This is a genomic window from Planosporangium thailandense (assembly GCF_011947195.1).
GTDB classification, from domain to species: domain Bacteria; phylum Actinomycetota; class Actinomycetes; order Mycobacteriales; family Micromonosporaceae; genus Planosporangium; species Planosporangium thailandense.
Genome location: NZ_JAATVY010000013.1, coordinates 57,382 through 161,195 on the forward strand (window position 1 = coordinate 57,382; position 103,814 = coordinate 161,195).

At 70.9% G+C, this 103,814-nt stretch carries 102 protein-coding genes (1 of these 102 running past the window's edge); 38 read left to right on the top strand and 64 right to left on the bottom strand.

What is annotated here, in order from left to right:
- Window positions 1-826 carry the 5' portion of an efflux RND transporter periplasmic adaptor subunit gene (locus HC031_RS18550; protein WP_167926610.1) on the bottom strand. 581 nt of this gene lie to the left of the window's left edge, so only the first 826 of its 1,407 coding nucleotides appear in the window; the start codon lies at window positions 824-826; its stop codon lies beyond the left edge, outside the window.
- A 197-nt stretch (window positions 827-1,023) separates the two neighbouring features.
- On the opposite strand from HC031_RS18550, the gene HC031_RS18555 reads away from it, so the two are divergent.
- The gene (locus tag HC031_RS18555; RefSeq protein ID WP_338090726.1) at window positions 1,024-1,566 is read left to right on the top strand and encodes a hypothetical protein; all 543 of its coding nucleotides are present in this window, start codon (window positions 1,024-1,026) and stop codon (window positions 1,564-1,566) included.
- A 20-nt stretch (window positions 1,567-1,586) separates the two neighbouring features.
- Here the strand turns inward: HC031_RS18555 and HC031_RS18560 are convergent, their stop codons facing one another.
- The 3 genes from HC031_RS18560 to HC031_RS18570 form a co-directional block, all read right to left on the bottom strand.
- The gene (locus HC031_RS18560) at window positions 1,587-2,486 is read right to left on the bottom strand and encodes a septum formation family protein (protein WP_167926611.1); all 900 of its coding nucleotides are present in this window, start codon (window positions 2,484-2,486) and stop codon (window positions 1,587-1,589) included.
- 126 nt (window positions 2,487-2,612) lie between these two features.
- Complete coding sequence (locus HC031_RS18565; RefSeq protein WP_167926612.1) at window positions 2,613-3,065, bottom strand: hypothetical protein; 453 nt, start codon at window positions 3,063-3,065, stop codon at window positions 2,613-2,615.
- Window positions 3,062-5,152: a CARDB domain-containing protein gene (locus HC031_RS18570; protein WP_167926613.1), complete on the bottom strand. Its 2,091-nt coding sequence runs from the start codon at window positions 5,150-5,152 to the stop codon at window positions 3,062-3,064. The genes HC031_RS18565 and HC031_RS18570 overlap by 4 nt, the downstream gene beginning before the upstream one ends.
- A 178-nt stretch (window positions 5,153-5,330) precedes the next feature.
- Here HC031_RS18570 and HC031_RS18575 point away from each other — a divergent pair, with 178 nt between their 5' ends.
- Window positions 5,331-5,981, top strand: coding sequence for an MOSC domain-containing protein (locus HC031_RS18575; protein WP_338090727.1), 651 nt, complete (start codon window positions 5,331-5,333; stop codon window positions 5,979-5,981).
- A 59-nt stretch (window positions 5,982-6,040) separates the two neighbouring features.
- Here HC031_RS18575 and treZ read toward each other — a convergent pair whose 3' ends face one another.
- The 6 genes from treZ to lon all read right to left on the bottom strand — a co-directional run bounded on the left by treZ (window position 6,041) and on the right by lon (window position 16,516).
- Window positions 6,041-7,777, bottom strand: coding sequence for a malto-oligosyltrehalose trehalohydrolase (gene treZ, locus HC031_RS18580; protein ID WP_167926614.1), 1,737 nt, complete (start codon window positions 7,775-7,777; stop codon window positions 6,041-6,043).
- Window positions 7,774-10,059 carry a malto-oligosyltrehalose synthase gene (gene treY / locus HC031_RS18585; protein WP_167926615.1) on the bottom strand — a complete coding sequence of 762 codons (2,286 nt, stop codon included), beginning with the start codon at window positions 10,057-10,059 and terminating at the stop codon, window positions 7,774-7,776. The genes treZ and treY overlap by 4 nt, the downstream gene beginning before the upstream one ends.
- 1 nt (window position 10,060) lies before the next feature.
- A complete protein-coding gene (gene glgX / locus HC031_RS18590; protein WP_167926616.1) occupies window positions 10,061-12,178 on the bottom strand; it encodes a glycogen debranching protein GlgX in 2,118 nt (705 codons plus the stop codon).
- Between the two features lie 238 nt (window positions 12,179-12,416).
- Entirely contained in the window at window positions 12,417-13,601 is a 1,185-nt protein-coding gene (locus HC031_RS18595; RefSeq protein WP_167926711.1) for a sigma-70 family RNA polymerase sigma factor, read from the bottom strand.
- Between the two features lie 76 nt (window positions 13,602-13,677).
- Window positions 13,678-14,022 carry a YciI family protein gene (locus tag HC031_RS18600; protein ID WP_167926617.1) on the bottom strand — a complete coding sequence of 115 codons (345 nt, stop codon included), beginning with the start codon at window positions 14,020-14,022 and terminating at the stop codon, window positions 13,678-13,680.
- Between the two features lie 181 nt (window positions 14,023-14,203).
- Window positions 14,204-16,516, bottom strand: coding sequence for an endopeptidase La (gene lon, locus HC031_RS18605; RefSeq protein WP_167926618.1), 2,313 nt, complete (start codon window positions 16,514-16,516; stop codon window positions 14,204-14,206).
- 300 nt (window positions 16,517-16,816) lie between these two features.
- Between lon and HC031_RS18610 the strand changes: the two genes are divergently transcribed.
- The 5 genes from HC031_RS18610 (at window position 16,817) to ggt (ending at window position 24,895) form a co-directional block, all read left to right on the top strand.
- Window positions 16,817-18,148, top strand: a complete 1,332-nt coding sequence (locus HC031_RS18610; RefSeq protein ID WP_205862915.1) for an APC family permease — start codon at window positions 16,817-16,819, stop codon at window positions 18,146-18,148.
- Between the two features lie 704 nt (window positions 18,149-18,852).
- Window positions 18,853-21,519, top strand: coding sequence for a sensor histidine kinase (locus HC031_RS18615; RefSeq protein WP_205862916.1), 2,667 nt, complete (start codon window positions 18,853-18,855; stop codon window positions 21,517-21,519).
- Window positions 21,520-21,524: 5 nt separating this feature from the next.
- Window positions 21,525-21,935 carry a roadblock/LC7 domain-containing protein gene (locus HC031_RS18620; protein ID WP_205862917.1) on the top strand — a complete coding sequence of 137 codons (411 nt, stop codon included), beginning with the start codon at window positions 21,525-21,527 and terminating at the stop codon, window positions 21,933-21,935.
- Window positions 21,932-22,897 carry a TAXI family TRAP transporter solute-binding subunit gene (locus tag HC031_RS18625; protein WP_167926620.1) on the top strand — a complete coding sequence of 322 codons (966 nt, stop codon included), beginning with the start codon at window positions 21,932-21,934 and terminating at the stop codon, window positions 22,895-22,897. The genes HC031_RS18620 and HC031_RS18625 overlap by 4 nt, the downstream gene beginning before the upstream one ends.
- A 147-nt stretch (window positions 22,898-23,044) precedes the next feature.
- A complete protein-coding gene (ggt, locus tag HC031_RS18630; protein WP_167926621.1) occupies window positions 23,045-24,895 on the top strand; it encodes a gamma-glutamyltransferase in 1,851 nt (616 codons plus the stop codon).
- Window positions 24,896-24,972: 77 nt separating this feature from the next.
- Here ggt and HC031_RS18635 read toward each other — a convergent pair whose 3' ends face one another.
- Window positions 24,973-26,520: a hypothetical protein gene (locus HC031_RS18635; RefSeq protein WP_167926622.1), complete on the bottom strand. Its 1,548-nt coding sequence runs from the start codon at window positions 26,518-26,520 to the stop codon at window positions 24,973-24,975.
- A gap of 146 nt (window positions 26,521-26,666) precedes the next feature.
- The gene (gene def, locus HC031_RS18640) at window positions 26,667-27,215 is read right to left on the bottom strand and encodes a peptide deformylase (RefSeq protein WP_167926623.1); all 549 of its coding nucleotides are present in this window, start codon (window positions 27,213-27,215) and stop codon (window positions 26,667-26,669) included.
- Window positions 27,216-27,267: 52 nt separating this feature from the next.
- Here def and HC031_RS18645 point away from each other — a divergent pair, with 52 nt between their 5' ends.
- The gene (locus HC031_RS18645) at window positions 27,268-28,011 is read left to right on the top strand and encodes a helix-turn-helix domain-containing protein (RefSeq protein ID WP_167926624.1); all 744 of its coding nucleotides are present in this window, start codon (window positions 27,268-27,270) and stop codon (window positions 28,009-28,011) included.
- Between the two features lie 18 nt (window positions 28,012-28,029).
- Here the strand turns inward: HC031_RS18645 and HC031_RS18650 are convergent, their stop codons facing one another.
- The 3 genes from HC031_RS18650 to HC031_RS18660 are packed head-to-tail and all read right to left on the bottom strand — an operon-like array spanning window position 28,030 to window position 30,560.
- Window positions 28,030-29,400: an NAD(P)/FAD-dependent oxidoreductase gene (locus HC031_RS18650; protein WP_167926625.1), complete on the bottom strand. Its 1,371-nt coding sequence runs from the start codon at window positions 29,398-29,400 to the stop codon at window positions 28,030-28,032.
- Window positions 29,400-29,852 carry a hypothetical protein gene (locus HC031_RS18655; protein WP_167926626.1) on the bottom strand — a complete coding sequence of 151 codons (453 nt, stop codon included), beginning with the start codon at window positions 29,850-29,852 and terminating at the stop codon, window positions 29,400-29,402. The genes HC031_RS18650 and HC031_RS18655 overlap by 1 nt, the downstream gene beginning before the upstream one ends.
- A 48-nt stretch (window positions 29,853-29,900) precedes the next feature.
- Entirely contained in the window at window positions 29,901-30,560 is a 660-nt protein-coding gene (locus HC031_RS18660; RefSeq protein ID WP_167926627.1) for a class I SAM-dependent methyltransferase, read from the bottom strand.
- Between the two features lie 145 nt (window positions 30,561-30,705).
- On the opposite strand from HC031_RS18660, the gene HC031_RS32555 reads away from it, so the two are divergent.
- The 4 genes from HC031_RS32555 to HC031_RS18680 all read left to right on the top strand — a co-directional run bounded on the left by HC031_RS32555 (window position 30,706) and on the right by HC031_RS18680 (window position 33,522).
- Entirely contained in the window at window positions 30,706-31,038 is a 333-nt protein-coding gene (locus tag HC031_RS32555; RefSeq protein WP_205862919.1) for a hypothetical protein, read from the top strand.
- Between the two features lie 293 nt (window positions 31,039-31,331).
- Entirely contained in the window at window positions 31,332-31,574 is a 243-nt protein-coding gene (locus HC031_RS18670) for a hypothetical protein (protein ID WP_167926628.1), read from the top strand.
- Window positions 31,575-31,661: 87 nt separating this feature from the next.
- Window positions 31,662-31,847, top strand: coding sequence for a hypothetical protein (locus tag HC031_RS18675; RefSeq protein WP_167926629.1), 186 nt, complete (start codon window positions 31,662-31,664; stop codon window positions 31,845-31,847).
- A gap of 232 nt (window positions 31,848-32,079) precedes the next feature.
- Entirely contained in the window at window positions 32,080-33,522 is a 1,443-nt protein-coding gene (locus tag HC031_RS18680) for a cellulose binding domain-containing protein (RefSeq protein WP_167926630.1), read from the top strand.
- Between the two features lie 72 nt (window positions 33,523-33,594).
- Here HC031_RS18680 and HC031_RS18685 read toward each other — a convergent pair whose 3' ends face one another.
- Window positions 33,595-34,578 carry an aldo/keto reductase gene (locus HC031_RS18685; protein ID WP_167926631.1) on the bottom strand — a complete coding sequence of 328 codons (984 nt, stop codon included), beginning with the start codon at window positions 34,576-34,578 and terminating at the stop codon, window positions 33,595-33,597.
- 153 nt (window positions 34,579-34,731) lie between these two features.
- Between HC031_RS18685 and HC031_RS18690 the strand changes: the two genes are divergently transcribed.
- The 4 genes from HC031_RS18690 (at window position 34,732) to HC031_RS18705 (ending at window position 39,735) form a co-directional block, all read left to right on the top strand.
- Complete coding sequence (locus tag HC031_RS18690; RefSeq protein ID WP_167926632.1) at window positions 34,732-35,955, top strand: MFS transporter; 1,224 nt, start codon at window positions 34,732-34,734, stop codon at window positions 35,953-35,955.
- A gap of 109 nt (window positions 35,956-36,064) precedes the next feature.
- Window positions 36,065-37,030 (top strand): glutathione S-transferase family protein, encoded by a 966-nt coding sequence (locus HC031_RS18695; protein ID WP_167926633.1) that lies wholly within the window; start codon window positions 36,065-36,067, stop codon window positions 37,028-37,030.
- A gap of 376 nt (window positions 37,031-37,406) precedes the next feature.
- On the top strand, window positions 37,407-38,480 hold the full coding sequence (locus HC031_RS18700) for a Cys-Gln thioester bond-forming surface protein (RefSeq protein ID WP_167926634.1): 1,074 nt from the start codon (window positions 37,407-37,409) through the stop codon (window positions 38,478-38,480).
- Between the two features lie 85 nt (window positions 38,481-38,565).
- Complete coding sequence (locus HC031_RS18705) at window positions 38,566-39,735, top strand: winged helix DNA-binding domain-containing protein (protein ID WP_167926635.1); 1,170 nt, start codon at window positions 38,566-38,568, stop codon at window positions 39,733-39,735.
- Window positions 39,736-39,743: 8 nt separating this feature from the next.
- Here HC031_RS18705 and HC031_RS18710 read toward each other — a convergent pair whose 3' ends face one another.
- Together HC031_RS18710 and HC031_RS18715 are read right to left on the bottom strand one after the other, a co-directional pair.
- Window positions 39,744-41,864 (bottom strand): glycosyltransferase family 39 protein, encoded by a 2,121-nt coding sequence (locus HC031_RS18710; protein WP_167926636.1) that lies wholly within the window; start codon window positions 41,862-41,864, stop codon window positions 39,744-39,746.
- A gap of 78 nt (window positions 41,865-41,942) precedes the next feature.
- Window positions 41,943-42,911 carry a LacI family DNA-binding transcriptional regulator gene (locus HC031_RS18715; RefSeq protein WP_167926713.1) on the bottom strand — a complete coding sequence of 323 codons (969 nt, stop codon included), beginning with the start codon at window positions 42,909-42,911 and terminating at the stop codon, window positions 41,943-41,945.
- Between the two features lie 255 nt (window positions 42,912-43,166).
- Between HC031_RS18715 and HC031_RS18720 the strand changes: the two genes are divergently transcribed.
- A complete protein-coding gene (locus HC031_RS18720) occupies window positions 43,167-45,896 on the top strand; it encodes a GH92 family glycosyl hydrolase (RefSeq protein WP_167926637.1) in 2,730 nt (909 codons plus the stop codon).
- A gap of 40 nt (window positions 45,897-45,936) precedes the next feature.
- Here the strand turns inward: HC031_RS18720 and HC031_RS33215 are convergent, their stop codons facing one another.
- The gene (locus HC031_RS33215; protein WP_240942668.1) at window positions 45,937-46,392 is read right to left on the bottom strand and encodes an NUDIX domain-containing protein; all 456 of its coding nucleotides are present in this window, start codon (window positions 46,390-46,392) and stop codon (window positions 45,937-45,939) included.
- A 98-nt stretch (window positions 46,393-46,490) separates the two neighbouring features.
- Here HC031_RS33215 and HC031_RS33220 point away from each other — a divergent pair, with 98 nt between their 5' ends.
- The 3 genes from HC031_RS33220 to HC031_RS18740 are packed head-to-tail and all read left to right on the top strand — an operon-like array spanning window position 46,491 to window position 48,384.
- The gene (locus tag HC031_RS33220) at window positions 46,491-46,679 is read left to right on the top strand and encodes a hypothetical protein (RefSeq protein ID WP_167926639.1); all 189 of its coding nucleotides are present in this window, start codon (window positions 46,491-46,493) and stop codon (window positions 46,677-46,679) included.
- 30 nt (window positions 46,680-46,709) lie between these two features.
- Entirely contained in the window at window positions 46,710-47,744 is a 1,035-nt protein-coding gene (locus HC031_RS18735) for an SMP-30/gluconolactonase/LRE family protein (protein WP_167926640.1), read from the top strand.
- Between the two features lie 55 nt (window positions 47,745-47,799).
- Entirely contained in the window at window positions 47,800-48,384 is a 585-nt protein-coding gene (locus tag HC031_RS18740) for a hemerythrin domain-containing protein (protein ID WP_338090728.1), read from the top strand.
- A gap of 20 nt (window positions 48,385-48,404) precedes the next feature.
- On the opposite strand, the gene HC031_RS18745 is transcribed toward HC031_RS18740, so the two are convergent.
- A complete protein-coding gene (locus HC031_RS18745) occupies window positions 48,405-50,429 on the bottom strand; it encodes a glycoside hydrolase family 55 protein (protein ID WP_167926641.1) in 2,025 nt (674 codons plus the stop codon).
- Between the two features lie 212 nt (window positions 50,430-50,641).
- On the opposite strand from HC031_RS18745, the gene HC031_RS18750 reads away from it, so the two are divergent.
- Together HC031_RS18750 and HC031_RS18755 are read left to right on the top strand one after the other, a co-directional pair.
- Complete coding sequence (locus HC031_RS18750) at window positions 50,642-51,031, top strand: hypothetical protein (protein WP_205862939.1); 390 nt, start codon at window positions 50,642-50,644, stop codon at window positions 51,029-51,031.
- 5 nt (window positions 51,032-51,036) lie between these two features.
- Window positions 51,037-51,378 carry a DUF3817 domain-containing protein gene (locus tag HC031_RS18755; RefSeq protein WP_338090730.1) on the top strand — a complete coding sequence of 114 codons (342 nt, stop codon included), beginning with the start codon at window positions 51,037-51,039 and terminating at the stop codon, window positions 51,376-51,378.
- Here HC031_RS18755 and HC031_RS18760 read toward each other — a convergent pair.
- From HC031_RS18760 to HC031_RS18790, 7 genes are all read right to left on the bottom strand, one after another.
- The gene (locus HC031_RS18760) at window positions 51,359-51,838 is read right to left on the bottom strand and encodes an ATP-binding protein (RefSeq protein ID WP_338090731.1); all 480 of its coding nucleotides are present in this window, start codon (window positions 51,836-51,838) and stop codon (window positions 51,359-51,361) included. The two genes, HC031_RS18755 and HC031_RS18760, sit on opposite strands and share 20 nt — an antisense overlap.
- Before the next feature lie 234 nt (window positions 51,839-52,072).
- Entirely contained in the window at window positions 52,073-52,549 is a 477-nt protein-coding gene (locus HC031_RS18765; RefSeq protein ID WP_167926645.1) for a YybH family protein, read from the bottom strand.
- Window positions 52,550-52,659: 110 nt separating this feature from the next.
- Window positions 52,660-53,169: a metallophosphoesterase family protein gene (locus HC031_RS18770; protein ID WP_205862922.1), complete on the bottom strand. Its 510-nt coding sequence runs from the start codon at window positions 53,167-53,169 to the stop codon at window positions 52,660-52,662.
- 103 nt (window positions 53,170-53,272) lie between these two features.
- Window positions 53,273-53,875 (bottom strand): hypothetical protein, encoded by a 603-nt coding sequence (locus tag HC031_RS18775; protein ID WP_167926646.1) that lies wholly within the window; start codon window positions 53,873-53,875, stop codon window positions 53,273-53,275.
- Between the two features lie 91 nt (window positions 53,876-53,966).
- Entirely contained in the window at window positions 53,967-54,332 is a 366-nt protein-coding gene (locus tag HC031_RS18780; protein ID WP_167926647.1) for an STAS domain-containing protein, read from the bottom strand.
- A gap of 92 nt (window positions 54,333-54,424) precedes the next feature.
- A complete protein-coding gene (locus HC031_RS18785; protein WP_167926648.1) occupies window positions 54,425-55,150 on the bottom strand; it encodes a GAF and ANTAR domain-containing protein in 726 nt (241 codons plus the stop codon).
- A 99-nt stretch (window positions 55,151-55,249) separates the two neighbouring features.
- On the bottom strand, window positions 55,250-56,017 hold the full coding sequence (locus HC031_RS18790) for an ATP-binding protein (RefSeq protein WP_205862923.1): 768 nt from the start codon (window positions 56,015-56,017) through the stop codon (window positions 55,250-55,252).
- Between the two features lie 128 nt (window positions 56,018-56,145).
- Here HC031_RS18790 and HC031_RS18795 point away from each other — a divergent pair, with 128 nt between their 5' ends.
- The 4 genes from HC031_RS18795 (at window position 56,146) to HC031_RS18810 (ending at window position 59,443) form a co-directional block, all read left to right on the top strand.
- Entirely contained in the window at window positions 56,146-56,427 is a 282-nt protein-coding gene (locus tag HC031_RS18795; RefSeq protein ID WP_167926650.1) for a hypothetical protein, read from the top strand.
- A 282-nt stretch (window positions 56,428-56,709) separates the two neighbouring features.
- The gene (gene rfaE2 / locus HC031_RS18800; RefSeq protein WP_167926651.1) at window positions 56,710-58,242 is read left to right on the top strand and encodes a D-glycero-beta-D-manno-heptose 1-phosphate adenylyltransferase; all 1,533 of its coding nucleotides are present in this window, start codon (window positions 56,710-56,712) and stop codon (window positions 58,240-58,242) included.
- Window positions 58,243-58,322: 80 nt separating this feature from the next.
- Window positions 58,323-58,496, top strand: coding sequence for a hypothetical protein (locus HC031_RS18805; RefSeq protein WP_167926652.1), 174 nt, complete (start codon window positions 58,323-58,325; stop codon window positions 58,494-58,496).
- A 56-nt stretch (window positions 58,497-58,552) separates the two neighbouring features.
- On the top strand, window positions 58,553-59,443 hold the full coding sequence (locus HC031_RS18810) for a glycosyltransferase (RefSeq protein ID WP_167926716.1): 891 nt from the start codon (window positions 58,553-58,555) through the stop codon (window positions 59,441-59,443).
- Between the two features lie 44 nt (window positions 59,444-59,487).
- Here the strand turns inward: HC031_RS18810 and HC031_RS18815 are convergent, their stop codons facing one another.
- Window positions 59,488-60,612, bottom strand: coding sequence for a baeRF2 domain-containing protein (locus HC031_RS18815; protein WP_167926653.1), 1,125 nt, complete (start codon window positions 60,610-60,612; stop codon window positions 59,488-59,490).
- A gap of 158 nt (window positions 60,613-60,770) precedes the next feature.
- On the opposite strand from HC031_RS18815, the gene HC031_RS18820 reads away from it, so the two are divergent.
- Window positions 60,771-61,256 carry a phosphatase domain-containing protein gene (locus HC031_RS18820; protein ID WP_167926654.1) on the top strand — a complete coding sequence of 162 codons (486 nt, stop codon included), beginning with the start codon at window positions 60,771-60,773 and terminating at the stop codon, window positions 61,254-61,256.
- 150 nt (window positions 61,257-61,406) lie between these two features.
- On the opposite strand, the gene HC031_RS18825 is transcribed toward HC031_RS18820, so the two are convergent.
- Window positions 61,407-61,808, bottom strand: a complete 402-nt coding sequence (locus tag HC031_RS18825) for a DUF3140 domain-containing protein (protein ID WP_167926655.1) — start codon at window positions 61,806-61,808, stop codon at window positions 61,407-61,409.
- 137 nt (window positions 61,809-61,945) lie between these two features.
- On the opposite strand from HC031_RS18825, the gene HC031_RS33955 reads away from it, so the two are divergent.
- The 10 genes from HC031_RS33955 (at window position 61,946) to HC031_RS18875 (ending at window position 70,916) form a co-directional block, all read left to right on the top strand.
- Window positions 61,946-62,761: a sortase gene (locus HC031_RS33955; protein ID WP_167926656.1), complete on the top strand. Its 816-nt coding sequence runs from the start codon at window positions 61,946-61,948 to the stop codon at window positions 62,759-62,761.
- Window positions 62,762-62,888: 127 nt separating this feature from the next.
- Entirely contained in the window at window positions 62,889-65,387 is a 2,499-nt protein-coding gene (locus tag HC031_RS18835; protein ID WP_338090732.1) for a chemotaxis protein CheW, read from the top strand.
- Window positions 65,388-65,393: 6 nt separating this feature from the next.
- Window positions 65,394-65,840: a chemotaxis protein CheW gene (locus tag HC031_RS18840; RefSeq protein ID WP_167926657.1), complete on the top strand. Its 447-nt coding sequence runs from the start codon at window positions 65,394-65,396 to the stop codon at window positions 65,838-65,840.
- A 144-nt stretch (window positions 65,841-65,984) separates the two neighbouring features.
- Window positions 65,985-66,887 carry a hypothetical protein gene (locus HC031_RS18845; RefSeq protein ID WP_167926658.1) on the top strand — a complete coding sequence of 301 codons (903 nt, stop codon included), beginning with the start codon at window positions 65,985-65,987 and terminating at the stop codon, window positions 66,885-66,887.
- Window positions 66,888-67,108: 221 nt separating this feature from the next.
- The gene (locus tag HC031_RS18850; RefSeq protein WP_167926659.1) at window positions 67,109-68,344 is read left to right on the top strand and encodes a chemotaxis-specific protein-glutamate methyltransferase CheB; all 1,236 of its coding nucleotides are present in this window, start codon (window positions 67,109-67,111) and stop codon (window positions 68,342-68,344) included.
- Complete coding sequence (locus HC031_RS18855) at window positions 68,341-69,195, top strand: CheR family methyltransferase (RefSeq protein WP_167926660.1); 855 nt, start codon at window positions 68,341-68,343, stop codon at window positions 69,193-69,195. The genes HC031_RS18850 and HC031_RS18855 overlap by 4 nt, the downstream gene beginning before the upstream one ends.
- 6 nt (window positions 69,196-69,201) lie before the next feature.
- Entirely contained in the window at window positions 69,202-69,588 is a 387-nt protein-coding gene (locus tag HC031_RS18860; RefSeq protein ID WP_167926661.1) for a response regulator, read from the top strand.
- Window positions 69,585-70,055, top strand: a complete 471-nt coding sequence (locus tag HC031_RS18865; RefSeq protein ID WP_167926662.1) for a chemotaxis protein CheX — start codon at window positions 69,585-69,587, stop codon at window positions 70,053-70,055. The genes HC031_RS18860 and HC031_RS18865 overlap by 4 nt, the downstream gene beginning before the upstream one ends.
- Window positions 70,056-70,063: 8 nt before the next feature.
- Window positions 70,064-70,426, top strand: coding sequence for a response regulator (locus HC031_RS18870; protein ID WP_167926663.1), 363 nt, complete (start codon window positions 70,064-70,066; stop codon window positions 70,424-70,426).
- Between the two features lie 7 nt (window positions 70,427-70,433).
- Window positions 70,434-70,916, top strand: coding sequence for a hypothetical protein (locus tag HC031_RS18875; RefSeq protein WP_167926664.1), 483 nt, complete (start codon window positions 70,434-70,436; stop codon window positions 70,914-70,916).
- Between the two features lie 202 nt (window positions 70,917-71,118).
- Here the strand turns inward: HC031_RS18875 and HC031_RS18880 are convergent, their stop codons facing one another.
- The 4 genes from HC031_RS18880 to flhA all read right to left on the bottom strand — a co-directional run bounded on the left by HC031_RS18880 (window position 71,119) and on the right by flhA (window position 76,003).
- A complete protein-coding gene (locus HC031_RS18880; RefSeq protein WP_167926665.1) occupies window positions 71,119-71,499 on the bottom strand; it encodes a hypothetical protein in 381 nt (126 codons plus the stop codon).
- Window positions 71,500-71,516: 17 nt separating this feature from the next.
- The gene (locus tag HC031_RS18885) at window positions 71,517-72,167 is read right to left on the bottom strand and encodes a PilZ domain-containing protein (protein ID WP_167926666.1); all 651 of its coding nucleotides are present in this window, start codon (window positions 72,165-72,167) and stop codon (window positions 71,517-71,519) included.
- Complete coding sequence (locus HC031_RS18890) at window positions 72,160-73,698, bottom strand: hypothetical protein (protein WP_205862925.1); 1,539 nt, start codon at window positions 73,696-73,698, stop codon at window positions 72,160-72,162. The genes HC031_RS18885 and HC031_RS18890 overlap by 8 nt, the downstream gene beginning before the upstream one ends.
- A gap of 265 nt (window positions 73,699-73,963) precedes the next feature.
- Window positions 73,964-76,003, bottom strand: a complete 2,040-nt coding sequence (gene flhA / locus HC031_RS18895) for a flagellar biosynthesis protein FlhA (protein WP_167926668.1) — start codon at window positions 76,001-76,003, stop codon at window positions 73,964-73,966.
- Window positions 76,004-76,151: 148 nt separating this feature from the next.
- On the opposite strand from flhA, the gene HC031_RS18900 reads away from it, so the two are divergent.
- On the top strand, window positions 76,152-77,399 hold the full coding sequence (locus tag HC031_RS18900) for an HDOD domain-containing protein (RefSeq protein WP_167926669.1): 1,248 nt from the start codon (window positions 76,152-76,154) through the stop codon (window positions 77,397-77,399).
- A gap of 198 nt (window positions 77,400-77,597) precedes the next feature.
- On the opposite strand, the gene HC031_RS18905 is transcribed toward HC031_RS18900, so the two are convergent.
- The 31 genes from HC031_RS18905 to HC031_RS34435 all read right to left on the bottom strand — a co-directional run bounded on the left by HC031_RS18905 (window position 77,598) and on the right by HC031_RS34435 (window position 103,506).
- Entirely contained in the window at window positions 77,598-78,386 is a 789-nt protein-coding gene (locus HC031_RS18905; protein WP_167926670.1) for a GNAT family N-acetyltransferase, read from the bottom strand.
- A 61-nt stretch (window positions 78,387-78,447) separates the two neighbouring features.
- Window positions 78,448-79,020, bottom strand: a complete 573-nt coding sequence (locus HC031_RS18910) for an N-acetyltransferase family protein (RefSeq protein ID WP_476704273.1) — start codon at window positions 79,018-79,020, stop codon at window positions 78,448-78,450.
- Complete coding sequence (locus tag HC031_RS18915; protein WP_167926671.1) at window positions 78,983-79,216, bottom strand: hypothetical protein; 234 nt, start codon at window positions 79,214-79,216, stop codon at window positions 78,983-78,985. The genes HC031_RS18910 and HC031_RS18915 overlap by 38 nt, the downstream gene beginning before the upstream one ends.
- Window positions 79,217-79,317: 101 nt before the next feature.
- Window positions 79,318-80,400, bottom strand: a complete 1,083-nt coding sequence (locus tag HC031_RS18920) for an EscU/YscU/HrcU family type III secretion system export apparatus switch protein (protein WP_167926672.1) — start codon at window positions 80,398-80,400, stop codon at window positions 79,318-79,320.
- Window positions 80,397-81,170 carry a flagellar biosynthetic protein FliR gene (locus HC031_RS18925; RefSeq protein WP_167926673.1) on the bottom strand — a complete coding sequence of 258 codons (774 nt, stop codon included), beginning with the start codon at window positions 81,168-81,170 and terminating at the stop codon, window positions 80,397-80,399. Before HC031_RS18925 ends, HC031_RS18920 begins: the two co-directional genes overlap by 4 nt.
- Window positions 81,167-81,442 carry a flagellar biosynthetic protein FliQ gene (locus HC031_RS18930; RefSeq protein WP_167926674.1) on the bottom strand — a complete coding sequence of 92 codons (276 nt, stop codon included), beginning with the start codon at window positions 81,440-81,442 and terminating at the stop codon, window positions 81,167-81,169. The genes HC031_RS18925 and HC031_RS18930 overlap by 4 nt, the downstream gene beginning before the upstream one ends.
- A 10-nt stretch (window positions 81,443-81,452) precedes the next feature.
- A complete protein-coding gene (gene fliP, locus HC031_RS18935) occupies window positions 81,453-82,325 on the bottom strand; it encodes a flagellar type III secretion system pore protein FliP (protein ID WP_167926675.1) in 873 nt (290 codons plus the stop codon).
- Window positions 82,322-82,765: a flagellar biosynthetic protein FliO gene (gene fliO, locus HC031_RS18940; RefSeq protein ID WP_167926676.1), complete on the bottom strand. Its 444-nt coding sequence runs from the start codon at window positions 82,763-82,765 to the stop codon at window positions 82,322-82,324. The genes fliP and fliO overlap by 4 nt, the downstream gene beginning before the upstream one ends.
- 9 nt (window positions 82,766-82,774) lie before the next feature.
- The gene (gene fliN, locus HC031_RS18945) at window positions 82,775-83,542 is read right to left on the bottom strand and encodes a flagellar motor switch protein FliN (protein WP_167926677.1); all 768 of its coding nucleotides are present in this window, start codon (window positions 83,540-83,542) and stop codon (window positions 82,775-82,777) included.
- Window positions 83,542-84,495, bottom strand: a complete 954-nt coding sequence (locus HC031_RS18950; RefSeq protein ID WP_338090733.1) for a flagellar motor switch protein FliM — start codon at window positions 84,493-84,495, stop codon at window positions 83,542-83,544. The genes fliN and HC031_RS18950 overlap by 1 nt, the downstream gene beginning before the upstream one ends.
- Window positions 84,496-84,616: 121 nt before the next feature.
- Entirely contained in the window at window positions 84,617-85,060 is a 444-nt protein-coding gene (locus tag HC031_RS18955) for a flagellar basal body-associated FliL family protein (protein ID WP_167926678.1), read from the bottom strand.
- Between the two features lie 25 nt (window positions 85,061-85,085).
- Window positions 85,086-85,985, bottom strand: a complete 900-nt coding sequence (locus tag HC031_RS18960) for an OmpA/MotB family protein (RefSeq protein WP_167926679.1) — start codon at window positions 85,983-85,985, stop codon at window positions 85,086-85,088.
- 49 nt (window positions 85,986-86,034) lie between these two features.
- Window positions 86,035-86,805 (bottom strand): motility protein A, encoded by a 771-nt coding sequence (locus HC031_RS18965; protein WP_167926680.1) that lies wholly within the window; start codon window positions 86,803-86,805, stop codon window positions 86,035-86,037.
- Window positions 86,805-87,125, bottom strand: coding sequence for a flagellar FlbD family protein (locus HC031_RS18970; RefSeq protein WP_167926681.1), 321 nt, complete (start codon window positions 87,123-87,125; stop codon window positions 86,805-86,807). The genes HC031_RS18965 and HC031_RS18970 overlap by 1 nt, the downstream gene beginning before the upstream one ends.
- A gap of 200 nt (window positions 87,126-87,325) precedes the next feature.
- Window positions 87,326-88,531, bottom strand: a complete 1,206-nt coding sequence (locus HC031_RS18975; protein WP_167926682.1) for a flagellar hook protein FlgE — start codon at window positions 88,529-88,531, stop codon at window positions 87,326-87,328.
- A gap of 92 nt (window positions 88,532-88,623) precedes the next feature.
- Window positions 88,624-89,058: a flagellar hook capping FlgD N-terminal domain-containing protein gene (locus tag HC031_RS18980; protein ID WP_167926683.1), complete on the bottom strand. Its 435-nt coding sequence runs from the start codon at window positions 89,056-89,058 to the stop codon at window positions 88,624-88,626.
- A gap of 13 nt (window positions 89,059-89,071) precedes the next feature.
- Window positions 89,072-90,733: a flagellar hook-length control protein FliK gene (fliK, locus tag HC031_RS18985; RefSeq protein ID WP_167926685.1), complete on the bottom strand. Its 1,662-nt coding sequence runs from the start codon at window positions 90,731-90,733 to the stop codon at window positions 89,072-89,074.
- Window positions 90,730-91,779, bottom strand: a complete 1,050-nt coding sequence (locus HC031_RS18990; RefSeq protein ID WP_167926686.1) for a transglycosylase SLT domain-containing protein — start codon at window positions 91,777-91,779, stop codon at window positions 90,730-90,732. Before HC031_RS18990 ends, fliK begins: the two co-directional genes overlap by 4 nt.
- Window positions 91,776-92,204: a hypothetical protein gene (locus HC031_RS18995; RefSeq protein WP_167926687.1), complete on the bottom strand. Its 429-nt coding sequence runs from the start codon at window positions 92,202-92,204 to the stop codon at window positions 91,776-91,778. Before HC031_RS18995 ends, HC031_RS18990 begins: the two co-directional genes overlap by 4 nt.
- Window positions 92,201-93,580 (bottom strand): FliI/YscN family ATPase, encoded by a 1,380-nt coding sequence (locus tag HC031_RS19000; protein WP_338090734.1) that lies wholly within the window; start codon window positions 93,578-93,580, stop codon window positions 92,201-92,203. Before HC031_RS19000 ends, HC031_RS18995 begins: the two co-directional genes overlap by 4 nt.
- Window positions 93,577-94,239 (bottom strand): FliH/SctL family protein, encoded by a 663-nt coding sequence (locus HC031_RS19005; RefSeq protein WP_205862927.1) that lies wholly within the window; start codon window positions 94,237-94,239, stop codon window positions 93,577-93,579. The genes HC031_RS19000 and HC031_RS19005 overlap by 4 nt, the downstream gene beginning before the upstream one ends.
- Window positions 94,220-95,239 (bottom strand): flagellar motor switch protein FliG, encoded by a 1,020-nt coding sequence (fliG, locus tag HC031_RS19010; RefSeq protein WP_338090735.1) that lies wholly within the window; start codon window positions 95,237-95,239, stop codon window positions 94,220-94,222. Before fliG ends, HC031_RS19005 begins: the two co-directional genes overlap by 20 nt.
- A gap of 2 nt (window positions 95,240-95,241) precedes the next feature.
- Window positions 95,242-96,858 carry a flagellar basal-body MS-ring/collar protein FliF gene (gene fliF / locus HC031_RS19015; RefSeq protein ID WP_167926689.1) on the bottom strand — a complete coding sequence of 539 codons (1,617 nt, stop codon included), beginning with the start codon at window positions 96,856-96,858 and terminating at the stop codon, window positions 95,242-95,244.
- Complete coding sequence (fliE, locus tag HC031_RS19020) at window positions 96,858-97,190, bottom strand: flagellar hook-basal body complex protein FliE (protein WP_167926690.1); 333 nt, start codon at window positions 97,188-97,190, stop codon at window positions 96,858-96,860. Before fliE ends, fliF begins: the two co-directional genes overlap by 1 nt.
- On the bottom strand, window positions 97,187-97,609 hold the full coding sequence (locus HC031_RS19025; protein ID WP_167926691.1) for a flagellar basal body rod protein FlgC: 423 nt from the start codon (window positions 97,607-97,609) through the stop codon (window positions 97,187-97,189). The genes fliE and HC031_RS19025 overlap by 4 nt, the downstream gene beginning before the upstream one ends.
- A gap of 1 nt (window position 97,610) precedes the next feature.
- The gene (locus tag HC031_RS19030) at window positions 97,611-97,961 is read right to left on the bottom strand and encodes a flagellar basal body rod protein FlgB (RefSeq protein ID WP_167926692.1); all 351 of its coding nucleotides are present in this window, start codon (window positions 97,959-97,961) and stop codon (window positions 97,611-97,613) included.
- A gap of 164 nt (window positions 97,962-98,125) precedes the next feature.
- Window positions 98,126-100,306, bottom strand: a complete 2,181-nt coding sequence (locus tag HC031_RS19035) for a glycosyltransferase (RefSeq protein ID WP_167926693.1) — start codon at window positions 100,304-100,306, stop codon at window positions 98,126-98,128.
- A gap of 109 nt (window positions 100,307-100,415) precedes the next feature.
- Window positions 100,416-100,736 carry a hypothetical protein gene (locus HC031_RS19040; RefSeq protein WP_167926694.1) on the bottom strand — a complete coding sequence of 107 codons (321 nt, stop codon included), beginning with the start codon at window positions 100,734-100,736 and terminating at the stop codon, window positions 100,416-100,418.
- Window positions 100,737-100,741: 5 nt separating this feature from the next.
- The gene (gene fliS, locus HC031_RS19045) at window positions 100,742-101,167 is read right to left on the bottom strand and encodes a flagellar export chaperone FliS (RefSeq protein WP_167926695.1); all 426 of its coding nucleotides are present in this window, start codon (window positions 101,165-101,167) and stop codon (window positions 100,742-100,744) included.
- Window positions 101,168-101,175: 8 nt separating this feature from the next.
- Complete coding sequence (gene fliD / locus HC031_RS19050; RefSeq protein ID WP_167926697.1) at window positions 101,176-102,507, bottom strand: flagellar filament capping protein FliD; 1,332 nt, start codon at window positions 102,505-102,507, stop codon at window positions 101,176-101,178.
- Between the two features lie 117 nt (window positions 102,508-102,624).
- Window positions 102,625-103,506 (bottom strand): flagellin N-terminal helical domain-containing protein, encoded by an 882-nt coding sequence (locus tag HC031_RS34435; protein WP_167926698.1) that lies wholly within the window; start codon window positions 103,504-103,506, stop codon window positions 102,625-102,627.
- Window positions 103,507-103,814 lie beyond the last annotated feature (308 nt).

The following is a 103,814-nucleotide window of genomic DNA, read 5'->3' on the forward strand; positions in this document are numbered from 1 at the left end:
GCGCGTTGGTCAGTTGCTGCTCGGCCGACATGAGGCTGTCGCCCGAGCCGGACCGGGCGCCGCCCGATCCGCTGCCGTTGGATCCGCCGCCGCTGCCGGCACAGCCGCCCGTACCGCCGCGTCCGCCGGAGCCGGACTGCGGCGTCCCGCCGGATCCCGCCCCCCGGCTCGGGCCGGGGCGGGTCGTCGCGGACGCGCTCGGCGCGCCGGTCCGCGACGGCTTCGCCGACGGTGTCGACGACGCGGACGCCGACGGTGTCGACGACGCGGACGCCGACGGTGTCGACGACGCGGACGCCGACGGTGTCGACGACGTGGACGTCGACGGACCCGCTGAGGACGGGGCGGTGGCGCCGGTGACGCGGTACGCCGCGGGCGCGGCCTGCACGGCCGCACCCTGGCAGTTCGAGCCGGTCGGCGCCGCGGGAGCCGTGGTCTGCTGTACGCGGGTGAGGGCGTCGCTGGCGGAGTTGACGTTCGCCTGGGCGGTGTTCACGTCGTCCTGGGCGCTCGTGCTGTCGATGCGGGCGAGCACCTGGCCGGCGGTCACCGAATCTCCGGGCGTGACGTCCACCTCGGTGACCACGCCGCCGACGCTGAAGCTCAGGCCCCGGCTCTGCGCGGCCTGCACGGTGCCCGCGGCCGACGCGGTCAGCTCGACCACGCCCCGCTGCACGCGCACCGTCGTCTGCCGGTTCGCGACCGGTGTCTGGCGTCCTGCGTACGCGATCGCGGTGCCCGCGGTCGCGCCGACGACCACCAGGACCAACGTCGCCCACAGCGCTGGCCCGCGCCAAGGCAGGCGTACCGGTAGCCGGGATCTCATGGTGCGCCAGTGTGGCCAGCCTGGCTCCCTGTTGGCTCGGGCGTACCTGGGAGATAGCTCAAAGCCGCACCCGCTCGCCGCTCCCAGCCGATTCCGAGGTTGGTCTGACACAACACTCAGCGGTTCCGGCTTTGATGTCGGCGTCGGCGTGATGACGGACGCCGTGGGCGATTCGGAGGATTGCAGTGCGAAACCGGGTGCGTGCTACCGCCACGATGTTGGCCCTGGTCGCCGCGGCGGGGACGGTCACCGCGTGCGGGTCGTCAGCGAAGGCGTCGGGGGGCGCGACCGCCGCGAGCAGCGCGCCCGGCCAGGGCGGGTTCCAGGCGTACATGACCTGCCTGAGCCAGCACGGCGTCACGCTTCCCTCCGCCTTCCCGCGCGGAAACCGCCCGAGCGGAAGGCCGAGCGTCCGGCCGACCGACCGGCCCAGCGACCGTCCGTCCGGCGGTTTCGGTGGCAGGTTCGGTTTCGGAAACCAGCCACCGGCCGGCGTCGACGCGCAGACCTGGCAGAACGCGCAGCAGGCGTGCTCGTCGCTGCGGCCGAGCGGTGGCCCGCGCAACGGTGCCAACAGCGGGGCCTTCACCGCGTACCGCAACTGCCTCGCCGACCACGGCGTGACGATGTCGGCCGGCCCGAACGGGCTGGCGACCAGCGATCCGAAGGTCGCGGCGGCGATGAAGGTGTGTGAGCCGCTGCGCCCGACCGGTCGCCCGCAGCCCAGCCCGACCGCCTGATCCTGAAGGTCAGCGTCCGGTCAGGCCGGTAGCGGTCTCCCGCCGAGCAGCTTGAGCGAGCCGCGTACGGGGTGTTTCGCCGGGACTGTTACGAAGCAGCTGACCGTGCGGTCGCCCAGGCGCCACTGGTCCTCGGTCGGCGACCACGTCACCTCGCGAACGTCGGTGCGACGGGTCAACGCGTTCACCGATTGGCCGAGGAAGCCGGCGAGGACCGGGACGCAGCCGGCGAAGGCCAACCGGTTCATGGCTTCCTCGGTCGCCGGGTACGGTCCGTCAGGCGGCACGTACTTTCCGGCGTACTCCACGGTGTGTTGCTGGTCGCAGCCGATGGCGACGGCGTCGGCGTCCGTGTAGAAACCGTCGGCGTCGATCTCGCCCTGCTGGTCGAAACAGCGCATGGCCAGCGGTTGGTCGCCGCTGAGACCGCCCTTGAGGGAGCCGGTGCGGCCGAGCGATCCACCGACGAGGCTTCCCACCTCGAATACCGAGCACGAGAAGAAGCGGGCGCCGCCCTGCCACTGTGTCGTCGTGGGCTCGGCGTAGTGCAGGTACAGCCGACCGTCGTGCCAGTCGCCCCCGAGATAGTCGTTGGCGGCCCGGCCGCACTCGGCGAACGCTGCCCGGGCGTCCGCACTGTCCCGGGTAGGTGGGGCCGCGGCGGCTGCCGCCGGGCCGGTGAAGTGCCCCACGTACACCACCTCCAAGGTGTGCGCGCGGGCACAGTCGATCGGCACCCGGGGGGAGTCGTCGACAGTTCCGGCGAGGAGGTCTCCCTGTAGGCACTGGCCCACCGTCGGCGCGGCCACCTTCGCCGCCGGGAAGGCGGACCAGTTGTTGGTGAGGTCGCCGTCGACACCGGGGGGAAGGGCGCACCCGGCCAGGGCGAGCAGGCCGCCGGCGAGCACGGCGGCAGCCAAGCGTGTCCGTGACCGGCTCATCGTCACCCCCACATGATCGACTGTCCGCCGGATCGTAGACATCGACGCAGGCTGCTGGCGAGAGGCTGTCCGGTCGACTCCGGTGCCCGGACAGCCCCACGCCAGTCAGCCCTTGGCCGCCAGGACCGTGACGAGCGTGTCGCCGTGACAGCCGGAGATCTCCTTCAGCGTCCAACGGCCGACCAGGCCCTGACCGGCGAAGTTGGACTCGGCGTCGTGGGCCTCGACCTCGCCCTGCTTCAGTTCCAGCCCGGCTGACGGGTAGGCCTTCTGCATGAAGCCGAGGGTGCCCTGAAAGGTGCCCGGTACGACCGCCGTGACGATCTGCCGACCGCCCGAGCGCTCCTCGTAGCCGGTGACGACGGCCTTCGGCGGCAGCGGTACCTCCCGGGGGAACGCGGTGGGCGCGGGTAGAGCCGCGGCCCCGTCGGCGCATTCGACGTTGCCGGAGCCCGCCGCCTCGGCGGGCAGGGCGGCGCCCTTCGCGGTGCCGTCACAGCCCACCAGGGCTGCGACGGCGACCACCGCGAGGAGGGAAGGGATGGACAGCCGGCTCATTTCGGCAATCGCACCGTGACGCTGTCGACGTTGTTGGACTCGTCGCTCTCGCTGATCGTGTTGTTCGGGTCGGCCGTGGCGGTCACGGTCTCCGCGCCGTGCTCGCCCCGCGTCGGCCAGGCCACGCTCACCTGCGCCGACTGGCCGGGGAGCAGGTCGACCGGTGCGCTGGTGGCGGAGAACCCGTCCGGGGTGGTGAACCGTACGGTGACCGCCTTCGCGACGGCGTGCCCGGTGTTGCGGACCGTCGCGGTGAGGGTCGATTTCCCGTTCGGCGCCACCTGCGGATCGACTGCGGGAACCTGCAGGTCGGCGAGGAACTGGGCGTCGTACGCGGCGAACAGCGTCTTCCCGCCGCTCTGGCGGGCGATCGTCGCCAGGGCGTCGAAATTCTGCGCGCCGCCGCCTGAGCAGGCGCCGGTGCACCCGTCGGCGTAGGCCACGAGGACCCGGCCCTGCTTGTCGATCTGCACGTCGATGAAGTCGAGCAGGTTGCGGTCGTTGCCACAGGTGGTACCACCGGTGCAGATGGAGCCCTTCTGTACCGGGTCGTTCGGGGTGGCGTCGGTCAACGACCAGGTCCTGCCGGAGTCGTACGTGGTCGCCACGTACAGGTGCCACTCACCCTTGAAGTTGGCGGTGTCCTGGTAGTTGCCGCCGGTCGGGGTGCCGAGGAAGGCGAACGCCGCCCGGTCGGCATCACCGGCGACCATGGCCGGGAACACCGTGTTCGCAATCCCCAGCGCCGCGCCGACGTCCTGGTCGTTCTCCCAGGTCTGGCCCTTGTCGTGGGAGACCGCGACGTGCGGGTGGCCGTCGGCGTTCTGGTAGCCGAAGTAGACGGTGCCGTCCGCGCCGACGCCGACCGACGGGTCGCTGTCGCCCGGCGCGCTGGTCGGCACCTTGCGTACCTGCCAGGTCAGCCCGTTGTCCGCGGAGACCGCGACCGCCTGGTTGGCCCCGCACCCCTTGTTCGGCACGTACACCGTGCCGTCGTTCGGGGCGACCTTCACGTGGCCGTGCAGGCCGCCGCAGTCGAGCAGGGTGTACATCGGGACCGCCGGGCCGTACGTGAGGCCGCCGTCCCGGCTGACCGCGCAGGACGCGTCAGCGATGTCCTGCGAGCAGTAGTACACGGCGTCCGGGTACAGCGGGGTGCCGCCGAGGCCGCTCGCCGAGTACTTTCCGCCGCCGATGGTCTGGTGGTCGACGCCGGAGTTGATGCCGCTGCCCTGCGTGGGGACCCACGTCCTGCCGTCGTCGTCGGTGTAGCAGGTCAGCGCCGCCTTGCCGGCCAACTGCGACTCGAACGTACGGCCGGTGTCGTGGTCGGTGTACAGGATAGGGTCGAGCGACGTGACCGCGGTGCAGTTCGGTGGGCCGGCGCTGGCGTTCTCCCAGGCGGCCGTGGCCGGGTTGGCCGAGTCGTCGAACGTGACCCGGTACGTGTCGGTGTAGGCCTGGTACATGGCCTTGCCGGTCTTCCAGTTGACGCCGATCGACGGCTCGCCGGCACTGTGGGCCTGCGGGAGTGTTTCGGGCGCCGGGTAGTTGGTGAACGACGTCGCGCCGGTCGGGCCGGGTGCCGGGGCCGCCGGCTTCGCCGTCAGCGAGGCCATCGCCCAGTAGCTCTGGCCGAGCGGGTTGAACGGCACGACCCGGACGGTGTACTTCCCGGCCACCGGCGGCACGACGAGGATCTCCGGGTCGGCGGTCGTAGCCGCCTCGGCGACCTCGTTGCCGGCGCTGTCGTACAGGTACACGTCGAAGTCCGCGTTGCCGGCCGACCAACCGACCGCGATCTTCAGGTCGTTGCCGGCGTCGTAACCGGCCGGCACGTCGACGGTGAGGGCGTAGTCGTCGCAGACCGTCGCCTGGTTGCACAGCAGGCTGCCGGCGGTCGCGGTCGCGTTCGGCACGAGGAACGGGCCGCCGTTCCACGTGACGGACGTGCTGGTCGACGACACGGTGCCGCTCGCGGGGGTCGCGGCCTGCGCGGGGGTGGCGCCGGCGGCCACGGCGAGGAGCAGGGCGGCGGCAGCGATGATCGGCCGCGGCGCCCGCGCGGCCTTCCGGGGTGGTCTCATGGCATCCCTACCTTTCACGGCCGACGGCCGCGTTTACCGGTGTGAATGTTTATCGCTGTAGCCGTCCGGGTGTAACGCGCTCGCCGTTCGTGCCGCACCGGATCGCCCGAACGGGTGAGTCCCCGCTGGTCGGGTAAACCGCTCGTCACCCCCGCGCGCCGGCGCATAAGCTGCCGGCGTGGCGGAGCTGATCTCGGTGAACCTGGCGGTGCCCCGGCCGAACCCGGCCAAGGAGTCCGGGGTGACCGGCATCGACAAGCGGCCGGTCGCGGGCCCGGTGCTGGTGCGCGCCCCCGGTCCGAAGGACGGCGGGCTGGGCAGCGGCCTGGTCGGCGACGGGATCTTCGACCGGGTCAACCACGGCGGCGACGACCAGGCGGTCTACGCGTACGCCCGGGAGGACCTCGACGCCTGGGAGGCCGAGCTGGGGCGGACACTGCCCAACGGCGCCTTCGGCGAGAACCTCACCACCTCGGGGCTGGACGTCACCGGCGCCCTGGTCGGGGAGCGCTGGCGCGTCGGCGAGCAGGTCGTCCTCGAGGTCGCCGACGTGCGGATCCCGTGCCGCACGTTCGCCGACTGGATGGCCGAACATGGGTGGGTCAAGCGCTTCACCGTCCGCGCGGTGCCCGGGGCCTACCTGCGGATCATCGTGCCCGGCGAGATCCGTGCCGGCGATCCGATCGAGGTGGTCAGCCGCCCGGAGCACGACGTGACGGTCGGTCTGACGTTCCGGGCCTTGACCCGCGAGCCGGAACTGCTGCCCCGGCTACTCGCGGCCGACGCCCTGCCGGACGACCTCAAGGAGGCGGTCGCGAAGCGGACGTGACCGCACCTCCCATGATCCTGAAGGGTTTTCCGTGTCCCGACACGGAAAACCCTTCAGGATCATGACACGGTAATGACCGCCGCGGACTCGGCCGGCAGCTCCACCGCGTTCGGGCGCACCGTCACGCCGGCCTCCGTGGCCAGCAGTACGGCGTCCGCCCGGCCGGGGATCGCGATGCGCTGGCGCTGGCCGGCGAGGTTGGCCACCACCAGGCAGCCGCCCCGCGCGACGGTCAGGAACCGGTCGCCGGTGGTGACCTTCACCCGGTCCAGCCACGGGTCCGACAGGTCGGGCACCGCCTTGCGCAGCGCGATCAGCCGCCGGTACAGCTCCGCCACGCCTGCGTGCTCAGGCTTGTCCAGCTCCGACCAGTCGAGCTTGGAGCGCTGGTACGTCTCGGGCGCCTGCGGGTCGGGCACCTCGTCGGCCGTCCAGCCGTGCGCGGCGAACTCCCGTCGCCGTCCACTTGCGACGGCCGCCGCGAGGTCGGGCTCGGGGTGGCTGGTGAAGAACTGCCAGGGCGTGCTGGCGGCCCACTCCTCACCCATGAACAGCATCGGCGTGAACGGGCCGGTCAGCAGCAGGGTCGCGCCCACCTTCAGCAGCCCGCTGGACATGATCGCCGGTAGCCGGTCGCCGAGCGCCCGGTTGCCGATCTGGTCGTGGTTCTGCAGGTACGCGACGAAGCGGTGGCCGGGTGTCCGGGACCGGTCCACCGGACGGCCGTGGCGGCGACCGCGGAAGCTCGACCAGGTGCTGGCGTGGAAGAACGCGCCCTCCAGTACGGTCGCGAGGCAGTCGGTCGAGCCGAAGTCGGCGTAGTAGCCCTGCCGCTCACCGCTGAGGACGGCGTGCAGCGCGTGGTGGACGTCGTCGTCCCACTGCGCCTGCAGGCCGTACCCGCCGGCCTCGCGCGGCGTCACCATCCGAGGGTCGTTGAGGTCGGACTCGGCGATGAGCGACAGCGGTCGGCCGAGATGCGTCGCCAGCGACTCGACCTCGACCGCGAGCTGTTCGAGCAGGTGGACCGCGCCGTGGTCGACGAGCGCGTGCACCGCGTCCAGGCGCAGGCCGTCGACGTGGTAGTCGCGCAGCCAGGTCAGGGCGCTGTCGATGATGTACCGGCGGACCTCCTCGCTACCGGGGCCGTCGAGGTTGAGCGCCGCGCCCCAGGGGTTCGACGCCTCGCCCAGGTACGGGCCGAACGCGGGGGCGTACGCGCCGGAGGGCCCGAAGTGGTTGTAGACCGCGTCGATGATCACCCCGAGGCCGCGGGCGTGGCAGGCGTCCACGAAGCGCTTCAGGCCGTCGGGTCCGCCGTACGGCTCGTGCGGCGCGTACCAGCAGACCCCGTCGTAGCCCCAGTTGTACTCGCCGTTGAAGGCGTTCACCGGCAGCAGCTCGACGAGGTCGATGCCGAGGTCGACGAGGTGGTCGAGGCGTTCGACAGCTGAATCAAAGGTGCCCGCTGGCGTGAACGTGCCGACGTGCAGTTCGTAGATGACGCTGCCCGGCAGGAAACGGCCGGTCCAGCCGTCGTCGGTCCAGCCGAACGCGCCGTGGTCGTAGAGCCGGCTCGGCCCGTGCACGCCGTGCGGCTGCCAGGCCGACCGCGGGTCGGGCAGCGGCCGGTCCGAGTCGTCGAGCAGGTACGCGTAGTCGGTGCCGGGCCCGGCGGCCGGTACGTCGACCCGCCACCAGCCCGACTCCTCGGCGGCCTCCATGTCGTGGTCGGCGTCCAGCGCCCGCAGCCGTACCCGGGACGCCTTCGGCGCCCAGACCCGGAACTCGGTCATGACACTGTTCTCCTCGGGGCCAGCAGCGCGACGGGGTACGGGTCCAGCAGGTCGACCAGCGCCACCGCGCCGCCGGCGAACTGCCGGCCCGTGAGCACGTCGACCAGGTCGTCGGGCAGGGACAGCCGGGTGTCACCCCAGCCGCCGCGCCGGCGCAGGCCGACCGGCAGCCGGGTGGCGACGGTAAGGGCACCACCGCGACCGTCAGAAGCCCGATCGAACGCGACCAGATGCGACGCCGCCGGGCCCTCGGCGTCCAGCTGCCGGTAACCGGTGAACAGCTCCGGGTGCTGCCGGCGCAGGCGCAGCGCGCGGCTGGTCACCAGCAGCTTCGCGGCTCCGGTCGCGTCGACGTCCGGCTGCCAGCCGTCGTCGAGCCGCGCGAGCAGGTCGCGGCGCGCGGCGAAGTCGACCGGACGCCGGTTGTCCGGGTCGACCAGCGAGAAGTCCCAGAGCTCGGTGCCCTGGTACACGTCCGGTACGCCGGGCATCGTGAGCTGGACCAGCTTCTGCCCGAGCGAGTTGGACCAGCCGGCGGCGCGGATCGACGCGACGAAGTCCGACAGGTCGGCGTGCAGCGCCGGGTCGTCGTAGACCGCGTCGACGACCCCGTGCATCGCGCGCTCGAAGTCGGGGTCCGGGTCAGCCCACGACGTCGACGTCGACGCCTCGCGGGCGGCCTTCTCCGCGTACGCGTGCAGCCGTTCCCGCTCGATCGGCCAGGCGCCGACCGTCGCCTGCCACAGCAGGTGGGCCAGCGCCACGTCGGGCAGCGGTGCGCGGGCCGTCCACCGCCGCACGGCGTCGGCCCACTCCTGCGGAACCTCGGAGAGTACGGCCAGCCGTGCGCGTACGTCCTCCGACCGCTTGGTGTCGTGGGTGGACAGTGCGGTCATCCCGGAGGGCCAGCGGGCCTGCCGGGCCGCGGCCGCCGCGTGGAAGTCCGCGACCGGGACGCCGAAGTGGCCCGGATCGTTGCCGACCTCGTTGGCTGCGGTGAACCGGCTGTACCGGTAGAACGCCGTGTCCTCGACGCCTTTGGCCATCACCGCGCCGGTGTACTGCTGGAACCGTACGGCCAGCTCGTCGTCGGGGTGCGACAGCCGGGGCCGCAGCGCCTCGACCGTCGCGGTCAGGTCGGGGCGGGACCGCTCGGCCGCCGCGAGGGCCTGCGTGAGGTGCTCGGCCCCGACCGGCAGGTACGAGCGGTACACCGGGAACTGCACGGCGATCTCGACCAGTGCCTCTTCCGCGTCGGGTTTCGCGGCGGGCAGATCCGGCACGAGCCGGCTCAAGCGGGTCAGCTCCGCCGCGAGCAGCTGTGTCGCGGCTTCCCGCTTGCCCTGGTGCGCAAGGGTCGCCCAATCGGAAGGGTCGAGCCGGGTGAACGCGGCCTCGGCCGCCGGGTCGATGAACAGTCCCGAGACCTCGCGCAGGGCGTCGTACCCGGTCGTGCCGGCGACCGGCCAGTCCGGCAGCTCCTCGCCGACTTCCAGGATCTTCTCCACGACCAGCCACGCGTCCGGCGCCGCCTCGGCCAGCCGCCGCAGGTAGCCGGCCGGGTCGCGCAGCCCGTCCGGGTGGTCGATCCGGATGCCGTCGAGCTCGCCGGCGGCGTACCAGCGCAGCACCTCCCGGTGGGTCGCGTCGAACACGGCCGGGTCTTCCACGCGGAGGCCGGCGAGTTCGGCGATGGCGAAGAAGCGCCGGTAGTTGAGCTCGGCGTTGCCCCGCCGCCACGACACCAGTTCGTAGTGCTGGCGGTCGTGCACCTCGGTCGGGCTGCCGCCCGCCGTACCCGGCCGAAGCGGGAACCGCTTGTCGTAGTAGTGCAGCTCGTCACCGACGACCTTCAGGTCGGACAGCGCGTCGGGGGAGTCGGACAGCACCGGCAGCAGGATGCGCGGCCGGCTCCAGTCGATGTCGAACCAGTCGGCGTACCGCGACGCGCGACCGTGGCGCAGCACGTCCCACCACGCCGGGTTCGCGGCCGGCACCGCCACCCCGACGTGGTTGGGCACGATGTCGACGACGAGGCCCAGGCCCGCCGCGCGCAGCGCCGCCACCAGCCGCCGCCGGCCGTCCTCGCCGCCGAGCTGCGGGTTCACACGGGCGTGGTCGACGACGTCGTACCCGTGCTCGGAGCCCGGAGCGGCGGTGAGCAGGGGAGCGGTGTAGAGGTGCGTGACGCCGAGCGCGTCCAGGTAGCCGGCCAGTTCAGCGGTGGCTGCCAGGTCGAAGCCCGGGCGTACCTGCACCCGATACGTGGAGACCGGCCGCATGTCAGGCGGTCCGCCGCTGGAGGACGCAGAACGAACGGTCGCGGACGAACAGCTTCCCGCCGGCCTCGACCACCCGCCCGTTCTTGACGTCGGCGCTGGGGAACTCGCCGGTATCGATGACCAGCTCCCACTTCTGGCCGAACTCGGCCGGCGGGAGCACGAACTCCAGCCAGTCGTTGTGCGCGTTGAAGCAGATGAGGAAGGAGTCGTCGGCGACCCGCTCGCCGCGCGGCCCGGTCTCCCGGATGCCCTCGCCGTTGAGGAACAGCATGACCGCGCGGCCGAGGTCGAAGTCCCAGTCCTCCTCGCTCATCTCCCGGGCGTCGGGGGTGAACCACTCCATGTCCCGGATGGGCGTGCCGCTGACCCGGCGTACCGGACGGCCGGTGAAGAACCGGCGGCGGCGGAAGACGGGGTGCTCGGCCCGGAAGGCGATCAGGGTGCGGGTGAACTTCAGCAGCTGCTCGTCGGCCTCGGCCCAGTTGACCCAGCTCAGCTCGTTGTCCTGGCAGTACACGTTGTTGTTGCCCTGCTGGGTGCGGCCCAGTTCGTCGCCGTGGCCGATGAGTGGCACGCCCTGCGACAGCAGCACGGTGGCGAGCAGGTTGCGCCGCTGGCGGGCGCGCAGTTCGAGGATCTCCGGGTCGTCGGTCGGCCCCTCGACGCCGCAGTTCCACGACCGGTTGTGGCTCTCCCCGTCGCGGTTGTCCTCGCCGTTGGCCTCGTTGTGCTTCTCGTTGTACGAGACCAGGTCGGTCAACGTGAACCCGTCGTGCACGGTCACGAAGTTGACGCTGGCGATCGGTCGCCTGCCGTCGTCGGCGTACAGGTCGGCCGACCCGGAGATCCGGCTGGCGAACTCGCCCAGGGTCGCCGGCTCCCCGCGCCAGAAGTCGCGTACGGTGTCGCGGAACTTGCCGTTCCACTCCGTCCACAGTGGGGGGAAGTTGCCGACCTGGTACCCGCCGGGGCCGACGTCCCACGGCTCGGCGATCAGCTTGACGTTGCCGACGATCGGGTCCTGCTGCACGACTTCGAAGAAGGTGGACAGCCGGTCGACCTCGTAGAACTCGCGGGCCAGCGTGGCGGCGAGGTCGAAGCGGAAGCCGTCGACGTGCATCTCCTGCACCCAGTACCGCAGCGAATCCATGATCAGCTGGAGGGTGTGCGGGCCGCGCACGTTCAGGCTGTTTCCGCAGCCGGTGTAGTCCATGTAGTACTGCGGATCGTCGTCGACGAGCCGGTAGTACGAGGCGTTGTCGATCCCGCGGAAGCTCAGCGTCGGGCCCAGGTGGTTGCCCTCGGCGGTGTGGTTGTAGACCACGTCGAGGATCACCTCGATGCCGGCCTCGTGCAGCGACTTGACCATCGAGCGGAACTCCTGCACCTGCTGGCCCGCCCGGCCCATGGACGAGTACGCGTGGTGCGGCGCGAAGTAGCCGATGGTGTTGTAGCCCCAGTAGTTGCGCAGGCCCCGGTCGGTGAGGTGGTGGTCGTTGACGAACTGGTGCACCGGCATCAGCTCGATCGCCGTGACCCCGAGCCTGGTGAGGTGCTCGATCATCGCCGGGTGCGCGATCCCCGCGTAGGTGCCGCGCAGCTCCTCGGGGATGTCCGGGTGCAGCCAGGTGAGGCCCTTGACGTGGGCCTCGTAGAACACCGTCTCGTGGTAGGGGATCTGGGGCGAGCGGTCGTTGCCCCAGTCGAAGTACGGGTTGGTCACGACGGACTTCGGCATGAACGGCGCGGAGTCGGCCTCCGACATGCGGTCGGGGGCGCCGAACTCGTACGCGTAGACGGCGGGATCCCACTTCACGTCCCCGTCGATCGCCTTCGCGTACGGGTCGATCAGCAGCTTGTGGGGGTTGCAGCGCTGGCCGCGCGCCGGGTCGTACGGGCCGTGCACCCGGTAGCCGTAGCGCTGCCCGGGCTCGATGCCCGGCAGGTAGCCGTGCCAGACGAAGCCGTCGACCTCGGTGAGGTCGACGCGGGTTTCGTTGTCGTCGTCGAACAGGCACAGCTCGACCCGTTCGGCGGCTTGCGAGAAGAGCGCGAAGTTGGTTCCTGTCCCGTCGTAGCTGGCGCCGAGTGGGTACTGACGCCCCGGCCATACCTGCATCTGTCGCTGCTCCTGCCCCTGACGTCCGGCCGCCGGACGGCTGTCCGAGTGTCCTCCGTTTGCCCGATAGCGGTTGGTCGTAATCATGGCGGTGGGTGACCGTAAGTACGGAGTGAAGTCGGCCATCAGGACTATATCTCGCCCCGTTGGAAAAGGGCGTAATGTCACAATTCGGGCCACTTCAGCGGTCCTCGACTACGAGGTGGGCCCGACGGCTGTTCCGGGGCGAACCGGCACCTCAGCCGGCAGAGAGTTCGGTGATCCGGCCGGCGAGGAACGCCCGTTCGGTGGCGTTGTCGGCGAGTTCCAGCGCCGCGCGGTAGGCGGCGATCGCCTCCTTGTTGCGGCCGAGGCGCCGCAGCAGGTCCGCCTTCGTGGCCGTCAGGTACCGATAACCGGCCAGCCGGCCGTCGCGTTCGAGTGCTTCGACCTCGACGAGTGCCGCGGCCGGGCCGTCCACCATCGCGACGGCCGCGGTGCGGTTGAGCGCGACCACCGGCGACGGCCACACCCGCAGCAGTTCGTCGTACAGACCCACTACCTGCCGCCAGTCGGTCTCGGCGTAGCTGGGCGCTTCGGCGTGCAGCGCCGCGATGGCCGCCTGCAGCGCGAACCGGCCCGGGCGCCCGCCACGCAGCGCGTCGAACACGAGCCCGACGCCCTCGTCGATGGCGGCCCGGTCCCACCGCGAACGGTCCTGCTCCGCCAGCAGCAGCAGGCGGCCGTCGGGCGCGATCCGGGTCGCCCGGCGGGCGTCGGCGAGCAGCAGCAGGGCGAGCAGGCCGCGTACCTCCCGCTCGTCGGGCATGAGGCTGTGCAGCATGCGCGCCAGGTCCAGCGCCCGCTCCACCAGGTCGACGCGGACGAGATCCCGGCCGGTGGGAGCGGTGTGACCGGTCGTGTAGAGGAGGTGGACCACGGTCAGCACCGCGTCCAGGCGGTCGGGTAGCTCGTGCGCTTCCGGCACGCGATAGGCGATGCGCGCCGCCGAGATCTTCTTCTTGGCCCGGGTGACGCGCGCGGCCATTGTCGGCTCGGATACCAGGAACGCCTGGGCGATGTCACCGGTGCTCACCCCGCACACCAGGCGCAGCGTCAGCGCCACCTGCGCCTCCCTGGCCAGGGCGGGGTGGCAGCAGGTGAAGACCAGCCGAAGTCGGTCGTCGGGGACCACGTCGGCTTCCACGTCTTCGGCGTCCGGCGCGGCGTCCGGCTCGACCAGTAGCGGCAGCTTGGAGCGGAGCGTACGGTCGCGGCGGTGCGCGTCCAGGGCGAGCCGGCGCGCGGTCGTGGTGAGCCACGCGCCGGGGTTTCCGGGTACGCCGTCGCGAGCCCAGGTGTCCAGCGCCCTTAGGTACGCGTCCTGGACGCACTCTTCGGCGAGTTCGATGTCGCCGGCGACGCGCGCCGTCGCGGCGAGCACGAATGCCCACTCGCGACGGTGCGCGTCGGCAACCGCCCGCTTGATCTCCGCGGCGGCTGCGTTCACCTGGCGCCTGTCACTCGTCGAAGGTCATGACTGGCCGCACCTCGACCCCGCCGTACGGCGCCGGGCACAGTTTGGCGATGGCCAGGGCCTGGTCGAGATCCTTCGCCTCGATCAGGTAGTAGCCGCCCAGGGCCTCCTTTGTCTCGACGAACGGGCCGTCGGTCACGATGTCGTCCCGGATCGTCGTCGCCGTCGTGGTCGGCTGCAGGGCGTTGCCACCGAGCAGGCTGCCGCCCAGCTCACCCACCTGCTGGGCGAACCGGTTGTGCGCCTCCATCGCCTGCTGCCAGGCTTCCGGCGGGGCGTCCTGCCAGCCGGTCTCGCTCTCGTAGATCAGGATCAGGTACTGAGCCATCGTGCTTGCCTTTCTATCGGTTTCGTTCGCCTGGCATCGGACCGACCTCGACCTCGGCCCCGCGCCAGCCTTCACCACCACGACGAACGGCCCCGCAGCGAATCGACAATGTCGTCGGAAAATTTTCACCGGATCTTGGACACTTGGGCTGGTCATAGCCGGCCCAAGTGTCCAAGATCGTTCAGGCGGCTAGCGCTGCCTCAGCCGCCGGGCGCAGGGCCAGCTCCAGCACGTCGGTCACGTCGCTCACCGGGTGGATCGTGAGCGCCTCGCGCACCTCGGCGGGTACGTCGTCGAGGTCCGGCTCGTTGCGCGCCGGGATGACGACCTCGGTCAGGCCGGCCCGAGCCGCTGCGAGGAGCTTCTGCTTGACCCCGCCGATGGGCAGTACCCGGCCCGACAGCGTCAGCTCGCCGGTCATACCGATCTCCGGGCGTACGGGGCGGCCCGTCGCCAGCGACGCCAGCGCGGTCGCCATCGTGATGCCCGCGCTCGGGCCGTCCTTGGGGATCGCGCCCGCGGGTACGTGCAGGTGCAGCCGGCGGCCCGCCAGCGTCGCCGGGTCGATGCCCAGCTCCGTGCCGTGCGAGCGAAGGTACGACAGCGCGATCTGCGCCGACTCCTTCATCACGTCACCGAGCTGACCGGTCAATGTCAAACCGGACTCCCCGGGCATCGCGGTGGCCTCGATGAACAGCACGTCGCCGCCGGTACCGGTTACCGCCAGCCCGGTCGCCACGCCGGGCACGGCGGTGCGCTCCGCCGACTCCGGCGTGAACCGCGGCCGACCCAGGTACGCCCGCAGGTCAGCCGCGCCGACGCGGATCGGCGACGGGTCGGACGCCAGCTTCACGGCGGCCTTGCGCAGGATCCGGGTCAGCGCCCGCTCCAGCTGTCGCACGCCGGCTTCCCGGGTGTACTCGGTGGCGATCCGGCGCAGCACCTCGTCGTCGACGGTCACCTCGGCCGGCGTGAGGCCGGCGCGCTCCAGTTGCCGGGGCAGCAGGTGGTCGCGGGCGATCGCGACCTTCTCCGCCTCGGTGTACCCGTCGAGCGCCACCACCTCCATGCGGTCCAGCAGTGGACCGGGCACGGTGTCGGCGACGTTCGCGGTCGCCAGGAACAGCACGTCCGACAGGTCGAGATCGACCTCCAGGTAGTGGTCGCGGAACGTGTGGTTCTGGGCCGGGTCGAGCACCTCCAGCAGCGCGGCGGCCGGGTCGCCGGCGTACCCGGCCGACAGCTTGTCCACCTCGTCGAGCAGCACGACCGGGTTCATCGAGCCGGCTTCGCGGATGGCGCGCACGATGCGGCCGGGGAGTGCGCCCACGTAGGTGCGCCGGTGACCGCGGATCTCCGCCTCGTCACGGACGCCGCCGAGCGCCACCCGGACGAATTTGCGGCCCAGTGCCCGCGCGACCGACTCGCCGAGGCTGGTCTTGCCCACACCGGGCGGACCGACGAGCGCCAGCACCGCGCCCGAGCCACGACCACCGACCACGTGCAGGCCGCGGGTGGCCCGCCGGTTGCGGACGGCGAGGTACTCCAGGATCCGGTCCTTGACGTCGTCGAGGCCGGCGTGGTCGGCGTCGAGCACCGCGCGCGCCGCGGTCAGGTCGGTGTTGTCCTCGGTACGGGTGTTCCACGGCAGCTCGAGCACGGTGTCCAGCCAGGTGCGGATCCAGCCGGCCTCCGGGGTGGAGTCGCTGGCGCGCTCCAGCTTGCCGACCTCGCGCAGCGCCGCCTCGCGTACCTTCTCCGGCAGGTCGGCGGCCTCGACGCGGGACCGGTAGTCGCCGGCGCCGTCGGGTTCGTCCTCGCCCAGCTCCTTGCGGATGGCGGCGAGCTGCTGGCGCAGCAGGAACTCCCGCTGGCTCTTCTCCATGCCCTCGCGGACGTCCTCGCTGATCCGCTCGGCCACGTCGAGCTCGGCGAGGTGCTGGCGGATCCAGTCGACGAGCAGCGTCAGCCGCGCGTCCACCGTGGCGGCGGTGAGGATCTCGGCCTTCTGGGCGGTCGACAGCCAGGGCGCGTACCCGGCGGAGTCGGCGAGCTCGGACGGGCCCTCCATCCGCTCGACGGCGTCGATGACCTGCCAGGCGCCGCGCCGCTGCAGCACCGAGGTGACCAGGGTCTTGTACTCGCGGGCCAGCTCGCGGGTCCGGCCGGTGACCGCCGGCTCGTCGAACGGCGAGGTCTCCACCCACAGCGCGGCACCCGGGCCGGCGACGCCGGAGCCGATGTGGGCGCGGGCGAGGCCACGGATCACGGCGGCCGGTTCGCCGCTGGGCAGCCGGCCGACCTTTTCGATCACCGCCGTCGTGCCGACGGAGCCGTACTCGCCGTCCGGGCGGGGTACGGCGATGAGGGTGTTGTCGCCTGCCGTGCGGGCCGCGTCGACCGCCGCCTGGGTGGCGGCGTCCAGGGTGACCGGGATGACCATGCCGGGCAGGAGGACGGCGTCGGCCAGGGGGAGGACCGGAAGGGTAGCCACATCGCACCTCTGTAATGACGTAATCATGAGTCTTCTCGACTCAAGTCTGGTGAGGCATCCGGTGTTCCCGATGTGACCCAGGACACAACGGGCGGGTGGCTGTCCTGCGCGCTGTGTGACGCCGTCGTTGTGTGCTGTCAACTTTTCCCACGTTTTCCACTGACGCCCGCCAATGAGCCACGGGTCGGCTATCGTTCCGCAGATCACACGTCCAGTGGAGGGGAGCCAGATGCCGCCGTCGCCCAGGCCCGCCCCGGCGGCCCGTACCGCCGTCACGCTCATCGCCCGGGTCTGACGAGCATGGCCGATCTGAACGTCGTACCGATGTGGGCGGGGGTGGCCCGCCATCGGCGCATCCATCGGCTGGGGCTCGGCCAGGGGACGGCCCTGTTCGTCGGCGCCGTACTCGGCCCCGGTGTCCTCGCGCTGCCCCGGCTCGCGGCGGCTGCCGCCGGCCCCGCTTCGCTCGTGGCCTGGGGCACGCTGCTGGCCCTGAGCGTGCCGGTCTCGCTGACCTTCGCCGCGCTCGGCGCCCGCTTTCCCGGTAACGGCGGGGTCGCCACCTTCGCCGCCTCCGCTTTCGGCCGGCACGCCGCCGCGGTCGTCGGCTGGTGGTTCTTCCTCGCCGTCCCGATCGGAGTGCCGGCCGGCGCGCTGATCGGCGGAGAGTACGTCGGTGCCGCCCTCGGCCTCGACGGGACGGCGACCGCCCGGGTCGCCTGCGCGCTGGTGCTCGCGGTGTTCGTCGCCAACTACATCGGCCTTCGGCTGTCCGGCGCGGTGCAGTTGTTGTTCGTGGTCGTGCTCATCGGGTTGCTCGTCGCGGCCGTCGCCGCCGCCGCGCCGGACGTCGAGGTCCGCCATTTCGTGCCGTTCGCGCCGCATGGCTGGACCGGCGTCGCCAGCGCGGCGGGCGTGCTGTTCTTCGCCTTCGCCGGCTGGGAGGCCGCGAGCACGCTGTCGGCCGAGTTCCGCAATCCCCGCAAGCACCTTCCCTGGGCGACCGTCATGACGCTGATCGTCGTCGGGGTGCTCTACCTCGGCCTGGCCGTCACGACGGTCGGCGTGCTCGGCGATCGGGCGGCCACCTCGCCGGTCCCGCTCGCCTCGCTGCTCGAACGGGGCATCGGGGGAGCGGCGGACGCCATCACCGCGGGTGCGGCGGTCTTCCTGACCTTCGGCGCGCTCAACACGTACCTCGCCGGCGGCGCGCGCCTCGGCGCGGCTCTCGCCAGCCACGGCGCGCTGCCGCGACTGCTCGCGAAGGGCGGCGCGGCGGGCGAGGTGCCCCGGCGCAGCCTGACCCTGCTGGCCCTGCTCGCCGGTCTGGTGACCGCGGTGACGTTGGTCTTCCACGTTGATCTCGACGCGCTCATGCGCGCGACCGCGGCCTGTCTGGCGGCTGTGACCATCGTCGGCACCGCCGCTGCCGTGCGGATCCTGCCGCCGCGCACGGCCGGCCGTCGGGTGGCGATGGCGGCGACCGCGTTCGCCGTGGTCGTTCTCGCCTCGTGCGGTGTCTTCCTGGTCTTCCCGGTCGCGGTCGCGCTGGTGGTCGTCGCGGTGACGGGTGGCGGCGCGCGGCGGGCCGCCACCGTACCGGCCGCCGCGCCACAGGAGTCCCCCGCCTGACGGAAAATGTGTACGCGCGCACTCACAGTAATCACGGTCTATGTGAATTACGGTTAGCGATTGACGCGTGGCGGACTGTAGGGGCATTCCCCTGCGGCACCGCAGTACCGAATGGATATGGCTCCTTGTTCCGTATTGGTGCGATTCATCCGGAACGGGGGAGCGCTGATTTCCGCCATTTCGGCAATGCCTGCGGACTTGTGTCCACCGGGCGTCGTCGGTGCATCGACGGTATGAAGGATGGCGGTATCGACGGTTCGGTTTAGCTGCGTGGCCTTCCGAACCCTGGTATCGGCGATCTCTTTACGGGCCCATCGGACGGGGTTAGGTTTGTCGACGTTACGGGGCGTTAAGGAGGGCGTGGGAGGTCAATCAGTCGTATCGGGGACTGCCAATGCAAAACTGACGGCTCCGGCGTCAGTCGTCGTATCGGCTTTCGCGGTCCCCGAATGTGGTACCCGTGAAGGCGAACCTTGACGCCATCGTCGCCGGTGCATCGGCCCGGACCTGCCCGACACGCACGGCGAACTGATCAAGGACAATTTCCCCGGCGAACGGCATCGGCCCGGCGACCACCCGGACGGCCGATGAGTCCCGCTGCGCGCGGTGCTGCCGACTGTTCCACGAACCCGGCGCCGCGTAGCAGGTGAACCGGCCATCGGGTCCGTCACGAGCGGGCCCGGTCGCTTCTGTGCAGGAGAGCAATGGCGATCGCGACAGTGACAACGCCGCCGGCGGGCGACCAACCGCGCCCCTCCACCGCCGACCGTGCGGTCGCCGGCCACCGGCGGGGCGTCGGGCACTCCTGGTTCTGGTCGGTACGCACCCAGCTACTCGCCCCGATTCTCGTCACCACGCTCGGCCTCGTCGTGCTCGGCGTCGTACAGACCGCCGACTCGATCGCCAGTGCGAGCGACGCCACCCGCGCGCAGGTGGTGTCGTCGACCGCGACGGCCACCGTCCGGTTGACCCACGAGCTCGAACGCGAGCTGGCGGAGACGGCGGCGCTACGCGAGCGGGGCGGGCACGCCGGCGAGCAGCTCGTCACGGCCCAGCGGGCGCGGACCGACGACGCGGTCAAGCGGTACCGCGCCGCGCTGACGGCGGCCTCGCGTACCACTCCGGCGCTTGACGCGGAGTTCCACGCCGCCGATGTCGAGCTGGGTAAGTTGACGACCGCCCGGACGTTGAGCGACCCGGGCGGTCCGACCGACAAACTGCCCGACCCGGTGTACCACGACATCACGACCGCCCTGCTCGCCGTCGCCGACGCCCTGCCGTCCCAGCTGCGTGACCCGAAGCTGTCGGGCACCGCACGCGACGTCGCCGCGCTCGCCGCCGTCGAGCACTACCACGCCCTCGAACGCGACCTGCTCCACGCCGCCTTCAGCCGCGGTTCGCTCCAGGGCAACGACCTGGTCGACCTGGCCAGGATCGACTCCGCGCGGCAGGAGCGCGAAGCGGAGTTCACGCGGGTGGCCGACGCCGCGGCCCGGGCCCGCTACGACAAGGTCGTCAAGGGACCGGACGTCGAGGCGGCGGCCCGGATGCGGGACGCGGTGTTCGCCGGCGAGCCCGGTGCGCTGGAAGTCGACGCCGACGCCTGGTACGTGGCGCAGAGCAGCACGATCCGGAAGGTCAATCTCGTCGGGCTGGCGCTGTCCGACCAGCTCGACCGCGACGCGTCCCAGGTAGCGACGTCCGCGACCCGGCGCGCCTGGCTCACCGGTGGCGGTTCGGTCGGGATCGGCCTCATCGCGCTCGGCGCCGCGCTGGCGCTGGCCGTACGCACCAGCCGGCGGCTGCGGCGACTGCGTGCCGCCGCGCTCACGGTCGCCCGGCACGAACTGCCGGCGATCGCCGACCGGGCGATGGCGGGCGCCGTGATCGACGCCAGTCGGGGCCTCGACTCGGCGGCGGCCGGCATCACCCGCGGCATCGCGGCCAGCGGAGACGAGGTTGGTGAGGTGGCCGACGCGTTCTCGTCGGTCCACCGCACCGCGCTGCGGCTGGCGGGCGATCAGGCGCAACTGCACGCCGACATGGCGCGCATGGCGGAGACCTTCGCCCGCAGGATCCGTACCCTCATCACCCGGCAGCTGCGGCTGCTCGACGAGTTCGAACAGGACGAGACCGACCCGGACGCCCTGGAGCGCTTCTTCGCGCTGGACCACCTCGCCACCCGCCTCCGGCGCAACGGCGAGAACCTGCTCGTACTCGCCGGGGGCGAGCCGGGCCGGCCGGTCAGCGGCGCGTTCCCGCTCGCCGGCGTGGTCACCGCCGCGGCGTCCGAGATCGAGGATTTCAAGCGCGTCGAGGCCCAGCCGATGGACGTGGCGGTCGTCGGCCCGGTCGTGGGTGACCTGGTACACCTGCTGGCTGAGCTGCTCGAGAACGCGACCTCGTTCTCGCCGCCCGACACACCGGTACGCGTCGACGCGCGGCGCACCGTCGATGGCGTGGTGCTGCGGGTGCACGACAGCGGGATCGGGCTGACCGAGGCCAGGCTGGCGGAGGTCAACCGGCGCCTGACGGAGCGGACGGCGAGGCTGTCGAGCGCCGCCACCGGCACCATGGGGCTCCACGTCGTGGCGCGACTGGCGGCCCGGCACGGCATCAGGGTGCAGTTGCACACGACCGGCAGCGGCACCGTCGCGTACGTGCTACTGCCGTTGAGCGTCCTCGACTCGCCGGCCCCGGTACGGTCGGCGCCCGCGGAGCAGGCGGCTGCCGAGCCTGTTCTGGAGCGGGCGGCAGCTCGTCCGGCCCGGCCCGCGTCCGTGCCTATGACGGCGCTGCCCCGTGCGGAGCGCGAGGAAGCGGTGCCCTTGGCCGCGGCGCCCGCCGTGCCGGTGTCGCCCGCGCCGGTGGGGCCTGCCGTGCCTGCCGTGCCTGCCGTGCCCGCCGTGCACGGCGATGGCGCCCTGCGGGTGCCCGCGACCGTTTCGGCGGCAGCTTCCCTGGGTGCGCCGAAGGTCCCGGCCGCGCGAGCGCAGGCGCCAGCGACACGGCCAACGGCACCGCCGGCCGCGGTGCCGGCGGTGCCAGCTCAGGCCGCGGTCCCGGCGGCGGACGTGACGCCGGCGGCGCCGGTGCCGGCCACGGCTCCGGCATCGGCCACGCCTCCGCCGCCGGCGGCGCCCATCCGGGCGTCGGCCGCCGTCGTACCGGACCGTTCCGGCGGGTCGCTGTTGCCGCGCCGCCGACCCGGTACCCAGCTCGCCGGGGACCCGCGACCCGCTCCCGCGCCGGCGCCCCGTGCGCCGGTCGACCCCCACAGTGTCCGCACCCGACTGTCCGCACTGGCGGAGGGGGTCGCCGCCGCCAAGCGCAATACGACCGAACCATCCACGCCCACAAAGGATCGATGAACCATATGCAACAACAGCAGCAGACCGCCGGCCTCGACTGGTTGCTGGCGAGCTTCGCCCGGCAGGTGCCGGACGTGGCCCACGCCGTGGCCGTCTCCGACGACGGGCTGCGCCTGGCGGCCTCGGCTGACCTTCCGGTCGACATGGCTGACCAGCTGTCCGCGGTGATCAGTGGGCTGGCAAGCCTGTGCGCCGGCACCGCGCGCCTCATGTCGGCCGGCAGCGTGCGGCAGACGATCGTCGACATGGACGGCGGCGTCATGCTGGTCATGAACGTCGGCGACCGGGCGTTGATCGGAGTGCTGGCCGTACCCGGCTGCGACCTGGGGCAGGTCGGCTACGAGACGGCGATGCTCGTACACCGGGTCGCCGATGCGCTGGAGCCGGCCCCGCGGCAGGCCGAGGGGCTGACATGAAACGGCGTACGTTCGGCCTGGCGCTGATCGGGGGCGCGCTCGGGCTGGCCGGCTGTGCCAGCGCGGCGGCCTCGCCGCGGCGCTGGCACGACGGTCGGATCTTCCTCGCCACCGGCAACACGACCGGCACCTTCTACCAGCTCGGCGGTGGCTACGCCGACCTGGTCAGCAAGTACGTGCCCGGGTACGAGCTGCGGGCCGAGCCCAGCGGCGCGTCCGGTGACAACATCGCGCGGGTGCTCAGCGGCGACATGGAGCTCGCGTTGTGCACCACGGACTCCGCGGCCGACGCGGTCGAGGGGCGTGGCCCGTACGCCGACAAGCCGCAGCCGCTGGTGGCCCTGGCCCGGCTGTACCCGAACACGATGAACGTGGTCGTCCGCAGCGACGCGAAGATCCGGACGCTTGCCGACCTGCGCGGCAAGCGGGTCTCCACCGGCACTCTGAACTCGGGTTCCGACCTGCTCGCCGGGCGCATGCTGGACGCCGCCGGGCTTAATCCGGACACCGACGTCCAGCGGCTGCGGCTGTCCCTGCCCGACACGGTGAACGGGATGCGGGACGGTACCGTCGACGCGCTGTTCGCCGCGGACGGCCTGCCCACGCCGGGCGTCGCCGACCTGCTCGCCAGCGCACCCGGCCGGTTCACGCTGCTGTCGACCGGCTACGTGGCCGACCCGCTGCTCACCAAGTACGGGTCGATCTACGCCAGAGCGTCCATCCGCGCGAACGTGTACGGCACGGCCAGCGACATCGACACGGTCGCGGTCCCGACCCTGCTGCTGGCCGCCGCCGACCTGCCCGACGGGCTGGCGTACGACCTGACCAGGGTGCTTTTCCAGCACCAGTCAGAGCTGGCGAAGGCGCACCCGGAGGGGGCCGACTTCCGCCGCGCGGACGGGCAGTACACCCAACCGGTCCCGCTGCATCCGGCAGCGCGCCGGTACTACCAGGGGCACTGACCGGCCGGGTACCCCGTTCCGGGGAAACAGTTTCCCTCGGCGGTGACACGGGTCGATGGCCTGGATACGCTCGGCGGTACTTCGCGGTGTGTTCCGCGTCATACTGGTACGCGCGGACAGCGAAGCTGGTCCATTCGAGGAGCGCGCATGCGAGTTCGCCGAGCGACCGTCCTGACCGCCCTGACCACTCTCACGCTGTCGATCCCGCTGTTCGCCCCGTCGAGCCCGGCCAGCGCCGCCGCCGACCGGGCCGACGCCGGCCGGGCCGACGTCGGCCGGATCCGGGCCGCGCCGGTGGCGGAAGGCTACGGCGGAGCTATCTCCACCGTGGATGCCACCGCCACGAGCGTCGGCCTCGACGTGCTGCGCCGGGGTGGAAACGCCGTCGACGCCGCCGTCGCGGCAGCCGCGACGCTCGGCGTGACCGAGCCGTTCTCCGCGGGCATCGGTGGCGGCGGTTTCCTCGTCTACTACGACGCCCGGAAGCGGACCGTCTACACCATCGACGGCCGGGAGGCAGCGCCGATGGCGATGGGGGCCGACGCTTTCGTCGACCCGGCGACCGGCAAGCCGTACGACTTCCAGGAGGCCCGCATCAGCGGTATCTCCGTCGGGGTGCCGGGCACGCTGCTGACGTGGCAGGAGGCGCTGCGGCGCTGGGGTACCCGGTCGCTGGCGGCGTCGCTCGCGCCGGCGGCCGCCGTGGCGCAGCGGGGCTTCCCGGTGGACCAGACGTTCCACGATCAGATCGCCGATCCGGCCAACCACAACGACACCTCGTTCGCGCAGTTCAGCTCGACCCGCGCGCTGTACCTGCCGGGCGGACAGGCGCCGGCGGTCGGCTCCACGTTCCGCAACCCCGACCTGGCCGCCACGTACCGGCTGATCGCCCGGGAGGGCGTCGACGCGTTCTATCGTGGCCGGCTGGGGCGCGACATCGTCAACACCGTCCAGCACCCGCCGGTCGCGGCGAACCCGGCGGTGGCGTGGCAGTACCCGATCCGCCCCGGCGCCATGGTGCTGTCGGACCTGGAGAACTACCGCGTGCGATTCCCGGCCCCGACGCGGTCGGAGTACCGGGGCCTCGACGTGTACGGCATGGCCACCCCGTCCAGTGGTGGCACGACCGTCGGTGAGGCGCTCAACATCCTCGAGCGGTCCGACCTGCGGTCGCAGCCGTTGGCGCAGGCGCTCCACCGGTACCTGGAAGCGAGCGCGCTCGCGTTCGCCGACCGCAACCGGTACATCGGCGACTACACCCCACGCGCCACGCTCGACCAGTTGCTCAGTGACGGGTTCGCGGCGGAGCGGGCCTGCCTCATCGACCCGGCGCACGCGCTGCCCAAGCCGGTCGCCCCGGGCGTGCCGGACGGCTCGTACGGCGGCTGCGCGCAGGCGCCGGCGGGGGCGGCCAACACGCAGGGTACGCACACGACGAACCTGACGGTCGCCGACCGGTGGGGCAACGTCGTCGAGTACACCCTGACCATCGAGCAGACCGGTGGCAACGCGATGGTGGTGCCCGGCCGCGGGTTCCTGCTCAACAACGAGCTGACCGACTTCAACTTCACGCCGACGCAGGGGGACGCGCCCGACCCGAACCTGCCCGCGCCGGGTAAGCGTCCGCGCAGCTCGATGTCGCCGACGATCGTCCTGCAGGACGGGAAGCCGTTCCTGGCGGTCGGATCGCCCGGCGGCTCGACGATCATCACCACGGTCCTGCAGATCCTGGTCGGCCGGCTCGACCTCGGCCTGTCGCTTCCGGACGCGATCGCCGCGCCACGCGCCAGCCAGCGCAACACCGCGAGCGTGCAGGCCGAGCCGGCGTTCCTGGCGGCACCGGAGGCTGCGGCGCTCACGCGGTTGGGCCACACCTTCACGACGACCCCGGAGATCGGTGCGGCGACCGGGATCGAGTTCGAGCGGCACGGCCGCATGCTCGCGGCCGCGGAGCCGACCAGGCGGGGCGGCGGGGCCGCGGCGGTCGTCAGGCGGTAGCCGCACCCTCATGATCGCGGAAACTTCTCCGTGCTCCGGCGCGGAAAAGTTTCCGCGATCATGGGAGGCGGGGCCGATCATGGGGCATGGGGCCGGAGGACGCCGTTGGCGAGCCTCCATTCACCGTGCAGAGCGGGGAGGTCCCGCTTCGCGCCGACGATGGGGATGCCGAAGATCTGCAACTGTACGAACAGCGACGGGCGCAGGTCGTACCCGGCGTAGACGGCCCAGTTGACGGACGGGATCACGGCCCCGATCGTGGCTCGCAGGTACGGCGCCCACTCCAGGGTGGCGCCGGCCGATCCGTACAGCGCCACCGTGAGCTGCGCCCCGACCGTCGCCGTCGCCTCGGCGGATCCGCTGAGGGTCAGGTGCGTGCCGGGGGTGGTGGTCGCGGTCGCCACCGGCAGCCGGCTCCACTCGCCGTCGCGGTACTCGGCGCCCAGCGACATCTCACCGGCGGTCTTCTCCTCGGCGTCGATGCTGACCTGACCGGTCGCGGTGACCTGGTAGAAGTACGTCAGGTCGGCGCCGACCACGACGGGGAACCCCAGGACGAACACCGTGGTCTGCACGTGGACCTCGGCGAACGGCAGCCGCACCGGCTGCCGGCCGGAGTCGGCCTTGCCGGCGAACGTGGCGTGCACCTTGAAGCCCTGGTCGTACGCGCCGCCGATGCCGATCGCCGCCTGTGACGGCGCCGCCCCGGCGGCCGGGTCCCGCTGGTACTTGAAGATCACCTGGGGCTGGAAGCGGATCCACCCCGCGAGGGTGGGCCCGCCCTGCGACGTGCCGGTGTACCCCAGGTCGCCCAGCGGGAGGTCGAGGTCGAGTGCGACCTGCCCGCCCACGGGGAACCGGCCGTCGCCGGCAGTGGTCGGCAACGGCGCGGGCGCGATCACGTCGGCGGCGGGCAGGGCCCGGCCCGGCTCGGCGGCGGGGGCGCCGGCCGCCGGCGGGCGCGTCGACGGTGGGGCCGGTGTCGGCGCCGGCGTTGCCGTCGGTGCCGACGGGTTCGCTGCCGGCCGCGCCGGGTCGACCCTCGCGGAGACGCCCTGGCGGAGCGGCTTCACCGTCAGGTCCGTCGGCCGCACCGGAGTCGTCGAGTTGACGGTCGCGTCGCCGAGCAGGTCGGGAAGGGTGGCCGGCTGTACCGCCACCGCGCCGGTACGGTCCGGCGTGGGGTCCACAACTTTGATCAGCGCTCCCTGCGGCAGTTGCGGTGTGCTCGCGCTGGCGATGATGTCGCCGGCCTTCACCGCCGGCGGGGAGGCGGGTGCCGAGGGAGCCTTGGAGGGAGCCTTGGAGGGAGCCTTGGAGGGAGCCTTGGAGGGAGCATTGCCGGCGGGCGCGGCGGCGGTGAGCTTCGCTCGGCCGCTGGCGCGGTCGTAGGAGGCGATGCGCAGGTCCCGCGCGGACAGGCGCTGCACCCCGCCGGTAGGGGTGGCGGCGGCGCGCGCGACCGCCGTGACCGGTGCGGGACTGGTCGCGGCGGTGAGGACCGGGCTCTGCCAGCGGGTCTGGTTGCCCGGAGCCAGGAAGGCGCCCGCGGCGAACGCGACCGGCACGGCGACGACCACCGTGCCGGTCGCGACGAGCAGCCGGCGCCCTGGAAGTATCGACACGCTCGTCCCCTCCGGGATGTCCACGACGAGATGCCACGACGGCCACGGGGAGTGGCACAGATTCGTGTTCGTCAATGGATACCGGAGGTCGGCCCGGATGTACAGAGGGGTCGCGATATCGGCGGGCGCCCCGGCCGGCCGAAGAGTCAGCCCAGCGGTCCGAAGATGGGGTGCGGACTGAGCTTGACGCGCGGCGCGGCCCCGCCGTTCCACGGCGCCTTACGGATCTCTTTCATCGCGGCCTTGCGCCGGGCGGCGTCCATCCGGTCGATGAACAGCACCCCGTCGAGGTGGTCGGTCTCGTGCTGCAGGCAGCGCGCCATCATCCCGGAACCGACGATCTGGACCGGATCGCCGTGCATGGAGAAGCCCTTGGCGACGACGTTCATCCGTCGCATGGTGTCGAAGTACAACCCGGGCAGGGACAGGCAGCCCTCCGGGCCGTCCTGCTCCTCGTCGTCGGGGAAGCGCAGCGTCGGGTTGACCAGGTGGCCGTCCACACCGTCCACATGGAACACGAAGACCCGCAGGCCGACCCCGAGCTGGGGAGCGGCCAGCCCGGCGCCCTCCGCGTCGCGCAGCGTGTCACGGAGATCGTTGACCAGAGTCCGCAGCTCGCGGTCGAACGTCGTCACCTCGTCGGCCGGCGTCGTGAGGACCGGGTCTCCGAAAAGGCGTACGGGTAGGACTGCCATGGCGCTCCTCGGGTGGTTGACGACCTCTTTGCAAAGCAGCATAGTTTGCAAAATGAAGGGGCGACAGCGAGCGACAGTGCGACCGGGGGAGACGGAGCGGCCGGGGGGGACGGAGCGGCCGGGGGGGACGGAGCGGCCGGGGGAGACCGGGAGGCCGCCTGCCGGGCAGCGACACGCGGGGTCAGCCGAAGCAGCCGAAGCGGCGCTGGCCCACCCGGTCCGCGCGGCGCTCATGGAGCTGGTCACCGCGCGCGGCACCCTGACCTCGGCCGAGGCGGCGCGGGAGCTTGGCGGCAATACCGGGCTCTACTCGTTCCACCTGCGGCAGCTGGCCCGGTACGGGCTGATCGAAGAAGCGCCGGCCGTCCGCGGGCGGGTACGCCCCTGGCGGGTGGCGTCCGCCCCGACCGCTCCGGACCCGGCCGTCGGGGCGGACCTGGACGGGCTGGCCCGCGGGCTGGAAGACGAGAGCTACCGGCGCTGGCTCGCCCAACGCGACCGCGTACCCGCCTGCTGGCGGCGTGACGAGGCGTTCAGCCAGGTCCTCTACCTCACGCCTGAGGAGCTGACCGAGATGGGGGACGCGATCCGGCGGCTGATCGCCGGGTACCGGCAGCGCGAGGATCGACCGGCCACCCGGCCGCCGGGCGCCGCACCCGTCGCGGTCGTGGCCCGCCTGTTCCCGCTGCTCGAGTCGGGGCCGGAACAGTCGGGCCCGGAACAGTCGGGCCCGGGACAATCGAGCCCGGAACAGTCGAGCCCGGGACAATCGGGATCATCGATCCCGGGCGCCTGACGCGGGCGGGTCCGCCGGCTACGCCGGTTCGGGTACGCGTGGCGACTGGGTCACCAGCGACGGCGCCCGCGCCGCGGTCTGCAGCGGCTTGCGCGGCTCCTCCAGCTCGCCCAGGGCGGTGATGTCCCGCGGGAACACGGCATCGATGATCCAATCGGTGAGCACCCGCATCTTGCGGTGCGTGCTCGGCAGCATCATCAGGTGATACCCGCGGTGCAGCACCCACGCAGGCAGCCCACGCAGGTGGATGTCGTACACCTGGGCCACCCCTTCGAGCCGCCCGAGGCCGGCGACGACGCCGATGAAGCGGTGCCGGTACGGCTCGGGAGGGGCACTGTGCCGGCCGCGGAGCTCGGAGATCAGGTTGTCGGCGATCCGCCGGCCCTGTCGGATCGCGTGCTGGGCCGTGGGAGCACACAGCGCGTTCGGATCGTCGCTGGTCAGGTCGGGCACGGCGGCGCAGTCGCCGCCTGTCCACGCGCCCCGCAGGCCTCGCACCCGCAGATAGGCGTCGGCGAGTAGGCGGCCCTGGTCGTCGCGGGGCAGGTCGGTGTCTTCGACTACCGGGTTGGGCTGTTGACCCGCCGTCCAGATCAGCGTGTTGGCTTCGACGATGTCGTGGGCGTACCGGCCGCCGAACCTGATCCGGCCGCCGACGCACGAGGCGATGGTCGTGTCGAGGCGGATCTCCACGCCTCGCTCGCGCAGCACGTTCGCGATGTATTCGCTGAGGTCAGGGGTGACCTCCGGCAGGATGCGGTCGCCGGGCTCGACGAGGATCCAGCGCAGCTCCTCGCGGCGCAGCCCCCGGAACGCCCGGATGGCCTGGTGTGACAGGTCCGACAGTTCGCCGAGCGCCTCGACGCCGGCGAAGCTGGCGCCGACGAGCACGAACGTCAGGGAGCGCCGGCGTGAATGCGGGTCGGTCGTGGACGCGGCCAGCGACAGCTGGGTGATCACGCGGTTGCGCAGGAAGACAGCCTCTCCGAGAGTCTTGAAACCGACGGCCAGCTCGGCGAGCCCGGGTACCGGGGCCGTCTTCGAGACCGAGCCGGGGGCGATCACCACATGGTCGTAGGGGATGTCGCGCTCCTCGCCGTTGACGAGCCGTACCCGCGCCGTACGGTCGGCGTGTCGGATCCCGACGACCTGGCTGTTGCAGATGTAGAACCGGCTGAGGATCCGGCGCAGCGGGACGGCTACGTGCCGCGGCTCGACGGTGCTGGCGGCGACCTCGGCCAGCAGCGGGTGATAGGTCGTGTAGGACAGGGGATCGACGAGGCAGAGGTCCGCCTCGCCCGGGTCCAGCCGGTCCTCCAGCCGCTTCGCGGCGAAGAGGCCGACCGCGCCGCCGCCGATGACGAGGATGTGGGGGGCCGCCCTGTTCATCAGGGTGACCTGAGCGAGTTGTCGACGGCGGCGGCGACCGCGCCGTACGCCAGGTGGGGCAGTACGTCGGCGGCCCAGTCGGCGGCGCTCCACCGGCGTGGGTCGGTGATGCCGAGGATGGTCATCGGCGTGTTCGACCCGAGCATCGCCATGGTCGTCAGCAGGGTGGCGGCCCGGGGCCACGACGGGGTCCGGCGCACCGTGGCGGCGTAGACGAGCGTCGCGCCCAGCCCGGTCGCGTAGCCGAGCAGCGCCCCGAGCCCGGCGCCGCGATTGTCGGCCTCCTCGCCTTCGCCGAGATCCACGCCGAGGAGATCGCACAGCCGCCGTACGGTCCGCTGCGGTGTCGTGCTGGCGGGACGACCGCGCAGCGCCATGTCGAGATAGCTCACCGTGTCGAGGGTGATCGTGCCCGCCGCGCCGGCGATCAGGCCCCGGGAGAGCGTACGCATCGGTGTCGACTACCCGGCCCGGCGTCGCCTACACCGCCGGCGGGCACCTCACGGCAGCTCCCATACGGTGGTCAGCTTCGATTCGGCGCTCTCGAGCGCCTGCGTCACCGGGATGTCGTACGTGGCGACCGCGGTGAACAGACCGCGGGGCAGGTAGGCCCGGCCCGGGTCGCCCACCAGGACCCGGGCGCCGGTGGCCCGGGCCCGCTGGAGGAAGGGCAGCACCCGCTCGGTCATGGGGCGGCTGTAGAAGACGTCGCCGGCGAGTACGACCTCGGCGCCGCCGGCGTCACCGTCGAGCACGTCGCCGAGGACGACGGCCACGTCGACACCGTTGGCGGTGGCGTTGACCGTGATGGCGGAACCGGCGAGCGGATCGATCTCGACCGCGGTCACGTGGGACGCCCCGGCACGGGCCGCCGCGATGGCAACCAGGCCGGAGCCGGCGGCGAGATCGAACACGACGCGGTCGCGCACGAGATCGGGGTGGTCGAGGAGGTGCCGGGCGAGCGCCTGCCCGCCGGCCCACGCGAAGGCCCAGAACGGCGGTGGGAGCTCGTGGCCACGCGCCTGCTCGGTGCGTTCCCACAGGTCGATCGGCTCGTCGGCGAGATGGAGCAGCACCTCCGGTACCGCGGAGGGTGCGCCGAGGCGTGTGTGGGAGCGAACGAAGTCCGAGGTCGGGACCGGGCCCGTGGGCGGATGCACCCGAGCACTGTACGCGGCGGCCGGGCGTCACATGCGGTACGGGAACGCGTGATGCGCAACCGACTGGCACCCGCACGCGTACCGGGCCGCACCGCCCGTCCCGTTAGCTAAATCACACCAGAGGAACTGGCTCCAGGGGGATGCGATGCCGGTAAATGTCGAGGCCGTCCGCGCGGAGGCGCTGTTCGTGTCGCCTCTTCAGTCGTCGGATCAGCCCAAGCCCGATCAGGTCCTGCGGGCGGTGGCCACCGCGCTGCGCCGGTTCGGCGCGCGGGGCTGCGCGGTACGGGTCGCAGGTGAGTTCGGCGAGCACCCGGAGACCGCGGTCAGCCGCATGGAGTGGGCCCTCAACGTGATCCGTACGGTGTACCCGGCTCCGGTGGACCCTGCCGCGCTGCGCCCGGAGCCCGCGCTGTGCCCGGAGCCCGCGCTGCGCCCGGAGCCCGCGCCGCAGCAGCCGCTGGCTCTCGCCGGCTGACGTCACGGCGCGACCCGGAGACGGGCGGGCGCTCCTTCGGCCCGTACGGTGTAGCGTCCATATCGGACGGTGTGGGGTATGGTCGCTACGAGTGGCGACCGGATCACAAATGACATCGATGCCCGACATTCCACTCTAACGATTCGCGAGCTGATCGGTCCAGGCTCGGCACCCCCTCCTTAATGATTTTGTTAAGAGCCTGTGAACTGGCGCAAAACCAACGGCGGAACGTCACTTTCGCACGAAACACTGCACATGCGAGGTTGGAGAGCCTCGCGGCCGAGGAGGGCGCAGTGTTGATCAAGACGATGAGCTGCGATGCGGGTGTGCGGGTGGATCTTTTGTGCGACTCCTGTGACGTGTTGTTTTCTCCGGGGGCCGGTACTCCGCCGATACGGTCGGCGATCTGGGCGGCCGCGAGCGCGTGCGGGTGGACTTCGACCGGATCGAGCCTGATGGGGCGGCATTTCTGTCCGGCCTGCGCCGAGCCGCGTGAGGATCAGCGGTTGGCGACGGTCGGGCCGAGCGGCACCTGAGGAGCCAGTGTCGGCAGGAGTGCGATTCGGCGGGTCGCCCGTGCTCGGCGCGGGTGTGAGGCCGCGACGGCGGGGTATCACCCCGGTGTGACGCAGCAGCCGATACAGGAACCCGAGCCGCTGCCCGAGTACGAGCAGCGAGCCGACGTGCACCCGATCGAGGAGCGCGCCGACGTCCTCGAAGCGGTCGAGGACGACACGACGGCGCCTGGCTTCCCGGTGCCCGAGGAAGGCTCGGACGATCTCGCTCCGCGGTTCCACGAGCCGCTGTAGCGGCCGGGGTGCCGGATGAACGCGGCGGGACGGTAGCGCCGCCGCGGGGGAGCGCCCTGTGATTCGCGAGCGTATCGCTCGCGTCACTACCCGTCGGTAATCGGCGCGCTTTCGCGACCTGGGCCGGCCTGAGCAGCGTTTTTTCACGTACACTTAAGAAAGTTTGCAGTAGGGGCTAAGTCGGTGTCGGTCAGACTCGATCGACCGTAACCGATGTGAACGGAGGCCCCTCTTGCGGCGCAATCGTCTCAGACTCGCGATCTACACCGTGTCGGCGTTGCTCGCCGCCGGCGGCGGAGTCGGAGCCGCGTTAGCGGCCACGAGTCCGGCCCCGGCCAGCGCGTCAGGTCTCACGGCCGCCTTCAGCAAGGACTCCGACTGGGGCTCCGGGTACCAGGGCAAGTTCACCATCACCAACACCGGTGGCGCCGCCGCCACGGGCTGGCGGCTGGAGTTCACGCTGCCGGCGGGCGCATCGCTCGGCAGCTTCTGGGACGCCACGATCACCCGCAGCGGTAACACCTTCGTGGCGACCGACCGCGGGTACAACGCCAGCGTCGGCGCGGGCGCGGCGACGAGCTTCGGCTTCATCGTCGCCGGCAGCGGTGCGCCGACCTCCTGCACCATCAACGGCGCGCCGTGTACCGGCGGCGCCCAGCCGGGGACGGGCACCCCGACCGCCGCGCCGAGCCCGACGCAGACCTCGTCGCCGCCGGCGCCGAAGCCGACCGCGACCACGCCGACCGCGACGAAGAGCAGCACCGGCCAGCCCGTACCGCCGCCGGCGAGCGGCGCCATCACGGTCGCTCCGTACGTCGACATGGGTCTGCTGTCCAACCCCGGTAGCCCGACCCTCGCCCAGCTTGCCGCGAGCAGCGGGATCAAGTCGTTCACCATGGCGTTCGTCAACAGCGCCGGCTGCAAGGCGAGCTGGTTCAACGCCTTCGACCCGCGGGCGCGGGCCTTCGGCGACCAGATCGACGCGCTCCGCCAGGCCGGCGGCGACGTGAAGATCTCATTCGGCGGGGCCACCGGGATCGAGCTGGCGCAGGCCTGCACCGACGTGAACGCGCTGACGGCGGAGTACCAGGCCGTGGTCGACGCGTACAAGCTGAAGTTCATCGACCTGGACGTGGAGGGCGCGGCGGTCGCCGACAAGGCCTCCGTCGACCGGCGCTCGGCGGCGCTGGCCGCCCTGCAGAAGCGCGACCCGGGCCTGAAGGTGTCCCTGACGCTGCCGGTGCTGCCCGAGGGGCTCACCGCCGACGGCCTCAACGTCGTGAAGTCCGCGAAGGACGCCGGGGTGAAGCTCGACCTGGTCAACATCATGGCGATGGACTACCAGCGCGCCGGCCAGGACTACGGCGATCTCGCGATCCAGGCGGCGAAGTCGACCGAGGCCCAGCTCAAGGGCTTGTTCGGGATCTCCGACGCCCAGGCGTTCCGGATGCTCGGGGTGACCCCGATGCTGGGTAAGAACGACGACCAGGGCGTGTTCGACCAGAGCGACGCACGCGACCTGGTCGCCTTCGCCAGCGCCAACCACGTCGGGTACCTGTCGTTCTGGGAGACCAACCGCGACAAGAACGCCTGCAACGGCGCGCTGTTCCAGTGCACCAACGTGCCGCAGCAGCCGTTCGAGTTCAGCAAGATCTTCGCCGGCTTCCGCGGCTGAGCGCCGCTTCTGACGATCTTGGACACTTGTGTGACCTATACGTCGCACAAGTGTCCAAGATCCGTTTAGGGGTCAGAGATTCACGGTACGCATGCCGCCTTCTTCGTAGCGGTCACCCGCCGCGGCCGGCAGCGACTCGTCGAGTACGCGTACCTGGTCGTCGGTGAGCGTGACGTCGACGGCGGCGACGTTCTCCTCCAGGTAGGTCACCCGCTTCGTGCCGGGGATCGGCACGATGTCGTCGCCCTTGGCGAGCAGCCAGGCCAGCGCCAGCTGCACGGGCGTGCAGCCGACCTCGCCGGCCAGCCGCTTGACCGTGTCGAGCAGCGCCAGGTTCCGTGCGAGGTTCTCGCCGCGGAACCGGGGGTTGGTCCGGCGGAAGTCGTCCGGGGCCAGTGTGTCGGTCGACTCAATGCGGCCGGTGAGGAAGCCGCGACCCACCGGGGAGTACGCGACCAGCGTCGTGCCCAGCTCGCGCGCGACCGGCAGCGCGTCGGCGGCCACGTCCCGGCTCCACAGCGAGTACTCGCTCTGCAGGGCCGCGATCGGGTGTACGGCGTGGGCGCGGCGCAGCGTCTCGCCGGTCACCTCGGACAGGCCGAGGTACCTGACCTTGCCGGCCCGTACCAGGTCCGCCATCGCGCCGACGGTGTCCTCGATCGGCACGTCCGGGTTGCGCCGGTGCAGGTAGTACAGGTCGACGTGGTCGACGCCGAGCCGCCGCAGCGACGCGTCGATGGCCCGGCGGGCGTACTCGGGGCTGGAGTCGATCCGGCGTGACGACCCGCCGTTTCCCTCGCGCACGATGCCGAACTTGGTGGCCAGGACGACCTTGTCGCGGCGGTCGGCGATGGCCCGGCCCACCAGGCGCTCGTTGTGGCCCAGGCCGTACATGTCGGCCGTGTCGAGGAGATTCACGCCCAGCTCGACGGCGCGGTGGATGGTCCTGATCGAGTCGGCCTCGTCGGCCGGCCCGTAGAACTCCGACATACCCATGCAGCCGAGGCCGAGCGCGGAGAGCGCGGGTCCGCCGGCGCCGAGGGTGCGGTACTTCATGGTCATTTCCGTTCGTGAGTCGCTGTTTTTCCGTCGAGCTCCACCTTCGGCGTTCGAGTGTGCTCGAAGTCAAGTCGCGCTGCGGTGTGATCCGGAGCAAACGGCGGCGTAATTGGCTCGGAATCGTCGGCTCCTTACCGCACCATGGAGATCATGCGTCTCGAGCCGTACCGTCATGTCCTCACCCGTCCCGGAGTGCTGCCGCTTGTCCTGGTTGCGCTGCTCGCCCGGGTACCGGCGACGGCGGTCGGCATCACGCTCACCCTGCACGTCGTGGGCGACCTGCACCGCGGGTACGGGGCGGCCGGCCTGGTCGGCGCCCTGTCCACCATCGGGATGGCGCTCGGCAGTCCGGCCCTGGGGCGCCTGGTCGACCGGCGCGGGCTGCGGCCGATGCTGCTGCTGACGACCGTGGCGTCCGCGGTCTTCTGGGCCGTCGCGCCCGAACTGCCCTACCAGGTGCTGCTGCCCGTGGCGTTCGTCGGTGGGGCGCTGACCCTGCCCGTGTTCTCGGTGGTGCGGCAGTCGCTGGCCGCGCTGGTCCCCGAGGAGCACCGCCGGGCCGCCTTCTCGATCGACTCCATGTCGGTGGAGCTCTCCTTCATGGTCGGTCCGGCGCTGGCCGTGATCGTCCTGACCACCACCTCGGCGACGATCACGATGTGGGCGGTCGGCGTCGCGCTGACCCTCGCCGGTCTCGGGCTCTACGGGTTCAACCCGCCCACTCGCAGCGACGAGGAGCGGGCCGCGGGTCGCCCGGCCGAGCGGCACCGCGTACTCAGCCCCCGACTGGTGACCGTGCTGGTGGCGATAGCCGGCGCGACGTTCGTATTCGCCGGCACCGATGTCGGCATCGTCGCGATCCTTCGGACGGCGCACCAGCTGAACTGGACCGGGATGGTGTTCATCGCCTGGGGCGCCTACTCGATACTCGGCGGTTTCGTGTACGGGGCCCTGCCGCGCCCGTGGCCCACCTTCGTGATCATGGTGCTGGTCGGGCTGTGCACGATGCCGGTCGGGCTCGCCACCAACTGGCAGTGGCTGTCCCTGCTGATGGCCCCGGCCGGCTTCCTGTGCGCGCCGGTGATCGCCTCGAGTTCGGACGCGGTCAGCCGGCTGGTGCCGGCCTCGGTCCGGGGGGAGGCGATGGGCTGGCACGGCTCGGCGCTGACCACCGGTACCTCCCTGGGCGCTCCGGTGGTCGGGTTCGTCCTCGACCGGTACGGGCCGGTCTGGGCGTTCGCGCTCGCCGGCGCTGTGGGAGCGGTGGTGGCGCTGCTGGCGATCCTGGTGACGCGGCGTCGCCCGGACGCCCCGGCAGACGCGCCGGCTGCGGAGCCGGAGGCGATCGCCGTCGGCGCCGGCGGCACGCCATGATCCTGAAGGATTTTCCGTCTCCGAGCACGGAAAATCCTTCAGGATCATGAGCGGGGGCGGGTCCTCCCGCGTGGGCGATGGGTCTCGGGCAGGCGTTAGGGTCGGCACCATGACGGTGGCGCAGTTCAGTCAGGAGACCTCCGGCCGGGGCGAGTTCGTCCGGCAGGCCAACCGGTTCACCGGCCGGGTGAGCGCCGCGTCCACGTCGCGGCCGGGCGAGGGACCTGACGACCAGGGGCGATGGCCGGTCGAGCCTGGCCGGTACCGGTTGATCTGGTCGCGCGCCTGCCCGTGGGCGCACCGGGCGGTGATCGTGCGCCGGCTCCTCGGCCTAGACGACGTCATCTCGCTGGGCACCGTCGACCCGATCCGCGACGAGCGCGGCTGGCGCTTCACCCTCGACTCCGACGGGCGCGACCCGGTCCTCGGGGCCGAGTTCCTCGCCGAGGTCTACCGGGCCACCGACTCGGAGTACGCCGGACGGGTCACGGTGCCGGCGCTGGTCGACACGCTCACCGGCCGGGTGGTCACCAACGACTACCCGCAGCTGACCCTCGACTTTTCCACCGAATGGACGGCGTTCCAGGCTGAGGGCGCGCCGGATCTCTACCCGGAGCCGCTTCGGCCGGAGATGGACGAGCTGATGTCGGAGATCTTCACCGACGTCAACAACGGGGTGTACAAGTGCGGCTTCGCCACCTCGCAGGAGGCGTACGAGACCGCGTACCGCGGGCTGTTCGCGCGGCTCGACGCGCTGTCGGACCGGCTGGCCACCCGGCGTTACCTGATGGGCGACGCGCTCACGGAGGCGGACGTGCGGCTGTTCACCACGCTGGTGCGCTTCGACGCCGTCTACCACAACCACTTCAAGTGCAACCGGAACAAGCTCACGGAGATGCCGGTGCTCTGGGAGTACGCCCGGCGGCTGTTCCAGACGCCCGGATTCGGGGAAACGGTCGACTTCGACCACATCAAGCGGCACTACTACGGCACGCACGACGCGATCAACCCGAGCGGCATCGTGCCGGCAGGGCCGGACCTGCGCGGCTGGATGCTTCCGCTGGCCGATCGCTGACGGAGCCGCACCGAGAGGGAGCCGCAGCGGAGAGATCCGCACCGAGAGGGAGCCGCAGCAGAGAGGGACGCAGCAGAGGGTGCTGCATTAAAACGTCCTTAATGGACGACGGCTCCCGTTCGATTGATGCCGAACCGATGCAATTCATAACGATGAGTCAGTGGCTCATTACGGCGCATTAACGTACGGGTACGCGCTTTTGCGCACTTGCACAATCTTTCGGACGTACCTCGCTCTCGTATTGCGCGACCCGGCTCAATGAAGCATTGTGCTCAGGGCCCAGTGACGGCAGCGATGCATTGACGGCTCGCGATCATGACCGTGGCGACGTGGGACTGGGTTCTCCGCTTTTGACGCAATGGAAGGGAATCCGCGCGTGGGACGGACAAGTGTAGGTAGGTGGGGCCGGCTGGGGGCGGTCGCGGTGTTGGGCGGCCTGATGTCGTTCGCCGCCGCCGGAGTCGCAGCCGCCGCTGACGCGACGACGACGCCGGTCGAGGGGAAGACCGGGGTCAGGGCAGACCACGGCAAGGATGTCGTCTACCCGCTGTTCAGCAAGACCGGTCATTTCGAGGGCGCGGCCCGGATCACGCTCACCATCGGCGACAAGACCGTCGACGCCTACTGCATCGACCTGCACACTCAGCTCAAGCGGGACACGTACCAGGAGACGAAGTGGGATTCGTCGAAGGTCAACAACCTCGGGAAGGTGCAGTGGATCCTGGTCAACAGCTTCCCCAACGTCACCCCCGAGGCGGTTCTCGCCAAGGCGAAGGTCACGCCGACGGGCGGCGACGCCGAACTGCCGGTGTACGCCGCGACCCAGGCCGCCATCTGGCACTTCAGTGACGGGTTCGACCTCGGTGACTTCAAGGGCGGGGACGGCGCCGCCACCTACCCGATGGTCCAGGGCGTGTACGACTACCTCGTCAACAACGCTGTGGACACCGAGGAGCCCGCTCCCACGCTGAGCATCACCCCGCCGGAGGCGACGGGTGAGCTGGGGTCGAAGCTGGGCCCGTACACGGTCAACTCGTCGTCGAAGGCGACGCTGACCGCGAAGGGCGGCACGATCGTCGACGCCAACGGGGCGCCGCTGACCGAGTCCGTCGAGGGCGGCACGAAGTTCTGGCTGACCAGTGACACGGCCGGCAAGGTGACCGTCGACGCGAGCGCCACCGGCTTGGTGCCGACCGGGCGGGTGTTCACGTACAAGGGCGGGCAGGACAAGGCCCAGAAGGTGATCCTGGCCGGCAAGGTGCCGACCAGCCTGGTCGCGCACGCCAGCGGCACCTTCCTCCCGAAGGCCGCGCCGGCCCCGGCGACCCCGTCGCTGCCGGTCACCGGCGCGTCGGCTGTCGGCGCCGCCGTCGGTGGTGTCGCCCTGCTCCTCGGCGGGGGAGTGCTGGTGGTGCTCCTGCGGCGCCGCCGGGTGAAGTTCACCGCCTGATCTGAGCCGACCGTCTGACGGTGGCGGCACCCCGGTTTCGGGGTGCCGCCACCGTCGTCTTCCGTCAACTGGTAGGAAGGCATCTATGCGGCGGATTGGCATCGACGAACGCCGGGCACGGCTGGGGGCCCGGCACCACCTCGCCGCCTCGGCCACGGCGTCGAGCCCTGCCGAGGCGGCCGCGGGCGTCGTGGCGCTGCACGCCACCGACCCGGCATCGGTCTTCCTCTCCGTACAGGCGCGGACGGCGGCCGTGGACGTCGAGGCGATCGAGCGTGCGCTCTACGAGGAGCGGACGCTGATCCGCATGCTCGGCATGCGCCGGACCATGTTCGTGGTGCCGTCCGAGTCGGCGCCGGTCATCCAGGCTGCCTGCGCCCGGGCGATCGCAGCGGTGCAGCGCCGCAAGTACACGCAGTTCATTTCGGACGCCGGGCTGGGCGACGGGGCCTGGCTCGCCGACGTCGAGGACGCGACGGCGCGGGCGCTGGCCCGGCTCGGCGAGGCGACCGGGGCGCAGCTGTCCGCCGCCGAGCCGCGCCTGCGCAGCCAGGTGCGGATGGCGGAAGGCAAGTCGTACGCGCGCGACACCGCCATCACCACCTGGGTGCTGTTCCTGCTCGCCGCCGACGGCCGGATCGTCCGCGGTCGGCCGAACGGCTCGTGGACGAGTACGCAGTGGCGGTGGTCGCCGATCGAGCGGTGGCTGCCGGACGGCATGGCCGAGCTGGCGGTCGAGGATGCCCGGGTGGAGCTGGCGCGCCGGTGGCTGGCAGCCTTCGGCCCGGCCACCGTCGCCGATCTCCGGTGGTGGACCGGATGGACGGCGACCCAGGTCAAGCAGGCGCTGGCGGCGATCAGGCCGGTAGAGGTGGATCTCGACGGGGAGACCGGGCTGGTGCTCCCCGACGACCTGGAGCCGGCGCCCCGACCGGAGCCGTGGGTCGCGCTGCTACCCGCGCTCGACCCGACCGCGATGGGCTGGCAGGAACGGTCCTGGTATCTCGGGCCGCACGGCCCGGCGCTGTTCGACCGGTCGGGCAACGTGGGGCCGACGGTGTGGGCCGACGGCCGGATCGTGGGCGGCTGGGCGCAGCGCGCCGACGGCGAGATCGTGTACCGGCTGCTCGAGGATGTCGGCAGCGACGTGGCCTCCGGGGTGGAGGCGGCCGTCGACCGGCTCGCCAAGTGGATCGGGGACGTACGGGTGGTGCCGCGCTTCCGCACGCCGCTGGAGCGGGAACTGTCCGCCTGAGCCGCGGGTCATCCGGCCCGGGCGCAGTCATACAGGCCGGACACGTCGAGCGCGGGGGCGTTGACGGGCTTGCAGTTGCCGGTCACCCACGTGGTCGTCGCGCTGTTGCCGCGCCGCCCGAAGCCCCCTCCTTCCAGCACGTACCGGGCCTGCCCAGCGGCGACGAGCTTCGCCAGTTGGTCGGTGGTCGGGAACGGGACCTGTCCGGAGAACCCGCCCATCGGAAGGACCGAGGCCCCGGCCAGGATGAGCGGTCCCGCCTGCATCGAGCCCTGCGTGGCGACCAGGTACCGGCTGCCCGGCTGGTGGCTCTTCAGATATGCGACGAGCCGCTCGGTCTGTGCGCTCGGCCGGTCGCTGACACCGCCGAAGCCACCGCGTCCACTGCGTCCCGACCAGGCGCCGGGTGCCTGACCACGGCCGGCGGCCCGGCCACCGTCCGGCGTGCCCCACATCCCGGACCGCTCGAACGTGCCGCCCCTCCGGTCACCGTCGAAGCCGCCGGCACCACCGGCCCCGGCTGCGAGGCCGTAGCGGCGATCCCGATCCGCGCCGCCGGTACCACCTCGGGCCGGGCCGAAGCCGAACCCCCGGGCGGGCCCGGCCGACGGGCCACCGCCCGATCCCGCGTACCGGCTGTCGTCGGTCGACGCGGCCCAGGCCGTCGGCGCGACGGCCAGCGCACCGACCGTGGCGGCCATCGCGACGGCGGCGATCCGGGCTCTTCGACCGCCTCTCGGAGTTCCGTGCCCCGCAACGCCCTGCATCAGGGTGGTGACCACGAGCAGGATCACACCGACCGCGCCGAGCGACACGAGCAGCGGGGTGAGCCAGGGCAGGAAGGAGGGGTACTGCCCGGACAGGTAGGCGGCCCATCCGATCGAGACGGCGACCGTTGCCGGCAGGAGCCAACGTCGCCGGCCCGGCCGTCGGTAGGCCTGCCAGAGCGTCACCGTGCCGCCGCCGGCCAGCGCCGCGACGGCTGGAGCCACGGCGACCACGTAGTACGTGTGCGCTACGCGGCCGGTCGAGAACGCGGCCGTGTAGACCGCCAGCCATCCTCCAAACAGGAGGAAGCCGGCCCGGACGGCGTCGGTGCGCGGGGTCCGCCCGCGCCACCAGATCCCGCACACCAGGCCGATGACAGCGAGCGGGTACAGCCAGCCGACCTGGGACGCGACGTCGGCGCCGAGCATGTACGAGGCGACGGCGCCGCCGTGTCGACCGAAGCCGACCGCCGTGTCGGTGTTCAGCCCGTACCGGTTGAACAGGTTGTAGTCGAACACCATCGACAGCGGGGAGTTGTCGGTCGAGCCGTCGATGTACGGGCGCGCCGACGCCGGCGTGAGCAGCACCATGACGATCCACGACAGGGACACCGCGAGCGTGACGAGCCCGGCGAGCCCGACGTGTCCGAGCGGGCGGCGCACCGTACCGGGCGCGGCGACCAGGTAGGCAAGGGCCAGCGCGGGCAGGATGCCCCACGCCTCGACCATCTTGGCCTGGAAGGCCAGCCCCACCCAGACTCCGGCCAGCAACAGCCAGCGCAGCCGGCCGCCCGCGACCGCGCGTTGCGTCGCATCGGCGGCGAGGACCAGCAGCATCGTCAGTAACGTGTCGGAGATCTCGGCGTGGGAGAGCGCCGCGACGATCGGCGTCGTGGCGAACGCCGCCGCGGCCAGGATGCCGGCGGTCGGGCCGATCCAGCGGCGTACGACCCCGTACAGCACGAGCAGGGTGACCACGGTTTCGACCACCTGCGGCAGCAGGACCGACCAGGTCGAGAAGCCGAAGATCCGGGCCGACAGCGCCTCGACCATGAACGCGCCGGGCAGCTTGTCGAGCGTGATCGACGCTGCCGGGTCGTACCCGCCGTAGAGGAACGCCTTCCAGTTCTCGGCCATGCTCTTGACGGCCGGGGCGTAGAACCCGTGCAGTTCACCGAGGCGCACACCCCAGGCGTAGAACGCGCCGGCGACGACGGCCAGCAGGAGCAGCGCCGGTCGGGCCCATCGCGGCTGGCCGGCGGGGGACAGCCAGGGCAGTCGACGGCTGCGCGCGACGGGTGGGGTGCCGGAGGTGGTGGCGTTGGGCGGGATGCCGACGGATGGTGCAGCGGTCGCGCTCACACGGTGACTCTGCCGGACGAAGGTACGAGAAACCTTCGGTGGCATTGGGAGTTTGCTGAGAATCGGTACCGATCAATGCTAAAGTCCGCGTTCGACGAGCCGTGTGGGCAGGACGGTGGTGGTCGGCGGGGAGTCGTCGCCGTCGATCCGCTGAAACAGCAGCCGAGCCGCCTGCCGTCCGAGCTCGCGGGTGTCGTATCTGATCACGGTGAACGGTCGTGGCATGAGATGCGACAGCTCGAAATCGTCGAACCCGACCAGCGCCGCGTCGCTGCCGCGCCGCCACAGTTCGCGTACCACGCCGACGGTGATGCGGTTGTTCGTACTGAAGAAGGCGGTGGGCGGGTCGGCCGAGTCGAGCAGGTCGGCGGTGACGTGTGCGGCGGTGTCCGGGTCCGCCACGCCGTCGCGGATCAGCGCGGGATCGCCGGTGATGCCGGCCTCGGCCAGTGCGTGCTGCGCGCCGCCGAGGCGTTCGGCCATCGTGTAGACGGCGGTGGAGTCGAGCAGTGTGGCGATCCGCCGATGCCCCCGCGCGAGGAGGTGCCGTATGCCGGCCTCCGCGCCGCCCCGGTTGTCGAGCAGGACCGTGTCGGCGAGCAGGCCGCCGGCGGGGCGGTCGAGGAACACCACCGGTGTGCCCATCTCGACCTCGACCCGCAGGAAGGTGTGGTCGAAACCGGCGGGTACGACCAGTAGCCCGTCGACCCGCCGGGAACACAGGTCGAGCAGCAGGTCCTGCTCGCGCTGCGGGTCCTCTTCCGAGCTGGCGGTGAGCAGCATGGTGCCGTGGGTGCTCGCCACCTCGGCGACGGCCGCCGCGACGGTCGCGTAGAACGGGTTGCCGATCTCTTCGATGACGAGCCCGATCGTGGATGTCGCCCCGCCCGAGCGCAGCGTCCGCGCGAGGCCGTTGCTGCGGTAGCCGAGTTCGGTGACGGCCGCGAGTACCCGGTCGACGAGATCCTGCCGTACGTACGGGGCGTTGTTGACCACCCGTGACACGGTCTTGACGCTGACGCCGGCGCGGTCGGCGACGTCGACCATGGTCGGGCGGCGCGCCGGCCGGCCCGGCGCCGCCGCCTCGGGCTCGGTGGCCGGGTCTGTTCGCTTCGCCATGCCACCTCCGATCCGGTTTCCATCGACGTCCCGCGATTCGATCACGGCGCGGGCCTCCCGCCAAACCCCCTATCTCATCGTGGCGGGTACTTGACACCGTGTTACATCGATGAGTATCTATTACCGCACGGCGTACTGGCAACGTTGTCAATCGCTCCCATCACGAGAACGGGAGACGGCAGTATGTCCCTTGCCCCGGTACCCCCACGTTCCCTCGCCGGCTTTCTGGCCGGTAGCGTCATGCTGGTAGGCGCGGTCGCGGTCCCGACCGCGGCCGCCGCCCAGCCAAATGTCCGCATCGGACGGCCCGCGATGGCCAGCGTGACCCCGTACATCAATCCCTTCATCGGCACCGACGACAGCAACTCGCCGGACCCGGTCGGCGGCGGCGCCGGCGGAAGCACCTACCCGGGCGCGGTCGTGCCGTTCGGCATGGTCCAGTTCAGCCCGGACACCCCGACCGCGTCGCCGTCGGGATACCGCGACCGCGACCGCACGATCGAGGAGTTCAGCCTCACCCACTTCGACGGCGCCGGCTGCCCCAACAACGAGGATCTCGGCATCCTGCCGGTCACCGGAGACCTCGGCGGGTCGCCCGGCGCGAACTGGACGAGCTACGCCTCCGGCTACACCAAGGCGAACGAGGCCGCCTCGCCCGGGTACTACCGCAACCGGCTCGACCGGTACGCCACGACGGTCGAACTGACCGCGACCACGCGTACCGGCATGGCCAAGCTGACGTACCCGAACACGACCTCCGCCCGGGTCCTGGTCAACACCAGTCGCAGCGCCACCGGTAACCGGCGCGGAGACCTGACGATCAACGGATCGCAGCTCACCGGCAGCGTGACGGCCGGCGGCTTCTGCGGATCGAGCAAGACGTACAAGATCTACTTCGCCATCCGGTTCGACCGCGCGCCGACCGGGTCCGGCACCTGGCAGGGCGGCGCGGTCTCGCCCGGCTCGGCGAGCGTCAGCGGAGTCGACACCGGCGGGTACGTCACCTTCGACACCAGCACGAATCCGACGGTCACGATGACGGTGGCGTTGTCGTACGTGAGCGCCGCCAACGCGACCGCGAACCTGGCGGCGGAGAACCCGGGCTTCGACTTCACAGGCGTACGCGCCGGCGCCGACGCCGCGTGGAACGCCGCCCTGAGCCGGGTGCAGGTGAGCGGCGGGGACCCGGCCGACCTGCAGAAGTTCTACACCGCGCTCTACCACGTGATGCAGAGCCCCAACGTGGCCAGCGACATCAACGGCCAGTACATGGGCTTCGACAACGCCGTGCACACGGCCGGACACCCGGTCTACCAGAACTACTCCGGCTGGGACATCTACCGGTCGTGGGCGGCGTTGATGGCGTTCGTCGCCCCGGACGTGATGACCGACGTCGTCAGGTCGATGGTGCTCGACGGGCAGCAGGGCGGGCTGCTGCCCAAGTGGTCGCAGGCGACCAACGAGGACTTCATCATGACCGGCGACCCGGGGCCGATCATCGTGGCCAGCGCGTACGCGTTCGGCGTGCGCGGGTTCGACACGGCGGCCGCCCTCGCGCTGATGCGCAAGAGCGCGGCCGGCGGCACCACGCAGGGCAAGGCGATCCGCGGCCGGGAGAGCGGGTACGAGTCGAAGCATTTCATCGCCGAGGACCCGTCGGACTCCCTGGAGTACTCCGCCTCGGACTTCGCGATCGCCCAGTTCGCGCACGCGCTCGGCGACACCGGCACGTACCAGGCGGCCATGGCCCGCGCCCAGTGGTGGCGCAACGTGTTCAACCCCGAATCGGGGTACATCCACCCCCGCCACGCCGACGGCACCTGGCCCTGGCCGCTCGACCCGGCCAGCCCGTCCGGGTACACCGAGGGCAACGCCTCCCAGTACACCTGGATGGTCCCGTACAACCTCGGCGGCCTGATCGACGCGATGGGCGGCGCGCCGACGGCGATCCAGCGGCTCGACCACCACTTCACCCAGCTCAACGGCGGCCTGTCCCGGCCGTACTTCTACATCGGCAACGAGCCCGAGCACGGCGTGCCGTGGGTGTACAACTTCGCCGGTGACCCGGCGGGCACGTCAGCCGCGGTGCGCCGGGTGATGACCGAGTCGTTCACGACCGGGGCCGGCGGCCTTCCCGGCAACGACGACCTGGGCGCGACGTCGGCGTGGTACGTGTGGGCGGCGCTCGGGATGTACCCGGCGACCCCCGGGGCCGACACGCTCGCCCTGCACGGCCCGCAGTTCCCGGAGATCGTCATCCGGCGGCCCGGCGGCGACGTGCGGATCACCGGCGGCAGCGCGACCGCGCCGTACGTGCGGGGCCTGTCGGTCAACGGCGTGCCCACGAGCCACAACTACCTGCGCTACGGCGACGTGGCGAACGGCGTGACGCTGGCGTACACGATGGGTGGCACGCCGGGCGACTGGGGGACCGGCGACGGTGACGTGCCCCCGTCGTTCACCGACGGCGCCGTCCAGCCGCCGGCCGCGCCGCGGCTCGGCCCCGACCTCGCGCTGAACCGTCCGGTCACCGGGTCGGCGACCTGCGCGGCGACCGAGACTCTCGGCAGGGCGGTCGACGGCAGCCTTGCGGGCAACAGCAAATGGTGCTCGCACGCCTCGCCCGGGGTCCTGCAGGTGGATCTCGGCTCGGCGCGCAACGTGTCGTCGTTCGTGGTCAAGCACGCCGGCCTCGGCGGGGAGACGACCGGGTGGAACACCGGCGCCTTCACGATCGAGACCAGCCTCGACGGTACGACCTGGCAGCCCGCGGTCAGCGTGACCGGGTCGCGGGCCAGCCGTACGTTCCATCCGGTCGCGGCGCGCAGCGCCCGGTACGTGCGGTTGACGGTCACGACGCCGACGAACAACGGCGACGACGCCACGCGGATCTACGAGTTCGAGGTGTACTGAACCTTCCGCCGATCTTGGACACTTGTGAGACCTATAGGTCTCACAAGTGTCCAAGATCGCGGAGTATCGCGCGGTGCTCCGCGGAGCGGAGGAACGTCGGCACCACCCGGTCGACGCGGCTGGCCAGCGGCAGCGCGAGGGCCTCCGACGGGGCGAAGAACCGCAGCGCCGCCCCCTCGCCGAGGACCAGGTCCTCCTGGCTAGCGCGCGCCGCGCCGTAGAACACGTGCCAGTCGATGCGCATGCCGGGAGTCAGGCGGGCCGGGAAGCTCTCGTGCGCGAAGAGCGTCAGGTCGCCGTGGACCCCGAGGCCGGTCTCCTCGTACAGTTCGCGCCGCGCCGCGACGGCCGGATCCTCGCCCGCCTCCACGTGCCCGCCCGGCAGGCCCCAGCGGTCCGGGTCCATCCGGGCGTCAGGTTCGCGCAGCTGCAGCAGGATGGCCCCGTCCTGGTTGACCAGTAGGACGCTGGCCAGACGCAGGACAGCAGGTGACATGTGATCACTGTAGGGGCAATGTGGCCCTGACCGGCCCGATTGGTCCGGTAGTCGACGCGTGTCCTGGGTACCTGTCCCACCAGGACACATGAGGGGGCGTGGATGTGATGACCGAGCCCGAACGCGCCGACGTGGACAAGACCGGCTTCTCCGAGGACGCCGATCCCGGTGCCGCTGGAGACTTCGCCGACGAGCACAGCGACACCACGTTCGCCGACGAGGTGGCCGACGGCCCCGAGCACGCCCGCGACCCCGACGAGCCCGAGGGGCGGGAGGGGCTCGACTAGACATCCCGCGCGGTGTGCGCACAATGGCGCATGGCCACCCCGACCGCACCGCGCTGGATCGACGCCGCGAAAGCGCCGGCGAGCACGCCGCCCCCGCTGGAGGGGGAGTGGGCCCCCGCCGACACCCGGCTCGACGACCTCCAGCGGTACCCGCTGCCGAGCGGCCACGGGCCCGAGGACGTCGTCGTCGACGCCGAAGGCCGGCTGGTCACCGGTACCGACGACGGCCGGCTGTGGCGCTGGCCGGTGCACGACGGGCAGCGCCCCGTGCCGGCGCCCGAACTCGTCGCGGACACCGGCGGCCGGCCGCTCGGCATCGAGGTCGACCCGCGCGACGGCAGCCTCGTCGTCTGCGACGCCGAGCGTGGGCTGCTGCGGGTCACCGGAGACGGCGCGGTGACGCCGCTGGCCGACCGCGCCGCCGGCAAGCCGATCCGGCTCTGCGACAACGCGGCGGTCGCCCGTGACGGCACGGTCTACTTCTCCGACAGCTCCGACCGGTACGGGTTCGCCGACTGGCGGCTCGACCTGCTGGAACACCGGCCCAACGGCAGGCTGCTGCGCTACGACCCGGCCAGCGGCGACACCGACGTGGTCGCCGGCGGGCTGTACTTCCCCAACGGGGTGGCGCTCACCCCGGACGAGTCGGCGCTGCTGTTCGTCGAGACGAGCATGCACCGGCTGATGCGGCTGCCGCTCGACGGCGGGTCGCCGACCCGGCTCGCGGACCTGCCCGCGTACCCGGACAACATGGCGCCGGTCGGCGACGGCACCTACTGGATCGCGCTGCCCAGCCCCCGGGTGGCCGCCCTCGAACGGCTGCTGCCGTACCCGAGGGTGCGGCAACTGGTGGCCAAGGTGCCGGAGCGGCTGCAGCCGCAGCCGAAACGGTACGGGCTGGCGGCGCTCGTCGACGGTGCCGGGCGGGTGCTGCGGACCCTGCACGGTCCCGCCGGCCGCTACCTGATGATCACTGGTGTCCGGCAGCACGGATCGACGCTGTGGCTGGGCAGCCTGACCGAGAACGCGGTCGCGCGGGTGAGCCTGGACGCCGGCCCGGGTTAGCGCACCCGGGCGGGCGGGTAGCCGCGCGGACGACCCGATTCGGCGGGAGGGCGCCGTGAGTGATCCGGCCGTGAGCAGTCCCCAGGGCCGCGCCGAGGATCTGGTGGACGTTCTCATCCATGACCACCGCATGATCGAAGAGCTGTTCGGTGAGCTGGAGACCGGTGACCCGGGCGCGGACGAGCGGCGCCGGCTCGCGAACGAGGTCGTGGCCGAACTGGTGCGGCACACCGTCGCCGAGGAGCGGTACCTGTATCCGACGGTCCGCAAGGTCCTTCCCGAGGGCGACCGGGTCGCCGACCATGAGATTCATGATCACAATGAGGCCGAGCGGGACATGAAGAGCATCGAGGGCCTCGACCCGACCACGCCCGACTTCGAGTTCACGCTCACCAAGCTGATGGGGGAGATGCGCCAGCACATCCTCGAAGAAGAGGTCGAGCTCTTCCCCCGGTTGCGGGCGGCGGCCGACCCGGCCGAACTGCGGGAGCTGGCCCGCAAGACGCAGCAGGTCAAGCGGCTTGCCCCGACCCGGCCACACCCGTCGGCGCCGAGCCGCCCGCCGGCGAGCACGCTGCTGGAACCGGCGCTCGGGCTCGTCGACCGGATCCGGGACGCGCTGAGCCGCCGCGCCACCTGAACACGCGGCCCGGCGGGCGGTCAGCCGTTGTACAGCGGAACCGCGCGTCCGTCGTCGCGCCAGTACGCCTGCTGCCGGGGCAGGTCCTTCGTCGTGGCGCCGCGATGGTCGCGGGCCAGCACCCGGTAGGTGCCGTTGCCGGGAGCCATGGTCGCGAACGACAGCACCATCGACGCGCCGTCGAGGCATTCGAAGGCCACGGCATTGCCGCTCGGCGCCTCGTACACCGCACCGCCGAGCACCTCCGTGCGGCCGCCCCGCTCGGTCCGCAGCAGCGGCCCGCTGCGCTCCGTCTCGAGGCCGAGCACCCACACCGTCGCCCCGGCGTTGACCAGCAGCGGGGAGATGTTCTCCGCGCCGGTACCCCGGTCGAGGTGGTTGAACTGCCGGGCCCAGACCTGCTGCGGCTGGTCGAACCGCCAGCCGGAGGCGGAGACGTCCTCCAGGTACAGCGGCCCCGCCCCGGCCTGGGCCTGGTAGCTGGTCGCGACGTTGACGGCGTCGACGTCGGTGAGCACGAGGGGCCGGGCGGTGTGCTGGGTGAACCCGACCAGGCCGGCGGCGGGGGAACTGCTGCCGGCGCCGTCGGTGATGCGCAGGCCCGAAACCGTCACGTCCCGTCCGGTGCCGTCGCCGACTCCGACGACGGCGGCCGGCGCGCTCGCGTTGCCCCAGGCCGGGCCGGTCGCGACCAGGGTCGAGCCGAAGCCGGCGAGCAGCCGTACCGCGCCGGAGACGCGCAGCGGCTTGGAGATCACGTACCGGCCCGTGGGCAGGTACACCGCCGGCTTGCCGGAGTCGAGGGCCTTCTGGATCGCGGCCGCGTCGTCTCCGTTGTCGTCTGGCTTCGCTCCGTACGCCGCGGCGCTGACCCAGTCGGTCGGCTGGGCGGGTACGTAGTCGGGGGTCTCGCGTACCGGCAGGTCGGCGGCCGGGCTCGGCGCGTCCGGGAACGGCGTGACCTCCGGCTTCGACACGTACGCGGTCACGTCGTCGCCTTTGATGATCCGTCCGCTCTGGGTCACCGCCGACCGGTACCCGGCCGTGCTCACCCGGCGGGTCATCAGGTCGCCGTTGCTCTGGATCGCGCTGAAGTCGACGGTGCCGCCGGTCAGCTTCGCGTCGACGAGGGAGACGAAGCCGTCCCGGTCACTGCGGATCGCTGGAACCGTGTTGCTGCTGGTCAGGTCGCGGATGGCGAGGATGTTGCCGCCGTTGTCGATCCCGGCGATCTTCTGCCCGGACAGGTCGAGGTGCTCCAGGGTCAGGCCGTACTGACCCTGGGCGACGCGGATGCCGTAGTCGAAGCCCTTCACGGCGACGCTGGAGATCAGCGCGGGGCCGGGCAGGCTCCGCGTGATGGACAGGCCGGTCGGGCCCGCGCCGGTCAGCGTGACCCGCCGGACCGACGCCACCGAGCTGCCCGTGTAGTCCACGGCGACGGCGCCCGGGTTGGCGCCGGTGTCGACGGTGAGATTCTCGAGCTGGTTGCCGTACCCGCTGATGGCGTCCGGGCGGCCGACCCCGTCGATGCTCGACGTGCCGGTCCGCAGCAGCGGCCGGGGGCTCCAGTGGTTGCCGAACCCGGCAGCGTGGTCGGCCAGCTTGATGATCGTGCTGTTGCGCTCCTCGCCGACCAGCCGCAGGCCGGACTGGCTGCGCCCGGCCTTGTTCCGGGCCTCCAACGGCTTGCTCACAAGGTAGGTGCCGGCGGGCAGGTAGATCGTGCGGCCCGGGTTGTCGGTGATGGCCTTCTGCAGCGCCGCGGTGTCGTCGCTGCTGCCGTCGCCCTTGGCCCCGTACACCGTCTTGACGTCGACCACGGCGTCGGCCGGGAAGCGCAGCCGGGGGCTGTCGAGGGCCAGGTTGCCGGTCGGCGCCGGCTCAGGGTCGGGCGACGTGGGGGTGCTAGGCGCTGCCGGGGCGGCGACCGGGGCGGAGGGCCTGGCCGCGACCGGGTGGATCGGCCGCATGCCCACGCCGGCCGTTAAGGCCACCGCCAGCCCGCCCACCAGGCTGATCAGGGTCAGTGCGGCCGTTGCCATCGTCTCGGACGATGGTCGCTTCTCGGTCATATGCTCCCTCGGACGAACCGCCGGTAGGCGCCGATCACCCTACTCAACCGTCGATCGCCTTCACACCCCGCGTGGCGCGAACGTCACAAACTCCCGGCGGTCCGGGGACATGGGCCCGGCCGGGTACGCTCGCAGACGTGGCCCGGTTTCTGACGCCGTCGTGGTTGGCGCGTCATGTGCTGATGTTGGTGCTGGTCATCACGTTCCTCGGGCTCGGCTGGTGGCAGGTCGGCCGGGCGCGCGGCGGCAACCTGCTCAGCTTCGGGTACGCGTTCGAATGGCCGCTGTTCGCGGGCTTCGTCGTCTTCGTGTGGCTCAAGGAGATCCGCACGACACTGCGCAAGGGGCAGCCCGCCGCCGAGCCGGCGCCGAGCCCGGCCGTGGCGGACGAGCTGGAAGGGCTGCCCGGTTACGTGCCGTTCCGGGCGACCGCGGTGCAGCGGGGCACGGTGCGGCCGGAACAGGGGGTCGACGACGGCGACCCGGACCTGGTCGCGTACAACCGGTACCTGGAATGGTTGGCCGCCAACCCCGGTCGCCGGCCCAGCGAGTATCCGAGTTCGGAAGGATGACAGCAGTGGAGTCCGCTCTCAAGCGTTACCGCATCGCCGCCTACGTCGTCGGCGTCTTCCTGCTGATCCTCACGTTGATCGCGATGCCGCTGAAGTACCTGCCGCCGCACAACGCGACCCTGGTGGCGATCGTGGGACCGATCCACGGCTTCCTGTACATGGTCTACCTGGTGGTCGCGTTCGACCTGTCGATGCGGGCGCGGTGGCCCTTCACGTACACGCTGGGGGTGCTGCTCGCGGGGACGATCCCGTTTCTGTCGTTCGTCGCGGAGCGCAAGGTGACCCACCGGGTGCGGGCGGCCCTCGCCGCGACCGCCGCGGAGCCGGTCAAGACAGCTGCGAGATGAGGGAGTTGGGCTCCCACTCCAGCTTCTTCTCGAAGTGCATGATCGTGCCCTGCTTCGGGTGATGGCCCAGCTGGACGTTCTCGGTCAACATGCGGATCAGGTGTAGTCCGCGGCCCTCTTCGGCGCTCGGGTGCGGCATGGAGGCCTGCAGCGACGCCTCGTCGTAGCCGTGCCCGCTGTCGACCACGTCGATGCTGCAGGTGGCGCCCTCGATCGAGATGCTCACCTCATACTCGTCGGAGAACGCAGCGTGCTGCACGACGTTGGCGCACGCCTCGGTCAGCGCGAGCTCGACGTCGTAGCGGATGTCCTCGACGACACCCAGCGCGTTCAGCGCCGACCGCACGACCCGGCGACTGATGGAGACACTTGACGTGTCTCTGGGTAAGCTCAGTTTGACGGTCACCTGCATGTTCTGGCCCCTCGCCATCAGCCGCGCCCGGCTCGGACATCGACCCATGACGCGACAGAAGAGGTTGGTTGCCGCTACGCTACACTGCCGCGTCCAGGGGTGCCCGTTCGCGGTCGATGGCAAACCAGCCGGAGAGTTCGCGAGGGTCACATCTTCTCGAAGAATTCCTCAGCGCGAGGGAAAACCCTCCGATGGTCATCGTGCCGGGCCCCTTCGCCTGCCGGACCGCTCGCCGCTGGGACGGGGCCCGGCCCGAGCTACCGCCCCTGCCGGGGCGCGCGTTCAGCGCAGGACGTTCGACGTGTCGAACTCGTCCATCTCCCGGCCGCGCGCGAACGTCTCCTCGTCGACCGTCCCGCCCTCGTCGGAGTCGTAGTCCAGCACGATCCGCCAGACCCCGTCGCGTTTGCGGCAGATCGTGTGGAACATCCCGTACCAGAGGTACTCGTCGGTGTCGGGGTAGGTCAGCCCGAGCCGGTAGACCCCACGCTCGGACGAGGCGTCGTCGCCGGTGTGCCGCTCAAGGAAGCGGAACCGGATGTCGAGCCGGCCCTCCTGGACGGCGACCCATTGGAACCACTCGCGCAGCCGCCCGGCGTACTCCTCGAATCCGCCGACCCATCCGCCGTTGCCTTCCACCCGGATCACCTCGGGGGAGTGCAGCGCGATGAAGGCCTCCACGTCGCCGAGCGCGTACGCGTCGGAGAACGGGATCCAGACGTCGCGGTTGATCTCGCTGAGCACGTCCGCATTGGCCAACGGGATCGCTCCTTCGTAGGCGCCCCACCGACACCCGCGGCCGTACGGTAACACCGTCCGGTAAGGACTGTTAAGGGGTCGCGCATCGGTCGGGCGTCAGCCGAAGACGATCATAGTCGGGGCAGCGGATGGAGGGCGACCTCCACCAGCTTGCCGTCGCGGATCTCGGCGGTCAGGTACGTGGCCACCGGCTGCCGCCGCCGGTCGGTCGGTGACCCCGGATTCAGCAGCCGCAGGCCGCCGGGCGCGACGCTGTCCCACGGGATGTGGCTGTGACCGAAGACGAGCAGGTCGACATCGGGAAACCGGGCCGCGCAGCGGCGCTCGCGGCCGGCGGCGGGACCGGTCTCGTGGATCACTGCCAGCCGGAGGCCGGCCAGCTCGGCGCGGGCCACCTCGGGCAGCCGCGCGCGCAGCGGCGGGCCGTCGTTGTTGCCGTACACCCCGATGAGCCGGGCGGCCCGGGCCTCCATCCGGTCGAGCAGCGCCACGTCGACCCAGTCGCCGGCGTGCACCACCACGTCGGCCGCCTCGATCGCGTGCCACAGCGGCCCGGGAAGGTCACGGGCCCGCTTCGGTACGTGGGTGTCGGAGGTCAGCAGCAGTCTTATCGCGGTCATCGGTGTTTCAATACTGCCTGCGTCTAGTACTTCCTGCGTCTAGTACTTCCTGCGTCTAGTACTTCCTGCGTCTAGTACTTCCTGCGTCTAGTACTTCCTGCGTCTAGTACTGCTCGCGGATGGTCCGCCAGCGCGGACCCATCCGGGAGCCGAGGTCGGCCAGGAACGCCTCTGACAGCGGCGGCCAGTTGACGAACCGCACCGCCAGCTCGCCCACCAGGTACCCGTCGGGCCACTCACCGAGCGGGCGGGCCGCGCCGCAGCCCGAGCAGGTGACCCGTGGCTCGTCGCCGTCGAGCCACGGGCGGATCAACGTCTCCAGGGTCGCCTCGGGCAGCTCGTACCCGCAGTCGGGGCAGGCCGGTGCGTCGTGTTCGGAGGTGTCCCGGTAGAGCTCGCGCTCGACGAGGATCTCGACGCCGTTGTCGGTGAGCTCGTTGTCGGTGAGCTCGTTGCCGGTCGCGGCATCGTCGGTGCGGCGGGTGCGGTCTTCGGCGCCGGCACGGCGGGTGTCGCGGAAGCCGGGCGCGGCGGCCTCGGCCCGTGGACCGGGCAGGTACCCGCTCGGCTGCCGGGCGTCACCCCGTACGGGGTTGGGCGCGATGACCCCGGTATCGAGGAGCCACCGGATCACCGCGTCGGCCCGATCGGCGGCCTCGATGGCCCCGACCGACATCTCGACGACTGTGACGCATTCGTCACCCACGGTTTATCAGCCTAGGTGGCCTGGGCGTATCGAGCGAGACCTCACTCACGATTGCGGGCCCTCACTCACGTTCGGGTGACCGCGCCGGCGGTCACAGCCGGACGACCACGAGTCCGGCCACGTCGGCGTGTCGTGCGGCGTCGACGCTGCGGTAGGTGGGGAACGCGTCGAGCAGCCCGACGACGGCCAGTACCCGGGCCACATGGCGGTTGGGGGCGGCCAGCCGCAGGTAGCCGCCACGGCTGAGGCGCTCGTTGTTGGCACGTACGAGCGTTCCGATGCCCGTCGAGTCGCAGAAGGACAGGTCGGAGAGGTCGACGATGAGGCGGGTGCAGCCGGCGTCGATCAGGTCGCGGAGGTGGTCCTCCAGCTTGGGGGCGGAGGCGATGTCCAGCTCGCCGGTCAATGCCGTGATCGCCGGATCCGTGTCGTCCACGGTCGCGATGCCCAGTTCCATTGCTCGCCCTTCCGATGGTTGGCGTGAGCATACGTGCCCATGATCCGGCGCGCGCAGCCACCGCGCCGCAGCGTCGCAGGTCAGCGGGCCGCTCAGGCCGATCGGTTGCCGATGGCGGTGACCAGCCGGTCGGCCACCTCGTGCAGTGGCACGCCGACGTTCACCGAGGCCTGCTGCAGTACCTCGAGCGCTTCCTCGGCGCGGCAGCCCCGCTGGGCCATCACGATGCCGATGGCCCGGTTGACGGTCTCCCCGCTCGCCAGCGCCTCGGACAGGTCGGCGGCCAGGCCGGCGAGGCGGCCGCGGTCGAGCACGGCCGCGAGCAGCAGACCGGCGTGCTCGGCGACCAGCATGGCCGCCAACTGGACATCGGGCGAGAACGCGTTCGGCTCGCCGACGTACAGATTCAGCGCCCCGATCACGTGGTCGTCGATGTCGAGCGGCATCGACAGCACACCCACGATGCCGTCCTCGATCGCGGCCTCCCGCCACTGCTGCCAGCGGTCGTCCGCGGCCAGATCACCGGCGACGACCATCTCGCGGGTGCGGATCGCGGTGAGCGCGGGACCGTCGCCGATCTTGTACTGGATGTCGTCGATCCGGGCGGTCAGCGGGCTCGATGCGACCTGGGTGGTCGGCGCCCCGGCACGGATCAGGGTGATCCCACACCATGATTCACCGGGCACCGCCTGTGCGGTCGTCGCGACCAGCGACTCCAGAGCCTCGTCGAGGTCATCGCTCGTGATGAGGCTGGCAGTCAGCTCCCGTAGCAAGGAGGCGATCTCCACCACATGGAGCTGACCGGTTCCCTCACCCATTCCTGTTTCTCCCCTCGGCGCGTCAGCGTGCCCCGGCACGCCGGCCTGACGCCTACCCAGCGGGCCTGCGGGAAACACATGTGTGACGTGGGGGACACCTCATGCACGCGCTGTCGGTACTTTCGCCCACACCACCTTCCCGTCGCCGACGCAGGTCATGCCCCAGTCCCGACACAGGGCATCCAGCATGAGCAGGCCTCGGCCGTGCTCGTCGAGGGCGCTGGCCGCGCGCCGCGTCGGCAGCACCGGACTGTCGTCGCCGACCGAGATCTGAAGGTCGTCCTGGCGCAGCGAGACGGTGAACGTGACGCGGCTGCCGGCGTGCCGGACCGCGTTGGCGACCAGTTCGGTGGCGACCAGTTCCGCGGGCTCGAGCGAATCCTGTACCGACCAGGAGCGGCAGGCCCGGCCGAGCAGCCGGCGGGCCACCGGCGCGGCGACCGGGGACGCGGGTAGCGCTTCGCGCAGCCGGTACCGCGGCCCCCCGGTGTCGAGCCGGGCACAGGCGGCGTCCACGGAGGGGTAGGACGCGATGTCGCAGCCGCTGCGGCGGACTGCGGCGAGCAGGGTCGGAGAGGCGCCGGCGAACACGACGGTACTGCCGGGCCACGTCATCGCCTGGCGCCGGAGGTCGGCGAAGAGCTGGGCGCCATCGTCGGCCCGTACGGACAGGTCGGTCACGTCGAGAACCACGGCGTCCGGCTCGGCGGCGAGGCAGCACCCTACGCACGCCCGCAGATCGGGCACGCCTGCCGGGTCCAGCCGGCCGGCCAGGTGGAGGACAGTCACCGGGTACTCGGACGCCACCGCGCAGGTGAGCGGTCGACGGAGCTCCTCCGTACCTCGGTGTCCGGTCCGTGGCTTCATGTCCGAGTGCTACCCGCCGCTCGGAGCTCCAATCGTGGCGCCGGTGGTACCACCCCGAGGTGGAGTAGCCGTTTTGGCGCTCCCGTCGCTGGGTAGACGAACACGGATCGTTACGAAGGGAGCATCCGATGAGTGCACCGCGTGAGGACAACGTGAGCGCGCCGCGTGATCAATCCGGCGTATGGCGTGACGACGAGCGGTTGCCCTTGTCGGAGCTCGGCAAGGCGCTGGCGCAGTACTCCTTCGACGGGCAGATCGACGACCCGACCGGCGGTGACGCCAGCTCCGAGCAGGAGTTCGGCGACGAGGAGCGGTTTGTCGAGTTGAACACCAAGCGGGATCCGGACCCGGACACCGAGGCCGGCCGTCGGGCCCGGCCGTCGTTCGAGGGCAAGTCCGGCCCGGTCTGAGCACCGGCTCACTGATCATGCGGCCTCGGCGCCGGCCGCAGCGCCACGATCTGCGGCGCCACGACTTGCTGTACGCCCTTGCGGCGTGAAGCGGTCAACCCCAGGGCACCTGTCTCATTCGCGCCGTGTGTCATCCGCGCTGTGTCTCATTCCCGCTGTCGGGCGCGGCCGCCCTGCTGCCGGCTGCCGCGGTCGCGCTGCGGCGCACGTACCCAGCACGAGGATTCACGGATCCCGAACGGGGTATGCCCGATGCGACCCGGCAAGGACAGGAGGGCGTCGATGACGCTGAGCGACCTACCCGACCGGTGGTGCGGCACCACCGTGCTCGTCGTGGGCGACGCGCTGCTCGACGGCTGGCTCGTAGGCTCGCCGCGCCGGCTCTGCCGAGAGGCGCCGGCGCCGGTCCTCGAAGTGGAGCGTACGACCTACGCCGGCGGTGGGGCGGCCAACGCCGCGTGCAACGTCGCCGCGCTCGGCGGGCGGGCCGTGCTCGTGGGCGCGATCGGCGAGGACCCGGACGGTGGCCGGCTGCGGCGCAGACTGGACGCGGCGGGCGTCGACCACCGGCTGGTGTCCGTACGGGGCAGGCGCACCATCGCCAAGCGGCGGCTGGTCGCTGACGACCAGATCGTGCTGCGCTTCGACGAGGGCGACAGCGGCCCGCTGCCCGAGGAAGCGACGGCGGCGCTGGTCGAGAAGGTCGGCGCCGCGCTCGACGAGGGCGTCGACGCGGTGATCGTGGGTGACTACGGCGCCGGTGGAGTCGACGACGCGGTACACGCGCTGCTGGCGCAGCGGCGCGCGCACATCCCGCTGCTGGTGGTCGACGCGCACGACCCCCGGCCCTGGGCGAGCGTCCGTCCGGACCTCGTCACGCCGAGCTTCGCCGAAGCCTGCCGGCTGCTGGACTGCGACGCCGCCGCGGTCGACGGGCGCCGGGCCGAGTGGGTCACCGACGCCGCCGACCGGCTGCTCGCGCTCGCCGGCGCGCCCGCCGTGGCGGTGACGCTCGACGTGGAGGGGGCGGTCGTGCTGACCGGGCAGGTCGAGCCGGTACGCACGTACGCGCAGCCCGCGCCCGCGAGCCACGCCGCGGGCGCCGGTGACGCATACGTCGCGGCGTTCACGCTGGCGCTCGCCACGAACGTGCCGCTCGCCGACGCCGCGGAGGTGGCGCAGCTCGCCGCCACGGCGGCCACCCGGGGCCGTACGCCGGGCACCGCGGTCTGTGACACGCGCGGACTGCTGGAGGTCGGTGGGGCGGGCGACCCGGTCGCGATGTCGGTCACCGACCTGGTCGCGGCCGTGTCGGCGCACCGCAAACAGGGCCGCCGGATCGTGTTCACCAACGGCTGCTTCGACGTGCTGCACCGCGGTCACGTCGGCTACCTCAACCAGGCCAAGCGCCTCGGCGACGTGCTGATCGTCGCGGTCAACTCCGACGACTCCGTACGCCGCCTCAAGGGCCCCGAGCGTCCGGTCAACCCGGTCGAGGACCGTGTCGCGGTGCTCGCGGCGCTGGCCTGCGTCGACCACGTCGTGATCTTCGAGGAGGACAGCCCGGCGAACCTCATCGCGTTGGTGCAGCCGGACCTGTACGTCAAGGGCGGCGACTACCGCCCGGAGACGATCCCGGAGGCGGCGCTGGTGCGCAAGCTCGGCGGCGAGGTGCTGACGCTGGACTACCTGCCGGACCGGTCCACCACGAAGCTGATCGGCCGGATCCGGGCCGGCGCGGCCCGACCGGCGACCCGCCTGCCGAAGCAGGGGCACGCGTTCGACGGGGCGCGCGGTCGGCGTACCCGCCCGTGAGGTGGGTTGCCCGGGTGGGCGGTGGGTATGAGTGCGGTGGGTATCAGTCCCGCGGAGCAGTGAACGCAAAGGGAGAAGCCATGCCCAATGTTCAGCAGCCGGAGATGCGCCGTAGCGGGCAGGACCCGTTGGTGACCGACAGCGTGAAGGACACCGCGACGACCTCGGCCGGCGGCGCCAAGGGCGACGACCGGGCGCTGCACAAGGTGCCCGAGGACCAGAAGTCACCGTACGGGCCGCAGTCGACGAAGTGAGCGCGCAGCAGGGTGTGCCGGCTCCGGGGAGCCGGCACTACTTGTGTTCCGCGGGGTTGCGGTCGCTCGACCCCGGTGACCCGGTGGCGTTCGCCGCTGAGCGCGAGTTGGACGTCCTGGTGCCGACCCGCAACCGGCCGGTCGAGCTGGCCGCCGCCCTCGCCGGGCTGGCCGCCCAGGACGCCGCGTTCGGCGTGGTGGTGAGTGACCAGTCGGACGCCGAGCCCGCCTGGCTGCACCCCGCCGTGGCCGGCATCGTGCGCGCGCTGCGCTACGCCGGGCACCCGGTCCTGCTCGAGCAGCACCTGCCCCGGCGGGGACTGGCCGAGCAGCGCGGTCACCTGCTGTCGCGGTCGCGCGCGAGATACGTGCTCTCCCTCGACGACGACATCTGGCTGGAGCCCGGCGCGGTCACCCGGCTGCTGACCGCCATCAAGCAGCTCGGCTGCGGCTTCGTCGGGAACGCGCCGCACGGCCTTTCGTACGCCGACGAGCACCGCCCGCAGCAGGAGGCGCCGTTCGAGGAGTGGGACGGCCCGGTACGACCCGAGCGGATCGACGCGCGCGGCCCGAAGTGGGGCCGGCACACGGTGCACAACGCCGCGAACCTGCTGCACATCACCGAGCGGCTGGGCCTCGCGCCGGGGGAGTGGCGGGCGTACAAGATCGCCTGGATCGGCGCGTGTGTGCTGTACGACCGGGCGAAGCTGCTCGCGATCGGCGGGTACGGCTTCTGGCCCGATGTGCCGGCGGCGCACGCGGGTGAGGACGTCGTGGTGCAGTTGCGGCTACAGGCGGCCTACGGCGGCGCGGGCATCGTGCCGAGCGGCGCCTACCACCTGGAGTCCCCGACCACCGTTCCCGACCGTGACGTCCAGTGCTTCGACGTGGTGTCGGCGACCTCCGGTGCGCCGGCCGCCGCTGAGCAGGGGGAGGTCCGGGTCTGAGCCCGGGCCTCCCTCCACCAGCAGCCCCCGGTCACGAGCCCCGGTCACCGTCTGCGGGTGGACGCGTCGGCGTAGCGCAACAGCGCTCCCACCCCGCTGTCGAGGTCGACCTCGTCGGGCGAGACGAGGACCAGGTCGGCGTCGGTCGCGGCGAGGGCGCGCAACAGGGCCGCGTCGGCGCGTACCTGGATCGGGTTCTGCGTACCCATCTCCCGGAGCTCCTCGGCGGTCATCGCGATCTCGCTCGGCGTTTCGCCCACCCACAGCTTCGCCGTGGAGGACAGGTCGTTGACCAGTAGCACCGTGTCGACCTGGGCGCGCTGGAGCGCCGAGACCGTCGCGGCGAGCCCCACGCCGGCCGCGGCGTCGCGGCCGCGCTGCGTCTTGAACGCGTCGATGACCTCGGACACGTGCTGTGCGGCCAGCGCGGCGACGGCCTGCAGTGTGACGTCGTCGAGCGGGTCGGGGTCGGCCCCGGGCGCCCGTACGCCGACGTCGGTCTCGATGTAGCGCTTCTGCCACCACTCCGGCAGCTGGCCGATGAGCAGCCGGCGCGCCTGCGCCTCACCGGCGACGATGATGGCCTCGGCAGCCATGTCGCTGGCCATCTGGGCCACCGCCTCGGCGATCTCCTGCGCGTTGCGCTGCCAGGTCATCTGGGTCGCCCGCCAGTGGTGGGAGTACGACCAGCCGCCCGCCTTGGCCCGGTGCAGCGGGTACAGGTTGTGGCCGTTGATCTGCCCGCGGCGCGCCACGCCGCCGACGGTGGCGCCCTCGAAGTCCGCCCCGACGCGGTTGACGACGATCCGCAGCCAGGCGACCTGCTCGCCGTACCCGGAGATCATCGGCATGGCGTGTGGCAGCGGCCCGAACGTCGCGACGTGGTCGAGTGGCGTGGCGAGGATGGGCACGCTCAGCGCGACCTCGCCGTGGCTGGCGAACGCGGCCAGCCAGTACTGGCCAGGCACCGGATCATGGTTGAGGACGACGTTTTCGAGCGCGTCCAGCGTGGCCGTGTCGGCACCCTGGTCGGACAGCTCCTCGCGGGCGGCCCGCCAGCGCAGCTCGATGGCCTTGGTGGCGTTCTCGGACTCGTGGCTCGCGTCGAGCAGGACCGACGCCCACGGCCCCGGGCGTTCGGCCAGCGGACGAAGCATCGATAGGTGCATCAGTTACCCCCTGGTTGGCGTCTTTCGCTCGTACCCTCAGCCGGCTGCTTGTCACGCGATTGCCGCTATCGAGGGACCCGGCGGGGGCGGTTGTGGTGGCGGGGGCGGTGGTGGCAGTGGTGTCGGTGGTCGGCGATCCACGTGATATCTGTTGAGCCGTGGCGGCAGGCAGGCCGTTGGCCGTGTTCGACGTGGACGGCGTGGTCGCCGATGTCCGGCACCGCCTGCACCACGTGGCCCGCCGGCCCAAGAACTGGCGACGGTTCTTCGCCGGCGCCGCGGGTGACCCGCCGCTGGCTCCCGGAGTGGCGCTCGCACGGGAGTACGCCCGCGACCATCGCCTCATCTGGCTGACCGGCCGGCCGGAGTACCTGCGCCCGGTCACCGAGCACTGGCTGTCCCGCCACCACCTGCCGGTCGACGAGCTTCTGATGCGGCCGACGTCCGATCACCGGCCGGCGCGCGAGTTCAAGGCCGAACAACTGCGCCGGCTCGGCCGGTCGGGCGAGATCGCCATCGTGGTCGACGACGATCCCGCGGTGGTCGCGAAGCTGACGCAAGCGGGGTGGCCGGTCCGGCTGGCCGACTGGGTGCCGTACGCCGAGTCGCTGCGGGAGGCGCAGGAGCGCGAAGGCCGCACATAGGTTTTCCGGCCGTGTACCTTCCGGCCGCGTCGGTTCCCGGCACGGGGCTCTCGTGGTGGTGGGCGTGGGGCGGGCTGATCGCCGCCCCGGTCGCGGGCACCCGGAGGGCTGGCTGATCCGCCGGATGCCCGCGACCGGGGGTGTTCGGCGTCAGGTCGCCGTGGTGGGTGTGAGCGCCTGCAGCAGCGCCTCGGCGTCCGCGCCGCGCGGTGAATCCGGTCGCAGCGGATCGTGGCCCAGCGTCAACAGGGTGTCACGCCACGGTCCGTTGATCTCTCCGTCGTCGGGCTTGTTCGTCAGGCGCCCGACCACCAGTTCGGTGACGAGCCGCATCGTCGCCACGTCGTCGTCGGTCAGGTCGACGCGCCGTTTCTCCAGGATCCGCAGGACCCGCTCGCCGAGCTCGTGGATGTCGATGCCGGGCTCCGGGGCGTACGCGTCAGCGCCGTCGGGGGTCGACAGCAGCCAGTCGCGAAGCTCCGGGGAGGGCATGTTCACCACGCGGTGGAAGACGTCCCAGGTCTGTTCGATGTCCGGATTGCCACGGGTCATCTCGATCACCCCCTAGGCCGTGCTAATTACCCCGGGTGACGTGGGGTGAACCGCCGGGCTGAGGAGTGAGATGACCGAGACGGTAGAGCCTGACCGGTTAAGTACTTATACCCTAATTAACAGATATAGTTCGGTTCATGCGCGCCACTCGTTCCACCGACGCGGCTGCCGGGACCACCGAGTCCACCGAGTCCACCGAGTCCGGCGAGTCCACCGTTTCCGCTGCTCCGGTGGCGCGCCGCCGGCCGGACCTCGTCCAACGCCTGCTCGGGGCGGTCGCGGCGGTACTGGTGACCGGCGGCCTGGTCCTGGTCGGCGGGGCCGGCCTGAACCTCTGGTCCCGGGTGCACCGCATCGAGGCCAGCCAGGCGAAGCTTGTGCACGCGGTCGACGCCGCCTGGCCGCCGATTCCGGTACGGCCGGCGGGCCGTGGGGGCGCCGGCGGCCAAGCGATACCGGCGGGGCAGGACACGGCGGCGGGGCAGGGATCGGCCGGGCAGGACTCCTCGGGCGCCGTCGCCAGGCTCCACATACCCCGGCTGCGGCTGGACCTGGTGGTCGTCGAGGGCTCCGCCGATGCCGACCTGCTGCGCGGCCCCGGGCACATCCCGGGCACTCCGCTGCCCGGACAGCCGGGCAACGTGGGGATCGCCGGTCACCGGTACCCGGGGGTGTTCTGGGACCTGGACCGGCTCCACCCCGGTGACCCCGTGGTCCTGGAGACCTCCCGGTCCTGGTACGTCTACCGCGTCGACCGGGAGATGACCGTCGGCCCGTCCGACGTCGACGTGCTTTCTCCACATCCCGCCGGTGCGCCTACCGGCGCCCGGGACCTTCTCACCCTGGTCACCTGTGACCCGGTCTTCACCACGCTGCGCCGGTTGATCCGGCAGGCGGTGCTGGTACGGACCACGCCGCGAGCCGACGGCGCCCCGCCGGAGCTGACGGGCTGACGGGCTGGCGGTCTGGCGGGGCTGACGGGCTGACGGGGGCTGACGAGCGTCGGGCGGCCGGACGAGGCGTGAACCGCCCAAACGTCCGATCCAGCCAAAATCTCAGCTGCGACCGAGCGTTGCCGATGTGGGCCTCGTAGAAAGGGAGGCGGCGTTGGACGAGCTCGGCGACATCGTCCAGGAGTTCCTCGTAGAAAGTCACGAGAACCTGGACCAGCTTGACCGTGACCTGGTGGCACTTGAGCAGCAGCCGGGGTCACGAGAACTGCTTTCAAGCATTTTCCGGACGATTCACACGATCAAGGGCACGAGCGGCTTCCTCGCTTTCAATCGACTGGAGCGAGTGACGCACGTCGGTGAGAACCTGCTCGCCCGGCTGCGGGACGGTACGCAGGTGATGACGCCGGAGACGACGGACACGCTGCTGCGGATGGTCGACGTCGTCCGCACCCTCCTCGCCGCGATCGAGGAGACCGGCGCCGAGGGCGAGGTGGACGTCGAGGGCGTGATCGCCGCTGTTACCAGCTGCATCGACAGCGGCGACGGCGCAGGCGCCAAGGCGGTGGCCGCTCCGGGCGGCCCCGCGTCCCCGACCGCCGCGTCCCCGGCCGCCGCGTCCGCCGGCGCCGCCGCTACCGCGCCGGCCGCGGGGCCCGCCATCACGGAGCCGCCCGCCGCTGTGGTGGGCGCCGCTGTGGTGGGCGCCGCTGTGGTGGGCGCCGGGGCCGCGCCCGAGGCGGGTGCGGAGACCACCCCGGAGGCCTCCGCGGGCGGTCCGGCCGCCATTGAGGCCGTGGCGCAGGCGTCGTCCGTCGAGGTCTCGCCCCTGGAAGCCGTTGCCGAGCCGGCACCGGACGCCCCCGTAGCCACGGCCCCGGCCGGATCCGTCGACGACGAGCACGGCCCCGGACAGGCCCGCCGCAGTATCGCGGACAGTTCCATCCGGGTCGACGTGGATCTGCTCGACAAGTTGATGAATCTAGTGGGTGAGCTGGTGCTCACGCGTAACCAGATGTTGCGGGCGGTCAACGCGTCGTCGGACGCGACGTTGGCGCGGACGGGTCAGCGGCTGAACCTGATCACCAGTGAGCTGCAGGAAGGCGTGATGAAGACGCGGATGCAGGCGATCGACCACCTGTGGTCGAAGCTGCCTCGCGTCGTGCGCGACCTGTCCAGCTCCGTGGGCAAGCAGGTCCGGCTGGCGATGGAGGGCCGCGAGACCGAGCTGGACCGCAGCCTGCTGGAGGCGGTCAAGGACCCGCTGACGCACCTGGTGCGCAACGCCGTCGACCACGGTATCGAGGCGCCGGCCGACCGGGTGGCGGCGGGCAAGGCGGCCGAAGGGGTACTGACCCTGCGCGCCTACCACGAGGGTGGGCACGTCATCGTGGAGGTCGCCGACGACGGTAAGGGCATGGACCCCGACCGGATCGCCGCGGTGGCGGTCAAGCGGGGGCTGCTGACCCGTGACCAGGTGGCGCACATGGAGCGCCGGGAGATCCTCAACCTGGTCTTCAAGCCGGGCTTCTCGACCGCGGACAAGGTCACCAACGTCTCCGGCCGCGGCGTCGGCATGGACGTGGTCAAGACCAACATCGAGCGGATCGGTGGCGCCGTCGACGTCGAATCCACGCAGGGCGAGGGTACGACCTGGCGGCTGACGATCCCGCTGACGCTGGCGATCATCCAGGCGCTCACCGTGGAGTGCGGCACCGAGCGGTACGCCATTCCGCAGGTCGCGGTGCACGAGCTGGTGTACCTGGACGGCCAGAACGGGCGGGTGATCGAGCACGCGATGGGCGCGCAGGTGTACCGGCTGCGCGGCAAGCTGCTGCCGCTGGTGCGCCTGGACGAGACCTTGGGGCTGCCGGCGCGCAGTGGCGACCGCGACGTCTACGTCGCGGTGCTGCAGGCCGACGGCCGCCGCTTCGGCCTGGTCGTCGACCGGGTACTCAACACCGAAGAGGTCGTGGTCAAGGCGCTGTCGTCGCGGTTCAAGGAGATCGGCATGTACGCCGGGGCGACCCTGCTCGGTGACGGGCGGGTCGCGCTGATCCTGGACGTGCCGGCCCTGGCGCGGCGGGCGCACCTGAACGTGGGTGCGGTCGAACGCGCCCAGGCCGAGATCGACGCCCAGACCCGTGGCGCCGGCGACGCCGTCGACCGGCTGCTCATCGCCGGGGTCGGCGACCGGCGGGTGGCGATCCCGCTCGACATGGTCACCCGGCTGGAGGAGTTCCCGCTGGAGCGCTTCGAACGGGTCGGCGCCCGCGAGGTGGTGCAGTACCGCGACCAGATCCTGCCGGTGCTGCGGCTCGCCCAGCTCCTCGGCGTCTACAGCGCCGCGGAGGACGAGGCGACCTCGGTGCCGGTGGTCGTCTACACCGAACGCGGCCGCAGCGTCGCCCTCGCCGTGGACCGGATCGTCGACATCGTCGAAGACGTCGTCGACGCCAAGCGCGACTTCGGCGACGACGGGCTGATGGGCTCGGCGGTCATCCAGCAGCGGGTCACCGAACTGCTCGACGTGCGCCGGGCGATCATGGCCGCCGACCCGCGGTTCGACGCCGACGCCGACACCGACGCCGGCTACGACATCGAGCAGACGATGATGGTGGGAGCGTAAACGCAGATGGCAAGTCGTCAGTACGCCACCTTCGAGGTGGCCGACCAGCTGTTCGGCCTGGACGTGGCCAACGTGCAGGAAGTGCTGTCGTTTCACGAGTACACCCCGGTGCCGCTGGCACCCCGCTCGGTCGGTGGGCTGTTCAACCTGCGCGGCCAGGTCATCGCCGCGGTCGACCTGCGCGTCCAGCTCGGTCTGCCCCCGCGCGACTTCGAGGGCCCGGCGATGAACGTGATCGTGCGTACCGAGGAGGAGTCGGTCAGCCTGCTCGTCGACCGCATCGGCGAGGTCGTCGAGCTCGACGACGAGGCGTTCGAGCCCCCGCCGGACACGCTCACCGGTCCCAGCCGGGACCTCATCACCGGGGCGTTCAAACTCGACACCCGCCTGATGCTCGCCCTCGACACCGCCCGCGCGGTGCAGACCTCGACGGCAGACGGCAACGACGAGTAGGTATTCTCCGATCTTGGGCGTTCGGGCGACCGGTAAGGGTTGCGCGGGCGCCCAAGACTCGTTGTGCGGTACTTGTACGCAGAGTTACCCAGATGTCCGATCGGGGGACAGCGCCGGGAGCAAGACGGTTGCAGACTCGGTGCCATGTACAGCCTCGTCAGCGCTCCCGTCCTCGGATTCGACCTGACCCGCCTGCCGGGCGGGGCGGCAACCGCTGAAGTGCTTCTCCGTAGCCTCGTGCTCACCGAAAGCGATCTTCATGTTCTCGCCAGCTTCCGCCTCGACGATTGGGACCGGCTCAACCTGTGGCAGGACGTGGACGACGCGGCTCGCCGGCGGCAGACCGTACGGGACCTGTCGGCCGACCCGGCCGAGGCTCACCAGACCCTCTCCCTGCTCGAACAGGCGCCGATCGGCACGATCGACGGCCTGCTGCACTGCCTACGCCACGATGTCCTGGACTGGACCTGGGAGTCGGTCGAGGGGGCGCCGGCGGTGCAGAGCCCGATCGCGGCCCAGGCCACCTCGGTGATCTGTGACGCGGTCGTCGCCGCGTACCTGCGCGACCTGTTGCCCGTGCCGACGCGCCGCAGCCTCGCCGCGGGTTGGCTCGCCGCAGCGCGCTGGCTGTCGGAACGCCCGATCCACCTCGGACCGCAGCATGACGACATCTCCGCGCTGCTGAGCCGGGTCCGGGCGCTCGGCCCGACCCGGTACGTCCGGCTGGCGGCCGCCGCCGCGGCGACCCGCCACCACGGTGTCGGTGGCTGGGCACCTGCGGTGCACGGCGCCTCGTGGGCGGTCTACGTCTCGGGGCGGATCCGGTCCGCCGCTGCCGCGCAGCTCCAGCTCGTTCAGGCGGTCGACGGCGCGGGCATCCCGGTGTCCGACCGCGCCGGTGGGGTATGGAACCTGCTCAGCGGCGCGGTGCAGGCCCTGACGGTCCGCGACATGCTCGCCGCGGAAACCGTGAGCCGCCTCGTCGACCCTCTGATGACGGCGCTCGATCTGAGCGAGGTCGCCGAGCCGGCGGGTTCGGGGGAGTAGCCGCCCCCGGACGGGTCGCGGCCCGGCTGTGTCGCCCGTGCCGCGACCGTACTGATCGACGGGTGTTTGTGGCCGACAAGGCGCTTTGATCCCCGATGGTTCCTGCTTCCCGGAATCGCGCTGTTCACCGCGTACTTTCCTCATCCGGCTCCTGATCGCGCCGATATGGGTTCAGGACGGATGACCGGGCGGTCGTCCCTGCGCCATTGGGAGGCCGCTTCGTGATCTCGGTACTGGTGGTTGACGACTCGGTCGTCATCCGACGCCTGGTGACAGACGCGTTGGCCGAGGATCCCGAGATCCGGGTGGTGGGTACCGCGCCGAACGGGCGCGTGGCGCTGGCAAAGATCGAACAGCTCAAGCCCGACCTGGTGACCCTCGATATCGAAATGCCGGTCCTCGACGGCCTGGGCACCCTTCGCGAGCTGCGGCCCCGGTACCCCCGGTTGCCGGTCATCATGTTCAGCACGCTGACCGCGGCGGGCGCGAGCGCCACGCTCGACGCGCTCTCCGCGGGCGCGAGCGACTACGTCACCAAGCCCAGCAACGTCGGCAGCTTCGCCGAGTCCAGGCGCAGCGTCCGGGAACAGCTCATCCCACGAATCCACGCGCTCTGCGAACGGGGCCGCCGACTCCGCCGCGATCCGGCGGCCGATCGCCCGAACACGTCGCCGGCCGCCGGCGGCTTCTCATTCCCACCCGCCCTCCCCGGTCTCGCCGGCATCCCGCGTCCGCCGCGGTCGGCACCCGGATCGCCCGGCGCGTCGCCGCCCACACCAGGCCGCCCCGGTGTCGCCCGCCTCGACTCCGCCCGCGGTGAGTCGAGCCGATCTGAGCGGCGGCGTACCGAACAGGTGGAGGTACTCGCGATCGGCTGCTCGACGGGCGGTCCGGAGGCCCTGTCACAGGTCCTGCAGGCCCTTCCCGAAAACCTGCCGGTGCCCGTCGTGGTGGTTCAGCACATGCCGCCGGTGTTCACCAAGATGTTCGCCGAGCGACTCAACCGAATCTGCGCCCTCGAGGTCGTCGAAGCCGCGGGAAACGAACAGGTGCGGTCCGGCACCGTCTACATCGCACCCGGTGACTTCCACCTCGAGGTGGTCCGTTCCGGCGCCGCGGTGGTGACGAAGCTGCAGAGCGGTCCACCCGAGAACTTCTGCCGGCCCGCCGTCGACGTGCTGTTCCGGTCGGTCGCGAAGGTGTACGGCGGCAAGGTCGTCGCGACGGTGCTGACCGGCATGGGGCAGGACGGCAGGCGCGGCGCCGAGGTGCTCCACGCCGAGGGCGCGGAGGTCGTCGCCCAGGACGAAGCGACCTCGGTGGTCTGGGGCATGCCGGGCGCGATCACCCAGGCCGGCCTCGCCGACCTCGTGCTCCCGCTGCCGGAGATTGCCAACCATCTCATCTCGCGGGCCACGGCCACCGGTACGGCGCGGAGCAAGGAGGTAACGCGATGACGCTGACAGCTCAGGAGTTCGCGTACGTCAGTGAGCTGGTACGGCGCCACTCCGCAATCGTCTTGGAGACCGGCAAGGAGTACCTGGTCGAGGCCAGGCTCCTTCCGCTGGCCCGCCAGGCGGGCATCCCGACCGTCTCGGAGTACGTCAACCGGGCGCAGCAGCGACCGGAGCCGGACACGCACGACAAGATCGTGGACGCGCTGACCACGAACGAGACGTCGTGGTTCCGCGACGGCGAGCCGTTCCAGACGGTTGCCGAGGCGGTGCTGCCCAAGCTGATCGCGGACAGGTCGGCCAACCGGATCATTCGCGTCTGGTCGGCCGCGTGCTCGAGCGGGCAGGAGCCGTACAGCCTCGCCATGGTCCTGCAGGAGACGCTGCCGGCGGGTTGGAGCTACGAGATCGTCGGCACCGACATCTCGCAGGAGATGCTGTGCCGCGCGGAGGCCGGTCGCTACACGCAGCTTGAGATCAACCGCGGTCTGCCGGCGCACATGCTGGTCCGCCACTTCGAGCGGGAGGGTCCGCACTGGCGCGTGTCGGGCGGACTTCGCCGGAACATCTCGTTCAAGCGACTCAATCTGGCCGCGCCGCTGCCGCCGCTGCCGCAGTTCGACATCGTGTTTCTGCGTAATGTCCTCATCTACTTCAACGTCGAGACGAAACGGCAGGTTCTGGACCGGGTCAGCGCCGTGATGCGCCCCGACGGATGGTTGTTTCTCGGGTCGGCGGAGACGACCATCGGCATCGACGACCGGTTCGAGCGCGTGGCCGCCGGTCGCAGCTCCGCGTATCGCCTACGGGGCGGTAAAGCCACGCCGTCAACCGGTGAGTTGGGAAAGGGGTGATCACCGATGCTGGCATTGGTGATCGATGATTCTCGGGCGATCCGAATGATCCTCGGTCGAATTCTGGCCAACCTCGGGTTCGAGGTGCGGGAGGCAGGAAACGGCAAGGAGGCCCTGGACGTGCTCGCAGCAGCCGAGACCGTTCCCCGGGTCGCGCTCGTGGACTGGAACATGCCCGAGATGAACGGACTGGAGTTCGTGGGCGCGGTCCGTGAGGACCCGAAGTACCGGTCGATGGCGCTGATGATGGTCACGACCGAGAGCGAACAGAGCCAGATCGTCCGGGCCCTGGCCGCCGGCGCGCACGAGTATGTGATCAAGCCGTTCACTCCGGATGCCATCGAAGAGAAGCTTGCGCTACTGGGCGTACTGACGAATGGAGCTGCACAATGACCGCTGGTCCCATCCTCGCCGACGGAGACCTGTTAGCGATAACAGAGCAGATCTGGGCCTCGTACCTCGACCTCGACGGTGCGAGCCCGTTCGTTCCGTTGTCCTCCGCCGAGCCGGCACTCGATGTGCACGCGTCGGTGTCGGTGACCGGCGCCTGGCGCGGCCACATCCTGGTGACCTGCTCCATGGGCGCCGCCCGCAACGTGGCCGGCGCTCTGCTGGGTATCGACCTTGACGACGTCACCCCTGAGGACGTCTCCGACGCGGTCGGCGAGCTGGCCAACATCATTGGCGGCAACGTCAAGAGCCTCATGCCCGAGCCGTCGGCGCTGTCGCTCCCGGTCGTCCTGGTCGACGGCAACGTCGGCTTTCCGTCGGCCATCGAGGTGGGCAGCCTCGTCGGGGAGTGGCTGGGTGAGCCGATCGCTGTACAGGTTCTGGAAAGCACTGCCGAGAAGGACAAGTGACGGTACCGATGAAGATTCTGATCGCGGATGACAGCCGGGTGATGCGGCAGATCGTCACCCGCACCCTGCGTCAGGCCGGGTACGACGACCACGACGTGATTGAAGCCGCCGATGGTCGGCAGGCGTTCGACGCGGTGGTGAACGAGAATCCGGACCTCGTGCTTTCCGACTGGAACATGCCGGAGATGACCGGCATCGAGGTGCTGCGCATGCTGCGCGCGAACGGGGTCGAGGTGCCTTTCGGTTTCGTTACCTCCGAGGGGACCGCGGAGATGCGTAACACCGCCGAGGAGGCCGGGGCGATCTTCCTGATCACCAAGCCGTTCACGGCCGAGGCGTTCCGCGACGCGCTGGATCCGATTCTTGGGTGAGTGAACGATGTCCAGCCTTCTGCCCCAACCGAAAGAAGTCCGTGACCTCTTCGAGGACCTCCTCGGGCGTTCCATCACGGTCGGCCCGGCCAATCCGGTTCTCGCCGAAGACCTGAAGACGACGCTCGTGAGCCTGTACACCGATGACCGCACGAAGCTGTGGGCGGTGGTCGGCATGGATCTGGCGCTCACCGTGTACGCCGGAGCCGCGATCGGTCTGCTTCCTCCCGGCGGCGCCCAGGACTGCGTGGACGACGGTGTCGTCACGGACGCGGTCGCCGAGAACGTCCGCGAGGTCTGCAACATCATGACCACCCTGCTCAATCGGGAGGGTGGGCCGCATCTCAAGCTCTACCAGGTGTTCCTGCCCGGTGAGACGCCGCCGAGCGACGCCGGCACGCTCCTGCTGGCGCTCGGCCGCCGCCTCGACCTGACCGTCGACGTCGCCGGGTACGGCAGTGGCAGGGTCTCGGTGGCGCTGGCCGAGTAGCGCTCAAGTCGGGTTGCGCCCTCCGGACCCACCCCATCCCCAACGACAACTCCCCGCGTGACAACGGTGTCGCGCGGGGAGTCTTCTTGTGGTCGGAGGTCCCTGCCGTCTGGCGGCCGTGCTTCCTGAGGGGCCGTGGTTCCTGAGGGCCGTGATTCCTGAGGGGCCGTGCTTCCTGAGTAGCCGTGCTTCCGGGCCGGGCCTATTCGGCGGCTTCGTTGACCGTCTCCAGGTCGAGCCTCGTCACACCAACCGGCTCCCGGTCGGTGCTGCGCCGCGCCGGTGTGGCGTTGGTCCTCTCCTGGGCGGCTTCGTGGGTGGCTTCCTGGGCGGCTTCGTATGCGGCTTCGTCGGCTGCTTCCTGCGCGGCGCGACGGGCGGCCGCGCGCAGCTGTACCTCGTTCATGCGGCGGTAGCCGTCCGTCAGCCCACGCAGCATCCACAGCATCAGCGTCGCGACCAGGGCTGCGATCAGGTACCTGGTGAGCGCCTCCGTGTAGCTCATGTCGTGCGCTACGAAGGCGTGGTAGAGCGCCGGGCTGTCCAGCAGCGCGGCGAGCAGGAGCGTGGACAGTCTGGCCATCTGGCTTCCGGACCCCGTCAGTAGTCGTCTTCGGCGGCGGCCCGCCGGGCGAGGATCTGCTGGCGCATCACGTACCGTCGCACCACTTCCGCCTGGCGCTCGGACAGCCGCAGGGTCACGATCATGTCGACCGTCTGCGAGATGGCATCCTCGATGGTGCGCAGCACCGACCCGTCGGCGTCGAGCATGTCGTCGCCGAGCCGGATCACCGCGCTGACGGCCTCACGATCGGCGAGCCTGGTCCAGTTGTCCTCGCCGGGCTTGACACCGGGGATCCTGAACCGCACACCGCCTTCGCTGATGTCCAGAGCGAAGCCGGAGATCTCGGCGTCGTGTTCCTTCGCGCGTACCCGGACCGACTCGCCGCCGCCCGCGCGTACGTACCGGCGTCGCTGGTGGAGCATGGGCTCCGACTCGATGCTCAACGTCCAGCACCGTCCAGGCACGCCCTCGACCCGCGACGTCGACACCAGCGTGGTCTCCACGACGTAGCGTCCGCGTTCACCGGCGCCCCAGCCGAGCAGGATGAAGCTGCCGATCTCGGGCGGCTCTACCGTCCCGTTCACGGGAATCGCGACGATCGCGGTCTTCCCGTCGATCATCTCGATACGAGAATCGAAGTCGGTCCCGTCAACCGTGAGGTTGATCGACGAGCTGACCTCAGGCATCGGCTCGGTCAATGTCCCTTACCTCTTCCAAGCGGTGACACAGCAATTCGGCCCAGATGCCCGGGGTGGCCGTGCGGCCATCGATCATGGCAACCGGAATGCCCAGTTGGAGGATGGCCGCCGGGTCGCCCGTGATCGCGCAACCGTGTGCCGCGATCGCATCCACCCGTCCGATATCGGCCAGCCAGGCCCCACTATCGGCAGTCTTACGTGTGACGTCCACCACACCCCAGACGCATGTGGGGTCGAGGCTCTCCACGATTGAGCGCGCCCACCGGGTACCCCCGCCGGCGCGCCCGATACCGTTGGCCGGACCGTTGGTGGCCGGACGGGCGACGGCGGCGATGTCGCCCACCCCGACCGCGTCGGCCTCGCTGTCGACGACGACGATGAGCGGCAGGTTGGAGTCGCGGCGCAGTTTGGCGACGCGCGTCGCGGCCTGCGCGGGATCGGTCAGCCGCCGGGCCGGGTGGACGCTGGTGCCCGCGTAGTTCACCGCGGCGAGCAGGATGCGCGACGGCGGCAGCTTCAGGGACTGGGCGACCGTGCTGGCGATCGACATCGACGTGATCCGCTCGCCGACGATCACCAGCAGTTCGCCCGCACCGGCCGGTAGCTCCGGCGCCGTCGGCAGAAGCTTGATGACCCGGCTGATCTCGCGGTACGAGTCGGTACCGGTGATCAGCGTGGCCAGCTGGCGAGGCAGCCCGAGGTGGGTCAACGCGGCCGGCAGCGGTGTATTGGGGTTCAGGCGCTTAGGCTGGTAGCGCGGGATCAGCTGGCTGTCCGTCGTGTACTGAGGAACGGTCTCGACCGCCAGGGTGCCGACTGTCAGGCTCTCGGTAGTCAGGCTCCCGGTAGTCAGGATCTCGGAGGTCAGGTTCTCGACCGTCGGGCTCTCGACCTGTGCCGGCTCGAGCGGTGTGATGTCGAGCGGCGTGATTTCGGTCGGCGCCGACCCGACCGGTGTGGTGGCTTTCCACGCCGCGGCCAGCCAATCGGAGACCCCGGGCTCGGCGGCTTTCGGCTGGACGAATTCCGGCTGGACGGATTTCGGCTCAATCGTTTCCGGCTCAGTCGTTTCCGCCCCGACCGATTGCAGACCGGTTGACAGGACGGGAACCTTCCAGTCCGATACGCCGTACCCGGACAGCACGTCGGCGAACGCCGCCGCGCCGGCGCTGACTCTCTGCGCCTCCTGCATCGCGTTGTCCGCGCCAGCCGACTCGTCCGGTCCCAGGTACGGCAGAAACTCGCGCTCCTGGGCCTCGACCAAGGCGACCAGTGCGTCAGCGGGGCTGACGCGGTCGACGTTCGCCCTGGCGGGCATGGTCGCGGCCGCGGCAGGCTCCGCGGCCAACGTCGGCTTCGCAGCGGTCAGCGGCTTGGCGTCGATCGGCGTGGCGACTACCGGCTTGGCGTCCATCGGCTTGGCGACTACCGGCTTCGCGGCGGTCACCGGCTTGACGTCGATCGGCTTGACGTCGATCGGCTTGGCCGGCGCGGGTACCGTCGGTTTCGCGATCGTCATCGGCTTCGCGGGCGCCGGCCGTTCCGCCGCCGCTCTCGGAGTCGTCGCTCTCGGAGTCGCCGCCGTCGGAGTTGCAGCTGGCGAAGTCGCGGCCGTCGCGGTCGGGGTGGTCGGCCCGTCGGCGACCTCGATCGTCAGCTCGTAGCGTTGGCGGGCGAACATGCCGGCGACGCCGGTCGCGCGTACCCGGTCAGCAGAGACGATCCTGGCCGCGGGGCCGTGCTCGGCCCGCACCCGGGCCAGCAGCTCCTGGATGTCAGTACCCTCAAGCAGCAATCGAGTAGGCACCGCTCACCACTCCCACGGTCTCCACGCGCAGCGCGCACTGGGCTATCTCGGAATAAGACAGGACGGGCAGCCGCGGTACCGCCATCTGAAGCAGACGCCGCAGCGGCAACCGGAGCTGAGGAGAGCAAACCACCACGGGAGTGGCACCGCGTTGCTCGGCGGTTTCAATCAGGTGGTTCAGCTCGTCCACCATGGTCTCCGCCCGCACGGTGTCGACCAGCAACTGCATGCCGTTGTCGGAGGGGCGTAGCGATTCGAGCAGCGACTGCTCCAGGCGCGGGTCGAACGTGATGGCGGTCAGTGCCCCGTCGGTTGCGTACCGGGCGGCGATGGCCGGGCCGAGCGCGGTCCGGGCCGCCTCCAGCAGTGCGTCCTGGTCGGTGAGCGTCTTGGCGGTCAGCGAGAGCGACTCGAAGATGCGTACCAGGTCGCGGATCGGCACGTCCTCGTCGAGGAGGGACTGCAGGACCCGCTGTATCTGGCCGAGGCTGAGCAGAGCCGGGGTGAGCTCTTCGACGACCACCGGGTGCGTGGACTTGACGACGTCGGTGAGCGCCCGTACGTCCTCGCGCCCGAGCAGGCGGCTCGCGTTGGCACGGACGACCTCGGCGAGATGCGTGATGATGACCGATGCCCGGTCCACGACGGTTGCCCCGGACAGGTCCGCCTGGTGGCGCAGCTCGGCCGGTACCCACTTGCCGGGCAGGCCGAAGACCGGCTCGACGCCGGCCCGGCCGGGCAGGAAGTCGAGGTTCTCGCCGATCGCGAGGACGGTGCCGGGAGGCGCCTGGCCCTGGGCGACGTCCACGCCGCTGATGCGGATCGCGTACGTCGACAGCGGCAGGTCGAGGTCGTCGCGGGTGCGTACCGGCGGCATCACGATGCCCAGGTCGAGGGCGACCTTGCGGCGCAGCGACCGTACCCGGTCCAGCAGGTCCCCGCCGGCGCCGTCGACGAGGTCGACGAGGTCGGGGGAGAGCGCGAGTTCGAGTGGGTCGACGCGCATCTCGCCGAGCAGCGCCTCGGTGGCGTTGGGGGCGGCAGGCAGTGCGTCCTGCGCCTCGCCGGTCTCGTCGGTCGTGGCGTTGGGAATCCGCTGCGCGATGAACAGGACGGCGCTGCCGGCCAGCAGGAACGGGATCTTGGGTAGGCCGGGGATCAGGCAGAGGACCAGGGCGGCGCCGCCGGCGATCCGCAGGGCGGTCCGGTGTTGGCCGAGCTGGCGGGCGACGTTGGAGCCCATGTCGCCGTCGGTGGCCGACCGGGTGACGATGAGGCCGGTCGCGACCGACAGCAGCAGCGCCGGGATCTGCGAGACCAGACCGTCGCCGACACTGAGGAGGCTGTACTTCTGGATCGCGTCGGTGGGGGAGAGCCCCTTGCCGATCATGCCGATGGCGAAGCCACCGATCAGGTTGATCAGCGTGATGACGATGGCGGCGATGGCGTCGCCCTTGACGAACTTCGAGCCACCGTCCATGGCGCCGTAGAAGTCGGCCTCCGCGGCGACCTCGGCGCGCCGCTTGCGCGCCTCCACCTCGTCGATCAGGCCGGCGTTGAGGTCGGCGTCGATGGCCATCTGCTTACCGGGCATGGCGTCGAGGGTGAACCGGGCGCCGACCTCGGCGACCCGCTCGGCGCCCTTGGTGATGACCAGGAACTGGATCACGACCAGGATCAGGAAGATGACCAGGCCGATCACGAGCTGGCCCCCGACCACGAAGTGGCCGAATGCGGAGATCACCTTGCCCGCGTCGCCGTTGAGGAGCACCAGGCGGGTGGCGCTGATGTTGAGCGCGAGCCGGAACAGCGTGGCGATCAGCAGCAGCGACGGGAACACGGAGAAGTCCAGCGGTCGTTTCACGTACATGCTCACGAGCACGATCAGCAGCGCTGCGGTGATATTCAGCGCGATGAGCAGGTCGATGAGCATGGTGGGGAGCGGAACGACCATCATGATGATGATCAGAACCACGCCGATGGGGACGGCGAACTGACTCAGCCTGCGACCGGACACGACACCTTCTACTGTGCGGCTACTATTGCTTGCGAGCCTGCTCCGTGGCCGTACGTGTGCCGTCCTGGCAGTTGATCCATCGGCCGGCCGGTACGCTGCGTGAGGATTTTTCCCTCAGCACCTGCGGTCTGATGCCGAATGTTCGGGCGTGTCCACCACACCCGAGCCACCGACCGCGCAGATCGTCCATGTCGGACGTCAGCCGCTGTACAACCATGCGGGTGACGTCGTCGGCTACGAGCTGCTGTTCCGCGGCGGCGGTAGTGAGATAGAGGCGTCGCGTCGCAACGCGTACGCGACCAGTCAGGTGATCGTCAACGCGTTCACCGAGTTCGGGCTGCGCGAGCTGGTGGGAAACCACACCTGCTTCATCAACCTCACCCGCGAGTTCATCGTCGGTGAGCTGGCCCTGCCGTTCGAACCGGGACAGGTGGTCCTGGAGATCCTCGAGACCGTCGAGATGGACGACGACGCGATCGCGGGTGTGACCCGCCTGGTGGAGCAGGGGTACCCGATCGCCCTCGACGACTTCGTCTTCGGTCTGGGCCACGAAAAGCTGCTCGACATAGCTTCGTACGTGAAGATCGATGTGCTCGACAGCGACATGGAACGCATCGCCTCGGTCGTGGCGGCCTGCCGCCAGTATCCGGGCATCAAGCTGGTCGCCGAGAAGGTGGAGACCCCCGAGCACACCATGCTGGCGCACGAACTCGGGTTCGAGCTATTCCAGGGGTACGCGCTCAGCCGCACCCAGGTGGTGTCGATCGCCACCCTCGCGCCGTCGCGGCTGCGCCGCCTGGAGCTGCTGGGCGCGCTGACGGGGCCGGACGCCGACCTGGACCACGTGGTGTCCATCGTCACCAGCGACCCGGCGCTTTCGTTCCGGGTACTGCGGGCCACGAACGCCGTCGCAAGTGGGCTGACGCGCCGGGTCTCCTCGGTACACGAGGCGGTCGTCATGCTCGGCGGTCGCCGGATCCGTGAGTGGGTGACCCTGATGCTGGTCTCGGACATCGCAGAGGCCGCCGAGGACCAGCTGTCGACGACCATGGCCCGGGCCCGGCTGTGTCAGACGATCGCGCCCCGCCTGGACGCGTCCGCGGATTCCGCGTTCACCGTCGGTCTGCTGTGGGGCGTGGCGGATGTACTCGGCGTACCGGTGGCGGATCTCGTCGCCTCGCTGCCGCTGGCCGACGACGTGGTCGACGCGCTCGTCAACGGTGCCGGTTCGCTCGGCGAAGTGCTCTCGATGGTGCGGGGGTACGAGGAGGCCGACGCGTCGGTGCTCACGCACCCCAAGGTGTCACCCGCCGATCTGGCCAAGGCGTACCTGAGCGCCGTCGGCTGGTCCGTCCGGACCGTCCACGGTGTGCTCAGGGCATCCGACAGCGTGTGATTGGCGCCGTCTGAGCGGGTGACGTCTACTCGGGTGACGTCTACTCGGATGTCGTCTGAGCGGCGCGACGATGCCCGGACTGGGTGCCGGTGACGCTGCGTCGGGTCGACCTATGCGCGTGGGATGAGCTCCGGGAGCCCGTCGGCGGGGTGTTGGTGACGGTAGCGGACTGCGCGACCTCTGCGGCGGAAAGGGCGCTTACCGCTGCCAGTGGTAGGGCGTCGTCGTCGAAACCTTGACCAGGCCCGAACGTTCGAGGATCGGGCGCGAGTACTCCGTCGAGTCGCTGTGGATGAGCGTCTTGCCCATACCGAGGGCGGAACGGGCCCGTGCGGCCGTCAACGCGCGGTAGATCCCACGACCGCGCCACTCCTCACGGGTCGCGCCGCCCCAGATCCCGGCGAAGTTGGTCCCGCGCACGGGATCCAGTCGGCCGGCGCTGACGATTCGCCCCTCAGCTTCGGCAACCCACAGCTCCATGCCGTCAGCGGAGGCCAGGCGGCGGAGGAGGGCGTTCGCCATATCATCGCTGACAGCGTCACCGAAGACCTCGTCTTGCATCGCACTCATCGCGCGGACGTCTGCCTCCTCGGTGACTCGACGCAGTGTCACGCCATCGGGCAGCGGAACGTCGACGGCTAGCAGCCGTGCCTCGCCGAGCATGATGGACTCCGGCTCGCCTGCGCTGAACCCGTTCTCCAGCAACGCCTCGTGCAACCCCGGCGCATGGTCGTGCCCACGGGTCTTCCACTCGACCCGGCTGATCTCGGGGTCCGCCTGGTAGTGGGCGAGCACCTCTGGGACGAGCTGCCGGATCGTGTCGACGCCCGCCCCGGCGAGGTCGCGGTAGGTGACAAAACCGCGCCCACCCGCGAAGGTGACGAGGCGCAGCGGTCCGTGTCGGGTGACTGAGATCGCACTCGGCGTCTCGGCATCGGTGCGAAGCTGCCCGTCATAGGCCGCGAGGAGGTAAGCAGGGTCGATCACGCCCGTCACGGTGCAATGGTGGGGCCGAGGGAGCAACCGGTTTTTGGGTCGATTGGTCGGGTCACCTGCCGGCGCTTGTTGGATTGTGCAGGTCGAGCCACATGATGCGGAGGTCGACGCACCCGAGCGTGGGGTGGCGGAAGGCGCCAGGGGCTCTGCCAACTGTGCTGAAGCCGAGGCTCTCGTAGAGGAGGACCGCGGCCGAGTTCGTATCGACAACGGCGTTGAATTGGATCGCCGCGAATCCGCTTCGTCGCGCCCAGCTGATCATGTCTGTGGCGAGCGCCCGCCCCACGCCTTTGCCTCGTGCCTGCCTGGCGACCATCAGGCTGCCGGACGCTACATGGCTGCCGGGCCCGGGCCGGTTGGCGTACATGTTCGCCGTACCGAGCACCAGGTTGTCGCTGGCGGCGACGACCACTCTTGCCGGTGCGGGCAGCAGCCAGCTTCGCTTGGCGTCGTGCTCGCTCATCGCCGGGTCATAGGCGAACGTCTGCTGCTCGGTGATGACGTCATGGATGATCGGCCAAATCTGCGGCCAGTCGTCGTCACGAGCCGCGCGGACCACGAAGGTGGGTGCCGCGGGACGCTGTGGATCAGCCATGAGGGCCACGGCTGACACCGCCGACGCCACTGACACCGCTGAAACCACTGAAACCACTGAAACCACTGAAACCGCTGAAACCGCTGAAACCACTGACACCACTACCGGAACGCCCGGCGGTGACGCGAGCGATATGTGAATGCGCCGGCATCCCCTCATGCTGCTGGTCGCCGTTTCGCAGCCGCCACTCAATTTTGCCGCCGACCGTCGTCACCGACGACGTCACGCGGTCGTCGACGGGGCGTACCCGCTCAGCGAGGCGCCCCAGGCGATCCGCTACCCGCGCAGTGGTACCTACACATCGGCCAGCGCGCGGCACGGTGGCTGTCACCGGGTGAGGGCGGGAGTCCGATGGATACCTGCGGCCGAACCGCGGGCCTTGAGCGTCATCACGAAAGCCAGCACCTGCGCGACCGCGGCGTACAGGTCCGGCGGAATCTCGCTGCCCAGGTCGCACGCCTTGTAAAGGGCCCGCGCCAGCGGCACGTCCTGGACCATCGGGATGCGCTTCTCGGCGGCGACGGCGCGGATGCGCGCCGCCACGACTCCCGCGCCTTTCGCCACCACCCGGGGTGCGCCCCTGCTCGGGTCGTAGCGCAGCGCGACCGCGACGTGGGTGGGGTTGACCAGTACGACGTCGGCCTTGACCAGATCGCTCATCATCCGCTGACGACTCATCGCCATCTGGCGCGAGCGGATGGCGCCCTTGAGGAGCGGGTCGCCTTCCTGCTGCTTGTGCTCCTGCTTGACCTCGTGCCTGGTCATCTTGAGCTGCTTGCCGATGCGCCGGCGGGCCACCGCGTAGTCCGCGACCGCCATGACGAGGCCGGCCGCGGCCGCGGTCCGTACCAGGGACAGCACCGTACCGGCGATCAGATTGACCAGGGTGGGCAGCGGTACCGAGCCGACCGTGACCAGGTTGGGCAGCATCTTGCTCAGCTGCACGTACAGCATGATCCCTAGAACGGCGGTCTTGATCAGCGCCTTGGCAGCTTCCCACCAGGAACGCGGACCGAACGTCTGCTTGATCCCGGACAGCGGGTTGAACCGGGAGAAGTTGGGCTTGAGGCGCTTCATGGCAGGGCGGATGCCGCCCTGGGCTGCCGCGGCGACGATCCCGGTCGCCATGATGCCGAGTACGAGCGGCGCGGCGGTGGTCGCCACCGCCTGCAGCCCGGTACCCATGAGCTTCATCGCCTTGGTCGGGTCCGGGTCGCCGATGACGGCGACCGACTGGTAGAGCAGCTTCTCGGCGGTCTGCATGGTGCCCCGGACGGCCATCGGCAGCAGCATGCTCGCGACGAGCAGCCCGCCCCAGGAGCCGAGGTCGGGGGTACGCGGGATGCGCCCCTCCTTGCGCGCTTCCCGCTTGCGCTTCTCGGTGGGCTTCTCGGTCTTCTCGCTGCTCATGACCCGATCGCCTGCATCACCGCGGTGACGGCCTTGTCCACGACGGTGCTGACGGCCTGCGGGAGCATGGTCATCGCCAGGCCCGCCCCGCCGAGGGTCAGCAGGATCTTCACCGGGAAGCCGAGCGCGAACGCGTTCAGCGCCGGCGCGACGCGCGACAGCAGCCCCAGCCCGATGTCGGCGCAGAACAGTACGGCGATCAGTGGCCCGGCGATCTGCAGCGCCGCCATGAACATCTCGACCAGGCCGTTGGTCAGCAGGTGCTGGAGGTTGTGCAGCGACATCGCCCCGTCGAGGGGCAGGGCCTTGTACGACATGGTGAAGCCGCGCAGGACGAGCTGGTGGGCGCCGGTCGCGAACAGCAGCGTGATCGCAGTGACGTTGTAGAAGCGGCCGAAGACACCGTTGCCGGTGCTGCCGCTGGCGTCCAGCGGGTCGAACGCGAACGCCACGGAGAAGCCGCCGAACAGGTCGATCAGGTTGCCGGCCGCCTGCACCGCGGAGAACAGCAGCGAGGTCAGGAAGCCGAGCGCGGCCCCGAGTACCACCTGCTCGGCCAGGCTGACCACCATCTCGGCGGTGTCGAGCTGCGGCACCTTGCCGACCAGGGTGGGCACCACGGGCAGCGCGATGGCCACCGACAGCAGCGCCTTGAGCGCCGACGGGATCGTCCGGGAGTTGAACGGCGGCGAGACGACCAGCCACGCGGCGGCCCGTACCGACGCCAGCAGCAGCGCGGTCAGCTCCGCCAGGGGCAGCTCGAGGTTCATGCGCCCTTGACCAGGTCTGGAATCTGGGCGTACAGCATCGTGGTGAACGAGACGATCTGGTGCAGCATCCAGTTACCGGTCAGCAGCAGTGCGATCCCGACCCCGACCACCTTCGGTACGAACGACAGCGTCGCTTCCTGGATCTGGGTGGCGGACTGGAACAGCGAGATGGTGAAGCCGATGAGCAGAGCGGTGAGCAGCACCGGGGCGCCGAGCTCCGCCGCCACCGTCATGGTCTGAAGGGCGATGTGGATGATCTGGGTGTCGGTCACGAGTTCACCCCTAGTGGTAGCTGGCGACCAGAGCGGTGATGATCAGGCCCCAACCGTTGACGAGGACGAAGAGCAGCATCTTGAACGGCAGTGACACCGTGACCGGGGGCAGCATCATCATGCCCAGGCTCATCAGCGACGCGGCCACGATCATGTCGATGACCAGGAACGGGATGTAGATGACGAAGCCGATGATGAACGCGGCCCGCAGCTCGGACAGCGCGAAGGCCGGCACGACGGTCGACAGCGGCACCGAGTCGCGGTTCTTCGGCATCGGCTTGTTGGCGACCTTGGTGAACAGGGCCAGCTCGTCCTTGCGCGTGTGGTCCAGCATGAAGTTGCGGAGCGGCTTCACGCCGTCGTTGAACGCCACCGTCTGGGTCTTCTCACCCTTGAGGTAGGGCTGCACTCCGTCGTGGTTCATCTGGGACATGACCGGCCCCATGATGAACAGGCTGAGGAACAGCGCCAACCCGGCCAGCACCTGGTTGGGTGGCACCGAGGTCAGGCCGAGCGCGTTCCGGGTGATGCTCAGGACCACGAAGATCTTCGTGAAGCTGGTGCACAGCAGAAGCAGGGCCGGCGCGACGCTCAGGACGGTGAGCGCGAGCAGGATGACGATCGACTGGCTCGGCTTGCCGTTGCCCACGTTGACGCTGACCGTGCCCTGCGGATCGGCGGGTGCCGTCGGTCCCGTGGGGGCGGTCGGTGCGACCGGCGCGGTGACCGGCGGGAAGGCCGCGGGGGAGAGCGCGACAGGCGCGGTTGCGGCGGGGACGAATGCGACAGGGGCGTACGCGGCCGCGGCGGTGCCGGGCGTACCGACCACTACGGCGGCGGCGACGCCGGCGGTGGCGAGGGCCAGGCGGATCCGGTGCTTCACGGCTTGTGTCCCGTCCGTTCGCGCATGAAGTGCAGGGTCTGTTTCCAGGTTTCGGATGACAGCAGGGATCCGCCGAGCGCGCTGCGGCGGGCGGTGACCGCCGCGCCGATGGGGGAGTCGAGCGACCCTCCGACCAGCGATTCCACGGCCAGCGGTTCGCGCTTGACCTGCGGCTCCGGCTGGTACTCCTCGATCGCCTGGAGATCGGCCTCGGAGATCAGGCTGACCCGCCCGTCGGTCACGCCGAGCACCATCGCCTTGTCCGCCACACGCACCACCGCGACCGAGGCGCCGCGGCTGAGCTGCTGGCGGCCGAGTACCTCGATCAGCCCGTTGCCGCGGCGGATGCCCAGCGGCTTGCGGGCGAGCTTGGCGATGCCCCACATCAGGGCGACGACGACGAGCAGCGAGAAGATGATCCGGATGGTCAGCTCGATCACGGTCTTCCCCTAGGATCGCTGCTCGGACGGGGAGATGATCTCGGTGATCCGGATGCCGAAGTTCTCGTCGATCACGACGACCTCGCCGCGGGCGATGAGCCTGCCGTTGACGAGCAGGTCGGCTGGCGCGCCGGCGGCGCGGTCGAGCTCGACGACGTTGCCGGGGTTGAGCGAGAGCAGTTCACGCACGCTCATGCGGGTACGGCCGAGCTCCGCGGTGACCTCCATCTCCACGTCGTGGAGCAGGTCGAGACCGGTACGCGGCGCGGCGGCCGATGGGTCCTGCGTGGACGATGCGGACGGGGTCGACGGCGTGGCCGGGTTCACCGCCGCTGCCGCGTCGACCTTGACCAGCAGGCCGACCACGCCGCGCACGTCGGTGCCGTCGGTCAGCGGCACGAGCACGCCGCCTTCGGCGACGAGCGAGGCGAGCGCGTCGGCGGTGTCGGTGACGTTGCCCGGGTCGACGACGACCGGGCCGAGCGTACCGGCGGCCGCTTCGATGGCCGGACGCACCGCCTGGGTGACGTCCAGCGAGCCGAGCGGGGTGTCGCCGAGCGCGTCGACCAGGTCCTGCGCGACCATGACGAGGATCTCGCCCTGCGCCGCGCCGGCGAAGCGGGCGCGGATGACCTGGCCCTCGAGCGTGATCTCGCTGGTGTCCTGAGTGGGCGTGGCGGTCGACAGCGGGCTGCTGGCGGGAAGCAGGGCCACCGCGGCCTCGGCCGCCGCGAGCGCCCGGCCGAGATCCTGCGAAGTAGCGGTGGGAGCGGTCATCAGCGGTCTTCCTCCTTGGCGGGTGCCACGACGAGGCAGGCCAGGCGGGATCCCTGGCTGCCGGGTACGGCGTGGGCGAACGTGATCCCGGCGGCGGTGACCGCGAGCGGCTGCGTCGCCGGGTGGTTGAGTGTGACGACGTCACCGGGCCGGAGGCTGATGAGCTCCTCGGGCCGCATGTGCATCGGTTGGAAGCGCACGGCCACGTCGAGCGGGACGCTCTCCAGGCCGGCGACGAGGTTGCGGTGGGCCGCTTCGCGTGCGGCGCGCTGCGCCGGGCTGAGCTGGACGTCGGTGCGGTCGCCCTGCAGCTTCGGGAAGATCATGCCGAGCGGCAGGCACACGGTCGCGACGCACTCCTCGGCGCCCACGCGCATCTCGAACGACGCGACGATCACCGGGTCGGAGGCGCCACCGGCCTGTACGAACTGCGGGTTGTACTCGATGCCCGCCAGCTGGGGGCGGATCGACGCGATGCCCTCGAACGCGTAGCGCAGCTCGCCCAGTACCCGACTGAACAGGCTCTGCAGGAGCGGTGTCTCGATGTCGGTCAGCGGACGCTCGGGCTGGGGGCCGCCGGAGCCGCCGAGCAGGTGGTCGATGGAGGTCATCGCGATCGACAGCGAGAACTCGACGATCGCGGTGCCGGGCAGCGGTTCCATGCTGACCTTCGCGATGATCGTCGGGCTCGCCAGCGACGCGATGTACTCGTCGTACGTGAACTGCTCGATCGACAGCAGGGTGACCTGCGAGACCGCGCGGAGACTGGTCGTCAGGATGGTGGTGAACTGGCGCGCGAAGGTCTCGTACGCGATCTGGAGCGTACGGATGTGCTCGCGCGACAGCTTGGTGGGGCGCCGGAAGTCGTACGGCTCCGGACCGGCGCCTTTGGACCGGCGGTTGATGCGGCCAGCGGTACGGGTCTGGCCGGCCAGGGACGACGTCTGGGTCACGTCGAATCCATCGGCCGGCCGACCGCCGGGTTGAGAAAACCGTGTCGGGTGATTGGGTGATGTCCGGTAGCCGGTGACCGGACGTGCCCTAACGGGTCAGTCGCCTACGGGTCATGAGCCGCTACTGCATCACGAACTCGGTGAAGTACACGTCCATGACCTCGCCCTCGTACGCCTTGTTGATTTTCTCGCGCAGCTGGGCCTTGGCCTTGTCGCGGGCGGCGTTGGAGGACAGTTCGGCGACCGCCCGGTTGCTGAACTCGGAGATGGCGATGTCCAGCGCCTTGCTGCCGTCGGGGTCCTCCTTGGCGGTGGTGGTCGCCTGCAGGGACAGCTTCAACTTCAGGAAGTGCCCGTCGGCCAGGTTGAGGGTGATCGCGTCCAGCGATACGACCTTGCCCGGCTTCGGCGGCGGCGGTGTGCTCGGCCCGCTGAAGAACGCGAAGTACCCGCCAGCGCCGCCACCGAGCAGCACGACCACCGCGGCGAGGATGATGATGAGCTTCTTCTTCGAATTCTTCTTCGGCTCCGCCTCTTCGGCGGCGGCCTTCTCTTCCTTAGCCATGATCATTCCTTGAGGTAGCGGCCGGTCACTCGGCTTTGACGGTCGAGGGCAGCAGCGCCCGCTCCGCGGGCGGCAGCGTGGACAGCACGACGATGTCGACGCGCCGGTTGAGCGTGGGCGCCCTCGGGTCGCTGGGCGGGTACAGCGGCCGTTCGCCGGCGAAGCCCGCCGCCGACATCCGGTCCGCGCTCAGGTGGCCGTGGTTGATCAGGTACCGCACCACGTCCGAGGCGCGGGCCGTCGACAGCTCCCAGGCGCTGGGGTAGTACTTCGTCGGCACCGGCAACTGGTTGGTGTGCCCGTCCACCTCGATGTGGTTGGGCAGCGACACCAGCGCCGGCGCCACCGCGTCGAGGATGCGCTGGCCGGCCGGCAGCAGGTCGGCGCGGTCGCCGGCGAACACCACGTCGCTGGTGACGATGGTGACGACCAGCCCGCGCTCGTCGATCGCGAAGCCCAACGAGTTCTGCACGCCCTGTTTGGCGGCGGCGTCCTGGATCTTCTTCTTGATCGCTTCGAGGTTGCTGGCCTCCTGCTGCGCGTCGGCCTGCATGCGCTGCTGGCGGGCCCGGTCGGCGTCCTGTACCGCCTTCTGCAGCGCAGGGTCCTGAGTCTGAGGCTGGTCCTGCAGTTGGCCGACGCCGGCGGCGACGTCGATGGCGTTGCCCGAACCCCCGTCGGTCTGGACGGAGTTGTTGGTGCCCGACATGACCGCCGGCGCGCCGAACCCCTTGGCCAGGCCGTCGCGCAGCGCGGTGAACTTCTTCATGTCGATCTGGCTCATCGCGAACAGGACCACGAAGAGCACCATGAGCAGGGTGAGCATGTCGCCGTACGTGACGAGCCACCGCTCGTGGTTGACGTGCTCCTCCTCCTCGTGCCCGCCGCCGCGCCGCTTGCCGTGGCCGGCCTTGTGGTTGCTCATATCGGCGCCCTCCCACGGTGCGGGGAGCGGCGCCGCGACCAGGCGTCCATCAGGCCGCCTTCTTCTTGGGTTCGGCGCCCGGCGGCATCATGCTGCGCAGCTTCTGGGCGACCAGGCGCGGGTTGGCGCCGGCCTGGATGTTGATGATCCCGGCGATCACCAGATCCATCTGGGCGCACTCCACCTCGGAGAGGCGCTTGAGCCGGTTGTTTATGGGCAGCCAGATGACGTTGGCGCTCAGGATGCCCCACAGCGTCGCGACGAACGCGGCCGCGATGAGCTCGCCGAGGGTCGCCGGCTGGCTGAGGTTGGACAGCACATGGACCAGGCCGACGACGGTGCCGATGATGCCGATCGTCGGGGCGTACCCGCCCATGTCGGCGAAGATCTTCGCGGCGGCCTTGTCCGCCTTGCGCTTGGCGTCGACCTCGCCTTCGAGGATCTCGCGGAGCTCCTCGGAGTCGGTGCCGTCGATCGCAAGCTGCAGGCCGCGCTTGAGGAACGGATCGGTGACGTCGCGCATCGCGTCCTCGAGCGCCAGCAGACCTTCCCGGCGCGCCTTCTCGGCGAGCTTGACCATCGTCTCGACCAGTTCGTCCGGCTTGCCGGGCTTGGCGAGCAGGGCCCGCTTGATCTGATTGACCGCCCCGGTGGCGTCGCGGAACAGGCCGCCGGCCATGCCGACGCCGATGGTTCCGGCGAAGACCAGGATGAGCGGGGCGGGCAGCAGGATGTGCGAGAGCGGAGTGCCCTCAAGGGTCATGGACAGCAAGATGGCGCCGAAGGCTACGCCGAGGCCGATCAGGCTTGCCGGATCCATCAGCGCTCCCTGCGGTGAAGCGGGACGACCGTGCCCCCGGTGCTGCCGGGGTCCTCGGCGTCGGGGCCGGTGTGCGGTACGTCGTGGGCTCCGGCGTCGTGGCGCGCCTCGGCGGGCTGGGTGACCATCTGCTGGGCGTCGGCGACCACCGAGGCCCGGTACCGCCTGATCAGCGCGACGACCTCGGCCAGCGACTCGCCCACGACGTACTTGGTGCCGTCCACCAGGGTGATGACGGTGTCGGGGGTGGAGTCGGCCCGCTCGACCAGGTCTGGGTTGAGCGCGAAGACCGGGCCGTTCAGGCGCGTCAGGAGTATCACGGTGGCCGTCCTTGGAGCGTTGTCGGGTGACCGTCGAGGCCAGGCTCATGGCCGGGCGCGTACGGTCTGCGGACCCGTCCTTGGGTCCGCCTCCCATATCGGCGGTTTACGGCTGAGGCTGAGGTTTTGTCGGCTGATGCGGCTCAGGGGTGGCGAACCGGATGACGGACAGCCGGTCCACCACCCCCGCGTACTCACCGCTACTGCTTCATGTTCACCAGGTCGTTGAGCAGCTGGTCCGAGGTCGTGATGACCTTCGAGTTCGCCTGGAAACCGCGCTGGGCGATGATCAGGTTGGTGAACTCCTGGGCCAGGTCCACGTTGGACATCTCCAGCGAGCCGCCCTGCAGGCCGCCCCGGCCGCCGGAGCCGGCCGTGCCGAGCTGGGGGATACCGGAGTTGACCGTCGAGCGGTACATCGAGCCGCCGGCCTTCTCCAGGCCGGGCGGGTTGTTGAAGCTCGCCATGGCGATCTGCGCGAGGGCCTGCTTGTTGCCGTTGGAGAACACGCCGATGAGGGTGCCGTCCGGCGAGATCGTGAACGACTGCAGCTCGCCCAGCGCGGAGCCGTTCTGGCTCTGGATGCCCGCGGTCGTCGAGCCGGCGAAGCTGGTGACGCCGGACAGGTCGATGGTGATGCCGCTGAGCGCACCGGCGGCGAAGGAGATGGTGCTGGGCGTCGCCGGGCCGCTGCCGTCCGCGTTGAAGGCGAGGTTCGTCGCCGTGGTCGTCGTCGTGCCGTCGGAGGCGGTCACGTCCCAGTGCGTCGGGTCCACCTTCGTGAACGACAGGGTCAGGCTGATCTTGTTGCCCTGCGGGTCGAAGACGGTCTCCGACATCGTGATCGGCGTCGTGGTGGCGGTCGTGCTGTCGGCCGGCAGGTTGCCGGCGACCGTCATCTTCGTGGTCTCGGTCGGCGGCAGCAGCGTGCCGACGGCGAGCTTCACGTCGGTCGGGGTGGCGTTGGTGTTGAGGACGCCACCGGGGCCGGCCATCCAGCCCTGCACGACCCCGCCGTCAGCGTTGCCCAGGACGCCGTTGGCGTCGAAGGAGAACGAGCCGGCGCGGGTGTACAGGTTCTCGCCGCCGTTGCGGACCACGAAGAAGCCGTCGCCGTTGATCATCAGGTCGGTGCTGCGCCCGGTGTTCTGCGGCGCGCCCTGGTTGAAGTTGGTGTTGACGGCGGCGACCCGCACGCCCAGGCCGACCTGGGCCGGGTTGGTGCCGGCCTTGCCGTTCTGGGGCGCGCCGGCCGCGGTGAGCATCTGGCTGAGGGTGTCCTCGAACACCGACTGCGAGGCCTTGTAGCCGGCGGTGTTGACGTTGGCGATGTTGTTGCCCGTCACGTCCATCATCGTCTGGTGGGCGCGGAGGCCGGTGATGCCACTGAACAGGGAACGGAGCATGGTGCCTTCCTCGGTAAGGGTGCGCCGGTCAGCCGGCGTGCTGCGGTGGGCCGGCGTGTTGCGGTGCGCCGGCGTGCTGCTTTCGGCCGGCGTCAGCCGGCCGTGCTGCCGTTGCGGACTTCCTTGACGGAGGACAGCGGTACATCCGTGTTCCCGACCTTGACGGTCGGGTTGCTGCCCGTGAACGTGGCTGCGGAGACGACACCGGTCGCATCCTTGCCGTCGGCGTCGACGTACGTGACGGTCTTGCCGATTAGGTTGCTCGCGCCGAACTGGAGCTGCGCGGTGACCAGCTGCTGCTGCGCGGTCTCCAGGTTGGTCAGCTTTTCGAGCATGGTGAACTGGGCGGTCTGCGCCATGAAGGCGCTCGGGTCCGCCGGGCTGCTGGGGTCCTGATAGCGCAGCTGGGCGACGAGCAGCTTCATGAAGTCGTCCTTGCCCAGCTCGTTGTTCGCCTTGGCGGTGGACGTGGACGTCGACGACCCCGCCCCGCTGGCGTTGACGATGTCGGTGATCGGGCTGGTCATGGAACTAGCTCCTTTACACGTGCAGGTCGAGGCCGGTACGGCCGAGGCGCGGGGCGCGTACGCCCACCGGGCTCCGGTAGCGCTGCGGGCGCTCCTCGGGCCTGGCGTCGGTACGGGTACCGGGCTGGTGCCCGCGGGCCTGCTGACCCGCCGCGCCGCCATGGCCTGACGCGCCACGGTCGGGCGCGCCGTGCGACACGTCCAGCGAGCTGGATCCGAAGCCGGACCCCTGCAGCTCCTTGCGTAGCTCGGGAAGTGCCGCGCGCAGCGCCTCCCGGGCGGCGTCGGTCGCGCCGGCGAAGTGCACGTGAATGTCACCGCCGCGAACTTCTGCTGTCACACTGATCGGCCCGAGATCCACCGGGTTGAGGTGGATTGTCAAACGATGTACGCCGTCCGGCCCCTTATGCAGGGGTACGAGGACCTGGGCCAGTTGGGCGGCGTGCGCCGCCGGGGTGGCCGGCGCGGCAGCACCGGTACCGGCGGCCGGCGCGAGCGCCGGGGTCGGGGTGGGTGCGACGGTCGCCGCGGCCGCCGGATACCCGGCGCCATCGGACGGGGCGCCCGGTGTCGGCGCGGTGCCGGCGTCGTCGCCGGAGCGGTGGCGGTCCGCCGCACCGGCGCCGGCCGAGCCGGCCGAGCCGTCCGGCCCGACGGTCGCGGGCTGCTGCGCCGAAGCGCCGGGGTTCGGTGCGGCGGTCGTCGACGGGGTACCGGTGGCCCTGCCGGCCGCCGCAGCGCCGGGAGCCGGCCGTACGCCCGCCGGCTGCGCCGGCCGCGTCGTGGTGGAACCGGTGGTGGTGTCGCCGGTCGGCTGCGCCGCCGGTGCGGCGGCGGTCGATGTCGAACCCGTCGGCGATGTGGTCTGCCCGGTCGCGGTGTCGCCGGTCGGCGCGCCGCCGGTCGGCGCGCCGCCGGTCTGCACGGTGACGGCAGCCGCCGGAGCGGCCGTGGTCGCCGGTGACGTGGCCGTGGTCACCGTCTGACCGGCAACGGTGGTCTGATCGGCAGTGGCGGGCTGACCGCCGGTACCGGCCTGACCCGGGACGACAGCCTGAGCGGCATCACCGGCCCGGCCCGGGATGCCGACCTGAGTGGTGTGGCCGGACGGGACGGCAACGCCGGTCTCGGCTGCCGTGCCGCCCGGGTCGGTTGTCGCCGGCGCGACCGCCGCCGGCGGCTGACCGTCGGATGGCGCGGTGCCCGGGGTCACCCCCGCGGCCTGGCCAGCACCGTCCACGCCGGACACTCCGGACGCACCGGCCACGCTGTGCGCGTCGTTCGCGGTGTCGCCGGACGTCGCGGTCCCCACCGGGCTCGCGGTGGCGACCGTGGCGGCGGCCGCCGTGACTTCGGCGGTGGCATCCGCTGCGGCGCAAGCGCCGTCCGTGGCCTTGTCGTCGGCGTCGTCGTCGGCGACACGGGCCCGGCCCGCTCTACGGGCAGCGTGCCGGCTGTCGGAGATCCGGTCGCTGCCGGCGCCGTCGTCGGCGGTCGCACCGTCGGCGGACCGAGTGCCGGCCGCCGGACCGACAACCCGGTCGCCGGTACGGTCGGCGTCGCCTCCGACCAGTGTGGACAGGACCGCGCCGAAGCTGTCCGGTCCGTTCGACTGGTCGCTGCCGCTACGCACGCGGGGCGGCGTCGCCGGAGCGTACACGGGGAGAACCGTCATGAGGACCCCATTCCTTGCAGGGCGGCCATCGCCGCCTGCACCTTGGGTACGTAAGCCTGGGTCTCCGCGAACGGAGGGATGCCGCCGTACCGGCGCACCGCACCGCCGCCCGCGTTGTAGGCGGCCAGCGCCAACGGCACCGAGCCGAACTGGCGCAGGTTGTTCGACAGCAGCCGGGCGGCGCCGTCGACGGCCTGGGTCGGGTCGAGCGGGTCCACTCCGAGGCCGCGGGCGGTGGACGGCATGAGCTGCATCAGCCCCTGCGCGCCGGCCGGGCTGACCGCGCTCGGGTTGTACCCGGATTCGACCTTCGCCACGGCGGCGAGCAGAGTCGGCGGAAGCCCGTACCGGTTGGCCGTGGTCGTGAAGATGTCGGCGTACGGCACGCCGGCCAGCGCGCCCGCGCCCGACGACGACACGGCCGACAGAGACGCCGCCGACAGCGACATCCCGGCGGTGAGCGCTGCCGGGCGCAGGGCCGGCAGGATGGCGGGCGCGGAGTCGGGCAGGATGCGCCGGATCGCCGTCGGCGTCTCGTACACGTCCTGGACCTTGACCACGTCGCCGGTCTGCGGGGCGGCGATCATCTTGCCGCCGCCGATGTAGATCGCGATGTGATGTACGGGGGAGCCGAACGCGAGCAGATCCCCGGGCTGGGCCTGCGCGAGGCTGGCGACGGGCTGGCCGACCTTCGCCTGGTCGGCGGCGACGCGGGGCAGCTTGATGCCCAGGTCGCCGTAGACCTTCTGCACCAGCCCCGAACAGTCGAGCCCCTTGGCGGGGTCGTTGCTGCCGTACACGTACGGGATGCCCAGGTAACGGCGGGCGTCGGCGACGACCGCGTCACCGGTCATGCCGCCGCTGGCGCTCAGCCCACCCAGCCAGCCGGACTGGGCGGAGTCGAGCGCGCTGGCGAACAGGGCGCCGCTCGCCGTGGTGCCGGCCGCCGTGGTGGTCGCGCTGGTGGTCGCGGCAGTGGTCGGCGCGTCGAGGCCGAGCTGGGACCGGATCTGCTGGATGCGGTCGGAGACGTCGACGAAGCTCATCGCGTGTGGTCCTCTCCGCGGTGGCGGGCAGCGGTGAGATCGTCTGCCTCCAACTGCGCCGCGGTGTTCTCGGCCACCCGCTCGGCTTCGGCGTGACGCTCGCCGAGCCGTTCGACGATGCGGCGGCGGGTGGCGGCCGCCGTCAGGTCGGCGGCACGCTCGTCCACAGTGGCGTTCGCATCGGCGGCCGCGGTGACCGCCATGGACAGTTCGAAGGCCATCGCGTGGCGGGCCCACATGGTGGCCGCGAAGGCCACGCCGCTGGCCGAGTCGGGCCGGGGACGCGCGGCGATCGCCTCGTCCATCCGGCGTACCCGCTCCGCGGCCTCCGCCGCCTCCTGGCGGGCGAGCAGCAGCCGGCCGCGCGCGGAGTTCTCCTGTGCCCGCCGGGCGCGCAGCACGCTGGACAACCGGAAGCCTCTCATGCGTCACCACCGGCCAGCAGGTTGGTGAGCGCGCTCCACGACCGGTCGGCGGGGCACCGCTCGTCGAGGTCCTGGCGCAGGAACGCGTTGATCGCGGGCATCAGCTCGCGGGCCCGGTCGGCGTCCGGGTTGGTACCCGGCAGATACGCGCCGATCTCGACCAGCTCGCGGACGTCGCGGTGGGCGGCGAGCAGGCTGCGCAGCTCGGTGGCGGCGGCGCGCTGTTCCCGGCTGGTGACCGCACCCGACACCCGGGAGATGGACTCCAGGACGTCGATGCTGGGGAAGTGGCCGGCGGTCGCGAGCCGGCGGTCGAGGACCACGTGACCGTCCAGGATGGACCTGGCCGAGTCCGCGATCGGCTCGTTGTGGTCGTCGCCCTCGACGAGCACGGTGTACAGGCCGGTGATGCTGCCGACCTCGCCCGGCCCGGCGCGCTCCAGCAGCCGGGGGAGCAGGGCGAAGACCGACGGCGGGTACCCCCGGGTGGCCGGCGGCTCGCCGACGGACAGGCCGACCTCGCGCTGCGCCATCGCCGCGCGGGTGAGGCTGTCCATCAGCAGCAGCACGTCCCTGCCCTGGTCGCGGAACCACTCGGCGATGCGGGTGGCTACGAAGCAGGCCCGCAGGCGCACCAGCGGGGGCTGGTCGGAGGTGGCGACCACGACCACCGAGCGGGCCAGGCCCTCGGGGCCGAGGTCGTTCTCCAGGAACTCGCGTACCTCGCGGCCACGCTCGCCGACCAGCGCGATCACGCTGATCTCGGCGTCGGTACCGCGGGTGATCATCGATAGCAGGCTGGACTTGCCGACGCCGGAGCCGGCGAAGATGCCCATCCGCTGGCCACGGCCGGCCGGCACGAGGGTGTCGAGCGCGCGTACGCCCAGTGAAAGGGGTTCGGTGACGCGCCCGCGGGCAAGCGCGTTCGGTGCGGGCTGCTCGACGCCGACGACCTCGCCGCCGCACAGCGACGGGCCACCGTCCATCGGGCGGCCGAGCCCGTCGAGTACGCGTCCGCGAAGCTGGTCGCCGACGGCGATCCGCAGCGGGCCGCCGGTGGATACGACCGGACTGCCGGCGCCGATGCCGTCGAGGACGCCCAGCGGCAGGCAGGTCAGCTCGTCGCCGTTCACCGCGACGACCTCCGCCGGCACGACCCCGGCGCCGGCGGTGATGGACAGCAGGTCGCCGACCCGGCCCGGAATGCCGCGGACGGCTACCGAGAGGCCCAGCACCCTGCTGACCTCACCGTAGGCGAGGGGCCGGGCGGCGGCGACGGCGGCGTCGAGCCGCTGCCGCAGCGAATCCGGCAGAGCTGCGTTCGGCAGAGCTGCGTTCGGCGGAGCTGCGTTCGGCAGAGTTACGGTGACGGTCACAGTCCCAGTACCTCCCGTGCCCGGGCGAGCGCCGGCGCGATGCGGGCGTCGATCGTGGTCGCGTCGCACTCGGCCACCGCGTCCCCCGGCTGGAGGCCCGGATCGGCCAGAAGGGTGACAGTGCGCCCTTCTATTTCGACAGGGCCCGGTTGTCCGCCGGTCACCGTCTCGTGATCGGTCGGGTGCAGGCGTACCGTGACCGGACAGCCGGTCGGCGCCAGCGCGAGCGCCCTGGCCAGGGCGTCCCGGCCGGGCTGTTCGGCGCAGGTCAGCTCCCGCCCGAGGACGGCCTCGGCGAGGATGAACGCGGTCTCGACGACGAGGTTCTCCAGGTGGTCGACGACGGGCACCATCCGCTGTTCCAGGTCGGCCACCGCCCGGCTGATCGCGATCAGCGCCTGCTCGACCCGAGCGGACTGGGCCTCAGCCGCGTCCCGCGCCTCCGCCGCGATCTCTCTGCGGACGGCCTCGGCGATCAGTTCGGCCTGCTGGCGGCCCTGCGCCCAGCCGGCGGCGTACCCGGCGGCGTGCGCCTCCGCGCGCAGCCGGCTGGCCACCTCGGTGGGCAGGGTGGGCTGCTCGCGCAGGTCGACGTCGAACCGGGCGGCGGTCACCGCGCGCTGGCCGCGCACGACCGTCTCAGGCCACGAACTCGTCATCGTCACCCCGCCTGATCATGATCTGGCCGGACTCCTCGAGCGCGCGGATGACCTGGACGATCTTGGCCTGGGCCTCCTCGACCTGGCGCAGCCGTACCGCGCCGAGCAGGTCGATCTCTTCGATCAGGTTCTCGGCGGCGCGCTCGGACAGGTTGCGCGTGACCTTCTCGCGTACGTCCTCGCCGACGCCCTTGAGAGCGGTCGCGAGGTCGGCGGTCTCCACCTGGCGCAGCACGAGCTGGACGGCCCGGTCGTCGAGGGTCGTGATGTCCTCGAAGACGAACATCTTGGAACGGACCTCTTCGGCCAGCGCGGGATCGCGGGCGGCCAGGCCCTCCATGATGAGCCGCTCGGTGGCGCGGTCGGAGCGGTTGATGATGTCGACCAGCGGTTGCAGGCCACCGACGGTGGACAGGTCGCTGGGCTGCAGCACCGACGAGAGCTTGCGCTCCAGGGTCTCCTCGACCTGCCGGATGATGTCCGGCGAGGTGCGGTCCATGACCGCGATGCGGTGGGCGACGTCGGCCTGCAGCTCGCCGGCGAGGCCGGAGAGGATCTGCGACGCGATCGTGGCCGGCATGTGCGCGAGGACCAGCGCGATGGTCTGCGGGTGCTCGTCCTGGACGAACGACAGCACCTGGCGCGGGTCCGCCTTCTGCAGGAAGCTGAACGGCATCTCCACGAAGGACGCCGACAGTCGCTCGACCAGCGCCTCGGCGGCTTCCTTGCCGAGGGTGGCCTCCAGCACCTCTTTGGCGAACTGGACGCCGCCCTGGTGGGCGTACCTGTTGGCCAGCGCCATGTTCTGGAATTCGGCGAGCACCGTGTCGGCGGTCTCCGCGTCGATCGTGCCGAGCCGCATGATCTCGGCGCTGATCTCCTCGACCTCGGCCGGGCGCAGCTGGGACAGCACCTTCGCCGACTGCTCCTTGCCCATCTGCACGAGCGTGATCGCGGCCTTCCGGAGGCCAGTCAGGCTGGTAGCGGTATCCGTTGCCACGGTCAGCTCCTCCGATCGGCGAGCCAGCCGCGCAGCACCATCGCGACCTCTTCGGGCTGGTGCTCCACCAGGGCGGTGATCTCCTGCTGGCGCGCCTCACGCTCCGCGACGACGACGTCGTCGTCGGGGCCGCTCGGTGCGATCGCCAGCCGCGCGTCCAGGCCGCCGTCGGCCTCGAGGGCCGCCCGGGCCTCGGCCAGCTCGAGCTCCAGCCGCTCCTCGTTGGCGCGCGCGATCTCGGCCTGCAGGGACCGCAGGCCCTTGTTGCGGCGCCGGGACCGCCACCACGCGATGACGAGGAGGAGCACGATCGCGGCGACGATGCCGCCGGTCTTGAGCATCGAGTACAGCTGGGCCTGCTGTTGGGCCTTGTTCGCGTCGGCGAGCGCCTTGGCGTTCTGGTTGGCCACCGACTTGTCGAACGGCAGCGCCGACACCGCGATGGAGTCACCGCGGGTGGTGTCGAGCCCGACCGCGGACGACACCAACTGCTGGATCTGGCCCTGGTTGCCGGCGTTGGCGGTGGCGCTGTCGAGCATGACCGCCACCGACAGCTTGCGGACCGAGCCCGGTGCGGACTTGCGGACCTCGGTCATCATGCCGACCGCGTTGTTGCGGGTGTCGGTGGACGACGAGTACCCGCTTGACGGGTTGACGCCGGTGGGCACCTGGATGTTGTCCGGGCCGAGGACGCCCGCGCCCGCGGCGCCGCTGCCGGTGTACACCTCGGTCTTGTGGCTCTCCGCCAGCGGCGGCGTGCTCGGGTTGGAGATGTACTGCTGGGTGGTGGTCTGGGTCTGGTCGTAGTCGAGGTCGGCGGTGACCTTGACGGCCGAGTGGCCCGGGCCGACGACCTGGTCGAGCATCTGCTGCAGCGACGTGGTCATGCGCTGCTCGAACGCCAGGGTCTGCTGGGTACGGGAGTCCGTGGCGCCGTCCGTGCCGGCACTGTCGTCGGTGGACAGCACGTGGCCGTCCGCGCCGACCAGGGTGACCCCGTTGGAGTCCAGCCCCGGTACGCTCGCCGCGACGAGGTGGACGATCGCCTGCGCCTGCGCCGAGCTCAGCTTCGCGCTCGGCGCCGTCTGGACCAGCACCGACGCGGTCGGCTTCTGCTGGCTGTCGGCGAAGACGTCCTTGGCCGGGATCGCCAGGTGCACGGCGGCGTTCTGCACGCCGGCCATGGACTTGATCGTCTTGTTCAGCTCGCCTTCGAGGGCCCGCTGGTAGTTGACCTGCTGCATGAAGTCGCTGGTGGTGACGCCCTGCTTGTCCAGCAGCGCGTACCCGGTGTCGGACTGCGCGGGCAGGCCGGCGCCGCTGAGCTTGATGCGCTCGGCGTACACCTGGTCCTGCGGGACCATGATGGTCTGGCCGCCGTTGGTCAGCTGGTACGGCACCCCGTCGGCGGTGAGCTTGTCGACGATCGAGCTCGCGTCGGCGGGTGCCAGGTTGGAGAACAGGGGAGCGTACGTCGGCTGCGCGGCCCAGGTGGCGAAGAAGTAGCCGCCGACGGTCAGGGCGAGCACCGCGAATACGCTCATGGCCTTCTGGCCGGGGGTGAAGGACTGGAAGGTGTCGACGACCCGGCGCAGCACGGCGGTGATCCGGTCGCGCATCAGGCCTGCATCCTCATGATCTCGTTGAACGCGTCGACGGCCTTGTTACGCACGGCGACGGTCAGCTGGGTGGCCAGCGACGCCTGGGTACTGGCGATCATGTACTGGGCCGGGTCCGCGAGGGTGCCGTCGGCCGCCTGCACGGCGAGGTTGTCCGCGTTGGTCTGCACCTGCTGCAACCGCTCCAGACCGTTGCTGAGCGCGGCGCCGAAGTCGACGCCGGATCCGGTCGTCGGTGCCGTCGCCGGCGCCGTCGCAGGCGTGTCGAGCGTGGGGAGCGCCGGGAGTGCCGGCAGGGCGCCGTTGATCGCGCCGATCGGGTCGATGCTCATGAGTTCTTCCCAAGCTGGAGAGCGGCCTCGTAGGCGGTCTTCGCCCGGTCGACGACGGCGAGGTTGGCCTGGTAGCCGCGCTGGGCCATGATCATCTGGGCCATCTGGCTACCGAGATCGATGTCCGGGTATCGGACCATGCCGTTGGCGTCGGCCAGCGGGTTGGTCGGCTCGTACACCTCGCGGCCCTGAGCGTTCCCGCTCAGCACCGTGCCGCCGACCGCGACGCCGGCTCCGTCGCCGGTGTTGGGGTCGACCTGGGCCTGCGCCAGCACGTAGCGGGCCTGGAACGCGGGCCCGCTGGTGGGGCTCGCGTCGTTCATGTTCGAGATGTTGTCGGAGATCGCGTCGAGCCACTTGCGGTACACGGTCAGGCCGGTACCGGCGATGCCGATCGCGCCGAAGGTCGGGAGGGCCATGTCACGCACTTCCCTTGATGACGGTGCCCAGCAGACCGAACTTGCTGTTCATCGCGTTGAGCGCCAGCTGGTACCGCAGGCCGGTGTCGATGCTCGACACCGTCTCCTCGTCGAGGTTGACGTTGTTGCCGTCGGTACGGGTCGGCTCGAGCGATGTCGAGATCTCCGGCGTCACGTCTGCCGGGTTGTCCCCATTGGCTACCGCAGCGCCCAGGGCCTTCTCGAAGGAGACCTTGCGGGCGTGGAAGTTCGGGGTCTCGATGTTTGCGATGTTGTCGGCTATGACGCGTTGTCTCAGACTGAGCCCGGAAAGGGCGGTTTGTAGCGCGACCGACGTGACGTCGTCCAGCATCGGAGGCAGCTCCCTTCGGCGACAGCAAACTCATCGCCGATCCATGGCGACTCAGGCGAGCGCTCCGTGCTCATACGTCTCATCGGCAGCCGGCGTACGGCTTGAACCGGTTTGCGGTTGCCAATGGCGGGTTTGCCGGTTGCCGAACGGGTGCGGGCGTCGGCTCAGGCGACGCTCGCCGGTTCGATGGCCGCCGCGATCGTCGGGGCCAGCCGCCGGAGATCGTCGAGCACCGGCCCGTTCTCGGCGTCCGGCACCGCGTCGAGCGCCTCCTCCAGCAGGGGCATCGCGCGCTCTTCCGAGAACAGTTCGACGGCGATCGCCGCGGCCAGCACCCGGTCACGCGGGGCCCGGGCCGGGCTTGCCGCCAACGCCAGAAGCGTGCAGTGCGCCGCGAACCCGTACTGGCGCAGCCGGGCCGACCACTCCATGGCGCGCATGACGGGCAGCCGCTCGCCCAGCCGGGCCGCGCTGGCGAGGATCATCGGGGCCCGATGCTCCTGCCACAGCGTCTCGTACACCCGGTCGGCGAGGTCCGTGGGGACGTCGCTGGCGGCGAGCAGCAGGCTGCGCAGGGCGTGGCGGGGGAGCAGCGTGGCCAGCTCCTCGATACCGGAGCCGTCGGCTGTGAGGATCTCCGCCATTTTCGGTATGGCTACCGGCAATCGGCCCTTGCGGACGCAGTCCCGGATCCGGTCCGCCGCCTCGTGGTGGCGCTCCAAGCCGGACAGGGCCAGAATCTCGATCTCGGCGGTCCGGCTGTCGTCGACGGCGATCATCATGTCGTCCAACGCGGTTGCCGGGATCGCGGTGACGAGGTCGAGCGCGCCGGCGAAGTCGCCGTCCAGGATGCACAGCCGCGCCTCCAGGTCGTCCGCGGCCGCCGGCGAGCCGCCCGCCTCGCGGAGCTGGGCGACCGCGCTCCGGGCCTCCGCGATCCGGCCCGATCCCAGGTACGCCTCGATCAGCGGCCGCAGGAGGTGCCTGTGGTGCTCGCGCGGGTTGTTCTCCAGCCCCTTCTTGCAGGTCTCGATCGTCGCGTCGACCTGGCCGGCCAACAACTGCGAGCGGGCCAGGTTGACCACGGCCCACGCGCCGTCCTTCTGGTCCTCCACCGCAAGCTGGGACAGTCGCACGTTGCGCTCACCCTTGTTCTTCACCGTGGAGCGCAGGATCGTGTATCCGGAGTGGACGATGTCCACGCCGGGCAGCTCCGGGCCGACGAGCGGGTTCCCGCTGACGGGGTTGACCACCTGCTCGTGGATGCGGCCGGAGTAGGTCACCCGGTTGCGCCGGAAGAACCGGGGCGACAACTGCCGCCCGTACACGCTGGTGCCGTGCCCGGTGATGCTCTGCACCCCGATCACGAAGGCGGACCGGTCGGCGCGCGCGGTGGCCAGCCACTCCCGCGCGGCGGCAGCGTCGCCGGTGATGACCTCGTCCGCGTCGATGCCCAGGATCCACTTGCCGGTGCAGTGCGCCAGCGAGCGGTTGCGGGCGTCGCCGAAGTGGTCGTTCCAGTAGCCCTCGATCACCGTGGCGCCGTGCTCGCGGGCGATGTCGCGGGTCCGGTCGGTGGAGCCGGTGTCGTAGACGACGATCTCGTCGACGAACTCCCACATCGCGGTCAGCGACTCGGCGAGGACGTCCTCCTCGTCCTTGACGATCATGCAGGCGGACACGAGCGGGGCGTCGTCGGCGATGGCGGGCGGCTGCAGCGTGCACTGCTCGGTGCCGACGTGGGCGACCAGCGCACCGTGGGCGATCACCAGCCGGCCCTGGTCGCGCAGTCGGTCGTACGGGAGGTCCGCGGTCGGTCCGCCGGCCCGCTCCAGCGCGTCCCGGCGAATCGCGACGCAGACCGGCCCGAGCCGGTCCACATCGGTGAACCTGCCGGCGTTCTCCTGGCGCCAGTTCCGGGCGTACGCCTTGAAAGCCGGCACGTTCGCCGCCGACTCCTTCGGCACCGTGGCGTGCTGGGGGCCGAGGCTGAGGTGGCAGCGGGGACCGGCGGCGACGACCGCCGGGTCGCCCAGCGCGTCGAGGACCGGGTCGAGCCAGTGCGCGGAGAGCACGACGTCACCGTCGAGCAGCACGACGATCGGGTGGCGCGTCGCGGAGACCCCCGCCGACCAGCGGGCCGTCTGGTCACCGGAGTCGTCGTCGAGCACGGTGAGCCAGGTCTTGCCGCGGAGCAGGTCGCGCAGGTCGGCCCGGTGGGCCGGCAGGACGCAGACGACCTCGTCGCGGAGGCCGAGGGTGGGGCGCAGGGATTCCAGGCACGCGCGGAAGTCGTTGACGCTGCCGCTGGCGGTGACGATGACGGAGACAGGAAGTCGGCTCACGTCGTTCGTATCGGCAGTTTCGGGCCGATTCTGAGAACTACCCAATTCGGACATCGGGCGACTCCGCACGATAAGTCAGATGGCGCGGCAAGTCAGATGGCGCGAGTAGTCAGATGGCGCAGTCGAGGTAGGCCGGCCGGCGGGGCGCCTCGCCGGATTCGATGCGGGACATCATCTCGAGCTGGCGGCGGTTGGCCGTCATCGCGAGCGCCAGGGCCTGCGCGGCGGCGAGCTGCCGGCTGAGGATCTCGTCCGCGCGGGGGCGCAGGTCGAGCGGGAGCGGGCCGATCCCGGCCGGCGGCGACCACGGGTCGACGACGGGGAGGTCACGTGCGCGGTGGTCGTCCGCGAGCATCGCCTCCACCCGGGTCACGTCGGCCTCGAGCGCGTCCAGAGCGGCGGTCCAGGCGTCGCGCCATTCACGGGCCACGGCGGTCACGCGACCCGGGCCGGGGCGGAACCCCCCGCTGAGGCGGCCGCACCTTCGGACTGCGTGGCCAGCAGGGCTTCCCGCCACGCGTCGCGTAGCGGCTCGACCAGGGCACGGCAGGTGGCGGCCACGTCGGCGTCACCCCGTACGTTCGCCTTGATCAGTTCCGTGAGCAGGAACCCGTAGAGCTGCGAGAGGCCGGCCGCACCGTCCCATGCGGTGACGTCCAGACTGCCGCGAAGCTCGGCGACGATGTCCTGGGCGTGCATCAGCCGCGCCGAGCCGGTCTGCCGGTCACCGGCGCGCAGCGCCTCCTCCGCCTGAGCCAGGTCGACCACGAGCCGGTCGTACAGCATCACCAGGAGCTGTCCCGGGGAGGCCGTGGTGACCGACTGGGCCAGGTAGCGGGCGCGAAGTGCGGGATTCGTCATCAGGTTCCTCAGCCGCCCGCCGTCGGCAGGCCGGCGATCTGGCCAGCCAGCCAGGTGGACTGGTTCTTCAGGGTGCCGAGCGCGGTCTCCATGTTGGCGAACTGCGTCTGCAGCGCCTTCTGCTGGACCGCCAGGCGGGTGTCCCAGTCGCTGATCCGCTTGTTGAGCTCGGTGATCTGGTTCTGGCCGGACTGGATCGCGGTGGTCAGGGTGCCGGTGCCGTAGTGCGTCGCACCGTCGGCGATGCTGTTCATGGTCTTGGCCAGGCCGGTCGACACCGCGTTCTGCACCGCCGACGGGTCGGCGTTGTACGCGACGAGGAACTTGTCGCGGTCGAAGGTCAGCGTGCCGTCCTTGGTGAGCTCGACGCCGAACTGCTTGTAGCTGCCGTAGCCGGACAGACCGTTGCTGACCGCGGACAGGATTTTGCCCTGCAACTGCCGGACGGTGAAGTCGCCGGTCAGCGGCCCGCCGGTCTTGGTGCTCGCGTTGTACGAGGTGTACTGGTTGATCTGGGCGAGCGCGGCGTTGGCGGCGTCGACCAGGGCCTGCATCTTGTCGGCGACCGCGTCCTGGTCGCTGGTCACGTCCACGGTCGCACCGGTCGTGAGCTTCGACACGGTCAGCGTGACGTTCGGGAGCACGTTGCCGAAGGTGTTGGTGGGGCTGGAGATGGCATACGCGCCAGCGGTCCCGCTGCCGACGACGATCGTCGCGTCGGAGGCCGCGGTGATGTTCGTCGTGGCCGAAGCGAGCCCGGCGATGCTGAAGGAGTTCGCCGCTCCGGTGCTGTTGCCGCTGAACTGCAGGACCGTGCCCGACGTGGTCGTGACGACGGACGCGGTCACGCCGAGCTTCGCCGCGTTGATCGCTTTGGCCACGCCATCGGCGGTGTCGTCGGTGATGTCGAGATGGGTCGTTTTGCCGGCGGCCGTGACATCCAGGCCGGAACCGGTGGTCACCGGTCCGGACGAGGATACGCTCGCGGTGGTCACCTGCGCCTTGGCCAGTGAGGTCACGTCGAACGTGAAGCTGCCGGCGGTCGCGCCGGTCGTCGCCGTGGCGGTCACCGACGTGTCCGACGAGGTCGCCTTGACCGCCTGCCAGGTCGGGTTGACCGGGGTCAGCGAGTTCGGGGGAGTGAACGCCTGTGCCGCGGTCATCAGCGTGGACATCTTGGTGTTGACCGTCTGGTACGCCGAGATGACCAGGTTCTCCTGGGAGACCTGCTTCTTCAGGTTCGCCTGTGGCTGTGCCGCGAGTTGCATGAGCTGGGCGATGACCTGCGACGTGTTCATGCCGCTGATGAGGCCGTCGATGGGCCCGACACCGGATGTCATGCTGCTCCCTTCCTCCCGACTGCGCGTACGGTTTCGTGCGTAGATGCCCGTCAGGGGTGGTCAGCGGTCCCGCTGACCACCCCTGACGGATGTGAAGTTGTTGTTCAGTTAGCTCGATCAGCCAAGGAGCTTCAGCACGCTCTGGCTGGCCGAGTTGGCCTGCGAGAGCATCGCCGTACCGGCCTGCTGCAGGATCTGCATCTTCGTGAAGTTCGTCATCTCCTGGGCCATGTCGGTGTCGGTGATGGCCGACTTCGACGCGGACAGGTTCTCGATCGCCACGTTGATGTTGTTGATCGTGTGCTCGAACCGGTTCTGGTAAGCACCCAGGGTCGCCCGGACCGTGGACACGTTCTGGATGGCCGTGTCCAGCTGGTCGATGGCGGAGATGGCACCGGTGGTGCTCGTCAGGCTCAGGCCCGAGGTCCCCAGACCAGTGGAGTCGAAGCCGGTGATCGCCGTGGCGGTGGAGGACGCCGCGGTCAGACCGCTGAGCGCGCCGGAGCTGGTCAGGTCGACGCCGATGGTCGAGCCCGTGCCAGCGCCCGAGTCCACCTGGAACACACCGGTGTACGAGCCGCTCAGCAGCGCCTGGCTGCCGAACTTGGTGGTCTGCGAGATCCGGTCCAGCTCCTGGTTGAGCTGCTGGAACTCGGTGTCGGCCGCCGCCTGGGCGGTGGTGTCCTGCGAACCGCCGTTGGAGGCCTGGACCGCGAGGTCCCGCATGCGCTGCAGGATCGACTCGGTCTCGTTCAGGGCGCCGTCGGCGATCTGAACGATGTTGACGCCGTCCTGGGCGTTACGCGCCGCCACCTGCAGGCCGCCGATCTGCGACTGCAGGCCCTGGCTGATCGCCAGGCCGGCCGCGTCGTCGGCCGCCTTGTTGATCCGGAGACCGGACGACAGGCGCTGCAGCGAGTTCTGCATCGACTTGTCGGTCTGCCCCAGGTTGCGGTAGGCGTTCATCGCAGCAATGTTGGTGTTGATGCGAAGACTCACGGGTTTTCCTCCTTGAGTTGAGTCTCGTAGCCGGTCCGTCCATGGCCCGGTCTGACTGTCCTATCGGCGCTCGGGTGTGGCACCTGAGCATTTGGCCGACTTTTTTCACGCCGTCGGGATCGCCGTCGCGGACCGCCGGCGCAGCGGGCGCCGGCGGGTTCCGTCAGGCGGAGTGCGCGACGGGCATGCCCAGCTGGCTGGTCATCTCCAGGCGGGTGCGCAGGTCGCCGCGGGCGGCGATGGCCGAGTAGTAGGCCTCGCGGCGGCGGGCCACACAGCCGCCGGGTCGTTCGGGGATGTCGACGAGC

Coding starts and splice junctions, on each gene's coding strand:
- HC031_RS18565 (WP_167926612.1), bottom strand. CDS start 3,065: ATGAGCCGGCTGTCCATCCCTTCCCTCCTCGCGGTGGTCGCCGTCGCA.
- HC031_RS18570 (WP_167926613.1), bottom strand. CDS start 5,152: ATGAGACCACCCCGGAAGGCCGCGCGGGCGCCGCGGCCGATCATCGCT.
- treZ (WP_167926614.1), bottom strand. CDS start 7,777: ATGACCGAGTTCCGGGTCTGGGCGCCGAAGGCGTCCCGGGTACGGCTG.
- treY (WP_167926615.1), bottom strand. CDS start 10,059: ATGCGGCCGGTCTCCACGTATCGGGTGCAGGTACGCCCGGGCTTCGAC.
- glgX (WP_167926616.1), bottom strand. CDS start 12,178: ATGCAGGTATGGCCGGGGCGTCAGTACCCACTCGGCGCCAGCTACGAC.
- HC031_RS18600 (WP_167926617.1), bottom strand. CDS start 14,022: ATGGCTCAGTACCTGATCCTGATCTACGAGAGCGAGACCGGCTGGCAG.
- HC031_RS18610 (WP_205862915.1), top strand. CDS start 16,817: ATGGCCGATCTGAACGTCGTACCGATGTGGGCGGGGGTGGCCCGCCAT.
- HC031_RS18615 (WP_205862916.1), top strand. CDS start 18,853: ATGGCGATCGCGACAGTGACAACGCCGCCGGCGGGCGACCAACCGCGC.
- HC031_RS18620 (WP_205862917.1), top strand. CDS start 21,525: ATGCAACAACAGCAGCAGACCGCCGGCCTCGACTGGTTGCTGGCGAGC.
- HC031_RS18625 (WP_167926620.1), top strand. CDS start 21,932: ATGAAACGGCGTACGTTCGGCCTGGCGCTGATCGGGGGCGCGCTCGGG.
- ggt (WP_167926621.1), top strand. CDS start 23,045: ATGCGAGTTCGCCGAGCGACCGTCCTGACCGCCCTGACCACTCTCACG.
- def (WP_167926623.1), bottom strand. CDS start 27,215: ATGGCAGTCCTACCCGTACGCCTTTTCGGAGACCCGGTCCTCACGACG.
- HC031_RS18645 (WP_167926624.1), top strand. CDS start 27,268: ATGAAGGGGCGACAGCGAGCGACAGTGCGACCGGGGGAGACGGAGCGG.
- HC031_RS18650 (WP_167926625.1), bottom strand. CDS start 29,400: ATGAACAGGGCGGCCCCCCACATCCTCGTCATCGGCGGCGGCGCGGTC.
- HC031_RS18655 (WP_167926626.1), bottom strand. CDS start 29,852: ATGCGTACGCTCTCCCGGGGCCTGATCGCCGGCGCGGCGGGCACGATC.
- HC031_RS32555 (WP_205862919.1), top strand. CDS start 30,706: ATGCCGGTAAATGTCGAGGCCGTCCGCGCGGAGGCGCTGTTCGTGTCG.
- HC031_RS18685 (WP_167926631.1), bottom strand. CDS start 34,578: ATGAAGTACCGCACCCTCGGCGCCGGCGGACCCGCGCTCTCCGCGCTC.
- HC031_RS18690 (WP_167926632.1), top strand. CDS start 34,732: ATGCGTCTCGAGCCGTACCGTCATGTCCTCACCCGTCCCGGAGTGCTG.
- HC031_RS18695 (WP_167926633.1), top strand. CDS start 36,065: ATGACGGTGGCGCAGTTCAGTCAGGAGACCTCCGGCCGGGGCGAGTTC.
- HC031_RS18705 (WP_167926635.1), top strand. CDS start 38,566: ATGCGGCGGATTGGCATCGACGAACGCCGGGCACGGCTGGGGGCCCGG.
- HC031_RS18715 (WP_167926713.1), bottom strand. CDS start 42,911: ATGGTCGACGTCGCCGACCGCGCCGGCGTCAGCGTCAAGACCGTGTCA.
- HC031_RS18720 (WP_167926637.1), top strand. CDS start 43,167: ATGTCCCTTGCCCCGGTACCCCCACGTTCCCTCGCCGGCTTTCTGGCC.
- HC031_RS33215 (WP_240942668.1), bottom strand. CDS start 46,392: ATGTCACCTGCTGTCCTGCGTCTGGCCAGCGTCCTACTGGTCAACCAG.
- HC031_RS18735 (WP_167926640.1), top strand. CDS start 46,710: ATGGCCACCCCGACCGCACCGCGCTGGATCGACGCCGCGAAAGCGCCG.
- HC031_RS18745 (WP_167926641.1), bottom strand. CDS start 50,429: ATGGCAACGGCCGCACTGACCCTGATCAGCCTGGTGGGCGGGCTGGCG.
- HC031_RS18750 (WP_205862939.1), top strand. CDS start 50,642: ATGTTGGTGCTGGTCATCACGTTCCTCGGGCTCGGCTGGTGGCAGGTC.
- HC031_RS18760 (WP_338090731.1), bottom strand. CDS start 51,838: ATGGGTCGATGTCCGAGCCGGGCGCGGCTGATGGCGAGGGGCCAGAAC.
- HC031_RS18770 (WP_205862922.1), bottom strand. CDS start 53,169: ATGACCGCGATAAGACTGCTGCTGACCTCCGACACCCACGTACCGAAG.
- HC031_RS18780 (WP_167926647.1), bottom strand. CDS start 54,332: ATGGAACTGGGCATCGCGACCGTGGACGACACGGATCCGGCGATCACG.
- HC031_RS18785 (WP_167926648.1), bottom strand. CDS start 55,150: ATGGGTGAGGGAACCGGTCAGCTCCATGTGGTGGAGATCGCCTCCTTG.
- HC031_RS18790 (WP_205862923.1), bottom strand. CDS start 56,017: ATGAAGCCACGGACCGGACACCGAGGTACGGAGGAGCTCCGTCGACCG.
- HC031_RS18795 (WP_167926650.1), top strand. CDS start 56,146: ATGAGTGCACCGCGTGAGGACAACGTGAGCGCGCCGCGTGATCAATCC.
- rfaE2 (WP_167926651.1), top strand. CDS start 56,710: ATGACGCTGAGCGACCTACCCGACCGGTGGTGCGGCACCACCGTGCTC.
- HC031_RS18805 (WP_167926652.1), top strand. CDS start 58,323: ATGCCCAATGTTCAGCAGCCGGAGATGCGCCGTAGCGGGCAGGACCCG.
- HC031_RS18815 (WP_167926653.1), bottom strand. CDS start 60,612: ATGCACCTATCGATGCTTCGTCCGCTGGCCGAACGCCCGGGGCCGTGG.
- HC031_RS18825 (WP_167926655.1), bottom strand. CDS start 61,808: ATGACCCGTGGCAATCCGGACATCGAACAGACCTGGGACGTCTTCCAC.
- HC031_RS33955 (WP_167926656.1), top strand. CDS start 61,946: ATGCGCGCCACTCGTTCCACCGACGCGGCTGCCGGGACCACCGAGTCC.
- HC031_RS18840 (WP_167926657.1), top strand. CDS start 65,394: ATGGCAAGTCGTCAGTACGCCACCTTCGAGGTGGCCGACCAGCTGTTC.
- HC031_RS18845 (WP_167926658.1), top strand. CDS start 65,985: ATGTACAGCCTCGTCAGCGCTCCCGTCCTCGGATTCGACCTGACCCGC.
- HC031_RS18855 (WP_167926660.1), top strand. CDS start 68,341: ATGACGCTGACAGCTCAGGAGTTCGCGTACGTCAGTGAGCTGGTACGG.
- HC031_RS18860 (WP_167926661.1), top strand. CDS start 69,202: ATGCTGGCATTGGTGATCGATGATTCTCGGGCGATCCGAATGATCCTC.
- HC031_RS18865 (WP_167926662.1), top strand. CDS start 69,585: ATGACCGCTGGTCCCATCCTCGCCGACGGAGACCTGTTAGCGATAACA.
- HC031_RS18870 (WP_167926663.1), top strand. CDS start 70,064: ATGAAGATTCTGATCGCGGATGACAGCCGGGTGATGCGGCAGATCGTC.
- HC031_RS18875 (WP_167926664.1), top strand. CDS start 70,434: ATGTCCAGCCTTCTGCCCCAACCGAAAGAAGTCCGTGACCTCTTCGAG.
- HC031_RS18880 (WP_167926665.1), bottom strand. CDS start 71,499: ATGGCCAGACTGTCCACGCTCCTGCTCGCCGCGCTGCTGGACAGCCCG.
- HC031_RS18885 (WP_167926666.1), bottom strand. CDS start 72,167: ATGCCTGAGGTCAGCTCGTCGATCAACCTCACGGTTGACGGGACCGAC.
- HC031_RS18890 (WP_205862925.1), bottom strand. CDS start 73,698: ATGACGATCGCGAAACCGACGGTACCCGCGCCGGCCAAGCCGATCGAC.
- HC031_RS18920 (WP_167926672.1), bottom strand. CDS start 80,400: ATGAGCAGCGAGAAGACCGAGAAGCCCACCGAGAAGCGCAAGCGGGAA.
- HC031_RS18925 (WP_167926673.1), bottom strand. CDS start 81,170: ATGAACCTCGAGCTGCCCCTGGCGGAGCTGACCGCGCTGCTGCTGGCG.
- fliN (WP_167926677.1), bottom strand. CDS start 83,542: ATGACCGCTCCCACCGCTACTTCGCAGGATCTCGGCCGGGCGCTCGCG.
- HC031_RS18955 (WP_167926678.1), bottom strand. CDS start 85,060: ATGGCTAAGGAAGAGAAGGCCGCCGCCGAAGAGGCGGAGCCGAAGAAG.
- HC031_RS18960 (WP_167926679.1), bottom strand. CDS start 85,985: ATGAGCAACCACAAGGCCGGCCACGGCAAGCGGCGCGGCGGCGGGCAC.
- HC031_RS18965 (WP_167926680.1), bottom strand. CDS start 86,805: ATGGATCCGGCAAGCCTGATCGGCCTCGGCGTAGCCTTCGGCGCCATC.
- HC031_RS18975 (WP_167926682.1), bottom strand. CDS start 88,531: ATGCTCCGTTCCCTGTTCAGTGGCATCACCGGCCTCCGCGCCCACCAG.
- HC031_RS18980 (WP_167926683.1), bottom strand. CDS start 89,058: ATGACCAGCCCGATCACCGACATCGTCAACGCCAGCGGGGCGGGGTCG.
- fliK (WP_167926685.1), bottom strand. CDS start 90,733: ATGACGGTTCTCCCCGTGTACGCTCCGGCGACGCCGCCCCGCGTGCGT.
- HC031_RS18990 (WP_167926686.1), bottom strand. CDS start 91,779: ATGAGCTTCGTCGACGTCTCCGACCGCATCCAGCAGATCCGGTCCCAG.
- HC031_RS18995 (WP_167926687.1), bottom strand. CDS start 92,204: ATGAGAGGCTTCCGGTTGTCCAGCGTGCTGCGCGCCCGGCGGGCACAG.
- HC031_RS19005 (WP_205862927.1), bottom strand. CDS start 94,239: ATGACGAGTTCGTGGCCTGAGACGGTCGTGCGCGGCCAGCGCGCGGTG.
- fliF (WP_167926689.1), bottom strand. CDS start 96,858: ATGCGCGACCGGATCACCGCCGTGCTGCGCCGGGTCGTCGACACCTTC.
- fliE (WP_167926690.1), bottom strand. CDS start 97,190: ATGAGCATCGACCCGATCGGCGCGATCAACGGCGCCCTGCCGGCACTC.
- HC031_RS19025 (WP_167926691.1), bottom strand. CDS start 97,609: ATGGCCCTCCCGACCTTCGGCGCGATCGGCATCGCCGGTACCGGCCTG.
- HC031_RS19030 (WP_167926692.1), bottom strand. CDS start 97,961: ATGCTGGACGACGTCACGTCGGTCGCGCTACAAACCGCCCTTTCCGGG.
- fliS (WP_167926695.1), bottom strand. CDS start 101,167: ATGACGAATCCCGCACTTCGCGCCCGCTACCTGGCCCAGTCGGTCACC.
- fliD (WP_167926697.1), bottom strand. CDS start 102,507: ATGACATCCGGTGTCGGGCCCATCGACGGCCTCATCAGCGGCATGAAC.